At 71.6% G+C, this 114,710-nt stretch carries 105 protein-coding genes (2 of these 105 running past the window's edge); 62 read left to right on the plus strand and 43 right to left on the minus strand.

Annotated elements, in window-relative coordinates:
* From J5Y05_RS00450 to J5Y05_RS00465, 4 genes are all read left to right on the plus strand, one after another.
* Positions 1-1,806: the 3' portion of a bifunctional acetate--CoA ligase family protein/GNAT family N-acetyltransferase gene (locus J5Y05_RS00450; RefSeq protein WP_210867707.1), read on the plus strand. It extends 1,035 nt beyond the left edge of the window; the window shows 1,806 of its 2,841 coding nt (coding positions 1,036-2,841); its start codon lies off the left edge, out of view; the stop codon is at positions 1,804-1,806.
* Between the two features lie 71 nt (positions 1,807-1,877).
* The gene (locus tag J5Y05_RS00455; RefSeq protein WP_030422560.1) at positions 1,878-2,465 is read left to right on the plus strand and encodes a DUF5998 family protein; all 588 of its coding nucleotides are present in this window, start codon (positions 1,878-1,880) and stop codon (positions 2,463-2,465) included.
* Positions 2,465-3,658 (plus strand): alkaline phosphatase family protein, encoded by a 1,194-nt coding sequence (locus J5Y05_RS00460; protein WP_210867708.1) that lies wholly within the window; start codon positions 2,465-2,467, stop codon positions 3,656-3,658. Before J5Y05_RS00455 ends, J5Y05_RS00460 begins: the two co-directional genes overlap by 1 nt.
* A 46-nt stretch (positions 3,659-3,704) precedes the next feature.
* Entirely contained in the window at positions 3,705-4,355 is a 651-nt protein-coding gene (locus tag J5Y05_RS00465; protein WP_210867709.1) for a thymidine kinase, read from the plus strand.
* On the opposite strand, the gene J5Y05_RS00470 is transcribed toward J5Y05_RS00465, so the two are convergent.
* Genes J5Y05_RS00470 through J5Y05_RS00490 form a run of 5 tightly spaced genes read right to left on the minus strand, consistent with a single transcriptional unit; the run spans position 4,345 to position 6,219 of the window.
* A complete protein-coding gene (locus J5Y05_RS00470) occupies positions 4,345-4,542 on the minus strand; it encodes a DUF397 domain-containing protein (RefSeq protein WP_210867710.1) in 198 nt (65 codons plus the stop codon). The two genes, J5Y05_RS00465 and J5Y05_RS00470, sit on opposite strands and share 11 nt — an antisense overlap.
* Positions 4,543-4,551: 9 nt before the next feature.
* Positions 4,552-4,749, minus strand: coding sequence for a DUF397 domain-containing protein (locus J5Y05_RS00475; RefSeq protein ID WP_210867711.1), 198 nt, complete (start codon positions 4,747-4,749; stop codon positions 4,552-4,554).
* A gap of 38 nt (positions 4,750-4,787) precedes the next feature.
* Complete coding sequence (locus J5Y05_RS00480) at positions 4,788-5,114, minus strand: DUF397 domain-containing protein (protein WP_210867712.1); 327 nt, start codon at positions 5,112-5,114, stop codon at positions 4,788-4,790.
* 38 nt (positions 5,115-5,152) lie between these two features.
* The gene (locus J5Y05_RS00485) at positions 5,153-5,365 is read right to left on the minus strand and encodes a DUF397 domain-containing protein (RefSeq protein ID WP_210867713.1); all 213 of its coding nucleotides are present in this window, start codon (positions 5,363-5,365) and stop codon (positions 5,153-5,155) included.
* Positions 5,362-6,219: a helix-turn-helix domain-containing protein gene (locus J5Y05_RS00490; protein ID WP_307853614.1), complete on the minus strand. Its 858-nt coding sequence runs from the start codon at positions 6,217-6,219 to the stop codon at positions 5,362-5,364. The genes J5Y05_RS00485 and J5Y05_RS00490 overlap by 4 nt, the downstream gene beginning before the upstream one ends.
* Positions 6,220-6,310: 91 nt before the next feature.
* On the opposite strand from J5Y05_RS00490, the gene J5Y05_RS32535 reads away from it, so the two are divergent.
* A complete protein-coding gene (locus J5Y05_RS32535; RefSeq protein ID WP_372450445.1) occupies positions 6,311-6,658 on the plus strand; it encodes an ATP-binding protein in 348 nt (115 codons plus the stop codon).
* Between the two features lie 8 nt (positions 6,659-6,666).
* Here the strand turns inward: J5Y05_RS32535 and J5Y05_RS00500 are convergent, their stop codons facing one another.
* Positions 6,667-7,461, minus strand: a complete 795-nt coding sequence (locus tag J5Y05_RS00500) for a VOC family protein (protein WP_210867716.1) — start codon at positions 7,459-7,461, stop codon at positions 6,667-6,669.
* A 238-nt stretch (positions 7,462-7,699) separates the two neighbouring features.
* On the opposite strand from J5Y05_RS00500, the gene J5Y05_RS00505 reads away from it, so the two are divergent.
* The gene (locus J5Y05_RS00505) at positions 7,700-8,551 is read left to right on the plus strand and encodes a sulfurtransferase (RefSeq protein ID WP_210867717.1); all 852 of its coding nucleotides are present in this window, start codon (positions 7,700-7,702) and stop codon (positions 8,549-8,551) included.
* Positions 8,552-8,648: 97 nt separating this feature from the next.
* On the opposite strand, the gene sepH is transcribed toward J5Y05_RS00505, so the two are convergent.
* Complete coding sequence (gene sepH, locus J5Y05_RS00510) at positions 8,649-9,647, minus strand: septation protein SepH (RefSeq protein WP_210867718.1); 999 nt, start codon at positions 9,645-9,647, stop codon at positions 8,649-8,651.
* 467 nt (positions 9,648-10,114) lie between these two features.
* Between sepH and J5Y05_RS00515 the strand changes: the two genes are divergently transcribed.
* Positions 10,115-10,978, plus strand: coding sequence for a hypothetical protein (locus J5Y05_RS00515; RefSeq protein ID WP_210867719.1), 864 nt, complete (start codon positions 10,115-10,117; stop codon positions 10,976-10,978).
* Here the strand turns inward: J5Y05_RS00515 and J5Y05_RS00520 are convergent.
* Positions 10,902-12,248 (minus strand): D-arabinono-1,4-lactone oxidase, encoded by a 1,347-nt coding sequence (locus tag J5Y05_RS00520; RefSeq protein WP_210867720.1) that lies wholly within the window; start codon positions 12,246-12,248, stop codon positions 10,902-10,904. The two genes, J5Y05_RS00515 and J5Y05_RS00520, sit on opposite strands and share 77 nt — an antisense overlap.
* Positions 12,181-13,449, minus strand: a complete 1,269-nt coding sequence (locus J5Y05_RS00525) for an MFS transporter (RefSeq protein ID WP_210867721.1) — start codon at positions 13,447-13,449, stop codon at positions 12,181-12,183. Before J5Y05_RS00525 ends, J5Y05_RS00520 begins: the two co-directional genes overlap by 68 nt.
* A 146-nt stretch (positions 13,450-13,595) precedes the next feature.
* On the opposite strand from J5Y05_RS00525, the gene J5Y05_RS00530 reads away from it, so the two are divergent.
* Both J5Y05_RS00530 and J5Y05_RS00535 read left to right on the plus strand, forming a co-directional pair.
* The gene (locus tag J5Y05_RS00530; RefSeq protein ID WP_210867722.1) at positions 13,596-14,723 is read left to right on the plus strand and encodes a ferrochelatase; all 1,128 of its coding nucleotides are present in this window, start codon (positions 13,596-13,598) and stop codon (positions 14,721-14,723) included.
* Positions 14,724-14,731: 8 nt separating this feature from the next.
* Positions 14,732-15,550, plus strand: coding sequence for an inositol monophosphatase family protein (locus tag J5Y05_RS00535; RefSeq protein WP_307853617.1), 819 nt, complete (start codon positions 14,732-14,734; stop codon positions 15,548-15,550).
* Between the two features lie 96 nt (positions 15,551-15,646).
* Here J5Y05_RS00535 and J5Y05_RS00540 read toward each other — a convergent pair whose 3' ends face one another.
* Positions 15,647-15,820 carry a hypothetical protein gene (locus tag J5Y05_RS00540; RefSeq protein WP_199809444.1) on the minus strand — a complete coding sequence of 58 codons (174 nt, stop codon included), beginning with the start codon at positions 15,818-15,820 and terminating at the stop codon, positions 15,647-15,649.
* 479 nt (positions 15,821-16,299) lie between these two features.
* Here J5Y05_RS00540 and J5Y05_RS00545 point away from each other — a divergent pair, with 479 nt between their 5' ends.
* The 4 genes from J5Y05_RS00545 to J5Y05_RS00560 all read left to right on the plus strand — a co-directional run bounded on the left by J5Y05_RS00545 (position 16,300) and on the right by J5Y05_RS00560 (position 19,859).
* Positions 16,300-16,953: a response regulator transcription factor gene (locus J5Y05_RS00545; protein WP_004982445.1), complete on the plus strand. Its 654-nt coding sequence runs from the start codon at positions 16,300-16,302 to the stop codon at positions 16,951-16,953.
* Positions 16,954-16,959: 6 nt separating this feature from the next.
* Complete coding sequence (locus tag J5Y05_RS00550; protein ID WP_210867724.1) at positions 16,960-18,207, plus strand: sensor histidine kinase; 1,248 nt, start codon at positions 16,960-16,962, stop codon at positions 18,205-18,207.
* Positions 18,208-18,613: 406 nt separating this feature from the next.
* On the plus strand, positions 18,614-18,910 hold the full coding sequence (locus tag J5Y05_RS00555) for a DUF4193 domain-containing protein (RefSeq protein WP_003993510.1): 297 nt from the start codon (positions 18,614-18,616) through the stop codon (positions 18,908-18,910).
* 13 nt (positions 18,911-18,923) lie between these two features.
* Positions 18,924-19,859 (plus strand): hypothetical protein, encoded by a 936-nt coding sequence (locus tag J5Y05_RS00560; RefSeq protein WP_210867725.1) that lies wholly within the window; start codon positions 18,924-18,926, stop codon positions 19,857-19,859.
* Positions 19,860-19,893: 34 nt separating this feature from the next.
* Here J5Y05_RS00560 and J5Y05_RS00565 read toward each other — a convergent pair whose 3' ends face one another.
* The gene (locus J5Y05_RS00565; RefSeq protein ID WP_210867726.1) at positions 19,894-20,355 is read right to left on the minus strand and encodes a DUF3093 domain-containing protein; all 462 of its coding nucleotides are present in this window, start codon (positions 20,353-20,355) and stop codon (positions 19,894-19,896) included.
* Positions 20,356-20,411: 56 nt separating this feature from the next.
* Between J5Y05_RS00565 and J5Y05_RS00570 the strand changes: the two genes are divergently transcribed.
* The 8 genes from J5Y05_RS00570 to J5Y05_RS00605 all read left to right on the plus strand — a co-directional run bounded on the left by J5Y05_RS00570 (position 20,412) and on the right by J5Y05_RS00605 (position 28,101).
* Entirely contained in the window at positions 20,412-20,996 is a 585-nt protein-coding gene (locus J5Y05_RS00570; protein ID WP_210867727.1) for a PaaI family thioesterase, read from the plus strand.
* Complete coding sequence (gene dut / locus J5Y05_RS00575; RefSeq protein ID WP_210867728.1) at positions 20,993-21,535, plus strand: dUTP diphosphatase; 543 nt, start codon at positions 20,993-20,995, stop codon at positions 21,533-21,535. Before J5Y05_RS00570 ends, dut begins: the two co-directional genes overlap by 4 nt.
* Before the next feature lies 1 nt (position 21,536).
* Positions 21,537-22,295, plus strand: a complete 759-nt coding sequence (locus J5Y05_RS00580) for a DUF3710 domain-containing protein (protein ID WP_210867729.1) — start codon at positions 21,537-21,539, stop codon at positions 22,293-22,295.
* A gap of 237 nt (positions 22,296-22,532) precedes the next feature.
* Positions 22,533-23,201 (plus strand): ABC transporter ATP-binding protein, encoded by a 669-nt coding sequence (locus J5Y05_RS00585; protein WP_210867730.1) that lies wholly within the window; start codon positions 22,533-22,535, stop codon positions 23,199-23,201.
* A 184-nt stretch (positions 23,202-23,385) separates the two neighbouring features.
* The gene (locus tag J5Y05_RS00590; protein ID WP_210867731.1) at positions 23,386-26,040 is read left to right on the plus strand and encodes an ATP-binding protein; all 2,655 of its coding nucleotides are present in this window, start codon (positions 23,386-23,388) and stop codon (positions 26,038-26,040) included.
* On the plus strand, positions 26,037-26,753 hold the full coding sequence (locus J5Y05_RS00595; RefSeq protein ID WP_210867732.1) for a response regulator: 717 nt from the start codon (positions 26,037-26,039) through the stop codon (positions 26,751-26,753). Before J5Y05_RS00590 ends, J5Y05_RS00595 begins: the two co-directional genes overlap by 4 nt.
* A 61-nt stretch (positions 26,754-26,814) precedes the next feature.
* Complete coding sequence (locus J5Y05_RS00600) at positions 26,815-27,213, plus strand: OB-fold nucleic acid binding domain-containing protein (protein WP_210867733.1); 399 nt, start codon at positions 26,815-26,817, stop codon at positions 27,211-27,213.
* A gap of 3 nt (positions 27,214-27,216) precedes the next feature.
* Positions 27,217-28,101, plus strand: coding sequence for a DUF3159 domain-containing protein (locus J5Y05_RS00605; RefSeq protein WP_210867734.1), 885 nt, complete (start codon positions 27,217-27,219; stop codon positions 28,099-28,101).
* Positions 28,102-28,252: 151 nt separating this feature from the next.
* Here J5Y05_RS00605 and J5Y05_RS00610 read toward each other — a convergent pair whose 3' ends face one another.
* Positions 28,253-28,924, minus strand: a complete 672-nt coding sequence (locus J5Y05_RS00610) for a potassium channel family protein (RefSeq protein ID WP_210867735.1) — start codon at positions 28,922-28,924, stop codon at positions 28,253-28,255.
* On the minus strand, positions 28,924-29,595 hold the full coding sequence (locus J5Y05_RS00615; RefSeq protein ID WP_210867736.1) for a potassium channel family protein: 672 nt from the start codon (positions 29,593-29,595) through the stop codon (positions 28,924-28,926). The genes J5Y05_RS00610 and J5Y05_RS00615 overlap by 1 nt, the downstream gene beginning before the upstream one ends.
* Positions 29,596-30,308: 713 nt before the next feature.
* Between J5Y05_RS00615 and J5Y05_RS00620 the strand changes: the two genes are divergently transcribed.
* The 5 genes from J5Y05_RS00620 to J5Y05_RS00645 all read left to right on the plus strand — a co-directional run bounded on the left by J5Y05_RS00620 (position 30,309) and on the right by J5Y05_RS00645 (position 36,007).
* Positions 30,309-32,375, plus strand: coding sequence for an APC family permease (locus J5Y05_RS00620; RefSeq protein WP_210867737.1), 2,067 nt, complete (start codon positions 30,309-30,311; stop codon positions 32,373-32,375).
* 283 nt (positions 32,376-32,658) lie between these two features.
* Positions 32,659-34,002: a class I SAM-dependent RNA methyltransferase gene (locus J5Y05_RS00625; RefSeq protein ID WP_210867738.1), complete on the plus strand. Its 1,344-nt coding sequence runs from the start codon at positions 32,659-32,661 to the stop codon at positions 34,000-34,002.
* Between the two features lie 292 nt (positions 34,003-34,294).
* Positions 34,295-34,489, plus strand: a complete 195-nt coding sequence (locus J5Y05_RS00630; protein WP_037672007.1) for a ribbon-helix-helix protein, CopG family — start codon at positions 34,295-34,297, stop codon at positions 34,487-34,489.
* Positions 34,486-34,878, plus strand: a complete 393-nt coding sequence (locus J5Y05_RS00635; protein WP_210867739.1) for a type II toxin-antitoxin system death-on-curing family toxin — start codon at positions 34,486-34,488, stop codon at positions 34,876-34,878. Before J5Y05_RS00630 ends, J5Y05_RS00635 begins: the two co-directional genes overlap by 4 nt.
* A gap of 706 nt (positions 34,879-35,584) precedes the next feature.
* Positions 35,585-36,007, plus strand: a complete 423-nt coding sequence (locus J5Y05_RS00645; RefSeq protein WP_247613982.1) for a hypothetical protein — start codon at positions 35,585-35,587, stop codon at positions 36,005-36,007.
* Here J5Y05_RS00645 and J5Y05_RS00650 read toward each other — a convergent pair.
* The 8 genes from J5Y05_RS00650 to J5Y05_RS00685 all read right to left on the minus strand — a co-directional run bounded on the left by J5Y05_RS00650 (position 35,950) and on the right by J5Y05_RS00685 (position 43,756).
* Positions 35,950-36,219 (minus strand): hypothetical protein, encoded by a 270-nt coding sequence (locus tag J5Y05_RS00650; protein WP_210867740.1) that lies wholly within the window; start codon positions 36,217-36,219, stop codon positions 35,950-35,952. The genes J5Y05_RS00645 and J5Y05_RS00650 overlap by 58 nt on opposite strands.
* Positions 36,220-36,388: 169 nt before the next feature.
* Complete coding sequence (locus J5Y05_RS00655; protein ID WP_210867741.1) at positions 36,389-36,682, minus strand: antibiotic biosynthesis monooxygenase family protein; 294 nt, start codon at positions 36,680-36,682, stop codon at positions 36,389-36,391.
* Positions 36,679-38,271, minus strand: coding sequence for a class I adenylate-forming enzyme family protein (locus J5Y05_RS00660; RefSeq protein ID WP_307853619.1), 1,593 nt, complete (start codon positions 38,269-38,271; stop codon positions 36,679-36,681). Before J5Y05_RS00660 ends, J5Y05_RS00655 begins: the two co-directional genes overlap by 4 nt.
* The gene (locus J5Y05_RS00665; protein WP_210867742.1) at positions 38,255-39,211 is read right to left on the minus strand and encodes an aromatase/cyclase; all 957 of its coding nucleotides are present in this window, start codon (positions 39,209-39,211) and stop codon (positions 38,255-38,257) included. Before J5Y05_RS00665 ends, J5Y05_RS00660 begins: the two co-directional genes overlap by 17 nt.
* 61 nt (positions 39,212-39,272) lie before the next feature.
* The gene (locus J5Y05_RS00670; protein WP_247613983.1) at positions 39,273-40,040 is read right to left on the minus strand and encodes an SDR family NAD(P)-dependent oxidoreductase; all 768 of its coding nucleotides are present in this window, start codon (positions 40,038-40,040) and stop codon (positions 39,273-39,275) included.
* Positions 40,037-41,860, minus strand: a complete 1,824-nt coding sequence (locus tag J5Y05_RS00675; protein WP_307853621.1) for an FAD-dependent oxidoreductase — start codon at positions 41,858-41,860, stop codon at positions 40,037-40,039. The genes J5Y05_RS00670 and J5Y05_RS00675 overlap by 4 nt, the downstream gene beginning before the upstream one ends.
* Positions 41,861-41,870: 10 nt before the next feature.
* Positions 41,871-42,461 (minus strand): dTDP-4-dehydrorhamnose 3,5-epimerase family protein, encoded by a 591-nt coding sequence (locus J5Y05_RS00680; RefSeq protein WP_210867743.1) that lies wholly within the window; start codon positions 42,459-42,461, stop codon positions 41,871-41,873.
* Positions 42,449-43,756: a nucleotide disphospho-sugar-binding domain-containing protein gene (locus tag J5Y05_RS00685; protein WP_372450446.1), complete on the minus strand. Its 1,308-nt coding sequence runs from the start codon at positions 43,754-43,756 to the stop codon at positions 42,449-42,451. The genes J5Y05_RS00680 and J5Y05_RS00685 overlap by 13 nt, the downstream gene beginning before the upstream one ends.
* A 197-nt stretch (positions 43,757-43,953) precedes the next feature.
* Between J5Y05_RS00685 and J5Y05_RS00690 the strand changes: the two genes are divergently transcribed.
* The 4 genes from J5Y05_RS00690 to J5Y05_RS00705 are packed head-to-tail and all read left to right on the plus strand — an operon-like array spanning position 43,954 to position 48,720.
* Entirely contained in the window at positions 43,954-45,129 is a 1,176-nt protein-coding gene (locus tag J5Y05_RS00690; RefSeq protein ID WP_247613984.1) for a nucleotide disphospho-sugar-binding domain-containing protein, read from the plus strand.
* A 45-nt stretch (positions 45,130-45,174) separates the two neighbouring features.
* Entirely contained in the window at positions 45,175-46,467 is a 1,293-nt protein-coding gene (locus tag J5Y05_RS00695; protein ID WP_210867746.1) for an acyltransferase family protein, read from the plus strand.
* Positions 46,468-46,472: 5 nt separating this feature from the next.
* Positions 46,473-47,669 carry a nucleotide disphospho-sugar-binding domain-containing protein gene (locus J5Y05_RS00700; protein WP_210867747.1) on the plus strand — a complete coding sequence of 399 codons (1,197 nt, stop codon included), beginning with the start codon at positions 46,473-46,475 and terminating at the stop codon, positions 47,667-47,669.
* On the plus strand, positions 47,644-48,720 hold the full coding sequence (locus tag J5Y05_RS00705; protein ID WP_210867748.1) for an NAD-dependent epimerase/dehydratase family protein: 1,077 nt from the start codon (positions 47,644-47,646) through the stop codon (positions 48,718-48,720). Before J5Y05_RS00700 ends, J5Y05_RS00705 begins: the two co-directional genes overlap by 26 nt.
* Here J5Y05_RS00705 and J5Y05_RS00710 read toward each other — a convergent pair.
* Entirely contained in the window at positions 48,693-49,919 is a 1,227-nt protein-coding gene (locus tag J5Y05_RS00710) for a class I SAM-dependent methyltransferase (RefSeq protein WP_210867749.1), read from the minus strand. The two genes, J5Y05_RS00705 and J5Y05_RS00710, sit on opposite strands and share 28 nt — an antisense overlap.
* Before the next feature lie 174 nt (positions 49,920-50,093).
* Positions 50,094-52,574, minus strand: coding sequence for an excinuclease ABC subunit UvrA (locus tag J5Y05_RS00715; RefSeq protein ID WP_210867750.1), 2,481 nt, complete (start codon positions 52,572-52,574; stop codon positions 50,094-50,096).
* Positions 52,575-52,719: 145 nt separating this feature from the next.
* Between J5Y05_RS00715 and J5Y05_RS00720 the strand changes: the two genes are divergently transcribed.
* From J5Y05_RS00720 to J5Y05_RS00730, 3 genes are read left to right on the plus strand one after another with little or no spacing between them, the layout of a single operon-like run.
* Complete coding sequence (locus J5Y05_RS00720) at positions 52,720-53,280, plus strand: PadR family transcriptional regulator (protein WP_210867751.1); 561 nt, start codon at positions 52,720-52,722, stop codon at positions 53,278-53,280.
* The gene (locus J5Y05_RS00725) at positions 53,277-54,248 is read left to right on the plus strand and encodes an ATP-binding cassette domain-containing protein (RefSeq protein ID WP_210867752.1); all 972 of its coding nucleotides are present in this window, start codon (positions 53,277-53,279) and stop codon (positions 54,246-54,248) included. The genes J5Y05_RS00720 and J5Y05_RS00725 overlap by 4 nt, the downstream gene beginning before the upstream one ends.
* 17 nt (positions 54,249-54,265) lie before the next feature.
* Positions 54,266-55,021: an ABC transporter permease gene (locus tag J5Y05_RS00730; protein ID WP_210867753.1), complete on the plus strand. Its 756-nt coding sequence runs from the start codon at positions 54,266-54,268 to the stop codon at positions 55,019-55,021.
* Between the two features lie 86 nt (positions 55,022-55,107).
* On the opposite strand, the gene J5Y05_RS00735 is transcribed toward J5Y05_RS00730, so the two are convergent.
* Genes J5Y05_RS00735 through J5Y05_RS00765 form a run of 7 tightly spaced genes read right to left on the minus strand, consistent with a single transcriptional unit; the run spans position 55,108 to position 62,983 of the window.
* Positions 55,108-56,337, minus strand: a complete 1,230-nt coding sequence (locus J5Y05_RS00735; protein WP_210867754.1) for an AMP-binding protein — start codon at positions 56,335-56,337, stop codon at positions 55,108-55,110.
* A 60-nt stretch (positions 56,338-56,397) separates the two neighbouring features.
* The gene (locus J5Y05_RS00740) at positions 56,398-57,378 is read right to left on the minus strand and encodes an aldo/keto reductase family protein (protein ID WP_210867755.1); all 981 of its coding nucleotides are present in this window, start codon (positions 57,376-57,378) and stop codon (positions 56,398-56,400) included.
* Between the two features lie 7 nt (positions 57,379-57,385).
* Positions 57,386-58,918, minus strand: coding sequence for an FAD-dependent monooxygenase (locus J5Y05_RS00745; protein ID WP_210867756.1), 1,533 nt, complete (start codon positions 58,916-58,918; stop codon positions 57,386-57,388).
* 14 nt (positions 58,919-58,932) lie between these two features.
* Entirely contained in the window at positions 58,933-60,114 is a 1,182-nt protein-coding gene (locus J5Y05_RS00750) for a nucleotide disphospho-sugar-binding domain-containing protein (RefSeq protein ID WP_210867757.1), read from the minus strand.
* Between the two features lie 39 nt (positions 60,115-60,153).
* Entirely contained in the window at positions 60,154-61,179 is a 1,026-nt protein-coding gene (locus J5Y05_RS00755) for a methyltransferase (protein WP_210867758.1), read from the minus strand.
* A complete protein-coding gene (locus J5Y05_RS00760; protein ID WP_210867759.1) occupies positions 61,176-61,943 on the minus strand; it encodes an NAD-dependent epimerase/dehydratase family protein in 768 nt (255 codons plus the stop codon). Before J5Y05_RS00760 ends, J5Y05_RS00755 begins: the two co-directional genes overlap by 4 nt.
* An 8-nt stretch (positions 61,944-61,951) precedes the next feature.
* Entirely contained in the window at positions 61,952-62,983 is a 1,032-nt protein-coding gene (locus tag J5Y05_RS00765) for a class I SAM-dependent methyltransferase (RefSeq protein ID WP_210867760.1), read from the minus strand.
* A 492-nt stretch (positions 62,984-63,475) separates the two neighbouring features.
* On the opposite strand from J5Y05_RS00765, the gene J5Y05_RS00770 reads away from it, so the two are divergent.
* Complete coding sequence (locus J5Y05_RS00770) at positions 63,476-64,339, plus strand: AfsR/SARP family transcriptional regulator (RefSeq protein ID WP_210869586.1); 864 nt, start codon at positions 63,476-63,478, stop codon at positions 64,337-64,339.
* Between the two features lie 36 nt (positions 64,340-64,375).
* Here J5Y05_RS00770 and J5Y05_RS00775 read toward each other — a convergent pair whose 3' ends face one another.
* The gene (locus J5Y05_RS00775; protein WP_210867761.1) at positions 64,376-65,098 is read right to left on the minus strand and encodes a TylF/MycF/NovP-related O-methyltransferase; all 723 of its coding nucleotides are present in this window, start codon (positions 65,096-65,098) and stop codon (positions 64,376-64,378) included.
* A 200-nt stretch (positions 65,099-65,298) separates the two neighbouring features.
* Between J5Y05_RS00775 and J5Y05_RS00780 the strand changes: the two genes are divergently transcribed.
* Genes J5Y05_RS00780 through J5Y05_RS00795 form a run of 4 tightly spaced genes read left to right on the plus strand, consistent with a single transcriptional unit; the run spans position 65,299 to position 69,837 of the window.
* A complete protein-coding gene (locus J5Y05_RS00780) occupies positions 65,299-66,390 on the plus strand; it encodes a glucose-1-phosphate thymidylyltransferase (RefSeq protein ID WP_372450447.1) in 1,092 nt (363 codons plus the stop codon).
* On the plus strand, positions 66,387-67,367 hold the full coding sequence (gene rfbB / locus J5Y05_RS00785) for a dTDP-glucose 4,6-dehydratase (RefSeq protein WP_210867763.1): 981 nt from the start codon (positions 66,387-66,389) through the stop codon (positions 67,365-67,367). The genes J5Y05_RS00780 and rfbB overlap by 4 nt, the downstream gene beginning before the upstream one ends.
* A complete protein-coding gene (locus J5Y05_RS00790) occupies positions 67,364-68,632 on the plus strand; it encodes a beta-ketoacyl-[acyl-carrier-protein] synthase family protein (protein ID WP_210867764.1) in 1,269 nt (422 codons plus the stop codon). The genes rfbB and J5Y05_RS00790 overlap by 4 nt, the downstream gene beginning before the upstream one ends.
* Positions 68,629-69,837 (plus strand): ketosynthase chain-length factor, encoded by a 1,209-nt coding sequence (locus tag J5Y05_RS00795; protein ID WP_210867765.1) that lies wholly within the window; start codon positions 68,629-68,631, stop codon positions 69,835-69,837. Before J5Y05_RS00790 ends, J5Y05_RS00795 begins: the two co-directional genes overlap by 4 nt.
* 90 nt (positions 69,838-69,927) lie before the next feature.
* On the opposite strand, the gene J5Y05_RS00800 is transcribed toward J5Y05_RS00795, so the two are convergent.
* From J5Y05_RS00800 to J5Y05_RS00820, 5 genes are all read right to left on the minus strand, one after another.
* Positions 69,928-70,356, minus strand: a complete 429-nt coding sequence (locus tag J5Y05_RS00800) for a nuclear transport factor 2 family protein (protein WP_210867766.1) — start codon at positions 70,354-70,356, stop codon at positions 69,928-69,930.
* Positions 70,357-70,521: 165 nt separating this feature from the next.
* The gene (locus J5Y05_RS00805; protein ID WP_210867767.1) at positions 70,522-71,841 is read right to left on the minus strand and encodes an FAD-dependent monooxygenase; all 1,320 of its coding nucleotides are present in this window, start codon (positions 71,839-71,841) and stop codon (positions 70,522-70,524) included.
* A gap of 2 nt (positions 71,842-71,843) precedes the next feature.
* The gene (locus J5Y05_RS00810; RefSeq protein WP_210867768.1) at positions 71,844-72,596 is read right to left on the minus strand and encodes an NAD-dependent epimerase/dehydratase family protein; all 753 of its coding nucleotides are present in this window, start codon (positions 72,594-72,596) and stop codon (positions 71,844-71,846) included.
* A gap of 11 nt (positions 72,597-72,607) precedes the next feature.
* Positions 72,608-73,585 (minus strand): Gfo/Idh/MocA family protein, encoded by a 978-nt coding sequence (locus J5Y05_RS00815; RefSeq protein ID WP_210867769.1) that lies wholly within the window; start codon positions 73,583-73,585, stop codon positions 72,608-72,610.
* Entirely contained in the window at positions 73,582-74,973 is a 1,392-nt protein-coding gene (locus J5Y05_RS00820; protein WP_210867770.1) for an NDP-hexose 2,3-dehydratase family protein, read from the minus strand. Before J5Y05_RS00820 ends, J5Y05_RS00815 begins: the two co-directional genes overlap by 4 nt.
* 192 nt (positions 74,974-75,165) lie before the next feature.
* Between J5Y05_RS00820 and J5Y05_RS00825 the strand changes: the two genes are divergently transcribed.
* The 5 genes from J5Y05_RS00825 to J5Y05_RS32545 all read left to right on the plus strand — a co-directional run bounded on the left by J5Y05_RS00825 (position 75,166) and on the right by J5Y05_RS32545 (position 78,352).
* A complete protein-coding gene (locus J5Y05_RS00825) occupies positions 75,166-75,411 on the plus strand; it encodes an acyl carrier protein (RefSeq protein WP_210867771.1) in 246 nt (81 codons plus the stop codon).
* A gap of 1 nt (position 75,412) precedes the next feature.
* On the plus strand, positions 75,413-76,195 hold the full coding sequence (locus J5Y05_RS00830; RefSeq protein ID WP_210867772.1) for an SDR family oxidoreductase: 783 nt from the start codon (positions 75,413-75,415) through the stop codon (positions 76,193-76,195).
* 47 nt (positions 76,196-76,242) lie between these two features.
* Positions 76,243-77,019 carry a cyclase family protein gene (locus J5Y05_RS00835; RefSeq protein WP_210867773.1) on the plus strand — a complete coding sequence of 259 codons (777 nt, stop codon included), beginning with the start codon at positions 76,243-76,245 and terminating at the stop codon, positions 77,017-77,019.
* A 582-nt stretch (positions 77,020-77,601) separates the two neighbouring features.
* Positions 77,602-77,778, plus strand: coding sequence for a universal stress protein (locus tag J5Y05_RS32540; RefSeq protein ID WP_372450470.1), 177 nt, complete (start codon positions 77,602-77,604; stop codon positions 77,776-77,778).
* A 346-nt stretch (positions 77,779-78,124) separates the two neighbouring features.
* Positions 78,125-78,352 (plus strand): putative universal stress family protein, encoded by a 228-nt coding sequence (locus tag J5Y05_RS32545; RefSeq protein WP_372450471.1) that lies wholly within the window; start codon positions 78,125-78,127, stop codon positions 78,350-78,352.
* 1,373 nt (positions 78,353-79,725) lie between these two features.
* Here the strand turns inward: J5Y05_RS32545 and J5Y05_RS00850 are convergent.
* From J5Y05_RS00850 to J5Y05_RS00860, 3 genes are all read right to left on the minus strand, one after another.
* Entirely contained in the window at positions 79,726-79,962 is a 237-nt protein-coding gene (locus J5Y05_RS00850; RefSeq protein ID WP_078992515.1) for a helix-turn-helix domain-containing protein, read from the minus strand.
* Positions 79,963-79,997: 35 nt separating this feature from the next.
* The gene (locus J5Y05_RS00855; protein ID WP_210867775.1) at positions 79,998-80,765 is read right to left on the minus strand and encodes a hypothetical protein; all 768 of its coding nucleotides are present in this window, start codon (positions 80,763-80,765) and stop codon (positions 79,998-80,000) included.
* A gap of 305 nt (positions 80,766-81,070) precedes the next feature.
* Positions 81,071-81,229: a hypothetical protein gene (locus tag J5Y05_RS00860; RefSeq protein WP_210867776.1), complete on the minus strand. Its 159-nt coding sequence runs from the start codon at positions 81,227-81,229 to the stop codon at positions 81,071-81,073.
* A gap of 245 nt (positions 81,230-81,474) precedes the next feature.
* On the opposite strand from J5Y05_RS00860, the gene J5Y05_RS00865 reads away from it, so the two are divergent.
* Positions 81,475-84,234, plus strand: a complete 2,760-nt coding sequence (locus tag J5Y05_RS00865; RefSeq protein WP_210867777.1) for an AfsR/SARP family transcriptional regulator — start codon at positions 81,475-81,477, stop codon at positions 84,232-84,234.
* 30 nt (positions 84,235-84,264) lie between these two features.
* Here the strand turns inward: J5Y05_RS00865 and J5Y05_RS00870 are convergent, their stop codons facing one another.
* Positions 84,265-85,167 carry a serine/threonine protein kinase gene (locus J5Y05_RS00870; protein ID WP_210867778.1) on the minus strand — a complete coding sequence of 301 codons (903 nt, stop codon included), beginning with the start codon at positions 85,165-85,167 and terminating at the stop codon, positions 84,265-84,267.
* A gap of 330 nt (positions 85,168-85,497) precedes the next feature.
* Between J5Y05_RS00870 and J5Y05_RS00875 the strand changes: the two genes are divergently transcribed.
* From J5Y05_RS00875 to J5Y05_RS00930, 12 genes are all read left to right on the plus strand, one after another.
* Positions 85,498-86,769, plus strand: a complete 1,272-nt coding sequence (locus J5Y05_RS00875; protein WP_307853625.1) for a PD-(D/E)XK nuclease family protein — start codon at positions 85,498-85,500, stop codon at positions 86,767-86,769.
* Complete coding sequence (locus J5Y05_RS00880) at positions 86,766-87,911, plus strand: pPIWI_RE_Y domain-containing protein (protein ID WP_210867779.1); 1,146 nt, start codon at positions 86,766-86,768, stop codon at positions 87,909-87,911. The genes J5Y05_RS00875 and J5Y05_RS00880 overlap by 4 nt, the downstream gene beginning before the upstream one ends.
* Positions 87,904-91,413 (plus strand): pPIWI_RE_Z domain-containing protein, encoded by a 3,510-nt coding sequence (locus tag J5Y05_RS00885; protein WP_210867780.1) that lies wholly within the window; start codon positions 87,904-87,906, stop codon positions 91,411-91,413. The genes J5Y05_RS00880 and J5Y05_RS00885 overlap by 8 nt, the downstream gene beginning before the upstream one ends.
* Before the next feature lie 31 nt (positions 91,414-91,444).
* Positions 91,445-94,186, plus strand: a complete 2,742-nt coding sequence (locus J5Y05_RS32365; protein ID WP_210867781.1) for a pPIWI_RE module domain-containing protein — start codon at positions 91,445-91,447, stop codon at positions 94,184-94,186.
* Positions 94,187-94,796: 610 nt separating this feature from the next.
* Positions 94,797-95,387 (plus strand): hypothetical protein, encoded by a 591-nt coding sequence (locus J5Y05_RS00895; RefSeq protein ID WP_210867782.1) that lies wholly within the window; start codon positions 94,797-94,799, stop codon positions 95,385-95,387.
* Positions 95,388-95,450: 63 nt separating this feature from the next.
* A complete protein-coding gene (locus tag J5Y05_RS00900) occupies positions 95,451-96,272 on the plus strand; it encodes an AMP-binding enzyme (protein WP_210867783.1) in 822 nt (273 codons plus the stop codon).
* A complete protein-coding gene (locus J5Y05_RS00905; protein ID WP_210867784.1) occupies positions 96,265-97,110 on the plus strand; it encodes an enoyl-CoA hydratase in 846 nt (281 codons plus the stop codon). Before J5Y05_RS00900 ends, J5Y05_RS00905 begins: the two co-directional genes overlap by 8 nt.
* A 236-nt stretch (positions 97,111-97,346) precedes the next feature.
* Positions 97,347-97,631, plus strand: coding sequence for a DUF7336 domain-containing protein (locus J5Y05_RS00910; RefSeq protein ID WP_210867785.1), 285 nt, complete (start codon positions 97,347-97,349; stop codon positions 97,629-97,631).
* 663 nt (positions 97,632-98,294) lie between these two features.
* Entirely contained in the window at positions 98,295-99,209 is a 915-nt protein-coding gene (locus tag J5Y05_RS00915) for an ABC transporter ATP-binding protein (protein ID WP_210867786.1), read from the plus strand.
* Complete coding sequence (locus J5Y05_RS00920) at positions 99,209-100,069, plus strand: ABC transporter permease (protein ID WP_210867787.1); 861 nt, start codon at positions 99,209-99,211, stop codon at positions 100,067-100,069. Before J5Y05_RS00915 ends, J5Y05_RS00920 begins: the two co-directional genes overlap by 1 nt.
* A 33-nt stretch (positions 100,070-100,102) precedes the next feature.
* Entirely contained in the window at positions 100,103-100,804 is a 702-nt protein-coding gene (locus J5Y05_RS00925) for a response regulator transcription factor (RefSeq protein ID WP_210867788.1), read from the plus strand.
* A 40-nt stretch (positions 100,805-100,844) separates the two neighbouring features.
* Positions 100,845-102,272 (plus strand): sensor histidine kinase, encoded by a 1,428-nt coding sequence (locus J5Y05_RS00930; protein WP_307853626.1) that lies wholly within the window; start codon positions 100,845-100,847, stop codon positions 102,270-102,272.
* An 86-nt stretch (positions 102,273-102,358) separates the two neighbouring features.
* Here the strand turns inward: J5Y05_RS00930 and J5Y05_RS00935 are convergent, their stop codons facing one another.
* Positions 102,359-103,789 carry a DHA2 family efflux MFS transporter permease subunit gene (locus tag J5Y05_RS00935; protein ID WP_210867790.1) on the minus strand — a complete coding sequence of 477 codons (1,431 nt, stop codon included), beginning with the start codon at positions 103,787-103,789 and terminating at the stop codon, positions 102,359-102,361.
* 150 nt (positions 103,790-103,939) lie between these two features.
* On the opposite strand from J5Y05_RS00935, the gene J5Y05_RS00940 reads away from it, so the two are divergent.
* The 6 genes from J5Y05_RS00940 to J5Y05_RS00965 all read left to right on the plus strand — a co-directional run bounded on the left by J5Y05_RS00940 (position 103,940) and on the right by J5Y05_RS00965 (position 112,884).
* Entirely contained in the window at positions 103,940-104,812 is an 873-nt protein-coding gene (locus J5Y05_RS00940; RefSeq protein ID WP_307853627.1) for a helix-turn-helix domain-containing protein, read from the plus strand.
* A 315-nt stretch (positions 104,813-105,127) separates the two neighbouring features.
* The gene (locus J5Y05_RS00945; protein WP_210867791.1) at positions 105,128-105,712 is read left to right on the plus strand and encodes a hypothetical protein; all 585 of its coding nucleotides are present in this window, start codon (positions 105,128-105,130) and stop codon (positions 105,710-105,712) included.
* 833 nt (positions 105,713-106,545) lie between these two features.
* Positions 106,546-106,974 (plus strand): hypothetical protein, encoded by a 429-nt coding sequence (locus J5Y05_RS00950; RefSeq protein ID WP_210867792.1) that lies wholly within the window; start codon positions 106,546-106,548, stop codon positions 106,972-106,974.
* Entirely contained in the window at positions 106,964-107,629 is a 666-nt protein-coding gene (locus J5Y05_RS00955) for a hypothetical protein (RefSeq protein ID WP_210867793.1), read from the plus strand. Before J5Y05_RS00950 ends, J5Y05_RS00955 begins: the two co-directional genes overlap by 11 nt.
* A 2-nt stretch (positions 107,630-107,631) precedes the next feature.
* Positions 107,632-112,410, plus strand: coding sequence for a putative T7SS-secreted protein (locus J5Y05_RS00960; RefSeq protein ID WP_210867794.1), 4,779 nt, complete (start codon positions 107,632-107,634; stop codon positions 112,408-112,410).
* Positions 112,411-112,446: 36 nt separating this feature from the next.
* A complete protein-coding gene (locus tag J5Y05_RS00965) occupies positions 112,447-112,884 on the plus strand; it encodes a PH domain-containing protein (RefSeq protein ID WP_210867795.1) in 438 nt (145 codons plus the stop codon).
* A 499-nt stretch (positions 112,885-113,383) separates the two neighbouring features.
* Here the strand turns inward: J5Y05_RS00965 and J5Y05_RS00970 are convergent, their stop codons facing one another.
* Positions 113,384-114,526, minus strand: a complete 1,143-nt coding sequence (locus J5Y05_RS00970; RefSeq protein WP_210867796.1) for an LLM class flavin-dependent oxidoreductase — start codon at positions 114,524-114,526, stop codon at positions 113,384-113,386.
* Between the two features lie 61 nt (positions 114,527-114,587).
* A protein-coding gene (locus tag J5Y05_RS00975; protein WP_210867797.1) for an SfnB family sulfur acquisition oxidoreductase crosses the window boundary here: on the minus strand, positions 114,588-114,710 show its 3' end. Its footprint extends 1,062 nt past the window's final position; the window shows 123 of its 1,185 coding nt (coding positions 1,063-1,185); its start codon lies beyond the right edge, outside the window; its stop codon occupies positions 114,588-114,590.

The following is a 114,710-nucleotide window of genomic DNA, read 5'->3' on the forward strand; positions in this document are numbered from 1 at the left end:
GGACCCAACGCCTTCGGCGTGATCAACACCGCCCCCGGCATCCGGCTCAACGCCTCCCTCGCCCCCGAGATGCCGCGCCCCGGCCGCATCGGCCTGTTCGCCCAGTCCGGCGCCATCGGCATCGCCCTGCTCGCCCGGATCGAGCGGCGCGGCGGCGGGGTGACCGGCGTCACCGGCGTCTCCACCTTCGTGTCCTCCGGGAACCGGGCCGACGTCTCCGGCAACGACGTCCTCCAGTACTGGTACGACGACCCGGACACGGACGTCGCCCTGATGTACCTGGAGTCGATCCGCAATCCGCGCAAGTTCACCCGCCTGGCCCGGCGCACCGCCGCCGCCAAGCCGCTGGTGGTGGTGCAGGGCGCCCGGCACGGCGGCGCGGCGCCCCAGGGGCACGCCGTCCGCGCGACCCGGCTGCCGCACGCCACCGTCTCCGCGCTGCTGCGGCAGGCCGGCGTGATCCGCGTCGACACCATCACCGAGCTGGTCGACGCCGGGCTCCTCCTCGCCCGCCAGCCGCTGCCCGCCGGCCCGCGAGTCGCGATCCTCGGCAACTCCGAGTCGCTCGGCCTGCTCACCTACGACGCCTGCCTCTCGGAGGGACTGCGCCCGCAGCCCCCGCAGGACCTCACCACGGCCGCCGCCCCGGCCGACTTCCACGCCGCGCTCTCCCGGGCACTCGCCGACGACACCAGCGACGCCGTGGTGGTCACCGCCATCCCGACGCTGGGGGAGGGCTCGGCCGGGGACGCCGCCCTCGCCGAGGCCCTGCGCTCGGCCGCCGCCGCCGTCCCCGACAAGCCGGTACTCGTCGTCCACGTGGAGCTGGGCGGCCTCGCCCAGGCCCTGTCCGCCGCCGCGAGCACCGCCCCGCAGGCCACCGCCGCGGGCGGCCCCCGCCCCGCCACCGCCGGGCACCCCGCCGTCCCCGCCCCCGACGGCGCCCACCTCATCCCCGCCTACCCCGCCGCCGAACGCGCGGTCCGCGCCCTCGCCGAGGCCGTCTCCTACGCCCAGTGGCGGCGCGAGTCCGCCGACCCCGGCAGGGTGCCGGAGTACGAGGACATCGACGAGAAGGGCGCCGCCGCTCTGATCGAGGGCCACCTCACCCGGGGCCAGGGGCTCACCCTCTCCACCGAGCAGACCTGCGACCTCCTCGCCCGGTACGGCGTCGACGTCCACCGCGCCCTGCCCGCCCCCACCCCCGACGACGCCGTCGCCGCCGCCCGCGCCCTCGGCTACCCGGTCGCCCTCAAGGCCACCGCCCCGCACCTGCGCCACCGCGCCGACCTCGGCGGGGTGCGCCTCGACCTCGCCGACGAGGAGCAACTGCGCCGGGCCTACACCGAGCTGACCGAGCTGTTCGGCCGGCCCGGGGAGCTGCGGCCGGTGGTCCAGCGGATGGCGCCGCGCGGCGTGGACACCGTCGTCCGCGCGGTCATCGACCCGGCGGCGGGGGCGGTGCTCTCCTTCGGCCTCGCCGGAGCCGCCACCCAGCTCCTCGGCGACACCGCCCACCGGCTGATACCGGTCACCGACCGGGAGGCCGCCACGCTGGTCCGCGCCGTCCGCACCGCCCCGCTGCTCTTCGGCTGGCGCGGCTCCGCCCCCGTCGACACCCCCGCCCTGGAGGAACTGCTGCTGCGCGTCTCGCGGCTGGTGGACGACCATCCGGAGGTCGTCGCGGTGACCCTGGAACCCGTCGTCGTGGCCCCGCACGGGCTGAGCGTCCTCGGCGCCAGTGTCCGCCTCGCACCCCCGCCGGCCAGGGACGACCTCGGTCCCCGGACACTCCCGGCGTACTGAGCGCACACGGACGGGCACGGAGACGGCACGAGCGTGCCGCGCAGTCGGCACGCCACCGTAGGATGGACCGCATGGCCAAGACCAGTACGACGACCCAGGGGCTGCGCGCGGCGATCGAACGCAGTGGTTACTACCCGGCCCTCGTGGCCGAGGCGGTGGAAGCCGCCGTGGGCGGCGAGCCGGTTCGGTCGTACCTGGTCCACCAGGAGACGACGTTCGACCAGAACGAGGTGCGCCGGCACGTGACGGTGCTCGTCCTCACCGGCAACCGCTTCATCGTCAGCCACACCGACGAGCAGGCCGCCGACGACACCTCCCCGACGCCCTACGCGACCACGTCCACCGAGTCGGTCAAGCTCGGCCGGATCTCGTCCATCGTGGTCAGCCGCGTCGTCGCCAACCCCGAGCAGTACACCCCGGGGACCCTGCCCCGGGAGATCGTGCTCACCATCGGCTGGGGCGCCGTCTCCCGCCTCGACCTGGAGCCCGCCGCCTGCGGCGACCCCAACTGCGAGGCCGACCACGGCTACACCGGCAGCTCCACCGCCGACGACCTCAGCCTGCGGGTCAGCGAGGCGGGCGACGGGCCGGAGACGGTGCGCCAGGCGCTCACCTTCGCCCAGGCCCTGTCCGAGGCGACCGCGGACCCCGCGCGCTGATGGCGCAGCCCACCGCCTGGGACACCCACCCGGAACCGCTGCCCGTCGCCTCGGCCCCCGTCCCCGAGTACGGCACCGGCTCCCTCGCCGACCTGCTGCCGACGCTCGCCGCCGGCATGGGCGTGCCCGGCATGACCGCCGGCATCACGGAGCTGGCCCCCGCCGACCGCAACTGCGTCTTCCTGATCGACGGCCTCGGCTGGGAGCAGCTCCGCGCCCACCCCGCCGAGGCCCCCTTCATGACCTCGCTGCTGGCCAGTTCCCGAGGCGGCACCGGACGCCCCGTGACCGCCGGGTTCCCGGCGACCACGGCGACCTCCCTCGCCTCCGTCGGCACCGGCCAGGTGCCCGGCGCGCACGGCCTCCTGGGTTACACGGTGCGCAACCCGGACACCGGCGCGCTGATGAACCAGCTCCGCTGGCAGCCGTGGACCGAGCCCGCCCTCTGGCAGCCCCACCCCACCGTCTTCCGGCTCGCCCAGGACGCCGGCGCGCACGCCGCCCAGGTCTCCTCGCCCACCTTCGAGACCACCCCGCTCACCCGGGTCGCGCTCAGCGGCGGCACCTTCCACGGCCGCCTCTCGGGCGAGGACCGCATGGACCTCGCCGCCCGCCAACTCGCCGGCGCCGACCGCGCGCTGGTCTACACGTACTACGCCGAGGTCGACGGCGCGGGCCACCGCTACGGCGTCGACTCCGACGAGTGGCGCGGCCGGCTCTCCCACGTCGACGGGCTGGTCCGCCGCCTCGCCGAGCAACTGCCCCCGCGCAGCGCCCTGTACGTCACCGCCGACCACGGCATGGTCGACGTGCCCTTCGACGAGGAACACCGCCTCGACTTCGACGAGGACTGGGAGTTGCGCGCCGGCGTCGCCCTCCTCGGCGGCGAGGGCCGCGCCCGGCACGTCTACGCGGTGCCCGGCGCCGCCGGCGACGTGCTGGCCTGTTGGCGCGAAGTGCTCGGCGAGAGCTTCTGGATCGCCTCGCGCGACGAGGCGGTCGACGCGGGCTGGTTCGGCCCGCGGGTCGACGCGCGGGTCCGCGACCGGATCGGCGACGTGGTCGCCGCCGCCCGCGACGACGTCCTGATCATCGCCTCCGAACGGGAGCCGAACGAGTCGGCGATGGTGGGCAACCACGGCTCGATGACCCCCGCCGAGCAGTTCGTCCCGCTGCTCGAAGTACGCTCCTGACCCTCCCGGCCGCCCACCCCCCACGCCGAAAGGTGCCCCACCCCTCATGCCCGAGCTGGTGTTCTTCTCCGGAACGATGGACTGCGGGAAGTCGACACTGGCTCTCCAGATCGAGCACAACCGTTCCGCGCGCGGACTGGCCGGGCTGATCTTCACCCGCAACGACCGCGCGGGCGAGGGCAAGCTCTCCTCACGCCTCGGCCTGGTGACCGACGCGGCGGAGGTCGAGGAGGGGCAGGACCTCTACGCCCACGTCGTCGACCACCTCTCGCGGGGCGGGCGCGCGGACTACGTGATCGCGGACGAGGCGCAGTTCCTCGCGCCGGACCAGATCGACCAGCTCGCCCGCGTCGTCGACGACCTCGACATCGACGTCTACGCCTTCGGCATCACCACCGACTTCCGCACCAAGCTCTTCCCCGGCTCCCAGCGGCTGGTCGAACTCGCCGACCGCGTCGAGGTGCTCCAGGTGGAGGCCCTGTGCTGGTGCGGAGCCCGCGCCACGCACAACGCCCGTACGGTCGGCGGGGTGATGGTGGTCGAGGGCGCCCAGGTGGTGGTCGGCGACGTCACCGACTCGGTGGACGAGATCGGCTACGAGGTCCTGTGCCGCCGCCACCACCGCCGCCGCACCACGGCGGCAACGGCCCGAGCGGCAGCCCTCTCCCCGGACGTCCTCCCCATCGTCACGGACTGACGGGCCCACCCACCGCGAGCCCGAGAAACCGACGCCACACATCCCGCGAGACGACGAGGACGGGCCCGCCGACATCCTTGGAGTCCCGCACACGGACGCCCACTCCGGCGGCGACCTCGACACAATCCCCACCTTCGGTGCCGCTGTGGCTGCTCTTGAACCAGGACGTACCTTCGGCGGTCTCCATACCTCTCCCTCACCCGCGCGGCTGCGACGACACAAGCCCGAGGAACCCCGCCCAGGCGCTACGCGAGACGGCAACAACGGGCCCACCGACGGCTTTGGAGTCCCGGACACGCACAACCGCCGTGGCAGCCGCAACCTCTACGCATTCGCCGCCTTCGGTTCCGCTGCGGCTGCTCTTGAACCATGTTGGTGGTACGGCGGTGTTCATGGTTTCCTCCCGGCTTCTCGACGACAGCGGTGCCTGCGTCAGCCGCGAGGCTGCGACGACGCGAGTCCGAGGAACCCTGCCCAGGCCCCCCGCGAGACGGCAACGACCGGCCCGGCGACGACTTTGGAGTCCCGCACACGGACTACCGCTCCGGCGGTGACCTCCACGCAATCGCCCCCTTCCGCTCCGCTGTGGCTGCTCTTGAACCAGGAGGGGTGCGCGGTAAGCACGGCCGCGGCAGCGGCCTTGGAGTCCCGGACATGTACGACCGTGCCGAAGGCGACCTCTACACATCGGCCGCCTTCGGCACCGCTGTGGCTGCTCTTGAACCAGGCCAAGGGCTCGATGGCGCTCAAGGCGCTCATGACCCCTCCTGGGCTTCCTGGGCGGTCCGCCGTCTGCCTCAGCCGCGGTGTGCTGGCGGCGTGAGCGCGAGGAATCCCGTCCACGCGTCCCGCGAGACGGTGAGGACAGGCCCCTCGACGGCCTTGGAGTCGCGGATGTGCACGAGCGCGGCAACGGCGACCTCAACGCACTGACCGCCTTCGGTGCCGCTGTAACTGCTCTTGAACCAGGTGAGGTCGGGCCCGACGGTCGAGGACTCAGCGGTGGTCATGACTCCCTCAACAACCTCTCGACAAAGTGTAGTGACTCTCGTGGACTGAGAGCCTGTGATCGGATGATCCCATAACGGGCCGCGGCAAGCGTCGCCTGTTCCGGACCCGTCTCCAGGGTGCTCGAACCGTGCGTCTCTGCATATACGTACTTCTTGCCGTCCTTGCGTGTGGCAACGGTGAAAGGCCCGTTCACGCCTGCGTTCTCTTCGCAGTCCGTTGGCATCACCTGCATCACGACGTTCGGATTCCGACCGATGCGGAGTAAATGCTCCAACTGACCACGCAGCACGTCGACACCGCCGTACCGATGTCGCAGGACGGACTCGTCCATCACAAAACCCAAGAGTGGAGCGGGGCGTCGCTTGAAGATGTCCTGCCGGACCAACCTGGACGCCACTCGTTGCTCTGTCGTCTCCGGGGCAAGCGGCGGACAACGCATGGCGAGCAGGGCCCTCATGTAGACCTCGGTCTGGAGCAGCCCGTTGACGACCAGGGTGTCGTACATGAGCAACTCCAGGGCCTCTTTCTCCAGCGCCGCCATGCCCTGGAAGAACACCGGGTACTGGGCCCGCTCCACCTGTTCCTTCCACACGCACAGCAGGCCGCCGGCCTCCAGGACCTCGTCGGCGCGTTCGATCGTGCGGGGCGACGGGATGCGCCGCCCCTGCTCGAACGCGGCCACCGTGGACGCCGAGTAGCCGAGCCGTCTGCCGAACTCCTCGCGTTCCAGGCCCTGGCGGAGCCGCAGCGTCTTCATGGTCCGCCCGAAGGCCGCGACGACGCCCCGGCCCGCCTCGCCCTCCGGGCGCCGCGCGGCGCCGCCGTCGTCGTCCCAGCCGTCTCCGGCGCTCACCAGCGCACCGTCACGGCGCTCGGCCGGAGCCGTCCCGGCGCCCACTGCCGTATCCCCGCGCGGGGCCCGGCTCGCGCGGCGGCTGGCGGCGGTGCGGCTGGAGGAGTGGGGTGTTCCGTATGGCACCGTCCCGCACGACGCGGTGGTGCTGATCGTCGCGGAGCTGACGGCGAACGCCGTGCGCCACGGGTGTGTCCCGGGCCGGGACTTCCGCCTCGCGCTGGAGATCCCGCCGGGAGGCCGGCTCGTACGGATCGAGGTCACGGACGCCCGCGCCGAACGCCTGCCCCGCCGTCCCGGCGCTCCGGGGCCCGCCGAGGAGCCCGTGGAGAGCGGGCGGGGACTGGTGATCGTGACGCACCTCGCCACCCGGTGGGGGTGCGACCCCCGGCCCGGTGGGCCCGGGAAGGTCGTGTGGGCCGAGTACGCCCTGCCCTGACCGCCGCGTCAGTGGCCCGCGCTCTGCAGCAGCGCGAAGCGGGCGCCCTCCGGGTCGGCGGCCCTGGCCAGGAGGCCGCGCGGGGTCTCGGTGACCGGGGTGAGCACCCGGCCGCCGAGGTCGGCGAGGCGCCGGACCGCCTCCTCGGCGTCGGTCACCTCGAAGTACGTCACCCAGTGCGGCCCCCGGTCGCGGGGCAGGCCGGAGCCGACGCCGCGGATGCCCGCCACCGGACGGCCGCCGAGGCGCAGCGTCACCTCGTCGTCGCCGAGCGAGGGCTCCGCCTCCAGGCCGAAGACCCGTTCGTAGAACTTGGCGACGCCCGCCGACTCGAAGGTCAGCAGCTCGTTCCAGACCGGCGCCCCGGGCCCCCCGGAGATCTCCGTGTCGAGGTGTGCCGCCTCCTGCCAGACGCCGAAAACCGCACCGGAAGGATCGGAACCGATCACGAGACGACCGGCTTCGTCCGCGTCCAGCGGGCCCACGCCGACCGTGCCGCCGCACATGCGGACCGACTCCGCGGTCTCGTTGACGTCGTCGGAGGCCAGGTAGGGCGTCCAGGCGACCGGCAGCACGCGGTCCGGGGGGAGCCGGCCGATCCCGGCCACCACGCGTCCGTCCAGCAGGGCCCGTACGTACGGCCCGAGGCGCTGCGGGCCGGGCTCGAACTCCCAGCCGAACAGCGCCCCGTAGAACTCCCGCGCCGCGGCGGGCCGGTGCACCATCAGGCTCACCCAGCAGGGTGTGCCGGGTGCGCGCCTGGCGGGTGCCCCGTCGCCGGCCGGTTCCCGTGCGTCGGTCATGGTCACTCTCTTCCCGGCCCCGCGAGGGCCGTGCGTCCGCTTCCGCCGTGCCGGAGCACGCTGGTGCCGGCACCAGCGACGGTGCGTCCTGATCCCCGCGTGTCCGGTGCGAAGCCGAAGGGGACCGATCGATAGCACAGTACGTGCCCGATCCCGTACATGTCGTGATCGGGCCTGTTCGGCGGGAGAGTAGTCCGACATCGCCCGGCCGGCCACTCGGGTGCGACAGGATGGGGCCATGAACGCCATCGTCTCCGCGCCCGACCTCGCGGGCGCCCTGGCGGGCCCGCACCCGCCCGTCCTGCTCGACGTCCGCTGGCAGCTCACCACCGCCACGGCGGCCGGGGAGCCGCCCTTCGACGGCCGGGCCGCGTACGAGGCCGGGCACATCCCGGGCGCCGTCTACGTCGACCTGGACCGGGAGCTGGCGGGCCCGCCCGGCACCGGGGGTCGGCACCCGCTGCCCGACCTCGGCGAGTTCGGTGCCGCGATGCGCCGGGCCGGTGTGTCGGCGGGGCGGCCGGTCGTTGTGTACGACGGCGGACAGGGCTGGGCGGCGGCCCGCGCCTGGTGGATGCTGCGCTGGACCGGTCACCCGGACGTGAAGGTCCTCGACGGCGGGTTGACGGCGTGGGACGGGCCGCTCGCCACCGGGACCACCGTGCCCGAGCCGGGCGACTTCACGCCGGAGCCGGGCGGACGGGGGCTGCTGGACGCGGACGGGGCGGCGGCGCTGGCCCGCTCCGGGGTGCTCTTCGACGCGCGGGCGGGGGAGCGGTACCGGGGCGAGGTCGAGCCGATCGACCCGGTCGGCGGGCACATCCCGGGCGCGGTGTCGGCACCGACCGCGGACAACGTGACGGAGGGCGGCAGGTTCCGGTCCGCCGACGAACTCCGGGACCGTTTCCGCGAGCTGGGCGCGACGGAGGGCACGGAGGTCGGCGTGTACTGCGGTTCGGGGGTCTCCGGCGCCCACGAGGTGCTGGCGCTGGCCGTCGCGGGCATCCCGGCGGCGCTCTACGTGGGCTCCTGGTCCCAGTGGTCCACCGACCCCACCCGCCCAGTAGCCACAGGCCCGGCTCCACAGTGACCCCGGCCGGGCGCGGCCTCACCCGGGGATGCCAAGAGGCGCCGGGCGGTGGGGCCGCGCTCGCACGGACGCGGCCCCGGCGGTGTGAGCAGGCGTCCTAGTCCTGCTTCTTGCGGCGGGTGCCGAAGACGATTTCGTCCCAGCTCGGTACCGCGGCGCGGCGTCCCGGGCGGACGCCGTCGGCCTCCGCCTGACGGTCCGTGGAGCCGATCAGCCGGTCGCGGTGGCTGCCCACCGAACGCGGCATCAGCACGTCGGCGTAGGCGGACCCGGCCGACGCGGCGGGCGCCGGGGGTTCCTCCGCCTCCGGCTCCGCGGTCGGCTCCTCCACCGGCTCGGCCGGACGCTCCGGCACCACCAGGTCGCCCCGGAAGCTCGGCACCGCCTCCAGCAGGCTGGTCAGCGAATCCCGCTCGCCCGCCTCGTCCGAGGGGTCGGGCGGCAGCGCGGGCAGCCCCGGCCGGTCGCGCGGCAGCCGGGCGATGCGCGGTACGAAGGGGGAACTGGGCTCGGACGCGGCGAGGTCGTCGGACTCGCCGATCAGCGCGCGGGCCTCGTCGTCGACGGCCTGGACCAGCCGCCGGGGCGGGTCGTAGGTCCAGCTCGCCGAGTGCGGCTCGCCCGCGACCCGGTAGACCAGGAGCACTTCCCAGGTGCCGTCGTCGCGGCGCCAGGAGTCCCACTGGACGGTGTCCTTCTCGGCGCCGCGCAGCAGCAGCCGTTCCTGGACGGCCTCGCCGAGCGGGGGGCCGGAGTTCTCGCCGGGGCGGCGGACGGGAGTCTTGCGGGCCCGCTCCGCCATGAAGGCGCGCTCGGCCAGCACGGGTCCCTCGAAACGGCGTACCCGGTCCACCGGGATGCCCGCCATCTGGGCGACCTCTTCCGCGGTGGCCCCGGCTCGTATACGCGCCTGGATGTCGCGGGGGCGGAGATGGCTCTCCACCTCGATCTCGATCTGGCCGAGGCGCGGACGGTCGCCGCGCACGGCGGCCCGGAGCCGCTCGTCGATCGGAAGCGTGTACTCCGTGCTGTCCGCAGCCTTCAGCACCAGCCGTGTGCCGTCATTCGAGACGGCCACGACACGCAGTTCGGGCATGGGGACCTCCCGGGTGGTGCCTGCCGACGTCACGTGCGTCGCTGCTTCCGCTCTGTCGAGTGTGGCCTGCCCGGGTGCAGCCTGCCACAACCTTGCCGAGTTGCCCGGCGTGTCGGACGCGGGCCCTGGAACGCCGTTATGGCACGGTTACCTGTTCGCAACGCTCAGTGACCGGCTCCGTCACCCTGTGCTACCACCCTTCCGGCGATCCAGCAAGGCCCGAACTCCCTGTCGGGAGACCGGGCCCAAGGCTCGCCACACTACTCCATTAGGGCCACGTGCGTGGATTGGCACGCCGTCCAACTTCTGGCAAGAGGTGGCGGTTGGCCGTCCTGGCGGGTTTCCCCCGATCCGCCGCGTGGCGTACTTCACGTAATCACCAGAAACGGAACTAATGGTTTCGCTCGTACGTCCCTTTCTCATGCGGTTGATCGATCACGTACGGGAAAGACAGGCAAGGTCCGGGGATGCGGGAAAAGCCCGACAACGACGATGAAGCGGACATACGTGCGGAGGGGGAGTCCCGGCGCATCGAACTGAGCGTGCCCCAGGTCGCGGGCAGCGCCCTGGCCGCGGTGCTGGCCGCCAAACTCGCCTCCTCCTTCGGCGTCTACGGCACGATCCTCGGCGCCGGGGTCATCAGCGTGGTGGCCACCTGCGGCGGGCCGGTCTTCCAGCACTTCTTCCGCAGCACGGGCGAGCGGCTGCGCGCCGGACGCCCCGTCACAGCCGCCGGCCCCGCCGCCGTCACCGGCCGTGTCCCCGGCCCCGCCGCCACCGCCACCACCGCCGTCAACGCCCCGCCCGCCCCCGGCGAGTACACCGAGGGCACCGTCTACCGGGCGCGGGCCAGGAACCGGAAGCGGCCCCTGGTCGCGGCGGCGATCGTCTTCGGCGTCACCATGGGCGGCGTCACCGCCTACGAACTCGCCTCCGGAGAGAGCCTCAGCGGCGGCCCGGACACCACCGTCGGCAGCGCCCTGTCCGGCAAGAACCGGCCCTCCCCGGACCGGCGGGAGCCGGGCGGCTCCGACGAGTCGCCCTCACCCGGCGACTCCGCCACCCCGGGCTCCTCACAGGCCCCCGGCACCTCCGGCGACCCGGAGCCCACCCCCTCCGCCACCCCCGGCACCACCGCCCCGGACGGCACCACGCCGGGCGGCGGGACGGAGACCGGACCGGCGCCCGCGCCGGACGCCTCCACCGGCCCCGCCGACCCCGGCGGCACCGGACCGACCTCCCCCGCGCCGACGCCTACGGCCCCAGCACCCTCCGCAAGTGGTCGTTCTGGAACCGGCGATCAGGGTCCAGACGGTCCCGCAGCGCCGTGAACTCGCCGAAGCGCGGATAGACCTCCGCCAGGTGCTCCGCGGTGCGGGTGTGCACCTTGCCCCAGTGCGGACGCCCCTCGTACGCGGTGAAGACGCGCTCCGCGGCGGTGAAGTACGACCGGTACGGCGTGCCCCGGAACATGTGGACCGCGATGTACGCGGTGTCGCGGCCCGACGCCGTGGAGAGCGTGATGTCGTCCGCCGGGGCGGTGCGCACCTCGACGGGGAAGCTGATCCGCAGCCGCGACCGGTCGATCATCGCCTTGAGTTCGCGCACCGCCTCGACCGCGGCCTCGCGCGGCACGGCGTACTCCATCTCCACGAACCGCACGCGGCGCGGTGAGGTGAAGACCTTGTACGGGATGTCGGTGTAGCTCCGCGCGGACAGCGCCCGGCTGGAGATCCGGGCGATCGCCGGGACGGTGGCGGGCACCGCGCGCCCGGCCCAGTTGGCCGCCTGGAAGACCCCGTTGGAGAGGAACTCGTCCTCGAACCACCCCCGCAGCGGCGGCACCGGCCGCTCCGGGCCCGCGCCGCGGTTGTTCCGCTTGGTGATGGTGCCGTCCGTGTGCGGGAACCAGTAGAACTCGAAGTGCTCGTTCTCCGCCCACAGTTCGTCGAAGCGGTCCAGCACCCGCGGCAGCGGCATCGGCTCCTCGCGCGCGGTGAGCAGGAACAGCGGCTGGACGGCGAAGGTGATCGCGGTGACGATGCCGAGCGCGCCGAGGCCGATCCGGGCGGCGGCGAAGACCTCGGGGTTCTCCCGCGCGGAGCAGGTGAGCACCGAACCGTCGGCGGTGACCAGCTCCAGCCCCCGGATCTGCGCGGCGATCGAGGCGGAGTCGCGGCCGGTGCCGTGGGTGCCGGTGCTGGTGGCGCCGGAGACCGTCTGCTCCATGATGTCGCCCATGTTGGCCAGCGACAGGCCCTCGCGGGCGAGCGCCACGTTGAGCCGCTTGAGCGGGGTGCCGGCCTCGACCGTGACCGTCATGGCCTTCCGGTCGATCCGGCGTATCCCGGTCAGCAGGTGGGGGCGTATGAGGAGCCCGTCGGTCGCGGCGATGGCGGTGAAGGAGTGCCCCGTGCCGACCGCCTTGACCCGCAGCCCGTCCTCGGCGGCCCCGCGGACCGCCTCCGCCAGTTCGCCGACGGAGGCCGGGACGGCCTGACGCGCGGGGCGCGCGGAGACGTTGCCGCCCCAGTTACGCCATGTGCCGTTCCTGCCGTTCCTGCCGCTCCTGCGGTACGTGCCGTTCGTCGTGCTGCCCAACGGTGCCTCCCCGACGCGGAGCCGGCCGCTCCAGCCGGCGGTACCCGAGGAAACCGACCGCCACCGCGACGGCCCCGGCCACCGCCGGAACCCCGTACCCGGCACGCGCCCCGGCCGCGTCGATCACCCAGCCCCCCGCGGAGGAGCCGAGCGCGACCCCGACCGCCAGACCGGTGCTCACCCAGGTCATGCCCTCGGTGAGCCGCGCGCGTGGTACGTGCTGTTCGACGAGGGACATCGTCGAGATCATCGTGGGAGCGATGGAGAGCCCCGCGACGAACAGCGCCGCGGCCAGAAACGGCAGGTTTCCGACCAGTAGGAGGGGGATCATACTCACGGCCATCGCACAGATGCCCAGAAGCCAGCGGCGCTCGGGCCGGCCCGCGAAGCGCAGCAGCCCGAAGACCAGCGCCGCCGTGCAGGAGCCCGCCGCGTACAGGGCGAGGACCAGGCTCGCGGCGGCCTTGTGCCCGCGCTCCTCGGCGAAGGCGACCGTGACCACGTCGACCGCGCCGAAGATCGTCCCGGTCGCCACGAAGGTGGCCACCAGGACCTGGAGCCCCCGGGAGCGCAGCGCCGAACCGCCCGCCCGGTGCTCCTCGCGCGCGTGCGGGACCGGCTCGGTGGCGCGCTGGGAGGTCAGCCAGAAGACGCCGGCCGCCAGGAAGCAGGCGGCCAGCAGCGGGCCGGCCTCCGGGAACCACGCCGTGGACAGCCCGATGGAGAGGATCGGCCCGAAGATGAAGCAGACCTCGTCGAGCACCGACTCGAAGGAGTACGCGGTGTGCAGTCGCGGGGTGCCCCCGTACAGGGCGGCCCAGCGGGCCCGGACCATCGCGCCCAGGCTCGGCACGCAGCCGATGCCCACGCACGCAGCGAACAGCACCCAGTCGGGCCAGCCGTGGTGCGCGGCCGGCAGCAGCACCGCCGCCGCGGCCAGCGACACCAGCGTCGCCGGGCGCAGCACCCGCCGCTGCCCGTACCGGTCGACCAGCCGCGAGATCTGCGGACCGGCCACGGCGGCGGAGAGCGCGAGGGTCGCCGCGAGCGCGCCGGCCAGTCCGTACCTGCCGGTGAGCTGGGAGACCATCGTCACCACGCCGATGCCCATCATCGACAGCGGCATCCGGCCGAGGAGGCCCGCGGCGGCGAAACCCTTGGTGCCGGGAGCGGCGAACAGGGCGCGGTAAGGGCTGGGCAACGCGGTCTCCGGAACGGCTCAGTAAGCTGCGAACGCAGTCGATACAGCTTACCGGCGGATACCGCCCCGGAGTACCCCCGCGAACCGGCCGGCGGACACACGGCCCTTCGTTTCCCGTTGTCGGTGCCGGGTGGCAGGATCGAGGCATGCCTGACCTGTTGGACGCCTCCCCCTACGACGCTCTGCTCCTGCTCTCGTTCGGCGGCCCGGAGGGCCCGGACGACGTGGTCCCGTTCCTGGAGAACGTGACCCGCGGGCGCGGCATCCCGACGGAACGCCTCAAGGAGGTGGGCAGCCACTACTTCCTGTTCGGCGGGGTCAGCCCCATCAACGACCAGAACCGCGCCCTGCTCGACGCCCTGCGCAAGGAGTTCGCCGAGCACGGCCTCGACCTCCCGGTCTACTGGGGCAACCGCAACTGGGACCCGTACCTCACGGACACCCTGCGCGAGATGGTCCGCGACGGGCGCCGCCGCATCCTCACCCTCGCCACCAGCGCCTACGCCTCCTACTCGGGCTGCCGCCAGTACCGCGAGAACCTGGCCGACGCGCTGGCCGCCCTGGAGGCCGAGGGCCTCGACCTGCCCCGGGTCGACAAGCTGCGGCACTACTTCAACCACCCGGGCTTCGTCGAGCCCATGGCCGACGGCGTCCTGCGCTCCCTGGCCGAGTTGCCCGAGGAGGTCCGCGACGGCGCGCACATCGCCTTCTCGACCCACTCGATCCCCACCTCGGCGGCCGACACCTCCGGCCCCGTCGAGGACCACGGCGACGGCGGCGCCTACGTCCGCCAGCACCTGGACGTGGCCCGGCTCATCGCCGACGCGGTCCGCGAGCGCACCGGTGTCGACCACCCCTGGCAGCTCGTCTACCAGTCCCGCTCCGGCGCCCCGCACATCCCGTGGCTGGAGCCCGACATCTGCGACCACCTGGAGGAGCGGCACGCGGCCGGCGTCCCCGCCGTGGTCATCGCCCCCATCGGCTTCGTCTCCGACCACATGGAGGTCCTCTACGACCTCGACACGGAGGCCGCGGACAAGGCGCGCGAGCTGGGCCTGCCGATGCGCCGCTCGGCCACCGTCGGCGACGACCCGCGCTTCGCCGCCGCCATCCGCGAGCTGGTCACCGAGCGGGCCGCCACCGAGCGCGGACAGGAGATCGCGCCCTGCTTCCTCGGTTCGCTCGGCGCGAGCCACGACCTGTGCCCGGTGGGCTGCTGCCCCGCCCGCGCCCCGCGTCCCGCCGCCGCGGGCGCCGACAGCCCCTACGCGTGAGGAGCCCCGTGACCGCCGCCCCGACCGATCCGCTCCACGCCGAGCTGCTGGCCCTCGCCCACGAGGCCGGCCGCCGCGCCGGCGAGCTGCTGCGCGACGGCCGCCCGGCCGACCTCGCGGTCGCCGCCACCAAGTCCAGCCCGATCGACGTGGTCACCGAGATGGACATCGCGGCGGAGAAGCTGATCACCGGCCTGATCGCCGAACGCCGCCCCGACGACGGCGTCCTCGGCGAGGAGGGCTCCTCCTCCGCCGGCACCAGCGGCGTGCGCTGGGTGATCGACCCCCTCGACGGCACCGTGAACTACCTCTACGGGCTGCCGACCTGGGCGGTCTCCATCGCCGCCGAGCAGGACGGCGAGACCGTCGCCGGGGTGGTCGTGGCGCCGATGCGCGGCGAGACGTACCACGCGGTGCGCGGCGGCGGGGCCTGGGCGACAGGGGCGTGGGAGGGGGAGCGGGCGCTGTCCTGCCGCTCCGCCGCGCCGCTCGACCAGGCGCTGGTCTCCACCGGCTTCAACTACGTCGCCGAGGTCCGCGCCGCGCAGGCCGAGATCGCGCGGCGGCTGATCCCGCTGGTGCGCGACATCCGGCGCGGCGGCTCGGCCGCGATCGACCTGTGCGACGTGGCCGCCGGCCGCCTCGACGGCTACTTCGAGCGGGGACTGCACCCCTGGGACCGCGCCGCGGGCGACCTGATCGCCCGGGAGGCCGGCGCGGTGACCGGCGGACGGCCCGGCCAGGCCCCCTCGGGGGAGCTGGCGATCGCCGCCACCCCGGCCGTCTTCGAGCCGCTCCAGAAGCTCCTGGCGGAGTTCGGGGCCTGACCGGCGCCCCGCGCGGCGATGACCGCGCGGCGATGACCTCACGGAGAGGGCCCCGGGGGCGTGCATCCGCCGGGGCCCTCGCCGTTCGCGGGCCGGTCAGGCGTTGGTCGCCTCGACCTCCACGCCGTGCTCGGCAGCGAGGCGGCGCAGGTCGTCGAGTTCGCCCAGCTCCACGTCGACGAGGAAGTCGTCGCCCTCGTCGCGGGCCCGGGAGAGGTCGGACTCGGTCGTCTTTATGCGCTGCAGAAGTCCTGCGGTGAAAGCGTCCATGCTGCGCCCCCTCGTCCTGGGTCGTGGGTCGGTGGCACGGGGGTGTGCCAGGGGAAGGTGACGATCACGTCTTCGTGGGATGCCCAGCCCAGCCCCACCAGGGGCGGCGACCGTGCCGGACACCCCGCACCCGCTCTGCGGAAGCGGACCGCGTGTACCGCACGGTCATGCGATACGGGCAGAGCGTGATCGTGGGGTGTAAACCCGTCCTCCCCCGCGTTCCTTCCGTGGAAACCTCACCCACACGAGAAAATTTCGTCCCCCCGGAGCCCCGCCCGCGACGGACCGCCCGCCCCGCCCGGCCCCGGCCGCCCGCGACGGTCCGGACGCCCGCCCTGAGCTGCCTTACCGCCGACTTATGGCCGAAAAGGGCAGGATGGACGCCGACACCCCCGCGTGTCCGCCCTCGCGCGTGCCGCGACGGCGCTGTGCGGGCGGACGGGGGAGACCCGAATCAGGACACAGGAAGGACCAGCGACGTGCGCGTACTCGTCGTCGAGGACGAGCAACTGCTCGCCGATGCGGTGGCCACCGGACTGCGCCGGGAGGCCATGGCCGTCGACGTCGTGTACGACGGTGCGGCGGCCCTGGAGCGCATCGGCGTCAACGACTACGACGTGGTCGTCCTCGACCGCGACCTCCCCCTCGTCCACGGCGACGACGTCTGCCGCCGGATCGTCGAACTCGGCATGCCCACGCGCGTGCTGATGCTCACGGCCTCCGGCGACGTCAGCGACCGGGTCGAGGGACTGGAGATCGGCGCCGACGACTACCTCCCCAAGCCCTTCGCCTTCAGCGAGCTGATCGCCCGCGTGCGCGCCCTGGGCCGGCGCACCAGCGTGCCGCTGCCGCCCGTCCTGGAGCGCGCCGGCATCAAGCTCGATCCCAACCGCCGCGAGGTCTTCCGCGACGGCCGGGAGGTGCAGCTCGCGCCGAAGGAGTTCGCCGTGCTGGAGGTCCTCATGCGCAGCGAGGGCGCCGTGGTCTCCGCCGAACAGCTTCTGGAGAAGGCGTGGGACGAGAACACCGACCCCTTCACCAACGTGGTCCGGGTCACCGTCATGACCCTGCGCCGCAAACTGGGCGAGCCCCCCGTCATCGTCACCGTCCCCGGCTCCGGCTACCGGATCTGATCCCCCATGGCGACCACCCCCACACCGCCCCAGGCGCCGCCCAAGCCCACCTGGGACCCCCGCCCGGCCACCCCGCCGCCCTGGCTGCGCCCCACCATCCGGATACGGCTCACGCTGCTGTACGGCGGCATGTTCCTGATCGCCGGCATCCTGCTGCTGTCGATCATCTACCTGCTCGCCGCGCAGGCGCTGACCTCGGGCAACGAACCGCTGTTCAAGATCGTGGACGGTCAGGCGATCAAGGTCGCCAGCGACAAGTGCCCGGCGGTCAACAACGCCAGCAACCTGTCGCTGTCCGCCTTCAACGCGGCGATCAGCGAGTGCGTCGACCACCAGCGCCAGGTCGCCCTGGACACCCTGCTCAGCCGCTCCCTGCTGGCCCTGCTCGGCCTCGCCGTGATCGCCTTCGCCTTCGGCTACGCCATGGCCGGCCGGGTCCTGTCGCCGCTGGGCCGGATCACCCGTACCGCCCGCGCCGTGGCCGGCTCCGACCTCTCGCGCCGGATCGAGCTGGACGGCCCGGACGACGAGCTGAAGGAGCTGGCCGACACCTTCGACGACATGCTGGAGCGGCTGCAACGGGCCTTCACCGCCCAGCAGCGCTTCGTCGGCAACGCCTCGCACGAGCTGCGTACCCCCCTGGCGATCAACCGCACCCTCCTCGAAGTGCACCTCTCCGACCCGAACGCGCCGGTGGAGCTCCAGCAGCTCGGCAAGACCCTGCTGGCCACCAACGAACGCAGCGAACAACTGGTCGAGGGGCTGCTCCTCCTCGCCCGCAGCGACAACCAGATCGTCGAGCGCAAGCCGGTGGACCTCGCCGAGGTGGCCGGCCAGGCCATCGACCAGGTGCACGGCGAGGCCGAGGAGAAGGGCGTGCGCGTCGGGGGCACCCGGGAGGCGGCGGTCGTCCAGGGCAACGGCGTCCTGCTGGAGCGGATCGCCCTGAACCTGGTGCAGAACGCGGTGCGCTACAACGTGCCCGAACAGGGCTGGGTGGAGGTCGACACCTCCGTCGAGAACGGCCACGCGGTCCTCGTCGTCAGCAACACCGGCCCGGTGGTGCCGGCGTACGAGATCGACAACCTCTTCGAGCCGTTCCGGCGGCTGCGCACCGAGCGCACGGGCAGCGACAAGGGCGTCGGGCTCGGTCTGTCCATCGTCCGCTCGGTCGCGCGGGCGCACGGCGGACACATCTACGCCCAGCCGCGTGAAGGTGGTGGACTCGTGATGCGTGTCACCTTGCCTCTCTGAGAGCCTGGGCGGGGTACGGTGCCGAATCCGGGAAATTTTCGCTTCAAGCGGAATACCCGGGGCGTCGGACCCGCGGTCACGTGTGTGATCGATCACAGTGTGTGCTTTCCGGTCATGCACGCTCGGTGACCGCATACCCCGTGGGGGAGTCGGGAAAATCCCGGTTTTCGGGGCTCCCGATCACGGGAAGTACAGGGTGAGACGCCTTTGTGGTGCGGCAATCGAACCGTGTACGGTCCCCATCGCCATCCCAGCCGATCACTCATGAGGGGTCCGGTTGGGTGTCGATTGAGTAACAGACCTTGATGTGAGGCAAAATCTCCGCCTCGGGTCGGGCACAAGTCCGGCCTCTCACGCGTTACGTGCGCTGGAGACACCCGCAGATACCCAGAGGGGGAGAGCGACCATGGCCACCGATTACGACACTCCACGCAAGACCGACGACGACGTCGACTCGGACAGCCTCGAAGAGCTGAAGGCCCGGCGGAACGACAAGTCCGCCTCGGCCGTCGACGTCGACGAGTTCGAGGCCGCAGAGGGCCTGGAACTTCCCGGCGCCGACCTCTCGAACGAGGAACTGGCAGTCCGCGTACTGCCGAAGCAGCAGGACGAGTTCACCTGCATGAGCTGCTTCCTGGTGCACCACCGCAGCCAGCTGGCCCGCGAGAAGAACGGCCAGCCGATCTGCCGCGACTGCGACTGAGGAGGGGTCGGCCGTGACCGGCTCGACCCCTCCCTGGAAGCGCCGCCCCTTCTTCCGTGAAGGAACGGACCAAGGGCCGCAGGACGGCCCCCACAGCGCGCGTGACGACGAGCGAGGCCGCACCGATACGGGTACGGCCTCGCTCGAAGCTGTGAGCGGCCGGGGCGACCTCCCGGCCGGCCGGACACCGACGCCCGCTGCCCGGCGCCGGGCGGCGGCGTTCCGGGACCGGGCGGGCGACGGCGCCCGCCGCGGCGTCCACCGGGCCAGGGTCGCCCTGGGCCACCTCGCCGACCGGATCATCGATCTGGCCCCGCGCGTGCCCGTACGCGACCTGGCGACCCTGCGCGCCCACTTCCCCGGCCTCGGGCCCGAGGAGATCGCCGACCGGCTCGTGGCCGGCGCGGCCCGCGCCACCGCGACGGTCGGAGCGGGCGTCGGCGCCGCCGCGATGTTCCCCGTACCGCCCGCGATGCCCACCGAACTGGCCGCCGAGATCACCGGCGTCGCCGCCATCGAACTGAAGCTGACCGCCGAACTCCACGAGGTCTACGGCCTGCGCCCGCCCGGCACCCTCGCCCAGCGCAGCACCGCCTACCTCACCTGCTGGTCCGACGAGCGCCGGATCGAGGTGACCAGACCCTCCACCGTCGCCGCCGCGCTGAACGGCCCGATGAAGCGGCAGCTCCGCCTGCAGATCATGAAGCGCACCGTGCGCGACCTGCCCAACCTGATGCCGTTCCTGGTCGGCGCCGCCGTGGGCGCCGTCATGAACCGCCGGGACACCCGCAAGCTGGCCGCCCACATCCGCGCGGAACTGCGCAAGGCCCAGGTGCCCTGGGACGCCCTCGGCGCCCTCCCGGGCCTGGAGCCCCCGCCCGACGCCCTGGACATCGACGGACTCACCCACGACCCCCTGCGCCGCCCCGGCGGCCCCACCGGGCCCTGAGCGGCCCAGGGCGCCCGGCGGCGCCCGGAAGGCCCTAGACGGCCGCCTGGGCCGCCCGCAGCGCCTCCACCAGCCGCTCCGGCTCCCGCGTCGACAGGTACAGGTACGGCGTCGGGTCCTCGGGGTCGGTCACCGGCACCCGCACGGCCGTCGGGATGTAGGCCCGCAGCAGCAGGAAGGCGCGCGTGTCCGCCTTGTACGTGCGCCAGGCGCGGGCCTCCTCCTCGTCGAGGATCTCCGCCTCGCCCAGGGCCGTCACCGGCACCTTCGCCTCGCCCGCGATCAGTGCGCCGCCCACGACCCGGATGCGCACCGCGCCGTACGAACTGGCGGCCACCGCCGCCACCGCCGTGCCCCCGGCCAGCCCGCCCAGCATGGGCAGCGTGCCGAGCGGCGTCAGGATCAGCGCGAACGCGAACCCCACCAGGCCGGAGACCAGCCACCAGGAGCGGGGCGCGGTGAGGCGTTCTTCGTACGGGGCGGCGGAGAGCTGCATGCGGCTAGCTTGGCAGGTATCCGGGTCGGCCCGACGCGCGGGTAAGGTCTGCGCCTGTGAGTGGTACTTCCCCGGCTCTTCAGCCCCCCGCCGACGCCCTGACACCCGTACGGCACCCCGACGCGCCCGCCCCCGGAGAGCCGCTCGGCTCCCACTACGCCGAGTGCTTCGGCTGCGGCGACGGCCGGCCGCACGGACTGCGCCTTCAGGCCCGCGCCGGCGAGGGTGTCTCGGTCACCGCCGAGTTCACCGTCCGCCCCGCCCACCAGGGCGCCCCGGGACTGGCGCACGGCGGCGTGCTCGCCACCGCCCTCGACGAGACCCTCGGCTCGCTCAACTGGCTGCTGCGGACCATCGCCGTGACCGGCCGGCTGGAGACCGACTTCCAGCGGCCCGTGCCCGTCGGCACCACCCTCCACCTGGAGGCCGAGGTCACCGCCGTCTCCGGCCGGAAGATCTACTCCACCGCCACCGGCCGTATCGGCGGCCCGGACGGCCCCGTCGCCGTCCGCGCCGACGCCCTCTTCGTCGAGGTCAAGGTCGAGCACTTCGTCGAGCACGGCCGCGAGGAGGAGATCCGCGCCGCGATGGACGACCCCGACCAGGTCCGCCGGGTCCGCGCCTTCGAGGTGAACCCGTGAGCCTTGAGGTCCTGATCCGCCGCGTCGACCCCGACGTACCGCTTCCGTCGTACGCCCGCCCCGGCGACGCCGGGGCCGACCTGAGCACCACCGTCGCCTGCGAGCTGGCGCCGGGAGAACGGGCCGTCCTGCCCACGGGCGTGTCTGTGGCGCTCCCGGAGGGGTACGCGGCCTTCGTGCACCCACGATCCGGACTGGCCGCCCGCTGCGGTGTCGCCCTCGTGAATGCCCCGGGGACGATTGATGCCGGGTACCGTGGGGAGATCAAGGTGATCGTGGTGAATCTCGATCCGCGCGAGACGGTGCGGTTCGAGCGCTTCGACCGGATTGCCCAACTGGTCGTCCAGCAGGTCGAGAGGGTCCGCTTCCGCCAGGTCGCGGAGCTTCCCGGATCGGCGCGGGCCGAAGGGGGCTTCGGGTCCACCGGCGGCCACGCCGGAACGGACCCTGCGAGCGGCACAAGCGGTCAGGTCGCCGACGGCGGCCCGACGGGTGGGAATCGATACGCTTCGGTCGTATCCGACCGGGAAGGACAGTGACGTGTTCGGACGTCGCAAGAAGAAGGGTGCCGCCGACGACGCGGCCGGCGAGGCCGAGCAGGTCGTCGACAGCATCGACACCCAGGCGGACGACAGGGGGACCGAGCGCGTGCGGCTCGAACCCGAACCGCGCCCCGACGGTCCCTGGGACAGCTCCGAGGTACGCGATCCGGCCGAGGGCCGGGTGGACCTCGGCGGCATCTTCGTCCCCGGAGTCGACGGCATGGAACTGCGCGTGGAGGTCGCCGGCGACGCGATCGTCGCGGCCACCGTCGTCCTGCACGACAGCGCCATCCAGCTCCAGGGCTTCGCCGCCCCCAAGCGCGAGGGCATCTGGGGCGAGGTGCGCGAGGAGATCGGCTCCGGCATCACCCAGCAGGGCGGCATCGTCGACGAGGTCGAGGGCCCCCTCGGCTGGGAGCTGCGGGCCCAGGTGCCCGTACAGCTCCCGGACGGCACCGGCGGCTTCCAGGTCGTGCGGTTCGTCGGCGTCGACGGCCCGCGCTGGTTCCTGCGCGGAGTGATCTCCGGCCAGGGCGCCGTGCAGCCGCAGGCCGCCGGACTGCTGGAGCAGATCTTCCGGGACACCGTGGTGGTGCGCGGCGACGGCCCCATGGCCCCCCGCGACCCGATCGTCCTCAAGCTGCCGAACGACGCGCAGATGGTCCCCGAGGGCGTGCAGCAGGAGGAGGAGGGCTCCCGCTTCTCCGGCGGCATGGGCCAGCTCCAGCGCGGCCCGGAGATCACCGAGGTCCGCTAGGCACCGACCGACTCCACTCCCGCGCGCCGCGTGCGCGCGGAGCCGGGGCCGCGTCCCGCGTCAGGGGCGCGGCCCCGGCGCGGTTCCGGGGGCGGTTCCGGGGGAGTGAGGGCGTCGGACCGGGCCGGGTCCCGTGTCCGGGGCGGGCAGGCGTTGAACCCCCGGGTCCGCGCTGGCCATACTGGCGCCCGGACACGGCGGGGGAGGATCACGAGCGGCCAGGTCGCCACCGGGACCATGGTGCGCGTCGAGGACGTGCACAAGACGTACGGCCGTGGGGACGCCGCGGTACGCGCCCTGCGCGGCGTCTCCTTCGAGGTGCCTCGCGGCGAGCTGGTCGCCCTCAAGGGACGCTCCGACTCCGGCAAGACCACCCTGCTCGACATCGTCGGCGGCCTGGACACCCCGGACGCCGGACGGGTCGAGGTGGACGGCGGCGACCTCGCGGGACTCGACGAGGACGGGCTCCTCGCCCTGCGCCGGGACCGGGTCGGCTTCGTCTTCCAGTCCTTCGGGCTCCTCCCGGTCCTCACCGCCGCCGCGAACGTCGGCGTGCCGATGCGCCTGCGCCGCACCCCGCCCCGGGAGCGCGAGCAGCGCGTCGCCCTGCTGCTCTCCCTCGTCGGCCTCGCCGACCACGCCGCCCAGCGGCCCGGCGAGCTGTCCGGCGGGCAGCAGCAGCGCGTCGCCGTCGCCCGCGCCCTCGCCAACGAGCCCGCGCTGCTCATCGCCGACGAGCCCACCGGGCAACTCGACGCGGAGACCGGCCGGGCCGTGATGGAGCTGCTGCGGGCCGTCGTCCGCAGCGAGGGCCTCACCGCCCTCGTCGCCACCCACGACGCCACCCTGCTCGGCCTCGCCGACCGGGTCCTGGAGCTGCGGGACGGGCGGATCGTCGCGGAGTGAGGGCCCCGGCCCGGCGGCCCGCCCGCCGGAGCTGCGCCGGGTCCGCGTGCCGGGGGTCCTCTTCCGCGTCAGGGGCGCGTCAAGGGAAACCACGCGCGCGGCCGGGCCCCCACCGGGTTCGTCATGATGTCCCGTGGTGGGGCCGGCGCTGCGCGTCAGGCGCCGACCGGAAGACAATGGGGCCATGGGACGCGGCAAGCTACGGATCTACCTCGGCGCGGCGCCGGGCGTCGGCAAGACCTACGCCATGCTGGCCGAGGCGCACCGCCGGGTCGAGCGCGGCACCGACTGCGTCGTCGCGTACGTCGAGCACTACGGCCGCCCCCGCACCGAGGTCCTGCTCCACGGGCTGGAGCACGTGCGGCGCCGCGAGCTGGAGTACCGCGGCACGGCGTTCACCGAGATGGACCTCGACGCGGTCCTCGCCCGCCACCCCAGGGTCGCCCTCGTCGACGAGCTGGCCCACACCAACGTCCCCGGCACCCGCAACGGCAAGCGCTGGCAGGACGTGGAGGAACTCCTCGCCGCCGGCATCGACGTGATCTCCACCGTCAACATCCAGCACCTGGAGTCCCTCGGGGACGTCGTGGAGTCGATCACGGGGGTGCGCCAGCAGGAGACGGTGCCGGACGAGGTGGTCCGCCGCGCCGACCAGATCGAACTGGTCGACATGTCGCCGCAGGCCCTGCGCCGCCGCATGGCGCACGGCAACATCTACCAGCCGGACAAGGTCGACGCCGCCCTCTCCAACTACTTCCGCCCCGGCAACCTCACCGCCCTGCGCGAACTGGCCCTGCTGTGGGTCGCGGACCGCGTCGACGAGTACCTCCAGCAGTACCGCAGCGAGCACCGCGTCTCCAGGATCTGGGGCTCGCGCGAGCGGATCGTGGTCGGGCTGACCGGCGGACCCGAGGGCCGCACGCTGATCCGCCGGGCCGCGCGCCTCGCCGAGAAGGGGGCCGGCGGCGAGGTGCTGGCCGTCTACATCGCCCGCAGCGACGGGCTGACCTCCGCCTCCCCGAAGGAACTCGCGGTCCAGCGGACCCTGGTCGAGGACCTCGGCGGCACCTTCCACCACGTGCTCGGCGACGACATCCCCGTCGCCCTGCTGGACTTCGCCCGCGGGGTCAACGCCACCCAGATCGTGCTGGGCTCCTCGCGCCGCAAGTCCTGGCAGTACATCTTCGGCCCCGGGGTCGGCGCCACCGTCGCCCGCGAGTCCGGACCCGACCTCGACGTCCACATCGTCACCCACGAGGAGGCCGCCAAGGGCCGCGGGCTGCCCGTCGCCCGGGGTGCCCGGCTCGGCCGCTCCCGGATCGTGTGGGGCTGGGTCGCCGGCCTCGCCGGCCCGCTCGCGCTGACCCCGCTGCTGACCACCGTCCAGCTCGGCCTCGCCAACGACGTCCTCTTCTACCTGGCGCTGACCGTCGCCGCGGCCCTGCTCGGCGGGCTCTTCCCGGCGCTGGCCTCGGCCGCGGTCGGCTCCCTGCTGCTCAACTGGTTCTTCACGCCCCCGGTCAACCGCATCACCATCGCCGACCCGCGCAACTTCCTCGCCCTGGCGATATTCGTCGGCGTCGCCCTCTCCGTCGCCTCGGTCGTCGACCTCGCCGCCCGCCGCACCCACCAGGCGGCCCGGCTGCGCGCCGAGTCGGAGATCCTCTCCTTCCTGGCGGGCAACGTCCTGCGCGGCGAGACCAGCCTGGAGGCCCTGCTCGAACGGGTCCGGGAGACCTTCGGCATGGAGTCGGCCGCCCTGCTGGAGCGGGCCGGCGACCTGGAGCCCTGGACCTGCGCCGGCCGCGCCGGACTCGGACTGCCGGTGGAACGCCCCGAAGACGCTGATGTGGACATGCCTGTCGGGGACCATATGGCGCTCGCGCTGACCGGCCGGGTGCTGCCCGCCGAGGACCGCCGGGTGCTCGCCGCCTTCGCCGCCCAGGCCGCCGTCGTCCTGGACCGGCGCAGGCTGCGCGAGGAGGCCGACCGGGCCCGCGCCCTCGCCGAGGGCAACCGCATCCGCACGGCCCTGCTGGCCGCCGTCAGCCACGACCTGCGTACGCCGCTGGCCGGGATCAAGGCCGCGGTCACCGGACTGCGCTCCGACGACGTCGCCTGGTCCGAGGAGGACCGCGCCGAACTGCTGGAGGGCATCGAGAACGGCGCCGACCGCCTCGACCACCTCGTCGGCAACCTGCTGGACATGTCCCGGCTCCAGACCGGCACCGTCACCCCCCTGATCCGCGAGATCGACGTGGACGAGGTGGTGCCGATGGCGCTCGGCGGCGTCCCCGAGAGCAGTGTCGACCTGGACATCCCCGAGACGCTGCCCATGGTCGCCGTCGACGCCGGGCTGCTGGAGCGGGCCATGGCCAACCTGGTGGAGAACGCCGTCAAGTACAGCCCCGACGGCAGCCACGTCGTGGTCGCCGCCAGCGCCCTCGCCGACCGCGTCGAGGTGCGCGTCGTCGACCGGGGGCCGGGTGTGCCGGACGACGCCAAGGACCGTATCTTCGAGCCGTTCCAGCGCTACGGGGACGCCCCCCGAGGCTCCGGCGTGGGGCTCGGCCTGGCCGTCGCCCGGGGCTTCACCGAGGCCATGGGCGGCACCCTGAACGCCGAGGACACCCCGGGCGGCGGCCTCACCATGGTCCTCACCCTCCGCGCGGCCGGCGCCGCCCCGCCCCCGGGCCCCGGCCCCGGGGCCGGACCCGGCACCCCGGCCGGCACCGGCACCGGCACCGGTACAGGTACGGGTACGGGCCGGGGTGCCGGTGCCCCCGGCCCGGTGGCCCGGCCCGCGCGCCCCGTGACAGCAGAAAGGCAGGTCCCATGAGCCCGACCGGGGGGAACCCCCAGGCCCAGGCCCTCACGAGGGTCCTGGTGGTCGACGACGAGCCGCAGATCGTGCGCGCCCTGGTGATCAACCTCAAGGCACGCCACTACGAGGTCGACGCCGCCCACGACGGCGCCACCGCCCTGCGCCTCGCCGCCGCCCGGCACCCCGACGTGGTCGTGCTCGACCTCGGCCTGCCCGACATGGACGGCGTCGAGGTGATCAAGGGCCTGCGCGGCTGGAGCCGGGTGCCGATCCTGGTGCTCTCCGCCCGGCACTCCTCCGACGAGAAGGTGCAGGCCCTGGACGCCGGCGCCGACGACTACGTCACCAAGCCCTTCGGCATGGACGAGCTGCTGGCCCGGCTGCGGGCCGCCGTCCGCCGCGCCGAACCGGTGCCGGGCGGCGACGAGGTCCTCGTGGAGACCGCCGGCTTCACCGTCGACCTCGCCGCCAAGAAGGTCCACCGCGCCGGCAAGGACATACGCCTGACCCCCACCGAGTGGCACCTGCTGGAGGTCCTGGTGCGCAACAGCGGCCGGCTGGTCAGCCAGAAGCAGCTCCTGCGCGAGGTGTGGGGCCCGTCGTACGGGACCGAGACCAACTACCTGCGGGTCTATATGGCACAACTGCGCCGCAAGCTGGAGGCCGACCCCGCGCACCCGCGCCACTTCATCACCGAACCGGGCATGGGCTACCGCTTCGAACGGTGAGCCGGACCACCCGCCCCCGGGGGAATGCGTGTCCGTCACCGCGCCCCGGTACGCTTCACTCATGAGTGCTGTTCCCCGTTCCGGCAAGGCGGCGGGCCGGCTGCGGCGCATGCTCGACCGGCTCTCCTCGTCGATGGAGGATCTGGAGTCCGAGGAGCTGCGGGAGGACACCGAGACCACCGGCTGCATAGCCATCGAGGACTGCCAGGACCGGCAGATCGTCACGGTAACTGGTACGTTGCGCACGGTCACCCTGCGACCGCGCGCGGGCGTCCCGGCCCTGGAGGCCGAGCTGTTCGACGGCACCGCCGCTCTGGACGTGGTGTGGCTGGGCCGGCGTTCCATACTCGGCGTCGAACCAGGGCGCAAGCTCATCGCATCGGGCCGGATCTCCATGAGCCACGGCCGCCGGGTGCTCTTCAACCCGAAATACGAACTGAGACCCCTCGGACGGGAGTAGCCGGTGACGTCGCTCGACAAGCCGACCGACCAGACATCTGCGGACGAGGCACGGGCGGTGACGGAGGCTGCCCTGTTCGACGCGTTCGGCGGCGTGCGGGGCATGGTCGAGACGGTGCTGCCGGGCCTCCTCTTCGTCACCAGCTTCACGATCAACAACAACCTGCGCCTGTCGGCCATGGCCGCGCTGGGCGTCTCGCTGGTGCTGCTCGTGGTCCGCCTCGCCCGCAAGGACACCGTCAAGCACGCCTTCAGCGGGGTCTTCGGCGTCGGCTTCGGCGTGGTCTTCGCGATGATGACCGACAACGCCAAGAACTTCTATCTGCCCGGCATGCTCTACACGCTGGGGCTGGCGCTGGCGTACATCATCACGTCGCTGGCCGGGGTGCCGCTCCTCGGCCTGATCCTCGGACCGGTGTTCAAGGAGAACCTCTCCTGGCGCACCCGCAACCCGGGCCGCAAGAAGGCGTACGCCAAGGCGAGCTACGCGTGGGGGCTGATCCTCCTCGCCAAGTGCGCGATCCTCTTCCCGCTCTACTGGTGGGCGGACACCACCCAGTTCGGCTGGGTCCTGGTCGCCCTCAAGATCCCGCCCTTCCTGCTCGCCGTCTGGCTGACCTGGGTCTTCCTGGCGAAGGCGCCGGCGCCCATCGACGTGTTCGCGGAGATGGAGGCGGCGGAGCGGGCCGAACGGGAACGGACCGCGGAGCGGGCCGCCGAGCGCGCCGCCGAGCAGGGGCGGGCGGATGGCGAGTGGGCGGGGCACCTCCCGGCGGACGGCCTGCCCGGCGAGGCGATGGCCCCCGTCGCCGACTCCGCGCCGCACGGGTCCGCGGCCGGTGACCGCGGTGCCGCGGACGGCCGGGGCGGACGGCACCGCCGGGGCTGAGCGTCGGCACGGCCCGCCGGTCGCACCGCCCGGCACGGCGTGGGTCTCCACACGTAGGGGGCGCCCGGAGATCCCTCCGAGCGCCCCCTATGTCGTACCGTCCGCGGCGGCCGTACCGGACGTCACGCCCGCCGCGCCGGCCCGCCTCGCCTCAGCGCAGCGTCCGCCGCGCCGACAGCAGGTCCTCCAACTGCTCCTCCCGGGCCTGCGCCGCCACGAACAGCAGCTCGTCGCCTGCCTCCAGGGAGTCCTCGTGGGACGGGGTCAGCACGCGGTTGCCCCGGATGATGGTGACCAGGGAGGTGTCCTCCGGCCACTGGACGTCCCCGACCCGGGTGCCGGCCAGCGCCGACTCCTCCGGCAGGGTCAGCTCGACCAGGTTGGCGTCGCCGTGGCTGAAGCGCAGCAGCCGGACCAGGTCGCCGACGCTCACCGCCTCCTCGACCAGGGCCGACATCAGCCGCGGGGTGGAGACGGCGACGTCCACGCCCCACGACTCGTTGAACAGCCACTCGTTCTTCGGGTTGTTCACCCGGGCGACGACGCGCGGGACGCCGTACTCCGTCTTGGCCAGCAGGGCGACGACGAGGTTGACCTTGTCGTCGCCCGTCGCCGCGATGACGACGTTGCAGCGCTGGAGCGCCGCCTCGTCCAGCGAGGTGATCTCGCACGCGTCGGCGAGCAGCCACTCCGCCATCGGGACGCGCTCGACCGAGATGGCCGTCGGCGCCTTGTCGATGAGCAGGATCTCGTGCCCGTTCTCCAGCAGCTCGCCCGCGATCGAACGGCCGACCGCTCCGGCTCCGGCAATGGCGACCCTCATCAGTGACCGGCCTCCTCGTCGGGACCCTGGGCGAACGCCGCCTCGACCTTGTCGACCTCGTCGGTGCGCATCATCACGTGCACCAGGTCGCCCTCCTGCAACACCGTCTGCGAGCTGGGCAGGATCGCCTCACCCAGCCGGGTGAGGAAGGCGACCCGCACACCGGTCTCCTCCTGGAGCCGGCTGATCTTGTGGCCGACCCAGGACGGGGAGGTGTGCACCTCGGCGAGCTGCACCCCGCCGGTGGGGTCGCGCCACAGCGGCTCCGCCCCCGAGGGGAGCAGCCGGCGCAGCATCTGGTCGGCCGTCCAGCGGACGGTGGCCACGGTGGGGATGCCGAGCCGCTGGTAGACCTCGGCACGGCGGGGGTCGTAGATCCGGGCGGCGACGTTCTCCACGGCGAACATCTCGCGGGCCACCCGGGCCGCGATGATGTTCGAGTTGTCGCCGCTGGAGACGGCGGCGAAGGCGCCCGCGTCCTCGATGCCCGCCTCGCGCAGGGTGTCCTGGTCGAAGCCGACGCCGGTGACCCTGCGCCCGCCGAAGGCCGAGCCCAGACGGCGGAAGGCGGTGGGGTCCTGGTCGATCACGGCGACCGTGTGGCCCTGCCCCTCCAGGGTCTGGGCGAGAGCGGAGCCCACACGCCCGCAGCCCATGATGACAATATGCATCGCCTCACACCGCGCTTTCCACGGGCCTGCTGACCTCTGTTGACGTCGTGCTCATGTCTCTCTTTCGGCTCGCCTGGCGACACGTCGCGGCCAGAGTGCGGGGCCGCAGGGGACATCATGCCGGTGGGTACCCGGGGTGCCGCCGCTCGGGGGCCCGGCAAGCCGGGTTCCCCCGCCCCGGCCCAACGTACCCGCCGTGCCGCGCGGTGCTCCGGGTCGTTTCGTACGGGCCGGCGCGCGGTGGCCCGGGTCCTCTCGTACGGGCCGGCGCGCAGTGGCCCCGGGTCGTCCCGTACGGGCCGCCGGCGCAGGCCGCGGCTCACCCCCCGGCGGACGACCGGCGGCCGATGCTGCGCACGCTGGCGAGGGTCAGCAGCGCGAGGCCGGCCAGTGCGGCGGCCCCGCCGATCAGCTCTGCGGTGAGATGCATGGGGACTCCTGCGGGCTGGGAGGGCTGGGGGGCGGGGAGAGCCGGGAGAGTGGGGAGAGTGGGGTGCGCGAGGGCTCCCCGGGCGGGGGAGAGGGTGGCCTGTATGACGGTCTCGGGTGGCCGGCGGACCGTGTTCGTCATATAGGCATGGGAACCCGCGCCCCGGCGATTCCGCAGCCGCGGCGATGCCCGATTTCACCCGGAGAGCCCCGGAGAGCGGACGGCGTCAAGATCTGGGGTGGCGGGTGGGATGCCCCCGGTCCGAGGGCTACGATGTTCAGTTGTGTCCAAACTGACCGACGTGCCCAAGCGGATTCTCATCGGGCGCGCATTGCGCAGTGACCGGCTCGGCGAAACGCTCCTGCCGAAGCGGATCGCCCTCCCCGTCTTCGCCTCCGACCCGCTGTCCTCCGTGGCCTACGCGCCCGGTGAGGTCCTGCTGGTCCTGTCCATCGCGGGAGTGTCCGCCTACCACTTCAGCCCCTGGATCGCGGCGGCGGTCGTCGTGCTGATGTTCACCGTGGTCGCCTCCTACCGGCAGAACGTGCACGCCTACCCGAGCGGCGGCGGCGACTACGAGGTGGCCAACACCAACCTGGGCCCCAAGGCCGGCCTGACCGTCGCGAGCGCCCTGCTCGTCGACTACATCCTGACCGTCGCCGTCTCGATCTCCTCCGGCATCGAGAACCTCGGCTCCGCGGTCCCCTTCGTCGTCGAGAACAAGGTCCTCTGCGCCGTCGCCGTGATCGTGCTGCTGACGCTGATGAACCTGCGCGGCGTCAGGGAGTCGGGCACCCTCTTCGCCATCCCCACGTACGTCTTCGTGACCGGCGTCTTCATCATGATCGCCTGGGGCGCCTTCCGGGGCCTGGTCCTCGACCACAGCATGCGCGCCCCGACCGCCGACCTGGAGATCAAGGCCGAGCACCAGGGGCTGGCCGGCTTCGCGCTGGTCTTCCTGCTGCTGCGCGCCTTCTCCTCCGGCTGCGCCGCGCTCACCGGCGTCGAGGCCATCTCCAACGGCGTCCCCGCCTTCCGCCGGCCCAAGTCCAGGAACGCCGCGAACACCCTCGCCCTGATGGGCCTGCTCGCGGTCACCATGTTCTGCGGCATCATCGCGCTGGCCGCCACGACCAAGGTCCGCATGGCCGAGGCGCCCGCCACCGACCTCCTCCACAACGGCGTGCCGGTGGGGCCCGGTTACGTACAGGACCCGGTGATCTCACAGGTCGCCGAGGCGGTGTTCGGCCGGGGCAGCTTCCTCTTCGTCGTCCTGGCCGCGGCCACCGCCCTGGTGCTCTTCCTCGCCGCGAACACCGCGTACAACGGCTTCCCGCTGCTCGGCGCGATCCTCGCCCAGGACCGCTACCTGCCCCGCCAGCTCCACACCCGCGGCGACCGCCTCGCCTACTCCAACGGCATCGTGCTGCTGGCCGGCGCGGCGGCCCTGCTCGTGGTCGTCTACGGGGCCAGCTCCACGCGCCTGATCCAGCTCTACATCGTCGGCGTCTTCGTCTCCTTCACACTCAGCCAGATCGGCATGGTCCGGCACTGGAACCGGCACCTGGCGACCGAACGGGACCCCGCCACTCGCCGCCACATGATCCGCTCGCGCACCATCAACACCTTCGGCGCCTTCTTCACCGGGGTGGTGCTCGTCGTCGTCCTGGCCACCAAGTTCAGCCACGGTGCCTGGGTCGCCCTGCTCGGCATGTGCATCTTCTTCGCGACCATGTCGGCGATCCGCCGCCACTACGACCGGGTCGCCGAGGAGATCGCCGCCCCCGAGGCCCCGGACGAGACCTCCGGCGACGACATGGGCCGGCCCTCCCGGGTCCACTCCGTCGTCCTCGTCTCCAAGATCCACCGGCCCGCGCTGCGCGCCCTCGCCTACGCCAAACTGCTGCGCTCCGACAGCCTGGAGGCGCTGAGCGTCAACGTCGACCCGCAGGAGACCAGGGAACTGCGCGAGGAGTGGGAGCGGCGGAACATCGACGTCCCGCTGAAGGTCCTGGACTCGCCCTACCGCGAGATCACCCGCCCGGTGATCGAGTACGTCAAGAACCTCCGCCGCGAGTCCCCGCGCGACGCCGTCTCCGTGATCATCCCCGAGTACGTGGTCGGCCACTGGTACGAGCACCTCCTGCACAACCAGAGCGCGCTCAGGCTCAAGGGCCGGCTGCTCTTCACCCCCGGCGTCATGGTCACGTCGGTGCCCTACCAGCTCCAGTCCTCGGAGGCGGCCCGGCTGCGCGCCCGCCGCCGCCAGGAGTGGGCGGCCCCGGGCGCCGTCCGCCGCGGCCCGGCGAGGCCCGGCCCGACGAAAGAGTCGCAACCGCCGCCGAAGTAGACGACGGCGGGACGGGTGAGGCGCGGGGGTGGCGGAGGCGGACCGGGGCGCGGGCGTCGGGGTGCGGACGGGGCGCGGGGGCCGGGGCGCGGGCATGAAGTCCGGACGGGGCGCGGGCGTCGGGGGCGGGGCATGGGGTCCGGACGGGGCGCGGGCGCCGTACGAGTCCACCGGTGACCGGGGGAGTCGCCCGTCCGGGCGAGGGACCGGGACCCCCGCGGCCGACGTAGACTGGTCGGCTGTTGTCCGCCCATCCCTCTCGTCGTACTGGAGTCACCCCGCCATGCAGGCAGAACCGAAGAATCCGCAGGCGGGAACGTCCCTGGTGGGAGAGGAGTACGAGGTCGAGATCGGCCCCGTCGCCCACGGCGGCCACTGCGTCGCCCGGACCGCCGAGGGCCAGGTCCTCTTCGTCCGGCACGCGCTGCCCGGCGAACGGGTCGTGGCCCGCGTCACCGACGGCGAGGAGGGCGCGCGCTTCCTGCGGGCGGACGCGGTACGGATCATCGACGCCTCCAAGGACCGGGTCGAGGCGCCCTGCCCCTTCGCGGGCCCCGGCCGTTGCGGCGGCTGCGACTGGCAGCACGCGAAGCCGGGCGCGCAGCGCCGACTGAAGGGCGAGGTCATCGCCGAGCAGTTGCAGCGGCTCGCGGGCCTCACCCCCGAGGAGGCCGGCTGGGACGGCACGGTGATGCCGGCCGAGGGCGACAAGCTGCCCGCCGGGGAGGTCCCCGCGTGGCGCACGCGGGTGCAGTACGCCGTGGACGAGGCGGGCCGCGCGGGCCTGCGCCGGCACCGCTCGCACGAGGTGGAGCCGGTCGACCACTGCATGATCGCCGCCGAGGGCGTCAGCGAGCTGGGCATCGAGCGGCGGGACTGGACGGGCATGGCGTCCGTCGAGGCCATCGCGGCGACGGGCTCGCAGGACCGGCAGGTCATCCTCACCCCGCGGCCGGGCGCGCGGCTGCCCCTCGTCGAACTCGACCGGCCGGTGTCGGTGATGCGGGTCGGCGAGAAGGACGGCGGCGTCCACCGGGTCCACGGCCGCCCCTTCGTGCGGGAACGCGCCGACGGCCGCACCTACCGGGTGGGCAACGGCGGTTTCTGGCAGGTCCACCCGAGGGCCGCGGACACCCTCGTCACCGCGGTCATGCAGGGCCTGCTGCCCCGCAAGGGCGACACGGCCCTCGACCTGTACTGCGGCGTCGGCCTCTTCGCGGGCGCCCTGGCCGACCGCGTCGGCGACCAGGGGGCGGTACTGGGCATCGAGTCCGGCAAGCGCGCCGTCGAGGACGCGCGGCACAACCTCGCCGCCTTCGACCGGGTCCGCGTCGAACAGGGCAAGGTCGAGTCCGTCCTGCCCCGCACCGGCATCACGCAGGCCGACCTCATCGTCCTCGACCCCCCGCGGGCCGGCGCCGGCCGCAAGACGGTGGAGCACCTCACGTCCCTCGGCGCCCGCCGCATCGCCTACGTCGCCTGCGACCCGGCCGCCCTCGCCCGCGACCTCGCCTACTTCCGGACCGGCGGCTACCACCCCCGCACCCTGAGAGCCTTCGACCTCTTCCCGATGACCCACCACGTGGAGTGCGTGGCGATCCTCGAACCGGCCGGCAAGGGATCCTGACCTGCGCTTTTGTTGTCCGGGTGGGTTGCTCGACCTGTTTCCCTCCGTGCAGCGGTTCGAGCGGGCGGATCGATCTCTATAACTCGCTGACCTGCGGATTCGTGAGCGAGGTGCTTGCACGGGCGACGCCTTGAGCGGGGCGTTCGGAGATTCTTGACGCTCGGATGACGCTCGCAGCGGGGGACTTTGCTGCACCTCCTCAGGCGCTGCGAGCCGCTATCTTGGGCCCCACGTTTTCAGGGGACGCGGCTCGACCGCGCCAGTCATGATACCGGTCAGGTATCATGACTGTATGGCGATGACACTTCGACTCCCCGACGACCTGGACGCGAAGCTCACCGAGCGGGCTCGTCGGGAGGGCCGCAGCAAGCAGGAACTCGCCATCGAGGCCATCCGTGACGCCCAGAACCGGGCCGAACTGAAGGTCGATGACGTTCTGGCCGAGCTGATGGACAGCGATGCGGAGATCCTGGACTACCTGAAGTGACGGACGTGCGCTATCTCCAGATCGACGAGATCCTGGCCATCGCCCGCACGGTCAACGGTACCGAGCACAGTGTGCGTGACATGGGTCTTCTGGTTTCGGCGATCGAGCGACCCCGGACGAACGTGTTCGGAGCCGAGTTGTATTCCACGCTGCACGAGAAGGCTGCGGCACTGCTGCACTCCGTCGCCCGCAATCACGCGCTGATCGACGGCAACAAGCGCACCGCCTGGCTCGCCATGCGTGTCTTCCTGCGGTTCAACGGCGTCAGCGCCAGTGCCGTCCCGCCGCCCGTCTCCGTGGCCGGCCCGTTCGTCGAGGGCGTCGCACAGGACAACATCGATGTACCGGCCATCGCCAAGCGCCTCTCGACCTGGTTCCCCGTTTCCTGACGTTCGACGAGGTGAAGGCGCATCATGTGGAGTGCGTAGCGATCCTGGAGCTTGCTGCAAAGGGGTCCTGACCTGCGGTTTTCGTGGGTTGCTCGGGAGTGGCCGGGCGTGCTCGGGCTTGTCTTCTGATGTGCGCGAAGTGGAGCATGCCGCGTGCCGAACCAATGCCCCTGACCTGCGGTTCCGATCCGTGACGGGAAGGCGGGCGAGTGTTGCCACCGGTCTTCGCAGGATCCGCGCAAGGCGGCCCTGACGCTCATGTGACGTTCGCTTTGACAGGGCGTCAGCTTATGCGTGAGGTCGGCATGCGGTCCGTGCGTCGAGTTGCACGGAGCGCGGCAATGAGCGCCCACATCAGGAAGGTGACCTGCAGTCCGGTGTCGACGGGGGTGGTGGAGTGCGGCGGTACGAGCAGCCCACGCACCGGGCTGTGCCTGTTGCGCGTCGTGGACCTGGCCAAGGGTGACTACGACTGCCAGCGGGCGGCCGTTGCCGTCCACGGGGTGGTGGATCTTTCTCGTCAGGCTGCCACGGGATCGGCCTATTGCGTGGCCGGCCGGCTCGCCCCTGCTGGTAGGAGCTTCACTGCTGCGGCAGGTGGCGGGGCTGGTGTACCTCTCCGGCCGGGCCGTGTTCGTGGCGTTAACGCTCCGGTTCGACGGTATTCGTGAATGTCGCGGCCGAACTCGGGGACGACTCGGGTCGGTTGACGGGAGTCGTCTGGCCCGGCGACTTCTTCCCCGGCCTGATGCTGGAGCTGCGCCGACTCCGGGGCGACACAGTGATCCGCCTCGCTACGACGTGGCTGAAGGAACGCGTGCAGGCCGGTGACCGTGAGACGGGGCACTGCTACGACCTTCGTGTGCTCACCAGGGAGGACGTGCCGGGCAGCAGCCGCCACGGTGACAGCGCGGTCGGGCTGGGGCCCCGGCACCTGGTGATGCGCACCGTGCGCCGTCGCGGTCTGCTCACCCTGGACGGTCATGCCCTGATGGACCGGTCGGCCCTGCCGAGCGCGGTCTATGGGCGCCGACCCGCCCGGTCGCAGGCCGCCGCCCTGGACTCGGCCGTCTACGTCTCGCACTCCTCGCGCAACTCGGTGTCGCTCAGCCGCACCTCCAGGCCGTGATAGCGGGCGTGGTACGCCAGCACATTGGCGATCACGTCGTAGCGGTGGTCGAGGCTCAGCGTGTCCTCGAAGGCCGCCGGGATGCCGTCCCGGAGCGCGGCGTCCGACTCCACGATCTCGATGTCGGTCACCTCCACCTCGTGAGGGGGTACCCCGGCGCCGAGCCGCGTCCGCTTGCGATGCATCAGCCCGACCAGCCGGTGCCCGAACATCTGCAGCGGGAACGGCTGGTACGAGCACTAGCCGAGGTGCGTGGCGATTCTGGAGCCTGCGGCCATGGGCGCGTGAGCGGGATTCTCCGGTTCGCCGCGCGGTTCTCCGCGGTGAACCGCGCGGTGGCCCCGGACCGCCGGGGCCGGGACCACCGCGTCGTATCCGCCGCTACACCCGTTCGTCCTCCTCCACGATCTCGAAGAGGTCCGGCTCCGGGGTGGCGAGGCCGCCGAGGCCCTTGACCCTCTGCTGGAAGGCGTCCGCCTGCATCGCCTTGCGGTGCGAGGCGGCGTCCGTCCACTGCGCGGTCTCGACGAACACGCGCGGGTCGCGCACGGAGCGGTAGAGGCGGTGGCCGAGGAAGCCGGGCTGGCTGCTCATGTGGGCGGTGATGTCCTTCAGTATCCCTTCGAACGTGGGGACGTCGCCGTGGACGGTGAGCCGGTTGATGACGGTGATCACTGGAGTCCTCCAAGGGGGGCGAGGGCGCCGACGCGTTCGCGGAGCGTGCGGCGGAGAATCTTTCCGTTGGGTGAGCGCGGGACGGCGTCCACGGAGTCGATGTACCTCAGGTGCTGGTAGTACGGCAGCCGTTGGTTGACGTAGGCGGTGATGTCGGCGAGTTCCCTGGACTCCGGGTGCGTCCTGCCCTCCGTGTCCGAGGCGAGGACGACGAAGGCATGGGCCACGGCGCCGCGGTAGGGGTCGGGGTGATCGACGACGGCGCAGTCACGGACGGCCGGGTGCCGGATCAGGGTCCGCTCGATCTCGGTCGGTGAGACCACCCAGTTCTCGCACTTGAAGACGTCCTTGAGCCGGTCCGTCAGGAAGAGGTTCCCGGCCGGGTCCTGGTGGCCGATGTCTCCGGTCGAGAACCAGCCGTCGGCGTCGACCGCCGGCGCGGCGGAACTGAGGTAGCCCCGCATCACCTGCGGTCCGCGGACCTGCACCTCGCCCGGCCGGCCGGCCTCGACCGGAGCGCCGGTGCCGATGTCGACCAGTCGGCACTCCGTACCGGGAACGACCGCGCCCACCGAGCCCGGCACGGGCCGGGAAGGACGCTGGCAGTGGGTGAGCGGGGACGTCTCGGCCAGGCCGTACCCCTGCACGACCGGGATGCCGAAGTGGTCGGCCAGCGTACGGGCCGGGACGGGCAGCAGGGCAGAGCCGCCCGAGAAGACCGCGCCGACCGTACGCAGCCGTAGGTCCGGCAGGCGGGAGTCGGCCGCGAGGTGCGCCAGCCGTACGGGGAGGCTGTAGAAATGCGTGGCCGCCTGCCGGTTGGCCGTCTCCACCGCGAGCGCCGCGTCGGGGTCCGGGGCCAGCACCTGGGTCGCGCCTGCCCACACCGCCGAGTTGAGGTGCATCGGGTGGAAGAGCGGCAGGTGGTTGAGCGTGACGGAGGTGCTGTCCAGCCCGTGGACGGCGGCGATCTGACCGGCGTTGACGACGAGGTTGCGGTGGGTGAGCCGGACGGCCTTGGGGTCGCCGGTGGTGCCGCTGGTGAACTGGATGCAGGCCACCGCTTCCGGGTCCGGGGCCGCCCCCGCCCAAGCTCCTCCGCCTCGGACGACCTCCTGCGGCGACAGCACCGTGACCGGGCCCGGCAGGCCTGCGCGGATCGCCTCCACCCGTTCGGCCGTCTCCGGTGGGGCCACCACGACGGACACCGAGGCGGTGGTGAGCACGTGGGTCAGGGCCTCCCCGCGGAGGAAGGGGTTGATGATCGCGACCACCAGACCCGCCCGCACCGTGCCGTAGTAGGCGACGGCGAAGGACGGCGTCAGGGAGGACACGACGCCCACCGCGGCGCCGGGGCGACCCGCCGCCCGGGCGATCACCGCCGCCCCGCCGTCCACCAGCGCGTCGAGCTCGGCGTAGGTGATCGCCTGGTCGGGTGTGTGCAGGGCGGTGCGCTCGGGCACGGCGGCGGCCGCCCGCCGCAGCAGCCCGTCCAGCGGTACGTCGGGAACGTGACTGAGCGCGGTGGGGTCGTCCGGCACCCGGCCGAACACGGGCCGTCCGCCCTGGGGTTCAGGCGGCGTCGGCACGGGCGCGCTCCTCGGCGAACTGCTGGGCGTAGCGGAGGGTCTGGAGACTGTTGGTGCTCAGCACGCGCCGCAGGTACTTCCGGGCGTCGGCGACCGTCGTGCCCTCGCCCAGCAGGGAGAGGGCGGACGGCTTGATGGTCGCGGTGTGCCGGGCGTGGGCGACCACGCCCTCCGGTGTCTCGACGAACACCCAGTGGCCCGTGTGCGCGTCGAGGAGGGCCGGCAGACCGATCTGCTTGTAGACGATCTTGTGCTGGGGGAGGCAGATCCGTACGGAGCGGGTCGTGTGCTCCCGGCCGTCCGGCGTGTGCGTGTGCATGTCGAAGAACTGGACGCCCGGGGTGTCCTCCGTGAGGTTCAGCTTGGTCACGTGCGGGACGCGGTCGGGCCACTTGTCGGCGGCGTACAGGAACTCGTAGACGTCCTCCAGACGTCCGGCGATGAAGAGCGGGTCCTCGAAGGAGATCACCCGGGGCTCCAGCTCCTCCCACGCCTCGGCGGTCCGCCGCAGCGACTCCAGCTGGCCCGGGGTGCGGCCATCGAGCTCGGCGCCGATCGCGTGCACGGCGTCGTCCGGCGCGTCGTCGCGCAGGGCGAACTCATGGGTGACGACGACTTCCGTCGTGCCGGGCGCCGTGGTCTCGAACGTCCACGTGGCGCGCATGGACGCGAGCGGCGCTTCGGGCTCCACCTGGTCCAGGGCGATGCGTCGGCCGGACTCCAGTCGCCGCCAGGCGTCCCAGGTGTGGACGGAGGAGGGGCCGGTCACCGCCCAGCGCCGCACCAGTTCGGCGCCGTCGTCGCGGCGCTCGAGGATCTCGGCGTGCACGGCAGGGGCGAAGTGCTGCGGCCAGGCGTCGAGGTCGGCGATCAGGGTGTGGCAGCGCTCGGCGGGCGCCTTCACCGTGGTGGTGTGCCGGACGACATGGGTGCGGGACATGTGGTTCCTCTCGTCGGTGGTGGGAATCGTGGGGCGAGGTGAGCATTCGGGAGGGGAGGGTCTAGCGGCCGCCGGAGACGTCCAGGACCGCGCCGGTGATGTTGTCGTTCGCCGCGGAGCACAGGAAGGCGATGGCGCGGGCGACGTCCTCGGGCGAGCTGAGCCGACGGGTGGGGGTCCGGGTCAATTCCCTCTCGCGCACCGGGGCCGGCAGGTCGGCCAGGACCCCGGCGGTACGGGTCAGTCCGGGGCTGACGACGTTGACCAGGACCCCGTCCGGACCGGCGTCCCAGGCCAGGCTGCGGGCGAAGCCGTGCAGGGCCGCCTTGGCCGCCCCGTAGATCTCCTGGCCGGGGGCGCCGTCCCGGGCGATGTGCGAGGACACCAGGGCGATCCGGCCCCACTTTCTGGCGCGCATGCCGGGCAGCACCAACTGGACGGTGTGCAGGGTCTGCTCCAGGTTGTCGCGGAGCAGGGCGCTCCACTCCTTGGCGGGTACGTCCTCCAGATGCAGGCCGGGAGCGCGCCGGGAGCCGCGCCGTACCGCGTTGGCGACGACGACGTCCACCCCGCCCCAGCGCCGCTCGACGACGTCGACGGCGGCCTCGACCGCGGCGGGATCCCCCAGGTCGTACGGGACGGCCATGGCGCGGTCGGCTGCGGCGCCGAGTTCGCCGGCCAGCTGTTGGGCCCCCGCCGCGTCGCTGCGGTAGGTGACCGCCACCCGGGCGCCCTCGGCGGCGAAGGCGCGTGCGGTGGCGAGCCCGATACCGGAGGAGGCGCCCGTGACGAGGACGGTCCTGCCGTCGAGGCCGAGATCCACGGTCATCCCCCCTGGACGCGTCGCCGCCCCCGGAGAGCGTCGAGGGCCGGTTCGAGCGCGTCCCGGGTCAGGCGGTCACCACGCGCGCAGACGTACCCGTCCGGCCTGACGAGCAGCCAGCCTCCGGGGCCGAGCCCGAGGTGGGCACGCAGCAGCCCGTCCCGGTCGTGCAGAGCCCTCGGTGCCGAGCCGGAGGTGTCGTCGAGGGAGGTCACGGGCAGCGGGTCGGCGTGCTCCCGGCGGGCGGACCGGGCGGTGGGCTCCGCGGTCACCGTGTGCGGGGTGCAGGCCGGCAGCCAGTCCCCCGGGCCGAGCCCGAGCCGGCCGGCCGGCGACCCGTCCCCCCGGGCCGGTGCCGGCGGATTCGCCCCCGGGCCGGAGACATCGTCGTCCAGGGTGCGTACGGACAGCCAGTCGGCGTGTTTGCCGTACGCCTCGCGCGCGGTGTCCCGAGCGGCGGGGTCCCGGCCCGCCACGAGGAGGGTGCCGCGCGGGTCGCGCAGTTCGTTGAGCAGTGCGGACCACGCCTCCGTTCGCGCCTGCTCCTCGGTCACCTGGCACAGCCGGGTGCCCGAGCGCGGGCCGGGGGCGTCGGCGGGCCGGGAGTCGGGCCGGGTCAGCGGACCGTCGGGGTAGGCCACGGCCAGGGCCGACATCGTGCCGATGATCTTCCGCTCGATCCGGCCGCGCACCGCGGCGAACCGGCGGACCACCGCGAAGACGACGGGCAGCGCCACACCGGCCGCGGAGTTCTTCAGCTGGACGAGGAACGTTGCCTTGCGCGTCGAGCCGAGCAGGGCGCGGCCGATGGGGACGCGCTCGGCCGAGTAGCTGTCCAGCAGGGTCTCGTCGGCGTGGCCGTGTTCGACCATGGCGAGCTTCCAGCCGAGGTTGAAGGCGTCCTGGATACCCGTGTTGAGGCCCTGGCCGGATGCCGGGCTGTGCACGTGCGCCGCGTCGCCGGCCACCGTGCAGCGGCCGACGCGCATGGTGCCGATCATCCGCTGCTGGATGGTGAAGACCGACACCCAGCTCGGGGTGCGGACGGTGACGGGGCGTCGCAGGCCGTGCCGCAGCTTGCGGGCGAAGCGTTCGGCGACGGCGTCGGGGTCGCCGTCGTAGTCCGCGTCGGCGGTGTCGAGGAGCCGCCACTTCCCCTCTTCGGGGAACGGGATGACCATGACGGTGCCCGTGCCGACCTTCACCCAGTGGATGCTGTTCTGCGGCAGGTCGACGTCGACCTCCGCGTCGGCGATCAGCCAGGTCTCGGTGGAGTCGCCGACGAGCGGCAGGCCCAGCAGTTTGCGCACCGTGCTGTGGCCGCCGTCGCAGCCCACCAGCCGGCTGACGCTGAGGCGTTCCTCACCGGCCGGGGTGCGCAGCACGGCGTGGACGGCGTCGGCGTCCTGGGTGAAGCCGGTGAGCCGTACCCCCCACTCGACCCGCACCCCGAGGTCGGCGACCGCCTGCCGCAGGACGTCCTCGGTCGCGGCCTGGCCGATCATCAACGTCATGGGAAAGCGCGTCGGCTGGCGGGAGTAGTCGGGGCCGAGGCGGGCCAGGGTGCGGCCGTTGAGATGCATGGTGAACCGCTGGACGACCCGGCCTCGCGCCATCATCCGGTCGAGCAGTCCCGCCTGGTCGTACGTCTCCAGGGAGCGCGCGTGGGTCGCCATGGCCCTGCTGGTCTCGGCCGGGCCGTCGGCCGCGTCGATCAGCCGTACCCGGATCCCGCGGCGGGCCAGTTCGTGGGCGGTCATCAGGCCCACCGGGCCCGCGCCCGCCACCAGGACCGTGGGCGGGGTGTTGTTCTGCGAAGGTGTCACGTCGGTCTCCTCACGAGGTCGTGGGGCGCGTGGGCGGGAGGTCCGGGTAGCGCGGCAGAAGTCCCAGCCGTGCCGCCTCGCGCAGGGTCGGGGCGGCGCTGTCCCGTTCGGAGAGCGTCCGCCCGGCATCCGTCGGCCAGGGCAGGGCCAGATCAGGATCGAACGGATGTACGGTGTGTTCCAGTGAAGGCCGGTAGGGTGCGGAACACAGGTAGAGCACGGTCGCCCGGTCGCTGAGGGCGACGAAGGCGTGGCCGAGGCCCTCGGACAGCAGGACCGCCCGCCAGTGGTCCGGTCCGAGCCGGACCGCGTCCCATCGGCCGAAGGTGGGCGAGCCCTCCCGGACGTCCACCGTGAAGTCCAGCACCTCACCGGCCACGCAGGTCACGTACCGTGCCTGGCCGGGCGGGGTCCGGACGAAGTGCACCCCGCGGATCACGCCCTTGCGGGACACGGAGACCCCTGCCAGGGCCACGGGCATCGGCGCGCCCGCGGCGTCGGCGACCGTTTCGGGGCTGTACCACTCGGCGAACGTGCCGCGCTCGTCGTGGTGTGGGCGCAGGGTGAACTCCCAGGCCCCCGGCACGGCTAACGGGCGCATGCGGACTCCCGCGCGGCGAGCACCCGTTCGACGACGGCGGCTGCGGTGGCGGCGGGGGACGGCAGCTGGACGATGTCGTCGGCCACGGAGCGGGCGGCGGCGCGGTGGGAGGGGTCGTCGAGAAGGGATCGGCACGCGGCCTCGACGCGTTCCGCCGACGCCTCGGCCGGGTCGAGCCGGTGTCCGGAACCGGTGTCCGCCACCACTCGCGCATAGGCGGCGGTGTCCGACTGGGCTCCGGGCAGGACGAGTTGGGGCAGCCCGTGGACGAAAGCCGTCATCGTCGTGCCCGGCCCCCCGTGGTGTACGACGAGGTCGCAGGCGGGGAGCACCTGGTCGAGCGGGAGCCAGCCCGAGGCCAGCACGTGAGGGAGTGGTGGGGGACCCTGGGCGCCCGGGTCTCCAGGGCCCTCTGAGGTTCCAGGGCCCGGGACCGGCGGAGTTTCCGGAGTTGCCGGCGCCCCCGGGACGGCCGGGACCCCGTGAACCCCCGCCACCGGCGGACCGGCCGACGCGCCGGGCCGCAGGTGCTCCCCGTCCATGGCCAGCACCACCTCGACGCCCGCCGGCGCCAGCCCCCGCACCACCGCCTCCAGCAGTGGGCGGGCCCGGTTCGGCGGCAGGCTGCCGAGCGTCACACAGGCGCGCGGCCGGTCGCGGTGCGCGCGGGTCCAGTCCGGCACCGGCCCGGAGCCGTTGTGCGGCACGTACCGCATCGGCAGCACCGGGCACGGCGGCGCGAGGGCGTCGGCACCGCGTATCCGGGGCGGACAGACGTCCACGCGGAGCAGCGGGGCGGGCAGCCGGCGCAGGCCCGACGCGGCCAGCTCGGGCGCGAGTTCCTCCTGCGCGGCCTCCTGGTAGAGCGGCGAGGGCGGCAGGCCCCAGCCGTGCTCCACCCACGGCACACCGGTGGCCGCGGCCGCCAACCGGCCCGCGTACTCGGTCGGTTCGCTGACCACGAGGTCCGGCCGCCAGCGCTCGGCGAGGCGCAGGGTCCGTTCCAGGGTGCGCGCGGCCAGCCTGCCGAAACCGCGTCCGCTGCGGCGGACGCGCCGGTCGTCGTCGGCGGACCACGGCACGGGCGTGCCGTCTCGCCCGAAGCCGATCATCTGCCCCATCGTCACGCCCTCGCACGTCCCGGCGGCGGGAAGCCCCGCTTTCCGGACGACCGGTGTGCATTCCTCCGGAACAGCTACCAAAACCTCGTGACCGGCCACTCGTAATGCCCAGGAAAAAGGAACGAGTTGCAATATGTGGCCGTGCAGGGGAGCGCTGGTCAGCAGAATCCTCATGGGTCAGACCCTGCCACAGTCCGGGCCACCGGGAACAGGTCGACCGGCGTTCTTCCATTCAAGGTCGAGCCGTCCTCGACCGGGCCTCGTGCCGCCGCTGGGAGAAAGGGGTCCGGGCCTGCACGGCCCGCAATGCGGAGGGTCGGAAAATGCGCATACTGTTCACCACGTTTCCCTCGCCGTCCCACCATTTCCCGATGGTGCCCCTGGAATGGGCCGCGCGGGCGGCGGGCCATGAGGTGCGCGTCGCGAGCGCCCCCTCACTGGTCGACGCCATCACCGCCTCGGGGCTGCCGGCCGTACCCGTGGGCTCTGCCGTCGACCTGGGGCGCGCGGCCCGGCGTGACCAGGACCTGGCCTCCTGGCACGACCACGACCGATGGCCCGAGGGCTGGCCGGTACGGCCGCAGCTGCTGGACGAACGGCGGCTGGGCCTGCTGGAGGCGCTCGGGCAACGCCAGTTCGCCCTCGCCGCGAACATGCTCGACGACCTGGTCGCGTTCGCCCGCCACTGGCGGCCCGACCTGGTCGTGCACGACGCGGTGTCGTACGCGGGCCCGGTCGTCGCCTCGGTGCTGGGCGTGCCGAGCGTCAGCCATCTGTGGGGCAGTCCGGGTCTGCAGCGGCTGGAGATGAAAGGGCTCGGGGACGAGCCGCAGGACGGGTACGTACGGCTCTTCGAGCGGTTCGGGGCGCCGGTGCGGACCTGGCCGCACGCGTGGGTCGACCCGTGCCCGCCCCTGATGGGCTTCGGCGCGGCCGACGGCGTCCACCCCGTGCGGTACGTGCCCTACAACGGTCCCGGCAGCATGCCGGACCGGCTGCTCGACCCGCCGGAGCGGCCACGGGTCTGCGTGACCTGGGGCGCCACGACGGCCCGGCTGCTCGGGGCCGCGGCGGGCGACCTGCTGCGGCAGGCGGTCGAGGCGGTGGCGGAACTGCCCGTGGAGACCGTTCTGACCACCACCGCCGACCAGCGCGAACTCCTCGGCGAACTCCCTGCGTCGGTGCGCACGGAGGTGTCCGTACCGCTGCATCTGCTGCTGCCGACCTGCACGGCCGTGGTGCATCACGGCGGTGCGGGCACCACGCTGACCGCCGCCCGGTACGGCCTGCCCCAGTTCACCGTCACTCGCCGGCCCGAGCCGACGCTCAACGCCGAACGGCAGGCGGCCACCGGTGCCGGCATCCACCTGACGTACGGCGAACTCAGCCGCGCGGCGGGCCCGGTGAAGGAGATCCGGGAGCGGGTCGCCCGGCTGCTGGAAGACCCCTCCTACCGGGACGCGGCACTGCGGCTCGCCGAGGAGATGCGGCACCTGCCGACGCCCGCCGAGACCGTCCCCGTGCTGGAGGGACTCGCCGGGAGATGACCCTGCTCCGCCTCGCATCGGTCCGACCGACGGAAGAGAGTACAGATGAGTTTGAATGAAACCGGCGGCGACGGACGCGATTCCGTACGGCCGCAACACCTGGTGTCACTCACTGGACTGCGCGGAATTCTCGCCCTGATGGTGTTCGGTACGCATTTTTATCTCGCTTTCGTCATGGCGGGCGGAAAATTCGACTCCACCGCTTTCCAAGAAGCGTTCAGAATTCTCTTCTCGCGCGCGGGCGGGGTGGCGGTCTCCTGCTTCTTTCTGCTCAGTGGATTCGTGCTCACCTTCATAGCGCGGCCCGGCGACTCGGCCCGGTCCTTCTACCGGCGACGGGTCGCCAAGGTGTATCCCGTGCACCTGGTGACCCTGGCCGTTGCCTTCACCCTGGTGACCGTGCGGTACGGCATGCCCGGCGCGAAGGTCACGCTGGCCCATGTGTTCCTGGTGCAGAACTGGGTGCCCAGCCAGTGGTACTACCTGACCATGACGGGCCTCGACTGGTCACTGAGCTGCGAGGTGTTCTTCTACCTGTGCTTCCCGGCGCTGCTGTTCCTGCTGCGGCGGGCGCGCACCTGGATGCTCTACGCGCTGCCCGCGCTGGCCGTGGCGCTGGTCTTCGCCCTGCCGTACGTCGTCAGGCGCACTTTCACCCTCACGCATCCCGACCCCATGGAGATGGTGCCCACGGGCGACTACGGCGGGCCGATCGGCTATTGGTTCGCCTATGTCTTCCCGCCAATGCGCATGGCGGAGTTCGTCACCGGTATCTGCCTCGCCCTGCTGGTGCGCCGCGGCGCGTGGCGGGGGCCCGGGGTGGCGGTGAGCCTGGTGCTGTGCGCGCTCGGCTGGTGGGCGACGCTGAGTGCCCGCGGACACCTGCCGCTGGCCGCGACCATGGTGGTGCCGTTCGCGCTGCTCATCGCCGCGCTCGCCGGCGCCGATCTGCGGTCCGGATGGTCACCCCTGCGCTGGAAGCCGCTGGTGTGGTTCGGCGAGATCTCCCTGTCCTTCTACGTCAGTCATCTCCTGGTGCAGGAGGAGCTGTTCACCCGGCTGTGGAACGCGGGACAGAGCGCCGGGCTGCTGCCCGCGCCGCTGCCGGTGCTGTCGTGGTGGGTCGGACTGCTGTCGTTCGTCGCGCAGTTCTGCCTCGCACTCGGCGTCGCCTGGCTGCTGTACCGGCTGGTGGAACTGCCGCTGGTGCGCAGACTGCGGCCCAAGGACGTACCGGCCCTGCCGCTCACCGCGCCGCCACCGGCCGCAGGGACGCCTGGCACGCGGGCGGCGGAGGCCGCGCCGGCCGTCAAAGCTCCCGACACGGCGGGACGGTGACCGGCATGCGGGTCCTGTTCACCGCCTCGGGCTGGCCCACGCACTACATGGCGATGGTGCCGTTGGCCTGGGCCCTGCGCACCGCCGGCCACGACGTCCGGATCGCCGCCCAGCCGTCCATGCACCCCGCGATCGTACGGTCCGGCATGCCCGCCGTGGCCGTCGGCCCGGACGTCGACTTCGCGGCCGTACGACGGCGCACTCTGCCGCACGAGCGGCGGGAGACCGACCGGCCCGGGACGGCCGAGGAACTGCGGGAGGCGGCGGAGCGGGACGACGGCGGTTTGTTCCGCGCCTGGAACGAGGCCACCACCGCCGCGCTCGACGACACCGTCGCCTTCGCCCGTGCCTTCCGGCCCGACCTGGTTGTCGGCGACACCATGGCCCCGGCCGCGCTCGTCGCCGCGCACGTCCTGGGCGCGGTGGGTGTCCGACACCTGTGGGGGCCGGACATCCTCGGCTCACCGGGCGGCGAGAAGATCCTCGACGTGCTGCCCGGCTACTGGGAGCAGTTCGAGCGGCACGGCGTACGGCCCTCCTCGGGGGACCCTGCACACCGCACGGTCTCGCCGTGCCCGCCGAGCCTGCGCCTTCCCGCGGCACCGGGACTGCTGCCGCTGCGCTGGGTGCCGTACAACGGGACCGGCGAGGTCCCCGGACGGCTGTGGGGAGAGCCGCGCAGGCCACGGGTGTGCGTCACCTGGGGAACGTCCACGACACAGGTGACCGGACCGGGCGGACCCGCCGTACCGGATGTCCTGGACGCACTGCGCGGTCTGGACGTCGAGGTCGTCGTCGCGGTCACCGCCGCGGAGCGGGCGGCGATCGGCACGCCACCCGCCGGGATGCGGGTGCTGCAGGACACGCCGCTGCACCTGGCGCTGCCCGGCGCGTCCCTCCTCGTCCACCAGGGCGGTTTCATGACCGCCCTGACCGCCGCCTACCACGGGGTGCCGCAGCTGGTCGTCCCGCAGCTGCCCAACCAGGTCAGCGACGCCGAGGTCCTGGAGCGGTCCGGCGTGGCACGGCGGGTGCCGGCCGAGGAGGTCACCGCCGGGCGACTGCGCGAGGCGGTGGAGGCGGTGCTCAGCCGGCCGTCGTACACCGACGCGGCCGCCCGGGTACGAGAGGAGATCGTCGCCCAGCCGTCCCCGCGCGAGGTCGCCCGGTCCCTGCGTGACCTCGTCGACGCCGGTGGGTGACGCGGCGGGCGCGGACGCGGCCGTCCCGCTGGTCGTCGTCCTGGGTGCCTCGGGTTTCATCGGATCGGCCGTCGCGGCGGAGTTCGCCCGGCGACCGGTCCGCCTGCGGCTGGTCGGGCGCCGGCCCATGAGCCCTGGGGCGGGGTTGCGCCCTGGTGCGGGAGGCATCGCCCGCAGCGAGGCGTACGCGGCGGACCTCACGGCGCCGCACGGCATGGCGCGAGCGGTGGCGGACGCCGACGTCGTGATCCACCTGGTCGCGCGGATCGAGGCCGGTGTGGCCTGGCGGGCGGCGGAGCGGGATCCGGCCGCCGCCCGGGTCAACGTCGGGGTGATGCGCCGTCTGGTCGACGTCCTCGGCGCGGGCCACCGGGCGCGGGAGGCGCCGCCCCCGGTGGTGGTGTTCGCGGGGTCGGCCTTGCAGGCGGGCGTACCGGGCCGGATCGACGGCCGGGAGCCGGACCACCCGGTGACGGTGTACGCGCAGCAGAAGCTGGCGGCGGAGCGGGTCCTGAAGGACGCGACCGCGCGGGGCGTCGTGCGGGGCGTGTCCCTGCGCCTGCCGACGGTGTACGGGGCCGGGCCGGGGCCGTTCGGCAGCGGAGTGGTCGCGGCGATGGTTGAACGAGCGCTCGCGGACCGGCCGTTGAGCGTGTGGCGGGGCGGCGCCGGGCAGCGCGACCTGCTCCACGTCACGGACGCCACTCGGGCGCTCGCGACGGCGGCGGACCACGCGGACCGGCTGGCCGGGCGGCACTGGCCGGTGGGCACGGGTCGGCCGGTCGCGGTCGAGGACCTCTTCCGCGCCGTCGCCCGTGCGGTGGCCGCGCGCACCGGGCGGCCACCGGTGCCGGTGCTGGAGGTGGACCCCCCGGCCTCGGCGACCGCCGCTGACGCGCTGGGCATGGCCGTCGACTCCTCGGCGTTCCACGCGGTCACCGGCTGGCGTCCTCGTGCGGTGCTCGGGGCAGCGCTGGAGGAGCTGGTGGGTGAGGTGCTGGAACGCCGGGGGGCGGCGGGGGCTCAGGCGGTGTGGACGTCGGGCACGTAGAAGATCCAGCGGCCGCCCTGGCGGCCGAAGTCGGCCTCCTTGCGCATGATCTCTTCGGCGTGGTTCCACGCGAACAGCAGGGCGTAGTCGGGGTAGGGGTCGGCGAACGCCTCGGGTGCGCGCACCGGGATGTGTGAACCGGGGCTGAGCCGGCCCTGCTTGGCGGGGGTGCTGTCGACGATGAAGGACACCAGGTCGGGGCCGATGCCGCAGTAGTTGGTCAGGGTGGCGCTCTTGGCGGTGGCGCCGTAGCCGACCACGGTCCGGCCCTCGTCGCGGCAGCGCTCCAGCAGGGCCCGCAGGTCGTCGCGGACCTTGTCGACGTTGGCGCCGAAGCGGGTCAGGGTGCCGGGCTCGGTGACGCGGGCGGCCTTCTCCCGCTCCAGGAAGCGGCCGACTGCGGGGCTGGGCGTGCGGACGCCGGGGCGGGCCACGGTGTAGCGAATCTCGCCCCCGTGCACCGGCAGCCATTCGGCGTCGACGAGTTCGAAGCCGTGGTGGGCCGCCATCGCCTGCACGGAGCGGACGGTGAAGAAGTAGAAGTGCTCGTCGTAGATCTGGTCGAACGACGTTCGCTCGAGGATGTCGGACATGTACGGGTCCTCGAAGACGAAGACCCCGTCCGGGGCGAGGAGCGCGTCGACGCCCCGGAAGACCGAGTCGACGTAGGAGATGTGGGAGAACGTGTTCGCCGCGTAGATCACCTTCGCGGGGCCGTCGTCGGCGGCGACGGCGGCCGCGGTCTCCTCCTCGAAGAAGGCGTTGCGGACCCGGATGCCCTGTGCGGCGGCCGCCTCGGCGACGCCGGTGCTGGGTTCGACGCCGAGGTGGCTGCGGCCGGCCCGGCGGATCGTGTCGAGCATGATGCCGTCGTTGCTGCCGAACTCGACGAGGAAGTCGCCCGGGTCGCGCAGTTCCGTGTCGAGGAGGCGGCGCGCCGTGCCGCGGAAGTGCTCCTGCATCACCGTCGACAGGGACGACAGGTAGGGGTAGTCGGTGCGGAACATCCGCTCGCGCGGGACGTCCTCCAGCAGTTGCACCATGGTGCAGGACGTGCACATCGCGACGGCGAGCCGGTGGAAGAACTCCTCCGTCCCGCCCGCGGGGTCGACGAACGCGTCGGCGACGGGCTGGCGTCCGAAGTCGAAGAACTCGTGGAGTGTGCCGCCGCAGATGCGGCAGTCGGGCGTGGCAGTCATGTTGCGTTCCTCAGCTCTGTCGGAAAGTCGGCCCCCCGGGGCCGGGCGGACACCCGCGCCGGTCGGCGGGGGCCCGCCCGGCCGCGGCGTTCGGGGAGGATCCCGGATGGTCGGGATCGTCCCCGTCGCGGCTCGACGATCGCTCAAAAGAGGCTGGACGACGTGGGCGGGACGTCAGCCCCCGGCCGTGGGGCCGTCGAAGAGCGGCCGGAGGAACCGGGCGGTCACCCCGGTGCCCTGGACGATCCGGTCCGGGGTGCCCTCGGCGACGACGTGCCCGCCGCGGTGGCCGGCGCCCGGACCCATGTCGATGATCCAGTCCGCGCAGGCGGCGACGTGCAGGTCGTGTTCGGCGACGACGACCGAGTTGCCGGCCTCCAGCAGGACGTCGAGGGCGTCGACGATGCGCTGCACGTCGGAGGGGTGCAGCCCGGTGGCGGGCTCGTCGAGCAGCACCATGCCGCGGTTGCGTCCGTCGCTGCCCTGGAGGATGGCGTTGGCCAGCTTAAGCCGCTGGGCCTCCCCGCCGGAGAGCTCGGTGCCGGCCTGGCCGAGTTGGACGTACCCGAGTCCGGCACGGCGCACGGCGTCCAGGGTGGCCACCAGGGGCCGGGGCGCGGTGAAGAACTCGGCGGCCTCGTCCACGGTCATGGCGAGCACCTCGTCGATCGACCGGTCCTGGTAGCTGACGGCCAGTATCTCGGGGGTGAAGCGGCGGCCCTCGCAGACGTCGCACTCGACCCACATGTCCGGCATGAAGTGGAGGTCGACCTGGCGCTTCCCGTATCCGGTGCAGGTCTCGCAGCGCCCGCCCGGGGAGTTGAAGGAGAACGCGCCGGCGGTGAGGCCGCGGTCGCGGGCGCGCGGGGTGGCCGCGTACAGCTTGCGGATGAGGTCGAACGCCTTGGTGTAGGTGGCGGGACAGGAGCGGGGCGTGCGGCCGATGGGGTTCTGGTCGACGACCGTCACCCAGTCCAGGGCCGCCGCGCCCTCGATCCGGGCGAGGGCGGCCGGCCGCTCGCCGCGCAGGGTGGCCGCGAGCCCGTCTCCGAGGGCCTCGTGCAGCAGACTGCTCTTGCCGCTGCCGCTGACCCCGGTGATGCAGGTGAGGGTGTTCAGCGGGACGGCGACACGGTCCAGCCGTACGTTGTGGACGTCGACACCCACCAGCGCGACATGGCCCGCGGCCCCGGCCTCCCGGCGCCTGGGACGCCGTACGCGCGGTCCGCGGCCGGCGAGATAAGCGCCGGTGACGGACTCGGGGACGCGGCGCACCTCCTCGGGCGGGCCCGAGGCCACGAGGGTGCCGCCCTGCCGTCCGGCGCCGGGGCCGAGGTCCACCACCCAGTCGGCCAGGGCGACGAGTTCGGGGTCGTGCTCGACGAGGAGCACGGTGTTGCCGGCGTCGCGCAGGTCGGTGAGGATCTCGCGCAGGGGGTGCTTGTCGGCGGGGTGGAGTCCGGCGCTGGGCTCGTCGAGGACGAAGATGATGCCGTTGAGGTCCATGTTCAGCTGCGCGGTGACGCGGGCGCGCTGGAGTTCGCCGCCGGACATGGACGGCGCGGTGCGCAGCGGCTGGAGATGCCCGAGGCCGAGCGCGGTCATCAGCCGTAACCGCTTCTCGAGGTCGGGAAGGAAGGTGGCGGCGACCTCGCGCTGCATGGGCGTGAGGGTGGGTTCGATGGTCCCCGCCCAGACGTGCAGTTCCTCCACGGGCCGGTCGACGGCCTCCGGGTAGGTCAGGCCGCCCACCCGCAGGGTGCGCGCGACCTCCCCGTAGCCCGTGCCGGCGCAGGCGTCGCAGGCCTCGCGCCGCATGAAGCTCGCGTAGTGCTGTCGGGCCGACTCACTGCCCGCGGTCTCGTGCAACCGCGTCACCTCGGCGAGGACGCCCTTGAGGGGAACGCTGCGCTCGACGGTCGTCTCGCTGCCGGACTTCTTCTGCCGGGTGGTGATGCGGAAGCCGACCGGCTCGTCCCCGGTGCCGTGCAGGACGGCGTGCCGGAACGCCTCGGGCAGTTCCCTCCACGCTTGTTCCAGGTCGGCGCCGTGCCGTTCGGCGAGGGCAGGCAGGGCCAGGTGCTCGCCCGAGTTGGCGCGGTCGAACCAGGCTCCCGCACCCTTGAGCAGCGGCAGGTCGGGGCGGGTGATGACGGCGTCCGGGTCGGGGCTGACGGTGGCGCCCATGCCGAGGCACCTCTTGCAGCGGCCCTCCATGCTGTAGCGGTCGAAGTAGGCGCTGGTCAGCCCGCGCAGTTCGGGGTGCTCCACGGCCTCCGGGCCCAGGGCCGGCATGCGCGCGAAGAGGAGGCCGAGGAAGTCGTTCAGGCCGGTGATGCTGCCGAGGGTGGAGCGCTCGCTGCGGTTGAGACGCCGCTGGTCGACGGCGAGCGTGACGCCGAGGCCGCTGAGGCGGTCGAACTGCGGTCGGTTCTTCGGGGAGATGAACTGCCGGAAGAAAGGGGAGATGCCGTTCAGATAGCGCAGTTGGGCCTCCGCGTGGAGGGTGTCGATCGCGAGCGAGGTCTTGCCGCTGCCGCTCACCCCCGTGAAGGCGACGATCTTGTTCTTCGGGATGGTGAGGCTGACGTCCCGCAGGTTGTGGGTGCGGGCGCCGACGACGCTGATGACGTCGTCGCCGGGGGACCCGTTCATGAGGTGACTCACTCCGCTCCTTCGCGTACTACGACCTCTCGCGAGCTGTGCCGGGCGCTCTGGCGAGCCGCGCCGGGGCGTCCTCGCGAGCTTGACTTCTCGATATTACTCTCACGATACTACCCCCGTGAATCTTACTCGTTTGATGGCTCTGGGCACTTTGCAGAACGTGGGCCCGCTGCACGGCCATGAGATCCGGCGCCTCGCCGAGGTGACGAGCGTCAGCAGCTGGGGCGGGGTGAGCGTCGGAGCGCTCTACCGGGAACTGCGCACCATGGACGAGGACGGGCTCGTCCGGCCGGTGCGGACCGAACAGGTGGGCCGGCGTCCGGCCCGCACGGTGTACCGGATCACCGACGAAGGGGAGACGGAGCTGGCCAAGCTTCGCGAGGAGGCAGTCACCCAGGTGCACCACGGCACCGACCCCTTCAGCGTGGCGCTGCTGTTCACCCGCACCAACGACCTCCCGATCCTGCGCGATCTGCTCAAGCGACGGCGCGCGGCCGTGATGGCGATGCGCGACGACATCGACGCCGAGCGCAGGAACCTGCTGGCGGCGGGCTCGATCGGCCCGCTGGACAACGCGATGTTCCGGCGGAGAGTCATGCAGCTCGAAGCCGATCTCGCCTGGCAGGACGTACTCGACGAAGTGATCGAGGAGTCCGACGCCGCATCCGCGGACCCGACCGAGGAGAACCAGACATGACCATGATCGAGGCACACGGACTGGCCCGGACCTTCCAGGCCCCGCACGGAGAGGTCACCGCCGTACGCGGTGTGGACTTAACCGTCGAGGACGGGGAGATCGTCGGCTTCCTCGGCCCCAACGGCGCCGGGAAGACGACCACCCTGCGCATGCTGACCACCCTGCTGCGGCCCACCGCCGGAACCGCCCGCGTCGCCGGATGCGACCTGCTCACCGACCCGGTCGGAGTGCGCCGCCGGATCGGCTACGTCGCACAGGGCGGCGGCGCCAACCCGGCGGAGGTCGTCGGCAACGAGTTGCTCCTCCAGGCCCGGCTGTACGGCCTGTCCAAGGCCGCGGCCGGACCCCGCATCGCCGACCTGGCGGAGCGCCTGGGCCTCGGCGGCCTGGAGTCGCGCCTGGTCGGCAGCCTCTCCGGCGGCCAGCGGCGGCGTCTGGACATCGCGCTCGGGCTGGTGCACCGGCCTCCGCTGATCTTCCTGGACGAGCCCAGCACCGGACTCGACCCGACCAGCCGCAACCAGCTGTGGGACCACATCCGCGGTCTGCGGGACGAACTCAACGCGACGGTGTTCCTCAGCACGCACTACCTCGACGAGGCCGACGCGCTCTGCGACCGCATCCTGATCATGGACCAGGGCGCCATCCTGGTCGAGGACGGCCCGGAGGAACTGAAGAACCGGGTCTCGGGCGACGCGGTGACCCTGGAGGTGTCCCCCGAGGACGTACGCACCGCCGAGGACGTGGTCGTCGGCCTTCCCACGACCCGCGACGTAGCCGTCACCGGAAACACCATCAGGTTCCGCGCCGATCACAGCAGCCGCTCGATGGTCGAGTTCATGCGGGCGCTCGACGCCCGGGCCGTCGACCCGGTCTCCATCCAGATCGACCGGCCCACCCTCGACGACGTCTTCCTCACCCTCACGGGGCGCCAGGCCGGTGTGGCCGCCTCCGTCGACGCCGCCTGAACAGGGAGAACCCCGCCATGCAGACCCTCAGGGAAACGTTACTGGTCTTCGAGAACCAGCTCCGCTTCACCTTCCGCTACAAGATCACCATCGTGATGGGACTGGTCCAGCCGGTCCTCTACCTCCTGCTGTTCGGTCCGCTGCTGACCGGGCTGGGCGACATGGGACGCCCCGGCGACACCTGGCAGACGTTCGTCCCCGGTGTCCTCGTCTACCTGGCGCTGTTCGGCGCGGGCTTCTGCGGGTTCGGCATCATCGCCGACGTGCGCTCCGGCGTTATCGAGCGGCTGCGGGTCACACCGGTCAGCCGGTTCGCGCTGCTGATGGGACGCGTGGTCCGCGAGGTCACGGTGCTGCTGGTCCAGTCCGTGATCATCGTGACGGTCGGGCTGCTGCTCGGCCTGCGCGCCAACCTCCTCGGCATCCTCGCCGCGCTCGTCCTCGTCGTTCTGCTGGGCATCGCCCTGGCTTCGCTGTCCCTCTCGCTGGGCGTCGCGCTGAAGTCGGAGGACCAGTTCGCACCGCTGCTCACCTCGGCCGCCCTCCCCGTCATGCTGCTCGCCGGCATCCTGCTCCCGATGAGCCTCGCGCCCACCTGGCTGGACGTGCTGTCGCACGTCAACCCGCTGCGCTACGTCGTCGACGCCATCCGGGACCTGTTCGCCGACCACTTCGCCACCTGGGCCGTCCTGGAGGGCAGCGTGGTCGGGGTCGTACTGGCGGTCGTCTGCGTCGCCGTCGGCATGCGGACCTTCGCCAAGGAGAACGCCTGAGCAACGGGATGACGCGCACCTGCGGTGGAGGAACCGCAGGTGCGCGGAAGGCCCGCAGGGACCCCGGAGGGCCGTCCGGCGGAGCGTCAGGCGCGGTCCCCGAGGTAGAGGTAGCCCTCTGGGTCGAGCTGGCCGGTGTCGCCCGAGCGCAGCCAGCCCTTGCGCATCACCCGCCGTGTGGCGTCCGGGTCGCGCCAGTAGCCGCTCATCATGTGCGGGGCCCGCAGCCACACTTCGCCCGGCTCGCCCGCAGGACGGTCCCGGCCGTCCGGCCCGCAGATCCGCAGCTCCACCTCCGGCAGCGGACGCCCGGCCGACCGCAGCAGCTGGGGCCGCCCGTCGGCGGCGGCCAGATGGTCCTCCTGCCGCAGCAGGGTGACGGCACGCAGTTCGCTGGTGACGTAGTTCTGCGACAGGATCGGACCGAAGACGCCGATTGCCCGGCGCAGCGTGTCTGGCGCGATGGGGGCGTTGCCGTACGGCAGGTAGCGCAGGCTCGACAGGTCCGTGCGTCCCGTCTCCGGGTGGCCGACCAGCCGTTCCAGGTACGGGGACGGCAGGTACACGCTGGTGATCCGCTCCGTCTCGACGGTGGCCAGCACCCGACCCGGGGCGAAGTCGTCCATCAGCCGTACCGTGCACCCGGCCCGCAGCAGCATCAGGGCGACCTCGCCGGCGTTGCCTGACAGCGGGCTGACGGCCAGCGTCGTCACCCCGGCGGGGAAGTCGCCCAGTTCGCCCTCGTCCGGGCGGCGCCAGGTGACGTTCATCGCCCGGAAGCGGTGCACGGCGCCCCGCCGTACCCCGGTGCTGCCGCGGGAGTACACCACGAGCGCGGTGTCCTCCTCACGGGCCTGCGGCCGCAGCGGCTCGCCGGACTCGGCGTCCGCGAGCGCCTGGAGATCGCAGCCGACGCCGTCCGCCCCCAGCGAGAACATGCCCGGCGCCGGTTCGCCCAGCGCCCGCGCGCCCTGCCGGTCGACCACCAGCACGGCCGGCCGTGCCGCCGTCAGCACCGCGCGGCACACCGCGGTCTCGCCCGGGGAGCCCGCGTGCAGGGCGGTGAAGCGGCTGCCCAGCAGATGCGCGGCCAGCCGCAGACAGACCAGTTCCGGCGAGTTGCCCATCAGACAGACGATGCCCTCGTGACGGCTGTGCCCCATGCCCCCCAGGGCACGGGCGATGCGGTAGGCGCGCTCCAGCATCTCGTCGAACGTGACACGGCGGTCCTCCGTCACCAGCGCGTCACGCCCCGCCCACCGGTGGAGTCCGGCGAGCAGGTCGGTCACATAGCGGGCCGCTGGCTCCGCGTCCATACTGCCTCCTTGCTGGGCTTGTGGCGTCCGCCGGAGTGGTTGCGGCCGCTGCGGGCCGCTTCAGGTCGCGGAGCTGTGGACGGCCACAGGGGTGAGGATGTCGTCGACGCATGCGAGCAGGCCGGCGTCCATCTGTACGCCGGACGCCCCCGCGTTCTCCCGCACCTGCTCGGCCCGGGACGCGCCGACGACCGCGCCCGCCACGTTCGGGCGGTGCAGCAGCCAGGCGAGGGAGAGCTGAGCCGTCGTCAGCCCCGTTTCCTTGGCGAGTGGCTCCAGCTGCCGCACCCGCTCCAGGACGTCGTCGGTCAGCATGCGCCGCATGAAGGCGGCCCGTCCGCCGACGAGTCCGGTGTCGGCCCGGGAGTCCGGGGGCGGCGGTGCCCCCGGGGCGTACTTCCCCGTCAGGACCCCCTGGGCGAGGGTGAAGTAGGGGATCTGGCTGATGCCCAGCGGTTCACAGACCGGCACGACCTCGCTCTCGGGTGCGCGCCAGAGGGCCGAGTACTGGGGCATGTGGTAGACGAGCTGGACCCGCAGCTCCCCGGCGAGCGCGGCGGCCTCCCGGATCTGCTCGGCGGTCCACTCGGACACGCCCAGGTAGAGGACCTTGCCGGCGCGGACCAGGTCCGCGAAGGCGGTCATGGTCTCCTCCAGCGGGGTCTGCGGGTCGTAGCGGTGGGCCGTGTAGAGGTCGACGTAGTCCGTGCCCAGGCGCCGCAGCGAAGCGTCGATCGCCTCCCGCACGTGTTTGCGGGACAGGCCCGAGCCGTTGGGGCCCGCGCCGGTCGGGAAGAACACCTTGGTGCAGATGACGACGCTCTCCCGGGGCGAGCCGGCCAGCGCCCGGCCGAGCAGCGACTCGGACCGGCCCATGCCGTAGATGTCGGCCGTGTCGAACGTGGTGATGCCGCAGTCCAGCGCCGCGCGCAGACAGGAGAGTACGGTCTCGTCGGGTGTGCTGTCGTCCGGATAGAGCAGGTTGCCGAAGACGATCTCGCTGATCCGCAGTCCACTGTGGCCGAGATGCCGGTGTTCCATCGCGGTGCTACCTCCAGTCCTTGGGGCCGAACCAGCGGGTCAGCGCCTCGGTCAGCCCGTCCTCGGGCGCCCGCCCGTCCGGGCGGGTGTCCCCCGCCACCCAGGCGACATGACCGTCCGGCCGGACCAGCAGGGCGGCCGCGGGCGCCGGATCCGGCCCGGCAGGGCGGGCGGCGACACCGTCGACGCGGTCGGCCCAGGGCGCGGCCGTGCGGGCGGGGCCGCCGTGGGCGGTCAGGTCGAGCAGCAGCCCGCGTCCGGAGCGCAGCAGCTCGGCCGTACGGGTCGGGGCGCCGTCCACCTCCAGGTCGAGATCCGGTGCGAACAGACCCAGCAGCGGGTGGACGTCGTCTGCGCCGCCCTCCTCCGTGCCGTCCTTCTCCGCCCCGTAACGCAGGTCAAGGCCGTTGAGCGCCGCGGTGAGCAGACGGTTCGTGTCCGGCAGAGCCAGCAGCTCCTCGAACAGCTCCCGCAACGCGGTGACATGCTGTTCGTCGGGGTTCATCAGCGCGAGCTGCGCACGGGTGAGCTGGAGCATTCTGCGGCCGGCGCGGTGCCGTTCCTCGTGGTAGGTGTCGAGAAGCCCGGGCGGTGCCCAGCCGGCGACCTGCGCGGCCAGTTTCCAGCCGAGGTTCATCGCGTCGTGGAAGCCGGTGTTCAGCCCTTGCCCCCCGATCGGGAAGTGCACGTGCGCGGCGTCCCCGGCGAGGAACATTCGGCCCTGGCGGTACGTCTCGGCCTGACGGGTGGCGTCACTGAACCGGGACATCCACAGGACCGGCTCCCGCAGGTCCAGCTCGCGCCCGTAGACCCGGCGCACGCCGGCGCTCAGCTCGTCGAGGGTGACCGGCCGGGCCGGTGACGGGTGCGGGCGGTCGTACTCGACGACCACGACACGGCCGACTCCGCCCTCCGGAGGGAACGCCAGGACGACGATCCCGTGCGGGGTGCGCTGCCAGCGGCGCGGTACGTCCTTCTCGGTCGTGGTGACGTAACCGATCAGGGCGCTGACGCGGGCGCCGTGTCCGGGGAAGCCGATGCCGGCGAGCCGGCGGACGGTGCTGCGACCACCGTCGCAGCCCACCAGATAGGCGGCGCGCACGGTGCGTTCGCCCTCGGGGCCGGCCAGCCGGACGTCCACGCCGTCGTCGTCCTGCCGCACCGCGGTCACCTCGCGACCGCGGTGGATGGGGACGTCCAGCTCGGTGGCGTGTTCGGCGAGGATCTCCTCGGTACGCGACTGAGGAACGAGAAGGCTGTACCGGTGCCGGGTGTCGAGCAGCCCGTGGTCGAGGCCGCGGCCGAACATGCCCGCGAAGGGCAGGCCGGTGACAGTGGACATGCCCTCCGAGAAACGGTCGAGCAGACCGCGCGTGTCGAGGTACTCGACGGTGCGTGTGTGCAGAACCCCCGCGCGGTCGTGGCCGGCCGGTTCCAGGAGCCGGTCGGCCACCAGCACACGCACGCCCGCGCGGCGAAGTTCGCAGCCGAGCAGCAGGCCGACGGGCCCGCCGCCCGCCACGACGACGTCGTAGTCCATGACGTGCTGCCTCCTCACTCGTCGGCCACGGCGAGCGCGCCGGAACGGGCCGTCTCTTCCAGCCGGCCGACCACCTCGGACAGCGGCGGCATGGCCTCGATCTCGTCGCGCAGCCGGCGTGAGGCCACGGCGTACGGCGAGTCGTCGGCGATCAGGTCGGTCACGGCGGCGCGGATCCCGGCCACGTCGGCCTGGTCGGGCTTCAGCTGGACGCAGGCCCCGGCCGCCTCCAGAAGGTCGGAGTTGAGCCGCTGCTCGAACAGGTGCGGGATGGTGAGCTGCGGGACGCCGAAACGGGCGGCGCTCAGCACGGTGGTCGCACCGCCGTGGTGGACGACCGCCGAGCACCCGGCCAGCACGGTGTGGATGGGCAGGTCCTGCACCACCGTGGCCCGCTCGCCCACCTCGCCGAGCAGCTCCCGTTCGGCCGCGGTCACGGCGAGCACCGGTTCGACGCCGAGTCCGTCGAGCGCGTCGAGGATCCTCGGCACCAGGAACATCTCCGGCTCGTCCGTGGCGGTGGAGGTGAAGGTGCCCCAGGTGACGCAGACCCGCGGCCGGGCCGGCGGCTCCAGCGCCCAGGACGGCACCACACCCGGCCCGTTGTAGGGCACGTAGGCCATGGGCAACGAGGTGCCGGGAACCTTGATGCGCAGACTTGGCGGCGTCGGGTCGACGGTGAGCCGGTCGAGCGTGGCGGGCGGTGTGACGCCGTGCAGCGTGTACGTCGGCCCGAGCCGGTCGAGGACGTGGTGGGCGAGCCACTGGCCCGGCGCGGTGCCGTACAGGTCCGGTCCCCAGGCGTGGCGAACCAAGGGCGCGCCGACCGCCTCGGCGGCGACGGAGGCCGCGAAGGCGACGGGGTCGCGGACGACGAGCTGGGGCTGCCAGGCCTGTGCGAAGCGGACGAGGTCGGGCGTCATCATCTCGGCGACACGGTGGAAGATGGTGATGATCGCGTCCCGCGTCCGGTACTGCGCGGGGTCGGTCTCCGCGACGAACTTGCGGTGCAGGGCGGCGAAGTCGAGATCGGGTCCCACCGGGACGGCTGTGAGCCCCGACTTCAGGACGGCGTCCACGACATGCGGCTGGGCCGCCACGCGCACCTCGTGCCCTTCGGCGCGCAGCGCCCAGGCGAGGGGCACCATGAACAGGTAGTGGGACGGCCAGGCCGCGGTGGTGAGCAGTACGCGCATGGTGAAGCCTCCGTTGGGGGAGGGCCGATCGGCCGCGGGTCAGGAAGGCTTGCCGGCGATGAGGACGCGGTCGCCGGTCAGGCTCTCGATCCGCTCGGCGGACTCGAAGCGGAAACCGGCGCGCTCCACGTAGCCGCGGCACTCGGCGACCGTGTACTCGGAACCGCCGTCGCGCATGATGGAGCAGTTCAGGCTCTGGAGCAGGGACCTGGCGTCGTCGCGCTCGTCGTCGAGCATCGCGTCGTACACCACGACGATGCCGCCCGGCCGCATCGCGTCGTGGACGCGCTCCAGAAGCTTCTGGCGCGCGGCCGGCGGCCAGTCGTGCAGGACGTGCCCGAGGATCACGGCGTCGGCGGGGGGCAGCGGGTCGGCGAAGAAGTCCCCCGCGGTGAAGCGGACCTTGGACGCGGTGCCGAGCGCCGCCATGTGCTCGTCGAAGAGGGGCTTCACGGCCGGCAGGTCGAAGACCCCACCGGTGAGGTGGCCGTGGGTGCGCACCAGATGGGCGGCTACGTTGCCGCGGGCACCGCCGACGTCCAGGAAGGTGGAGTGGCGGCTCCAGTCGACGAGGCGGTCCAGCTCGTGGGCGACGAAGCTGTTGAAGACGTCCATGTGGCCCATCAGACGCCGCACGTTGTCCAGGTTCTCGAAGTCCTTGCGGAAGTCCTTGTGGCCTTCGGCGGGCCCGCCGGTGAGGACCTGGGTGAGGGAGCCCCAGTTGCGGTAGTGGAGCCGCGCGTGCTGGGCGATGCTGTCGCCGAGGTAGCGGGGACCGCCGGACACCAGGAACTCGGCGGTGCCGGGGTGGTTGGCGTACTCGCCGTCCTTGCGTTCCAGCAGCCCGAGGCCGACCAGCGCGTCGAGGAAGTCGGCGGCCCGGCCGGGGTGCAGGCCGAGCCGGGAGCAGAGGGCGTCGGTGGTGGCGGGCTGCTCGGCGAGCACGTCGAACAGGCCCAGTTCCACGGCGCTCTGCAGCGCCTTCGCCTGGAAGTAGGCGGTGTTCAGGCCGAGCAGGGAGCGCGCCACCGACGTGGGGTCGGCGGTGTGGTCGAGCACGGTCATGGCATGCCTTTCGTCGGGGGAGCGTCCGTCGGTCCGTCGAGGTATCTGTCGATGACGCTGCGGTAGTAGTCGGCGTGGAAGCCGGGCCGGGCGGCCGGGGGCAGCAGGCGCAGGAGCTTGGCGTTGGAGACGGCGTGGTCGTCGGTCACGTCGGCATAGTCGCGTTCGGCCTTGGTGCCCAGGCGGGACTCGAGGTGGGCGACGATGTCCTCGACCGGTACGGCGAACCCCGAGGCGACGTTCACGACCTCGTTCCTGGTGTCCCGGCACAGGAGGGCGTCGACGACGGCCACCACGTCGTCCACGTGCACCAGGTCGCGCCGGGCGTCGCGGTGGACGCGGACCGTGCCGGAGCGGATCTGCCGCAGCAGCGAGGGGACGAGCTGGTGGCCGCGCTGTTCCCGTCCCACGGTGTAGGCGAGCCGCAGGACCAGGGCGTCCACGCCCGAGGACCGCAGGACACCTTCCATGGCGAGCTTGTGCCGGCCGTAGGGCGTCGTCGGGAAGACGGGTCCGGACTCCAGGCTGGGCCCGTCACCCGTCCCGTACAGGCCGCCGCCGCAGGTGGAGAAGTACACCAGCTTCCTGCCGCGCGCCCGGCAGCGGTCGAGGACGTCGTACAGGAGCGCGGCCTCGCGGGCGAAGCCGGTCTCCGAGGTGCTGTGGGCGCTGGAGACGCCCGCCGCGAAGACGACGGCCGAGGGGTGGGCCGCGGCGAGCGGCGTGAGGTTCCTGGCGAGGAAGCCCCGACCGACGATCTCCATGGCGCTTCTCAGAGCCGGTCCGCTGTCAGCACGCGCAGCGGGTTGTGGGGGAGGGTGCGGAGCTTGGGCCGGCTGAAGCCGGCGGCGGTCACCATGTCCTCGTACGCGGAGATCGGGTGGACCTGCCCCTCGGAGGTCCAGGCGAGCATCAGGGCGGAGAAGAGGTGCGGGACCGGGTCGTCGGCCGGGCGGCCGCCGTCGGTGCTGATGGCGATGGCCACCAGCTTGCCGCCGGGCCGCAGGGCGTTTGCCATGCGGCGCAGCAGCCCGGTGGCCCGCTCCGTGGAGAAGTGGTGCAGCACGTTGGCGACGATCACGATGTCGTACGGGCCGTCCAGGGGGGCGTCGAACATGTCGCCGGGGATGAAGTGCGCCCGGCCGTGCACGCCGAGGCGGCGGGCGTTGGCCTCGGTGACGGTGAGGACGTTGGGCCAGTCGAGGGACCAGACCTGGGCGCGCGGCTCGTTGCGGGCCAGGGTGTAGCCGTAGAAGCCGTGGCCGCAGGCGACGTCCAGGATCCTCACCTCGTCCCGGGTGAGGTCGGGCCAGGGCAGCAGTTCACCGGCGACGAGGTCGGCGACGGGCTGAGTGTTGAGGGTGCCGAGGGCGGCGAAGTCCTCCCAGAAGGTGTACGAGGGGGTCTCGGCGTTCATCTCCATGACGGTGCCGCCGTTGCGTACGGCGTCGCCGAGCCGTTTGATCGCGTCCCACTCGTAGTCGCTGGCGGCCAGCCGGACGGCGTCGCCGTAGTACTCGGGGTGGGTACTGACGAGGACGCTGTCGGCGCCGGGGGCCAGGGAGTAGAGGTCTCCGTCGGTCTCCAGCAGCCCCATCGCGGCCAGGGCGTTGAGCAGGACGCGGGTGCCGCGGGGGTCTGCCGCACAGGCCGCGGCCACCGCGTCGGCGTCGGCGGGGCCGTCGGCCAGGGCGTCGAACACCTTGAGGTCGACACCCGCTCGCAGTACACCGGTCCGGCGCACGGCGGACATCATGGTGAGCAGTTGCCGGCGGTCCACGGCGGGCGCGCGGTCTTGGGTCATGGAGGTCTCCCGGCTGGTGAGGGCGAGCGGTTCGCCCAGGATCTTCGGCGGGTGGGCTGGGGATCCGCTTGAGGAGCGGTGGAGATGGGGGCGGTGCCACCCGGCGGTGCCGAAGTGATGAGAATCACTTCATGCGGTTCGATCCGCCGTTCGGACACTCGGAGTGACGTGCCGCCAAGGAAGGGGAATGCGTTGCTCCTCGGCGGTTTCCGGCATGCGCACCAGCAATTCCCGATGGCACATGCCGGGCCGTCGTCACCCTTGGTCATCTCAGGACCGGGCGACGGGTCCGGCCGCCCGAATTCGTCTCGATCCCGACCCTCACCGGCGCTTTTCTCCGGGTAGAGGTGGGAGGGGTCGGGAGATCGGCAGCCCGGGACGGTCGTGGCGACGTGTCCTTGACTCATGTGACTAGTCTCTCGATACTACTTGCGATCCGACCGCCGGAATCAAGGGGGGCCAGTGCGCGCCGACCGCGACTGTGACATACGTTTGGATATCCGGGTCCTCGGTCCGCTGATATTACGGACGTCTCGCGACGGGAATCTCATCGAGCATCTCACCGCTCCGAAACCACGCAAGATCATCGCCCTATTGGCGCTTCAGGCGAATCATGTCGTCACCACGGCGTCCATGGCGCGCGAACTCTGGGGGGACAACCCCCCGGCGAGTATGCAGACCACCCTGCAGACCTATGTCCTCCAGGTGCGGAAACTGCTCGGCCGGGCCCTTCGCTGCACGTCCTCGGAAGTGGCGAGCAGCACGCTCGTGACAAAATTCGGCGGATACCAGCTCAATCTCCGGCCGGGAGAAGTGGACATTGACGAATTCGATCAGCTGGCCGCCGAGGGCCGCAAAGTCGTCGCCGACGGAGCCGACGAGGAAGCCGTCCGGCTGCTCACCCGGGCCATGGAGGTGTGGAGCGGTCCGCCACTCGTCGACATGCAGGTGGGGCCGCTGCTGGACGCGGAGATCAGGCGGCTGGAGGAGAACCGGCTGACGGTGCTCATGCAGCGCAACGACGCGAAGATCCGGCTGGCGCTGCATCACGAACTCCCCGGCGAACTCGCCGGGGTGGTCTCCCAGTACGCGATGCACGAGAACCTGCACGCCCAGTACATGCTCTCCCTCTACCGGTCCGGCCGCTGCTCCGACGCCCTCGTGGCGTTCCGCAGGCTGCGCGAGCACATGGTCGGCGAACTCGGCCTGGAGCCCTCGCTGAAGCTCCAGCGGCTGCACCGGGCGATGCTCACCGCGGATCCGGCGCTCGACTGCACCGAGTTCACCGGGATCGACTCGCTCCTCGAGCGGTTCCAGGAGGCCCCCGTACTGGCGGCGCACCGCCGGGCCGGCTGACCGGCGGCACCGGCCGGCGGTGAGGCGACGGAGCCGTCAGCCGTGCTCCGCCCGGCGCCAGTAGACGCCGTGCCCGTCGATGTCCTGGACGGGCTCGTCGATCCCGTGCCGGTCCCGGTATTCCTCGACGGCCTTCCGGCACGGCTCGATGTCGTAGTCGTCGATGATGACGAAGCCCCCCGGGGACAGCCGGGGGTACAGATGCGTGAGCGCGTCCGTCGTCGACTCGTATAGATCCCCGTCCAGCCGCACCACGGCCAGCGGCCCGGCGGGGGCGTGCGGCAGGGTGTCGGCGAACCAGCCCTCCAGGAACCGGACCTGATCGTCCAGGAGTCCGTAACGGGAGAAGTTCTCCGCCACTTCCGCGCGCGGAACGCTCAGCACCTGATTGATGCGGTGCAGCGCCATCTCCTGATCCAGGGGATGGCTCCCGGAGTGCGCGACCGGCACGCCCTCGAAGGAGTCCGCGACCCACACGCACCGGTCCCGCACTCCGTACGCCTCCAGCACCGCGCGCATGAGAATGCAGACACCTCCCCGCCACACCCCGGTCTCGACGAGATCCCCGGGAACACCGTCGCGCAGCACCTGCTCCACACACGACCGGACGTTTTTCAGGCGCTTCGTGCCCACCATCGTGTGCGCCGTGGTGGGCAAATCCCGCCCCGCGGAACGGCTGGCGCGGTCATATCCGTCCAGATCCCCGTACCAGCCGACCGGAGCGTCCTCGTATATCACGTTGGCGAGAATGCGCTCCATCAAATCCAGGTAAAGTTCAGGGCCTTTTTGCTTCACGATTCCTCCTAGATTCCGGACGGATATGGCGGTGACGGTGCCTGAACATAGGCGGCCCAACTCAAGGCCCGCTCAAGAAAGCGGACCGTCGCCCGCATTCGAGCCACGCTCAAGCCGGTTCTAAGGCACGCGCGATAGGCAGGGACGCACGTCCCTACCTGATCATGCGACGGAAAAGAGGAATTCCATTGAAGGCCTTGATCCTTTCGGGCGGCATGGGAACGCGGCTGCGCCCGCTCACCCACGCCATGCCGAAGCAACTCATCCCACTCGCGAACAAGCCCGTGCTGTTCCATGGTCTGGAAGCCGTGCGGGACGCAGGCATCACCGAGGCCGGCATCGTCGTCGGCGACTGGCAGAAGGAGATCCGGCAGGCCGTCGGCGACGGCAGCCGCTTCGGCCTGCGGATCGAGTGGATCCACCAGGAGGCGCCGTTCGGCCTGGCCCACTGCGTCCTCATCGCCCGGGAGTTCCTCGGCGACGACGACTTCACCATGTACCTCGGCGACAACGTGTTCGGCGACGGCATCACCGTCGCGGCCGACCGCTTCCGGCGCGCCCGCCCCGCCGCCCAGGTGGCCGTGGCCCCCGTCGACAACCCGCAGGAGTACGGCATCGTCGAGACCGGTCCCGACGGCCGGGTCCACGCACTGCGCGAGAAGCCCCGTCGGCCCCGCAGCAACCTCGCGGTCACCGGTGCCTACTTCTTCACCCCCCTCGTCCACGAGGCCGTTCGCGCGATCGAGCCCAGCGCGCGCGGCGAGCGCGAGATCACCGACGCCCTCCAGTGGCTGGTGGACCAGGGACACGACGTACGGGCCACCGAGGTGACCGGCTGGTGGAAGGACACCGGCCGCATCGACGACATCCTCGACGGCAACCGTCTGCTGCTGGACGGCATCGAGGCCCGCGTGGAGGGCAGCGTGGACGCCGCGAGCACCGCCCTCGGCCCCGTCGTCGTGGCCCCCGGCGCCCGCGTCGTCCGCTCCCATCTGCGCGGACCGCTGGTCGTCGGAGAGGACTGCGTGGTCGAGGACAGTTACCTCGGACCCCACACCTCGGTCGGCGCCGGATGCCGGGTCAGCGAGGCGGGGATCTCGGACTCGATCCTGCTCGACCACGCGGCCGTACGCGACGTCAACGGCATCCACGGATCCGTGATCGGACGCTCCGCCCGGGTGGGCACGACCCCGGCGGGCGCCGCCCGCCACCGGATCGTGGTCGGCGACCACACCGAAGTCGACGTGGTCGCATGAGACTCCTGATCACCGGCGGGGCCGGCTTCATCGGCTCGCACTTCGTCCGCCGGCTGCTCGACGGATCCGTCCTCGGCCACGAGACGACCGGCCTCACCGTCCTCGACAAGCTGACCTACGCCGGCAACACCGGCAACCTGCCCCTGGACCACCCGCGGCTGCGCCTGGTGCGCGGCGACGTGTGCGACCGCCGGCTCCTGCTGGACCTGCTGCCCGGGCACGACGCCGTCGTCCACTTCGCCGCCGAGTCCCACGTCGACCGGTCCATCGAGGACGCCTCGCTCTTCGCCCGCACCAACGTGGTCGGCACCCAGACCCTCCTCGACAGCTGCCTGCGCACCGGCGTGCGGCGGGTGGTGCACGTCTCCACCGACGAGGTGTACGGCTCGATCGACGAGGGATCGTGGACCGAGGACCACTCCCTGCTGCCGAACTCGCCCTACGCTGCGTCCAAAGCCGGCTCCGACCTGATGGCTCGCGCCTACTGGCGTACCCACGGGCTGGAGGTCTCTGTCACCCGCTGCGCCAACAACTACGGCCCCTACCAGCACCCGGAGAAGCTGATCCCGCGCTTCGTGACGGGCCTGCTGGACGGCCGCCGGCTTCCGCTGTACGGCGACGGAGCCCACCGGCGGGAGTGGATCCACGTGAACGACCACTGCCGCGCCGTCCAGCTGGTCCTGGAGAAGGGCGCGCCCGGTGCCGCCTACAACATCGGCGGCACGGAACTGTCCAACCGGGATCTGACCGGCCGACTTCTGCGGCTGTGCGGGGCGGAATGGGACCGGGTGACCCCGGTGACCGACCGCAAGGGCCACGACCGCAGATACTCCGTGGACGCCACCCGTATCCGGGACGAGCTCGGTTTCGAACCGGCGATCCCCTTCGACCAGGGCATCGCCGGGACCGTGCGGTGGTACCGCGAGCACCGGCCGTGGTGGGAACCGCTCACCGAACCGCATGAGGAGGCCCGATGAGCAGGCGTGTCGTGGTCACCGGCCTGGGACTGGTCGCCCCCGGCGGCACCGGTGCCAAGGCCTTCTGGGAACTGATCGGTTCGGGACGCACCGCGACCCGCGCCCTGTCGCTCTGCGACGCCTCGCCCTTCCGCTCCCAGGTGGCCGCCGAGTGCGACTTCGACCCCGTCCTGCACGGGCTCACCCCCCAGGAGATCCGTCGCATGGACCGAGCGACACAGTTCGCCGCCGTCGCCACGGACGAGGCCGTCACCGGGTCCGGACTGCGCTTCGACGACGTCGACCGGCACCGGACCGGGGTCACCGTCGGCAGCGCCGTCGGCTGCACGACCAGTCTGGAGCGGGAGTACGCGACCGTCAGCGACGGCGGCCGCGCCTGGCTGGTGGACCACACCTACGCCGTGCCCCACCTGTACGGGCACTTCGTCCCCAGTTCCATGGCGGCCGAGGTGGCCTGGCGGGTCGGGGCCGAGGGGCCCGTAAGCGTGGTGTCCACGGGATGCACCTCGGGGCTCGACGCCGTGGCCCACGCCCGCGAGCTGATCCTCGAAGGCGCCGCGGACGTGATGGTCGCGGGCGCGACCGACGCGCCGATCTCACCGATCACCCTCGCCTGCTTCGACGCCATCAGGGCCACCACCCCCCGCAACGACGACCCCGAACACGCCTCACGCCCCTTCGACGCCACCCGGAACGGGTTCGTGCTCGGCGAGGGCGCGGCGATGTTCGTCCTGGAGGAGCACGGCCACGCGGTCCGGCGGGGCGCCGAAATCCTCGCCGAGCTGACCGGGTTCGCCGCCCGGTGCAACGCCTTCCACATGACCGGTCTGCGGCCCGACGGCCGGGAGATGGCCGAGGCGATCCGCGGCGCCCTCGCCGAGGCCGGCACGCCCCCGACCGCCATCGACTACGTCAACGCCCACGGCTCCGGCACGAAACAGAACGACCGCCACGAGACGGCGGCGTTCAAGGCCGCTCTCGGCGACCACGCGTACCGGACGCCCGTGAGTTCCATCAAGTCGATGGTGGGCCATTCGCTCGGTGCGATCGGTGCCATCGAGATCGCCGCCTGTGTGCTCGCGCTGCGCCACGGCGTCATCCCGCCGACCGCCAACCTGCACCATCCGGACACCGAGTGCGACCTCGACTACGTGCCTCTCACCCCCCGCCGGGCGGAGCTGCGCACGGTCCTAACCGTCGGCAGCGGGTTCGGCGGATTCCAGAGCGCCATGGTGGTGGCCCGTCCCGGGGAGCGTGCCGCGTGACGGCGATCGCGGTCACCGGAATGGGGGTCCTGGCGGCCAACGGCGCCGGAGCGCGGGCCTACTGGTCGGCCACCCTGAGCGGGCGCAGCGGACTCGGCCGTCTCACGCGCTTCGACCCCTCTTCCTACCCCGCGCGCCTGGCCGGCCAGCTCAGTGGGTTCGACGCGTCCGCCGCACTGCCCAGCCGGCTGCTGGCGCAGACGGACGAACTGACCAGACTCTCGCTGGTCGCCGCGGAATGGGCCCTCGCCGACGCCGCCCTCGACCCGGCGGCCCTGCCCGAGTACTCCATCGGCGTGGTCACGGCCAACACCGCCGGCGGCTTCGAGTTCGGCCAGCGCGAACTGGAGAACCTCTGGTCGAAGGGCCGCGGACACGTCAGCGCCTACCAGTCGTTCGCCTGGTTCTACGCCGTCAACACCGGCCAGATCTCCATCCGGCATGGCCTGCGTGGCCCCGGCGGGGTCGTGGTGGCCGACGGCGCCGGGGGCCTCGACGCCCTCGCCGCGGCCCGCCGCCTGCTGCGCAAGGGCACCCGGGCCGTGATCACCGGCGCGGTCGACGGGTCCCTGTGCCCCTGGAGCTGGACGGCTCTGCTGGCGCAGGGCCGGATGAGTACCCGAGAGGACCCGGACGACGCCTATCTGCCGTTCGACGCCCGCGCCGACGGCCATGTCGCCGGTGAGGGCGGCGCCCTGCTGGTCGTCGAGGACACCGAGGCGGCCCGTGCCCGCGGGGCCCGGGTGCACGGCTTGATCGAGGGGTACGGCACGGCGTTCGACCCGCCGCCCGGTTCCGGCCGTGAGCCGGGGCTGCGCCGGGCCGTCGCACAGGCCCTCGACGAGGCCGGCTGGCAGCCGTCCGACGTCGACGTGGTGTTCGCGGACGCGGCCGGGACACCCCGGCTGGACCGGGAGGAGGCGGCCGCCCTCACGGCCGCGTTCGGTCCCCGGGGCGTACCCGTCACGGCACCCAAGACGATGACCGGCCGGCTCGGCGCCGGCAGCGGCCCCCTGGACGTGGCGACGGCACTGATGGCGCTGCGTGACCAGGTGATCCCGCCGACGGTCAACGTCTCCCGCGCGAAGGACGAGTACGGCGTCGACCTGGTCATCGCCCCGCGCCGGATACCGCTCCACCGGGCGCTGGTGCTGGCGCGCGGCCAGGGCGGGTTCAACTCGGCGGTGGCGCTGTCGGCCCCCTGACCTGCGGCCGCCCGGCAACGGGTACGAGGACGCCGCCCGCCCCTTCTCCGGGGCGGGCGGCGTCCTCGCGCTCAGGCGGTGGTCCTCGGGTCAGAAACCGTCCCGGGTGACGCGCCGGTGCTCGACCTGCCACTCGGCGCCGCTCGGCACCAGCACGTCCTCGCAGACGCAGGAGCGGTGCAGCCGCGGCTCGCCGCCCCGGGGCGTGGCGAATACCAGCGCGTAGCAGCGCACACGGACGGTGCCGTCGTCCTGCGGGGTGATGTCCAGCATGCCGTGCCAGTGCCGGTGGGTCTCGCCCGAGTCGAGCCGTTCGGCGTGGGCGCGCCGGGCCCCCTCGGCCAGGGCGGCCCGGCCGCGGGCCGGTTGCGGCCTGCCGGGGAGGTGGAAGACCCCGTCCTCGGTGAACGTCCGGGCCCATGCCTCGGCCTCACCCGCGTCGAGTAGTTGCATGTGCCGGGCATAGAACTGTTCGACACCGGCGCGTATGAGTTCCGGTGTCGTGGTGGTGATGGACATGTTCGCTTCCTTTCGTTACGTCGTCGACGCCGGGGCCCGGGGCCTGTCCGGCGCACCGTGCCGCAGACGCGGAGCCCGCACGTCCGTCGGCGGCGTTGTCGTCACGTGCGGACGCTCCGCGTCGACTCCCTCCTCCGCCTCGCAGTCGGACACACCGGCCCTCGCTCAGCCCGGCCGATGAGGCGCCGTCGATTCCCTGCGGCCTGGTCCGCCGGACATGCCCTGGCGCGCGGCTGGCACGTCGTGGCCGAACAGGTCGGTCCGCACCCGGGCCTGGGGGTTACCGAGAGCGATGAGGCGGGTGATGTGCGAGCCGGCCGGGGTGCGCTGGAGGAGCGAGGCAAGCCGGGGCCGCACCGCGCGGGCCACCCGGCCCTGCGAGAGCATCGCCTTCGCCTGGATGTGCTGCATCTTCATCACCGCGTCGATGTCCCGGGACCGGGGCTCGTCGTAGGCGGCGAGCCGCTCGGCCGTGACCTTGCCGGCGCGCAGCGCGGCGGTCAGCACGGGGTGCAGCAGCGCCGCGTCCTGGAGGGCGAGGTTGATGCCCTGGGCGCCGAGCGGGCTGTGGGTGTGGGCGCTGTCGCCGATCAGGACCAGGCCGTCGCGCACGGACTGGCGGGCGCGCCCCGCGAAGACGTCCAGCAGGGTGAGGTCGGTCAGGGAGGTGATCCGCTCCCGGACCAGGTCGGCGTGTTCCGGAACGGCCCGGCAGATCTCCTCCCGGACATGGGCGATTCCTTGCTCGGCCAGGCGCCGGTACCCCTGGTGGGGCAGGGTCCAGCCGATCTGGAGGGTGTCCGGGTAGGAGGGGTAGACCAGGACCGGGCTGCCGCCCGAGCGGAAGACCCGCACCTCACGCGGCCGCGGCCGGTCCGTGGGCAGGGGCACCTTGAACCACAGGACGTCGAACGCGAACGCCTCGACCCGGTCGGCCTCGATACCGGCCAGCCGCCGGGTCTTGGAGTAGCGGCCGTCCGCGCCGACCACACAGGCGGCGTGGACGGTACGACGGCCGCCCGGCCCGGTGGCGACCACCCCCCGCACCGCGCCACCGCCGTCGGTCACCAGCTCCGTCACCCGATGACCCACGAGGTCGTGGAAGTTGTCGAACCGGCGGCACCGGTCGAGGAGTTCCGCCAGCACATGGCTCTGCGGCAGGCTGAGCAGCGAGGTGTGCGGCGGCGGCAGCCGCCCGTAGTCGATGTCGAGCAGCACCTTGTCCCGCTCCACCAGCTGGAAGCGGTCCAGCCGGTGACCGCCCCGGGCGACGGCACCGGACAGACAGCCGAGCTGGTCGAGCACGGCCAGACCGCCCGGCTGGAGGATCTCCCCGCGGTACTCCCGGTCCAGGGAGGCGGAGCGCTCGACGAGCGTGACCCGGAATCCGGTCCTGAGCAGCAGCAGCGCGAGCGTCAGCCCGGCGGGGCCGCCGCCGACGACGCAGACGTCACCGGTGTGGGGGGTGTTCGCCGTATCAGCCATGGTCACGGCTCCTGGTGGGTGAGGTAGGTGTCGATGACCCGCCGGTAGTAGTCGGGGCCGAAGCCCCGCTCCCGCGTGGCGGACGGCAGGAGCCGCCGGAGCCTGGCCGTCGAGACGGTGCCCTCCGGCCGTACGTCGGTGACGCGGCGCTCCGCCCTGGTGCCGAAGCGCCGTTCGATGTGGTCGACGATGTCCTCCACGGGGACCGCCCAGCCGGAGGCGAGGTTGACGACCTGCCGGGAGACGCCGAGCCGCAGCAGGGCGTCGATGAGCGCCACGGCGTCGCGGGCGTCGATGAGGTCGCGGCGGGCCCCCCGGTGGATGCGCACCCGGCCCTGGCGGACCTGGCCGACCAGGGACGGCAGGAACTGGTGCGGTCGCTGGACCCGGCCCACCGGGTAGGCGAGGCGCAGCACGAGGTGGTCCGCCCCTGAGCCGCGGATGACCTCTTCCATGGCCAGCTTGTGGCGGCCGTAGGGGGACACGGGCCGGACCGGTCCGTCTTCGGCGGCCTCCCGGCTCCTGGCCGCGTGGCCGTACAGTCCGGCGGAGGAGGTGGAGAAGTACACCAGCCGCCGCCCGGTGCGCCGACAGTCGCGCAGGGCGTCGTAGAGCAGGGCGGCCTCCCGGGCGAACTCGGCCTCGGCCGCGCCGCCGCCGCGGGACACGCCGGCGGTGAAGGCGACGACGTGGGGGTGCCGTTCCGCGAGGGGTTCGAGGCTCTGCGCGAGGAATCCGCGGCCGACGATGACCATGGCTCGCGGTCTCACGCGGTGGGGGAGGACCCGGCCGTGCGCCGGATGCCGTCGAGGAGTTCGGCCTGCCGGACGACGTCGTCATCGTGCGCGGTGAAGTCGCCGTCGTCCAGGACGGCGAAGGTGAACGCGCCGACGGTGCCGGCGAAGTGGTCGTCCGCCGGGAGCCTCAGCTCCTCCGTACGGTCCTGGCTCTCCAGACGCAGGATTGGCTGCCAGGTCGGCGGCGGGGTGAAAGCCCGGTCCAGGGTGAGGGTGCCCGTGCTGCCGGTCAGGCCGTAGCGGCAGACGTAGGCGTGCGCCATGCCGAACGACAGCTGCGCCGTCACCTCTCCGGCGGCCAGCAGGGCCGCCCCGGAGACGTCCACGCCCGTCGCCGGGTCGGTCACCAGGACCGTTCCCACGGGGACGAGACCGGGGCCGCAGAACATCTGTGCCGCACGCGCGGTGTACGTGCCGAGGTCCAGAAGGGCGCCGCCGCCCAGTTCGGGCCGATGGCGGATGTCGTCCTTCGGCAGCGGCGGGATGGTGAACGTCGCGGTGAACGCGCGGGGTTCGCCGATGCGCCCGGCGGCCACCAGCTCCCGCACGGTGCGGTGCGCCGAGTGCTGAAGGAACATGAAGTTCTCCATGAGCAGGAGTCCCCGCGCACGGGCGAGGGCGACGAGTTCACGGGCCCGGTCGGCGCTCACCGCGAGCGGCTTCTCGGCGAGCACGTGCTTTCCGGCACTCAGCGCCCGTGTGATCCACTCGGCGCGGACCCCGGCCGGCAGCGGCAGGTACACGGCGTCGATGTCGGGCCGCTCGAGGAGCCGGTCGTATCCCGTGACGGCGTCACAGCCGAAGGCGGCGGCGCACCGCTCGGCCTTGTCCGCGTTGCGGCTGGCCACCGCGGCGAGCCGGACGCGCGGGTGGGAGACCAGGGCGGGCAGCATCTTGCGCCGGGCGATCGAGGCGCACCCCAGCACGCCGAAGCTCAGACGTTTCATGCCCACCCCTGCTCCGGCGGCAGGGACTGGAGACAGGCGACGAGCGTGCGCGCCTCCACGTCCACATGGCTGCCGAGCGCGATGAACCGCTTGAGCTGATGCAGCGGCATCCAGCGATGGGAGGGCGGGAGTTTTCGGGAAAAGGTGTCATCGGCCTCGACGACGAGATAGTGGTTGTCCCGCCGGTGGAACCGGCCGCCCTCCTCCGACAGCAGCGCCGTATAGCGGACGCGCTCGGGCGGTGCCCCGAGGACGTGGTCCAGGAAGGGCGGCGGGTCGTCGAGACCGGTGTAGCCGTCGGTGACGCACTGCACGGTGGGGGCCAGCTCGACGGTGTCGAAGGTGCCGGGCTGGGTGAGGCCCTGGACCAGCACCTCGACACCGCCCTCGGTCCTGCGGACGACGAGGGCGGCCAGGCCCTGGCGCCGGGCGGCCAGGAGCGGCTGCGTCCAGCTGGTCACCTCACGGTTCCCGGCGACGACCGAGGCGGCGACGACCGAGGCACGGCGGCCGTCGGCCGGGCCGATCTCGTCGTCCGACCGCCGCAGGCCGTCGACCTGTGACAGGGGTATGCGGGTCATCGTGCGCTCATGGCGGGTCTTCAGCTCGGTGAGCCAGCTGAGGACCTCCCAGTCGGTGGGCGCCGTCGTGCGTGCCGCAGAGGGGTCCGGGCCGTCCGCGAACGGCAGCGGCAGGCAGGACAGCACCGTCCTGGCGTCCATGTTGACCAGGTTGTCCACGGTCAGCAGCTCATTGATCTGACCAAGGGTCAGCCATCGGTGGTCGGGGTGCTCCTCGACGTCCTCCGTGGTCTCGACGACCATGTTGCGGTTGCGTTTGCGCAGGAAGCTGTCGCCCTGCTCGGACTGGAGCGCGTCCGTGAGGACCCGTCCGCGCCGCTGCCCGATGAAGTGTTCGAGGTAACGCGTGCCCTGGCCTCGGTGAACCTTGGTGTAGTTGCTGCGGGTCGCCTGCACGGTGGGGCCCAGCTGGAACAGTCCGATGTTCCCCGGCTCCATCTTGGCCTGCATCAGGAAGTGCAGGACACCGTCGATCTCCTTGGCGAGGATGCCGAGGATCCCCGTCTCGGGCTGGTGGATGATGGGCTGGACCCAGTCGGCCGCCCCGTCCCGCCGGACGCGCAGGCCCTCGATCGAGAAGAACCTGCCGGAGTCGTGCACCAGGTTCCCGGAGCCCGGTGCGAAGGACCACTGGCGCAGCTCCGCGAACGGGATGCGGCGCACCTCGAAGGTGCCGGAGCGCCGCCGTTCGGCGAGCCAGTCCGGAACGCTGCCGGCACCGGTACGCAGCCGTGCCGAGTCGGCCAGCCGGCGCACGAGGTGGTCCGCGGAGTGCCTACGTTCCGTGTGCGCTGCTGTCTGCGTCATCACTTCACCTGCCCGGTCGTCTTGTGGGTGTGCCGCCGCACGAGCCCCGAGCGTGGTCGCGGCGGGTCGAAGCGGCCTCGAAGGGCGCTGGAGGGAAGGCCTCCACGTCGGCTCGAGCCGGGCTCCAGAGGTCGCCCGCAGCGTGGCAGTCGCATCCACGTGCGTTCTGGGAGGTTGTGAATGAGGGCCATGATGACGACGGACGATCTGATGAGCGTCATGCGGGCGGCTGCGGGCCAGGACGAGAACGTCGATCTCGACGGCGACATCCTGGACGTGCCGTTCGCCGACCTGGGATACGACTCGCTGGCCCTGCTGGAGACGGCGGCCCGGCTCGAACGAGAACACGGTGTACGGCTGACCGACGACCTGGTGACGACCGCGAGGACGCCACGGGGCTTCCTCGCTCTGGTCAACGAAGGTCTGGAGGTCGGCTGACATGACGGACGGTACGGGGACGGCCTGGCGGCAGAAGGTGGCCCTGGTGGCCGGCGGCACCCGGGGCGCGGGGCTGGCCGTGGCACGTGCCCTCGCGGCCCGGGGCTGCCGGGTGTACGTCGGGTACGCCCATGACGAGATCGCGGCGAAGGACGCCGTGGCGGACTTGGCGGCGCTGCCCGGCACGGTGTCCGCGCTGCGGGGCGACGTGACGGTGACAAGCACGCTGCCGCGGCAACTGGCCCGGCTGCGGCACGACCACGGGCGGCTGGACGTCTTCGTCCATAGCGTCGCCTCCTTCCACCGGATGAGCGCCGCAGCCCCGAGGCCGGACGGCATCCGGGCCGACCTGACGGCCGCGCTGGCGCCCCTCACGCTCGGCGCGCGCTCGCTGAAACGGGCCATGGCAGGCGGTCCTGGCCGCATCCTCGTCGTGACGAGCAACGGCGCCCGGCGCGTCGTGCCGGCCTACGTCAGCGCCGGCGTGGCGAAGGCCGCGCTGGAGGCGCAGGTCCGCTATCTGGCGGCCGAACTCGCGCCGTGCGGGATCACCGTGAACGCGGTCTCCACGGCCAAGCTCGACAAGGGCACGGCGGGCGAGGGCGCGGGCATCGGCGCATTCGACGCGGACGTGGTCCGTGCGCTCGGCCGGCGGACCCCGGCCGGCCGGCTGACGACGCCCGCCGACGTCGCCGACGTCGCGGCCCTGCTCTGCTCGGACGAGGCCGGGTGGATCAACGGACAGGTGATCACGGCGGACGGCGGTCTGAGCCTGCTCGCCTGAGCCGGCCCACGGCGCGGCACCGCCACGAGAACGGAGGCACGGAACCCATGCGTTTCATCGATCTCTCCACGCCCGTCGACGCGACCGGCTGGGAACCGGAGCCGGTCGAGCACCGGATCATGAGCCCGGCCGAGGGCGCCAAGCACATGAGCGAGGAGATGCGTCAGCACTTCGGGGTGGAGTTCGACCCCGCCGATCTGCCGGACCAGGAACTGCTGTCGATCGACACCCTGACCCTTACCTCGCACACCGGCACCCATGTCGACGCGCCGTCGCACTACGGTTCCGTGGCCCGCTATGGCGACGGCAGGCCGCGCCACATCGACGAGCTGCCCCTGGAGTGGTTCTACGGACCCGGCCTGGTCCTGGACCTGACCGACGCCGGACCGGGCGCCGTGGACGCGGCGTTCCTGCGGGCACGGCTGGACCGCCTCGGCCGGACACCGGACCCCGGTGACATCGTTCTGCTCCGCACGGGAGCAGACCGGCTGGCCGGAACCCCGGCCTACTTCACCGATTTCACCGGCTTGGACGGCTCGGCCACGAACCTGCTGCTGGACATGGGGGTCCGGGTGATCGGCACGGACGCGTTCAGCCTGGACGCGCCGTTCCGCCACATGATCGACCGGTTCCACCGAACCGGCGACAGAAGCGTGTTGTGGCCGGCCCACTTCGCCGGCCGGTCCCGCGAGTACTGCCAGATCGAGCGACTCTCCGGACTCGACGCGCTGCCGGGCCCGTGCGGGTTCACGGTCGCCTGCTTCCCGGTGAAGATCAAGGGCGCCGGCGCGGGCTGGACCCGAGCCGTGGCCCTCGTGCCGTGAACCCGGCGAACACGGCTGTGGCAGCGGCATGACCGTCGAAGGTGTCCGGCGCTGCTCCGGACGGCGGCCGGCTGAGTCGTCAGGCCGGGCGGTGTGCGACCGATCCGGAAGGCCCTGGATGGGCTCAGCCCGGAGCACCGGGCGGCGATCGAGCAGGCCACGGAGGCGCCGGCGACTCTCCACGAACGCCTAGCCTTCGTCATTCCCAGGCCGGAGCCCCGGACGGCGCCTGCCGAGGTGCGGCTTGCCCTGCGCTGGTGGTGCCGCGGGCCTTCGCCGCGGTGGAGTTCCTGCCCGCCGGTCGAGCGTCCTAGCAGGTGCCCCGTCGGCCGTCGCAGTGGTCTGTTCGGTGACCCGCGCCAGGCGATCGGCGCGGGTGGATGTCGCTGACCACCGCGATGCGGGACCCGCTCGCCGCCCTCGGCAGTGTGAACAGGAGAACCGTGAACGGCCCCGCGCGCGGCCCGCACAGCGTGTCCCGGGTCGGCGCGATCACCATGTTCGGGAACAACTTGCGGACATCACAGACCGTCGGTTCACTGGTGACGACAGGGAGTGCGGCCGGTGGAGAGACCAGTGACTGTGGGCGTGGACAGCCCCTCCGCGAGTATGAGGGCGCTCGACTGGGCCGCCGACGCGGCCGCCCTGCACGGCCTGCCCTTTCGCATTGTGCATGCGTCCGTATGGGAACGCTTCGAGGGCGCCGTCCCTGCGGAGGATCTCCCTGAAGGCTTCGCTGAAGCCGCCCTCCTGCAATAGGTCATCGGTGATGCCGCGGCCCGGGCTCGACAGCGCCGACCCGAGGTCAGGATGCACGCCGAAGCGTTGCCCGGGTTGCCCGTCGACGCCCTGGTCCAGGCGACGGAAGACGCCTTCGCACTGGTCGTGGGCCACAGCGGACACGGTGCCCTCGCGGCGCGCCGTCTCTTCACCGATTCCATCGGCCATGGTGTGGCAGGGCGCGCGTCGTTCCCCGTAGTGGTCGTCGGCGACTCCGTCCCGGATCGCCCGTCAGGTCGGCCTCGGCCTCGGGGAGGGAACCAACGCCGTTCCTGTCACCTCCGCCATCCAGAAGGCACAGGCTCGAGGTTGCGACCTGGTCGTGGTGCATGCCCGGAGCGGCCAGGAAACGCGGCAGGATTCACCCGGCCTCGGCGGCTCGCAGGCAGCCCAGGCTCTCCCGGGTGCGGCAGTGCCGGACCGGGCGGCCCTCGAACGGAGTGTCGCCGTCCACAGACGAGTCGTCGACGGCCCCACGCGGCATGCCCTGCTCCGAGCCGCGGACCACGCCGACCTCCTGGTCCTCGGAGTCCGGCACAGGCACGGCGCATAGTACGCCGCGAACTCGGACCCACCCACCACGCCACTCACCCTGCCCCCTTGCCCTTGTAGGTGGCTACTGGTCTTCCCCCTGAGGCCGGTGTCCTGATCGGGCGAGCCCGTGACGCTCGTTTGACGCTCCGACTGCCCGACAGCCCTCATATCAGAACGTAGGCCGCCCCTGACCTGCTCTTTCCTCATCTGCGCCCCGGGTGACGTGTTTCCGATGGCCCATCATGTGGAGTGCGTGGCGATTCTGGAGCCTGCCGAGAAGGGTCTCTGACCTGACGTTTTGCATTTCGGGTGGTCAGCTCGACCTGTTTTCGCTCGCGGAATGCGTCGACTGAGGTTCGCTTGTGCAGAACGCTCTGAGCCGCAGGTTCAAGGGCCGGCGTGGGTCTCGCGGCGACGTGGCGAGGCGCAATGCAGAATTTTTGACGCTCGGATGACGCTCGAATATCGGAAGCCTCAACCTCGGACCTCTCCGGCCCTGGGCCGCAGACCGGGGCCGTCGGCGCGGGGCAAGGTGCCGGGGGAATGGATACGGGCTCTCGTGGCGGACTTTGGAACCGAGTGCAGGGAGCTTCTGCGGGTCAGCGACACGGTGGCGTCCATCAGCCTGCCGGTGGCGAAGCAGGTGGAACATTCGGGGCGCGCTGGAAGCTGAGTCCTCGCCTTCATCCTGAGTATCCCTTGCCCGAGGCCCGGGTGCGTCCGGACTACGCGGTGGAGACATCGGGGCGCATCACCGGCTTCCTGGAACTGAAGGCGCCAGGGCACGACGTCACGCCCGACGGCTTCACGAAGCGGGACCGGGAGCAGTGGGAGCTGATACGCGGACCGCGGTGGCCCGATACCAGTCCGGTTCCTGCGGGCACAACTCGGGCGCGCAGGTGCGCTCGGACGAGGGCTTGTGCGGCGGTGACGCGGTCGGGGTTCTCGTCGGTGGCCTCGGCAGCGTCGAAGGCCGGGATGCCGCCCAGCCCGTGCTCCGCGTCGTCGAAGTTGCCCAACCTGGTCTTCGGTGCGGGAGACGCCGCGTAGGCGTCGCTGCCCCTGTCCTGCCGGTCGGAGAAGATTGGGTGGGTACCAGTCCTTCGTGCCCACGACGACGAGGACCTTCGGGGTCATCCCCTCGAAGGCGGTCGTGGCGAGCGGTGCGTAGGGCTGGGCCGCCGGGCCGTTCAGATCCGCGCCCCGGCCGGGCGCGGCGATCATGACGCGGGCGCCGAACCGCTCGGCGAAGAAGGAGGGCATCCCTTCGCCCTCCGATTGCCGAACAGCAGTGGAGAACCGTGCGGCGCACGTCGGCGGCGAACGGCCCGTCGTAGGAGGCAGGGCCGTGCGGCTCCGTGGCCGATGCCACGGAGCCGCACGGTGGTTACGTCAGAAGCCGACGCTCGGATCGTCTGTGTCCTCTTCCGGGTCCACGCTGTACAGCGGGCGGTCCTCGATCCCCAGGGCGCGCATCAACTCGTTGGTCGGAATCCTGTACCTACGTCCGATGCGGAGGACGGGGCAGGGGAACTCGTGCTCGCGGATCAGCCGGTACGCGGTCGTCGAGCCGATTCCGAGTGCTCGGGCCGCCGTGCGCAGGTCCACTGCGACGGGCAGGTCGAACATCTCCGTGAAACTGAGGCGGCCCTCTGCCGGGTCCTTCACCCTCGCCTCCCCGCAGGGCGGACCGGCCGGGTGTCCGCGCGGCGCCCGGGGCGTCGCCTCTTCCCGGGGCTGTGACCCGCCGAACGGTCCTGCGACCCGTCGTCGGTGTCGATGAAGATTCCCTGTCGGCGCAGATGCTCCGGGCGCACCCGGAATCGCAGCGGTGCGCACAGCCCGTCCGGGCCGTCCGGACGGTCGACCCGTACGTCCAGGCTCTCCGCCGTCGGAGCGTCCGCCTCCTCGCCGGACGCAGTGAGAGCGTGCTCCTCGGTGATGCGTTCGATCTGGGTGGAGGGAAGCTCCCGCAGCCCTTCCCGGGCGAGATGCCACGCCCTGGCGCGCGCCGCGTGCAGCAGGGAGGAGTCGGTGAGACAGCTCGCGCCGTCCCGATCCGCCAGCTTCTCCAGGAGAGCCAGGACCATCTCGGCCTCCACGTCCGACCGGTCGGCCCGCAGGCGCGTGCAGACCCGGTGGACCGTCCCGGTCAACCGGGGCAGGGCCAGCCAGATCGCCAGGAGTTTCCCCGTGCTGTCTGGAGTCAGGTCGCTCTGCGCCGTGCGGATGACCTCCTTCCAGACCGCGGTGGCGAATTGCGGGTCGGAGCCGGGGCCGTACAAGGCCTCGTGCGTCTCGGCGGCGGTCAGCCGGACCGGATCAGCCTCGTCGGCGTCCGTGCGGACGAGCACGAAGACCGCGTCACTGATCCGGGGATCGTCGAAGTGCCGCCTCATCGAGGCGAACGCACTGCTGTGCGGTGGATACATCAGGAAATGTCCTCTCTTCGGACTGCGGAAACCTGAGTCCGGAGGTGCTGGAGATACCGAGATGCTGGACGAGGTGGGGTCCTGCGGTGGGGACGTACCGCCGCATATCCGCGTCAAGCGGAGACGAGTCCCACCAGCCTCACTTTGATGCGTGAGCATGCGGTAGTGGTCTTCTCGACCAGGTAACGCCGCCTTTGACCGCGGGCGTGTGACAAGCGCGGCAGCCAGGCCGCGAGCTCGTCGGTGACGAAGTTCGCGAGGCTGGTGGGTGCCCGTACAGAACGGGCACCCACGAACTGTTGCGCTCAGGCGGTCTCGGAGGGCGGGGTGTCCGGCGCCTCGGTGGGCGGGGTCGCCGGGGTGGTGTCCTCGGTCCGGACGGCCGCCCGCCGGCGGCGGCTCGGCGGCCAGTCGGGGGACTGGCGCAGACGGGCTGCCCGGCGGTTGCGCTGACGGCTGTTCATCGGGTTCGCGGTTCCTCTCTGATGAGTCGATGGATGACTAAGCCGCCGTTTCCTGCTTCTGCGAGCGGCTGGTGCCATCGTGCCCGGGGGTGAAGCGGGGCCGCAGAGCGAAAACTGAGGGATAACTGAGTCCCCGGGGGGCGTGAAGAAGCAAGCGCGTGTGAAGCGGCACAGCGCGGTGCACAGATGAAGGAGCGCCGGCGAGGGGCCGGATCACGGACTGCGGCGCGGTGAGGGGGAGGGCGATGGAGGGGTACGTGCTGGGCCCGGTGCGAGCCGAAGGGGACGGCGGCAGGAGGGTGGTCGAAGGGTCGAAGGTGGCGGCCCTGTTCGCGCTCCTGGTGACCTCGCCAGACTGTCGATGTAAGAGGAAGGACATCGCCGAAGTCCTCTGGGAGGGCGTCGAGGACGTCGGCGATCTGGTTAACCGCGTCGTCGCCGACCTGCGGAAGCGGCTGGGCCAGGGGTCCGTGCCCCATAGCGGCAAGTCGGGTTACTGCACGCTCCGCGTGCCGGTGGGAGACGTCGACTTGCTCCGTTTTCGCGAAAAGGTGAAGCAGGCTGAGGGGCTGACCTGCAAAGCGCAGTTCGAGCTGCTCGGCGCGGCCTTGGAGGAGTGGGACGGCGAGGACGAACCGCTGCACGGACTGTCCGAGACCGGCTTCCACTTGCGTCGGGAGGAGCTACGGGCCGAGTTGATGGCCGCCGTGTACGCGCGGCTGGACGCGGCCTACAAGTCCAGGGAGGTCAAATGGCTGCGCGAGGAGACGGAGAAATGGTTCGAGCGCGCGCCGGAATTGCCCCAGATCTTCCGATTCTACCTGCTCGCCCACGCAGACCTGCCGGAGTCCCAACGTGAGCGGCTCATCAAGAAGTGGGAGAAGCGCAACGGAAAAGCGGGTGTCGATGTACAGAGCGCCATTGACCAGGTCCGGGGAGAGGGCCGCCGGCCGGGCGGGGCGCTCCTGCCCCCCGTTCCCGACCAGTTGCCCGGCGGCAGGCGCAAGCCGATCGGGCAGGACGGGCTGATCGGTGACCTCTTCGAGGCCGTGTGCGAGGAACAGGACGCCGGCAATCTGGCGCTGGTCCTGATCAGCGGCATGGCGGGCGTCGGGAAGACCACGGTGGCCGAGAACCTCGCCGGTCGGCTGCGGGAGCGGTTTCCCGACGGGGTGCTGCGCGGCGAACTGAACGGATTCGCCGACGGAGATGTGCGGCCCACCGAACCGGACGAGATCCTGGACGGCTTTCTGGCGGCTCTGCCGCCCTACACCACGGTGACCGGAACGGAGAGCAAGAGCAACGCGCTGCGGTCGGCGCTGGCCTACCGGTCGGTGCTCATCGTCCTCGACGACGCGCTCAGCGCCCAGCAGGTGCTGCCGCTGCTTCCCGGAGACGGTACCTGCGCCGTGATCGTCACCAGTCGTAACGACCTCTTGCGGCTGCAGTCCGAGAGAAAGGTGCTGTTCCGCAAGATGGAGCCGCTGCACGAGGCGGACGCCTTGGAGGTACTCCAGGAGAAAGTGTCGGCCGAGGACCGGGCCAAGCACGCCGTGCCCTTCAGCAAGCTGGTTCACCTCTGCGGTCGGCTGCCGTTGGCCCTCGTGGTGGTGGCCCGGCTCTTGGAGGTCGGTGCGCGTCCGCTGCACACCCTCCCTGCCCTGGTGCGGGAGATGGAGAAGGAGCTGGAGCGGGCGAAGCTGGACACCCTGGACCTGCCCGAGCACGAACTGTCGGTCCGCGCCGCGCTCAACTGCTCCGTGCGCGTGCTGAATGAGGAAGCCCGGCTGCTGCTGTGGCAGCTCGCCGTCCACCCCGGGCCCAGCGCTTCCTGGGAGGCGGTGATGGATCTGGGACGGGCAGTGGACGAAGGGACGCGTACCGACCGGGCCCTGGTGGACCTCGTGGCGGCGAACCTGGTGGAAAATCACGGCGACCGCTACGGGCTGCACGACCTCGTGCGGGCCTTCGCCCTTCGGCACGTGCGGCCGGTGCCGAACGGAGAGAACGCGGAGATCGAGCGGGCGACCGTACGACAGGTGCTGGAACACCAACTGCACAACGTCTGCGCCTGCGACCGGGTGCTCGACCGCGAACGCACCCTGCCCACCGGCGAGCCCGGAGCGGTCAGGGTCACCGACCCTGCGGACCTCGCGGAGGCGATGGCGTTCCTGGACGAGGAGTACGCCACCGTCCAGCGAGGCATTCATTTGGCGATCAATCGTCGTATCGACCGGTACGTGTGGCTGCTTCCGATGGCCCTGGTCATCTACCAGTGGCGCCGCCGCCTGCTCGATGATGCGCGGCAGAACCTCCGGCACGCCGCCGAGGCGGCGGAAACAGTCGCCGGTCCGGTCGATCGCGCCATGGTCCACCGGTCGCTGGCAGGGACCCACTGGCGGCTCGGTGAGTACGACTTGGCGGTGGGCGCCCTGCGCAGGGCCGTCCGGCTCAGCGAGGAGGACCGCAGCGCGGAAGGCCGGCTGAGTCTGGCCCGTACGCTGCACCGGCTCGGGCTCACCCTGCGCAAGCAGGACGACCTGACGGGAGCGGACGAAGTGCTGCGCCGTGCACTGGAGTTGTGCCGGGAGGTGTCCGACCGGGTCGGGAAAGCGGCTGTTCTGAACGTCCTCGGCGCGATCCACCTCGACCGGGGCGAGCACGAGCGGGCGCTCCGTCGGTGCGCCGACGCCCTGCGCGTGGTGGAGCGCACGACGGAGCGCAGCGGCCTGGCCGATGTGCTGTTCACCCTGGCCAAGGTGCACCTGGCCCGTTCCGAACGGGACGAGGCCATCACCCTGTACCGGCAGGCCTCCGACATCTACCGCGAACAGGAGAACTGGCCCAACGAGGAGAAAGTACGGATGCTCTTCGCCGATGTCCTGGTGTCCGCCGGCGACACCGACGCGGCGGTGCGGGAGCTGGAGAGAGTCATCGTGCTGCGTGAGCTGATGGACGGTGAGGGGGTGCGGGAGGTCCGAGAGCGGCTGGAAGGGCTGAGGTGATCCGCCCGGTCGGCGGCCGTCGGCTCACCGTCAAAGCCGGGGCGGATGCGTGCGGTAGTACTCGGTCGGGTCCGGGCGCAGGGGCTTCGATGGCCGTTGTGAGCCGAGCTGGGGTAGGTAGCAGCGGAGCCGATCGAACACTTCACGGACATCCGCGGGGCGCTCCGCCGCCTTCCACCGGACCATCCACAGCGCCAGGGAGGCGAACTCCGGGAGTAGTTTGCCGAGCCGGTCGGCCGGCAGCACAGGGGTGCCCTCTTCCGCCCGCTCGTCCTGTCCGCCGTAGGGCAGGCGCATCACGGTCATCTCCAGCAGGATGCAGCCGAGTGCGAAGATGTCCGCTTGCCGCGTCAGACCTGACGGGCACGCGTCGGACTGCTCGGGGGAGGCCCAGCCACGCGTGCCCCGTGCGTATTCCGTCTCTCGATTCGCCACGACCGCGTGGCCCATGTCAATGAGCCGGAGGCTGCCGTCAGGCTGCACGATGACGTTCTCGGGCTTGAGATCGCAGTGCACCAGATTCCGGTCGTGGACTTCTACCAGAATTTCGCACAGTTGGCCGATGACGGCTGCAACGGTCACAGGATCTTTGACGGGCAGGGCCGCCGACAGGACCTTCCGTAGGTGGTGCCCTTCGACGAATTCCATGACCAGGCACCGGCGTCGCCGGTGTGTCCCCGTGGCGATGACTTCGGGAATTGCCTGGATTCCCGTCAGCATCATCATGCGTGCCCCCTCTTTGAGCAGCTCATCACCGGCCCAGTGGAAATCGCTCTCGGGTCCGAGGTCCCGGGCCTTCTGCAGCTTCAACGCCACTTTCTGCCCGCTGCTGCGGTCACGCCCGAGGAAAAGGTCGCCTTGGCCGCCGTCGCCGACCATGTCCAGTACTTCGTAGCGCCTCTCCACATCGCCGACCTCCTCGATCTCCCTCACGGCCATCCACCTTTCCTCCGTACGGAAATGGAGCACGGAATGTCACAGCCATGGCTGCCCCCCGACGGGGTGACCCGCACGTCCGACGTCATCACGGTATCCGCCGGAATGTTCAAGGGGGGAGAGTTCCGATGCCCCGCCGCTGACGCTCTCAAGACCCGCGGTTACCACACCACCGACCCCGTACCGCGGCGCCGTGAGCGGTTGGAGCACTTCGCTCTGGGCCCCTTCATGGCTGCCTGCGACATCCGTTCGGAGCCTGCCGGCCACCCGCCCCGGACGCGTACCGGGCCCTTGCACGACGGTCTGCGTACCTGGTCGGAGCACGGCGTGACGTTGTACGAGGCGGCCTTCCCCCTCGACCCGGAACGCCCCCTGCACGAGGTGCCCGAGCCGTGGACGTACCGCTACCGGCCGTCCGGTCCCGACCCGCGCGACGCTCAGGAGTACCGCCTCACCGTGTGGGGTCGCTGCCTGGCCTCCCCCGACGGTGCCTACCGCGAGCTTCGTCTGCCCGTGCACCGCCTGCGGGACCTGCCGCCCGACGGGTTCACCGCGGCCGTCGCCCTGGTGCTGGCCGAGGGCGCCCCCGGACCACCGCCGGAGCACGTACGGATCGTGGAGTTCGCGCTCTTCGACGGCCGTACGCGGGAACTCTTCGCTGGAAGCCGGGAAGAGGCGCGCGCCCGGTACCGCGAACACGGCCCCGCTGCCCTGGCCGGCGTACTGGACGGACGGGAATACCGTCCGGGGTCCGCCTGTGGCGGATGCCCCTATCTGTCGGTGTGCCCGGCTCTGCGCACAGCGCCCGGACTGCTGGGCATCGAGGCGCACGACCGGCCCCGCCGCACCTGGTCGGTCACCAACGGGCGGGCCTACCGAGCCTGCCCGGCGCGTGACCACATGCGCCGGCTGCACCTGCCCACGGCGGATTCCGTCGAACGCGAGGTGACGGCCGAGCGCGGCCGGGCGCTGCACGCCTACCTCGCCGAACGGCACGCCCACGGATCGCCTCGGCCCTGCACGGTCGAGGTCCCCGAGGAGTGGGTGCCGGAGGGATTCGACCTGCCGGCACACGAACGCGCACTCGGCGTCCTGCTGTTGCGGCGGCACGCCGCGGTCTGTCCGCTGCGGTACGTCGGGGACGGTACGGATGTGCGGACTGAGCCCCGGGTGGTGCGGCACGACACCACCGCCGACGTGGTGGTCCTGGCCGCGCCCGACCTGCTCTACCGGGATGCCGGGTCATGGGTGTGGCGCGAGACCAAGACCTCCGTCACCGACCGGCGGTCCGACCGCCCACTGATGGAGCGTTATCCGCAGTTGGCCCTGGCCGTCGTGCTGATCGCCCGCGGTGACCTGGGCGGTGATCCGTTCCGCGCGCGGGTCGAGCTAGAGGTGCTGCGCCCCGGCGGCGCCGACCTGGAGATCATCGATCCCTTCGCCCCGGCCAATCGGGTCACCGCCGAGAAGGTACTGCGGGCGATGGTGGCCGACTGGTACGGGGACGACCAGTACGCGGCCCGGCCCGGACGCTCCTGCGAGCGGTGCGAAGTGGCCAGCTGGTGCACGGCGTCGTCCGTCAGTGAGGCCGCGGCATGAGGGCGGGGTCGGCCGGCCGGGCCGATCGGCCGGACGCCGGCGAGGCGCCCGAGGGCGCGGGCAGCGACCTCTTCGGCGAACTCGCCCGCATGGTGGCGGCTCTCTCCGAGGTCCAGGGGCTCCGCTCCTTCACCCTGCCCTATCCCGGCCTCGCTCAGCGAGCGCTGGATCACACGGTGATGCGCTGCCTCGAAGCGGGGGAGTCGCCGCCGAGGAGTCTTCCGGAGCTGTGGGAGTGGTGCCGGATCAGGCCGTCCGACGACTCACTCTTCGCGGTCCCCTCCTCCCTGGTCTCGCCGGGCACCACGCTGGTGCACCCGGTCGGCCGGATGCCGACCCGGTCGTGTCTCGAGGTGACCTCGCACGGACCGGGTGGAGGCGTGGCGGCACACGCCCGCGCGCTCCTCGGGGACCTGCACGCGCGGAGTGGAACGGAAGAGCGCTACCGGCAGTGCCGGGCGTTCCTGGCACGTCACCCGGTCGTCCGCCAGCAGGACCGCTTCTCGCCGGGTTGGAACAGGGCGGTCTGGAGCCGGGTCAAGAGCCTCTATGGTCCGTTGCCCGAGTTCCTGCTCGTCGACGGAGACTTCCTGTACTGCCCCTCGTGCAGGCTCCCCGCGCTGCCCCGGGACAGTGCCGTGCCTGTACCCGGACCGTCCGGCACCGGCGCGGAAGCCTGGTGCGAGGGGGAGGACTGCCCGCGCGACGCCCCTCCGCGGCTCATCCGTGAGCCGGACCAAGCGTGGGTCCTGCAGCGCTCGCTGCGGTGGTACCTCGTACTGCCGCACCGCACCGACGAAGCCGCCCGGGAGGCACTGGAGCGCGCCGAAGTCGCGTACGAGACCCTGGCCGGTCTTCTGCCCGCCTACCGGCTCAGGGACACCGGCCCCCGCACCGTGGACATCCAGGTGTACGACCGTCTGCAGCCGACGCTCCTCGCAGCCCATCTCACCGACAACACACCCCTCGCGGACCGCACCCTCGTCGTGGTCCCCGACGCGCTCGCCGGACGGGACGGCTACCGGCAGGCCTTCACCGAAGCCCTTCCCGCGCTCCTGCGGGACCGGCTGGTGCTCACCACCCCCATGGATCTCGTGCCCGACCTGGGACGGGCCCGGCGAGAGGAGAAGGACGATGCGTAGCCTCACCCCGCCGTTGACCGACGTGTTCAACGCGCTCAAAGCATTTCTGGGGTCCGCCGTGCCCCAGCCCGCGCTGGAAGCCCTCTGCCAGGTCGAACTCGGCCTGTACCTCCAGCAGAAGATGATGCCGGGCAGCCCCGCGGGCAGCGCCTGGGTGCTGTTCAGCGGGTACGGGTTCGCCGAGGCGCACCGGGCACCGCTGCCCTCCGATGCGGCGAAGACCCTGCGTATCGCCAGGTACTCGCTGTGGACGCTGCGTCGGAGCCGTACCTGGCTCGAGGCGCTGGACACCTACCAGAGGTTCGACGCCAGGGTGCGCGCCTACGACGTACCGGACGCCGAGACACCCGCTGCCCGCCGCGACCTCTCCGTCGCCGGCGACCGCTTCTCCGTCTACGAACAACTGCTGAGCGCCGCACCGCCGCTGGCGGGCAGGCGCCTGCAGGTCGCGGGTCAGGGCCCGCACGCCTTCCCCGTCAGTCGCACCATGGCCGTCGTCGACCTGCCGCCGGTCCCCCGCATCCCCCTCGTCGCCCACGACATGGACCTGGGACCGGCCGGCGGCGGCGAGCCTCTGATCTTCACCAGGGAGAGCCTGGAGCGCACGGCGGCGGAGATGGACGCCCAGCACGCTCGCTCCGGCAAGGGCCGGGCACCACGGTGGCTGGAGCGGCTACGGTCGTTCGACCTGTCCACCAAGCCGAACGGAACCTTCCACAAGGCGAGGAAGGACGAGGACTTCGCCTTCACGGTCGACGGCATCCAGCACCTGCTGGGCATCGTCGGCGCCGGCAAGAGCACACTGCGCGACATCATCGCCGTCCATCTCGCCAAGCTGGGCAAGCGCACCACCATCGTCGTCACCGATGTCGCGGAGGTGCTGAAGCTCGTCCGGCTCTACGACCTCTACACCGACGGCGCCGCCGCACCCGTGCTCGGCTCCTCGGGCCGTGAGCGGCACGCCCAGCGGTTGCACCGCCGGCTGGCGGGCCGGGGCGAGCACCGACTGCTCGCCCACGACGACCCTGCCTTCGCCTACCTCGGCACGTCCTGCCTGCTCAACGTCAGACGGCAGGGCGCCACGTCGACGACCGAACCACTCGCCTACGGCGAGGCACCCTGCTCCCGGCTCCGGCCCCCCTCGGCCCTGCGGCGTGACTCGAGCGACGGACGACACTCCGCGTGGCAGAAGAGGGTGACGAGCTGCCCGTACTGGTCCACCTGTCCCCGTCACCACGGAGCTCGCACCCTGGTCGGCGCCCTGATCTGGGTGGCCACGCCGGCCGGGCTGATCGACGCCTCGCCGCCCCGCCCTCAGAACGGCGAGCGCATCCGCTTTCTCGAACTCGCCTGCCGCCGTAGCGACCTCGTGATCATCGACGAGGCCGACCGTGTCCAGATGCAGCTCGACCGGACTTTCGCACCCGCCGTGGTCCTCGCCAGCGATGAGGACAAGGGCCTCATCGACCAGCTGAGCCGGCACAAGATCCGGGAACTCGCGGCCGGCGGACGCACCCAGCTCTCCGAACGGGACGTCGAGACCTTCGCCGCCGCCCTCAACACCGCAGGCGCGGCCACCGACCGGCTGTACGCGATGCTCGTCGCCGGGTACGAGCTGCGCAAGTGGGTGCGGACGGGCTACTTCAGCGCCTGGACGCTCCAACTGGGGCTCCTCGACGAACGCTACGAACTCCCCGATGACAGCGGTCGGGACCACCCTCATCACGCCCCCCGCGAGGCTCTCGGGAAACTGCTCGACGCGTTCCGGGACAACCCCTTCGGTGACCGTCACCGCAGGACGGAGGAGGACTTCAGCCGGCTGACCGCCCTCCTCAACGAACTGCTCCACACCGGCAACCCGGAGAACACCCGGCGCCGCCTCACCGAGGTCATGGACGAGGTCTTCGCCATCGACCCGAAGTACATGGCTGCCCGGCAGCGGAAGTACCAAGAGGCGTACGACGAGTGGCGGCGCGAGGAGGAGGAACAGGAGAAGAAGCGCGGACGCCGCAGGAAGCCCAAGCCTCCGCCCCAGACTCCTGAGGAATGGCGGAAGCAACTCGCGGAGCGCTTCGAGTTCACACTGTTGCTCAGCGCCCTGGAACCACGGCTCGCCATGATCAACGCCATGTGGCCCCGCGTCGAGGCCGCCCTCAGCCTGGGCTTCAACACGATGTACCGCCGGCCGCTCGACTACGGTCCGATGGTGCCCGAGGCCCCGATGGGCAATGTGCTCGGCTTCCAGTTCCGGGTCCCGGGTGAGGACAAGGGCGGAGTCCGCAGTGGCGAACTGACCTTCTTCCGGTGCAGCGGCGTCGGACGTGAGCTGCTGCGCGCCATCCCCGATCTCGCCTCCGTCGACGGCAGGCCCGGTGCCCACTTGCTGCTCATGTCGGGCAGCAGCTGGGCGGGCGCGTCCAGCCGCTACCACGTCTGCGTCCCGGTCGGTGTGGTCATCGAACCGCCGGCCGAGGTGACCGAACGCATCGCCAACGAAAGCTCCATGCGCTTCGAGTTCATCGACGACGGCGACGAGAAACTGCGTATGTCGGGAACCCATCCGGACGACCGCCCGGAGAAGTTGCGCCGCATCGCGTGCCATCTAGGTGAGGGTGGAGACGAGTACGAGGTCACTGAAGGTGGTCCGCTCCAGCAGGAGTTGCTCTCTCTTCCTCCAGGGCGCGACCAGATCCTTCTGCTGGTCGGAAGCTATGCCGAGGCACGTGTGGTGGCCGACACACTGCACAACCTCAACGTCCGCTGGCGCAACAAGGTGCTGTGCCTGGTGTCGGACGACGAGGAGATCACCGCGGAGGACGAGGCGCCGTCCGCCTACCACGCCCGATCACTGCGCCGGGGCGACGTCGAGCACCTGAAGGACCTCGAGGCGGACATCCTGGTGGCGCCCCTGCTCGCTCTGGAACGCGGCCACAACATCCTCAACGAGCACGACGAGGCGGCCATCGGCACGGTCTACTTCCTGGCACGGCCCCATCCGCACCCGGAGGACCTCCATCTGGCCGTCAATGCCGTCAACGACTGGGTCGTCCGCGCCGTCACCGGCGGTGACTTCGCCAACCTGGTACAGGGAAAACCCACTGTCGAGGAAGGAGCGGAGGAGTTCCGCCGCCTCGCCCGTTCGTACTGGTATCAGGTACTCGCCCGTTCGATGGCGTGGAGCCGTCTCGACGACGATGTACGGGAACAGGTCACCTGGGACATGCTGGTCCTGTTGTGGCAGGTGATCGGGCGACTGGTACGCGGTGGCGTGCCGGCCCGGGTGGTCTTCGTCGACGCCGCCTTCGCCCCCAACCGCGGCGCCGTACCGGCGCGGCCCGACACCCCCGAATCCAGTCTGCTGCACAGCGTCCTCGCCGTCCTGGACCCGTATTTCGACGGCGGCACGACGACCGCGGAGGAGCAGTTCATCGTCCGCGCCCTGTACGCGCCACTGCGCAGCATGCTCACCCGCCTGCTCGCCGCCGTCCCCGCCCACCCGTAAGCGCCGAACCCCTGTCCCAGGAGGTAATGCCGTGTACCACCACATTCGCGTCGCGGCCTACGAACCCGACCCGCTCCACGGACCCTGGCGGGAGGAGATGAAAGTGCTGCGGCTCGGCGAGGACCTGCACGCTGAGCTCGCCGGGATGCATGCCGAGGCGGCCAAGAACTCCGTCCACCCCCACCGGCTCCCCGTGCGCAGGCTCAACTCCCTGCTCCAGGCGATGGCGCCAGGCGTCATCGCGACCGGCCGCAACGCCGGGGCGGATGGCCGTCTGCCGTGGCTCTACGCGCGGGAAGCCGTCCCGCCGGACGTGCTGGCCCCGGTGGTAGGAGCTTGGGCGGCGGGCATGCACCGAGAGGACGACGACTCGGAGGGCGCCGATTTCGAGGAGAGGCTCCGCTCCCGTGACCCGGCCGAGACGGTACGTCTGCCTCACTGGGAGACGGAACCGGTCGACCTCGCCGAGAGCGTGCTCTCGGCGGGAGGAACCGCCGAACCCGCCGCGCGGCTCTACAGCCTGCTGCCCGAGTGGATCGCCTTCCGGCTGGCGGCCCGGACGTTCCGCACGGGCGGCACCACACTCCACTTCCGCGTCGAGAGCTCGGGTGACGGCGCGCGACTTGTCTCCTGGCCGCCTCAGCGATACGAGCGCCGACGGCAGACCTGGTACTACTCGGCCTGCCTCACCATCACCGTCCACACCGTGCCGTTCGCCCCGCGGTTCCGCGTCCATGTGTCCACCCAGGTACGCCGGTGGGCCACCCGACTGGACGTACGCCCCCACCAGCTCGGCGGTACGACCGTCCTGCTCGACGCTCCACTGCCGTGGCCGGAAGGGCCGGACCGGGGCCACCGGCTGATGGTGAACACGCTGGGCTACGACCGGCGGTCGAAGGAACTGGCCTGGCGCTGGCACAGCCCCGCACCGCTCGTGCCCGAGCTGGACGTCGTACGCAACTATCCCCGGCCCGAAGCGCTCTTCTCCGACCCCGAACGCTGGATCAACGGTTCCGGGGACGTGGCCGCCGGCATCGTCTACCACCCGTCGATCGGCCCGCACGAGGTCGGACCCGGGCTGATGCCACGGGAGCGGGCGGATCTGGACGCCTGGGTCGAGGAAGGGCTGCGCCCCCTGCTGACCCGGGTCCCCGACCTCACGCGCGTCTCCCGGAGCAACACACCCTCCCTGCTGCCCCGTTCCGACGCCGGACGCGTCCCGGGCGTCCGCGACGCCCAGTTGGCTCTGCAACGGCGGGCGGCGCTGACACGCGCTCTGAACGGCCGCCCCCTGGAGATCGACGTCTTCTGGCAGTCCCCGGAAACCCGTGCGGCGCTGCTCGCCGAGCTGCCCAAGCTCATCGGTCTTCCCGCCGGGCAGCAAGTGCCGTCGGCCGACGGGGAGACCTGGCAGTGGCAGTGCGAGGGGGTCGACATCCGCGTCCGGGCCCGGCCCGCGGGACACTTGGCCGACGCCCTGCCGACCACCCGAGCCCCTGGGCGCCTCAGGGACGTCCGGCTGGCCGAGGCCATCGAAGGGCGCTGCGGGCTCGTGGCGGATCGGGCGGACCCGCTCCTCGGCGGGGCCGGAGTCGTGATCACGGAGATCGCCGGCAAGGAGCGCTTCGCCGCCGTCCCGGACTCCGACCCCAAGCACGCGCTGCGCATCGCCTGGGCACGGCAGGGTCGGCTGACCCAGTTCGTGAACTCGCCCGACGACACCGACAGCGCTCTGGAACACCGGGCCAGGTGGACCTGGCTGGACGCCTTCCGGCAGCTGGGCGCGATCAGCCCGCCCGCCCATCGGGTGGGAGCCGGCATTCCGGGCGACCTTCAGTACGCGGCGCTCTGGCTCGTACGCCACACCAGGAAGGGGCCCACGCGATGCCCCGTCCACCGGCTGGTGGCGGTGCGGGTGCGCCCCGGGGACGGACCGGGCGTCATTGAGGGGTGGGACGCAGAACGAGCCGAATGGGTGCCGTATCCGAAGCTGTTGCTGCTGCTCTCCCAGGCACGGGAACCGGCGGCGAGCGGCGGGAAGGAGACCGGCACGGAGAAGCTCGTCGATGACTCGGCAGCCCCGGGAGGATCCCGGCCCGCTGCCCGCCCGGGCGTGGAGCAGGACAGGCAGCGGGAGACCGAGCGGCAGATCCGGGCACTGCTCTTCCAGCTCCGCGACCGCCCGACGCTGCTGCTGGCGGACGCCGGCAATCTGCGCCAGTGCTGGCCTGGCCTGCGCAACGGTGCACTGGACCGCGACACGCTCGGCTTCGGGGCCGAACCCGCTCAGCGGCACACGCTCTACGGCCACGACCTGCGGGTGCTGCTCGTACGGGACGCCAACGCCCGGGGTGAAGTGGCGGAGTGGTACGCCCACGACACCGAGGACGGGGTCGGCTTCGCCGAGGGTGTGTGGGGGACGGCGGATACGGAAGGCCGTGTCTTCGCGAGTACGGCCTCGAAGCCGCACACGGTGGCGAAACTGCCCAAGGGGCTCATGAAGCTGGTGCCCACGGCACAGGGCCGGACAGCGCCCGGGAAGACTGCGTGGAATCCCGGGCAACTGGAGATCACCGTGCTCGGCTGTCTGTCGGAGAAGGCGCTGACGGACTCGGGGCGTGCGGGTGACCCGTCCGACCGGCCGGCGGAGTGGGCGACGCTGGCGCATCAGTTGCGTTACCACGACGACTACCCGCCGCTCGCCCGGCCTCTCCCGCTGCACTGGGCGCGTCTCGCCGGTGAGTACGTGCTTCCGGTGGCCGGAACGAAGTAGGCGGGGAGTACGTCATCCGCTTCCTGAGCGAGGTGCCGCCTGCATGGGGCGTCCCAAACGATCGACGCTGATAAGGATCAATGCTTCCCTCGTGTGAGCGCCGAAGCCTGAACCTGACCACGAGGACGCCGTCTGGTGCACTCCTTGCTGGGATCACTGGGCGTCCGCCGTGACGCTCGTTTGACGCCTTCGCACCTGGTGGCCCCAAGACGGAGACGAGGGACGGACCTGACCTGTTTTCTCTAAGTTCACCCGGGTGACATGCTTCCGATGACGCACCACGTGGAGTGCGTGGCGATCCTTGAGCCGGTTAAGTAAGGGCTCTGACCTGGGGTTTCATGGGTGCGCGGTATGTGCCGTGTGGGCGTTACGGGCGATGTCTTGACGCTGAGATGACGCTCGTGACGCTCGTTCTGACGGCCGCGTCAGGCCGCTTGCCGGGCAGGTTAGGCTCTGCGAGTCGGCGGGACATCAAGCCAGGCGCTTGGCAGCTTCAGCCGGGGCTGTGGGTGGCGAACTGCCGGTTCAGCAAAGGGCTGTGGCGAGCAGGTCACTTCGTCGGTACTTCGGCCGCCCAGCACGCTTCGCTCCGGGCCCGCCGCTAGGGTGGGTGGCCTGGAGCGAGGACGAAGACGGTGGCGTTGACCACGTCGCTGGGCGGCAAAGCTGCGGAGTCAAAACAGCGATCGAACGTCTGCGTGACACTGTGCGGATCGAGAGCACGATCGATCCGGAGGGCGCTGGCCTCAGGGCCCTGGGCAGCCTCCGCAACCGGATCATGCACTTCGGGTTGAAGGACACGGTCCTCGCGGTACAGGCGCGCACCGTTCCCGTACTCGATTTGCTGGTCGGCTTCATCAACACCGACATCCTGCCCCAGGTCCACGAGACCGATGAGGCATGGTCGGTTGAGCGGCACATGGAGCAGGTACGCGACGGTTTCAAGCACCTCACGGACCTCCTCGCCCTGCGCATGGAGACCCTGAGTAGTCGGTTGGACGGCTATGGGAGCTCGACGGCCTCGTGCCGCTCCTGCGGTCAGTTCACCGTCGTACTCGACGCAGGAGCCCAGGATCTCGCCTGCCTGCTGTGCGCGAGGCAGTACGGCACCGGCGAGGATGCCGCGTGGGAGTTCATCGGCTCCAGCAAGCACGTCACCATCACCGACGGAGGCGGCGACGGAGGCGGCGACCTCTTCTGAGGGTGTAGTCGGAGGTCAGGGTACGGCGATCCGATTGACCCGATCCGGGAAACGGCCAGGGACGTGTCTTGCACCACCGGTGCTCGCGACCAAGGACCTGGTGGTGACCCACGACCGGATCCGGGCTGGGCACACGTACCTGGAAGGGCGAGGCACGGGCGCCCTGTCGACCGCCTCGACGCATGGGGGAGCGGCGGTCGTCTTCGTGCTGTTCGCCGTCCTGGTCCACCTGCTGACCTGCGCCCACGGCCAACTTTCGGCCGGCGGGGAAGGCTCTACGGCGGGACCGAGTCCATCGCCATCACGGTCATCACCGGCGAGGAATGGCTCGAGCGCCGTGGATCGGCGGGCAGGCCCTGGCTCGGCGACATGAAGGTCCTCAACGCCGAGGGCGACGAACTGCCTCGCGGCGAGATCGGCGAGATCTACATGAAGGGCGCGGACGGCCTTGGGCCCAACTATGAGTACGTCGGCGCCGAGTCGCGGTCGATGAACGGCTGGGAGACCCTCGGTGACCTGGGCTGGATGGACGAGGACGGTTACCTCTACATCAGTGACCGACGAGTCGACATGATCGTTAGCGGCGGTGCGAACATCTACCCCGCCGAGGTCGAGAACGCGATCGACCAGCACCCGAAGGTGCTTTCCACGGTCGTGGTCGGCCTTCCCGACGACGACCTCGGCCAGCGGGTCCACGCCGTCGTCCAGGCCGCACCCGGCACGACGGCACAGGAAATCCTCGACTTCCTCGCCGACCGGCTGGTCCGCTACAAGATCCCGCGGTCGATCGAGTTCAGCGAGGAACCGCTGCGCGACGACTCCGGCAAGGTACGCCGCAGCCGCGTGCGCAACGACGCAATCGAGAGGATGAAGAGCCGTGCCTGAAACCACCTTCGAGCGGATCCGCTACGACGTTCCCGTTCATGGGGTCGCGCGCATCACGCTGGCACGCCCGGAGACGCGCAACGCGCAGGACTACCAGATGCTCCACGAGCTCGACCGCGCGTTCCAACAGGCCACACTCAACGACGACGTCCGGGTGATCGTCCTGGCGGCCGACGGGCCCCACTTCTCGTCCGGCCATGACCTTCTCGGCAACGCCACCGGTGCGGACTTCGAGCCGCACTGCATGACCGGCGGCTACCTCCAGCCCGGCCAGGCCGGCCCCATGGCCAACGAGGAGGAGTCCTACCTCGGGATGTGCTGGCGCTGGCGCAATGTGCCGAAGCCGACCATCGCCCAGGTCCAGGGCAAGGTGATCGCCGGCGGTCTGATGCTGGTGTGGCCGTGCGACCTCATCATCGCCAGTGAGGACGCCACCTTCGCCGACCCCACGGTCGCCCTCGCGGTCAACGGACACGAGTACCACACCCATCTGTGGGAGCTCGGCGCACGCAAGGCCAAGGAGATGCTCTTCCGCGGCCACGCACTCACCGCTCGTGAGTGCGAGCGACTCGGCATGATCAACCACGTCGTCGCGCCCGACGACCTTGAGGAGTTCACGCTCGAGATGGCCTCCGAGATCGCCCAACGCCCTGCGTTCGGACTCAAGCTCGCGAAGATGTCCGTCAACCAGGGACTGGAGGCCCAGGGCCAGCTCAACGCCCTGCACACCGCCTTCGCCCTGCGCCAGACCGGCCACGCCAACGCCCGCGCCGTCTTCGATGGCATCCCCGTCGACCCGTCCGGCATCGCCGTCATGCGACAGCTCTCCAAGGGCTAGGCGGAGACCACCCACTCACCCCACACATCCGCCGCTCTCACGCTGCTGCCATCATCAAGCAGGCAGTCCATAGCCCAGAATAGAAGCCGGCGAACATGATGAGGTGCGCCGATTCAGGGTCGGTGGCCAGGGCCTCGGCGAAGTCGCGTGATGCCCGGTTTGTGATCGGGCTCCAGGAGGTGGGGGCGCCGGATTTCGCAGGACCCGCGAATTCGAGTGCTGATAGCTTCGCGCCCGTGATCGTGTATCCGCTGTGGCATGTCGGCCACCAGAACGAAGCCGGCGAGGATGGCTCGACAGTGCACGTCGATGAGAGTGGTGTGTTCTGCGACGAGTTGGACGGCGACGACGTCAAGCTGCTCGGTGTCTACTCAACCCCTGAACGGGTTGAAGAGCGTGTACGTCAGGCTCGACTGCTACCAGGCTTCCGTGATGAACCGGACTGCTTCCGCTTCGACGCCTACGAACTCGACGAGGACGAGTGGACCGAGGGCTTCGTTCGCGTTCCGCCGGGTGAGTAGGCCCGTGGGCAGAGCCTCGGGGGGATGCGGCTCCGTGGTCAGGTAAGCCCCAGAGCGTCGAAATGGTTGGGTTTGTGTTTGTGAGTCCCAGGAGGGGTTTGGGATCGTCGTGCGTCGCGGGCGTTTGTCGCAGACCGGCGGCGATGTTGGTGCTTCCTGTGAAAGCGCGGGTGCCGTTCTGCCACAACGGGCCCGGCTCTGCGACGAGTTCAGCGACCACATCCGTCACGGGCCCGTGATCCTCCGGTCGCTGGTGATCGCTACACGAGACGCATTCCCCACCACACGACCGTGATCGGCCATCAGTGGCTCGACGCCTCATCGCCTACCATGCACCAGCTCGTTGGGCAGACCATCCGCTTCGGCGGTCGGCTCGGGAGGACGTCGGTCGCGGAGGGCAGCCACCGCGCGGCCCCGCCGTGTCTGGTCAACCAGGCCGTCAGCTCCTCCGCACCGTTTCTGTGAGCTTCGTGCGAGTTCCGGTGTGGGTCTCCGCCCCTCAGAACCCGGCGGAGGGCTCTGACCTGGGACTCTGCGGCGCCTCTGCGATGCCGTCTCCCATGCGGCGTACAGACTCCCGCGACTGGCTCCACACCGCCCCTCAAGGCTTGCCCCAGATGCGCCGGTCGGGGCGCGGAAGAGTGAAGCAAGAGGGACTGACTGATGATCGAAGTTCAGGGGCTGACCAAGCGCTACGGCGAGGTGCCGGCCGTCGACGACTTGACGTTCACCGTCCGTGCCGGGGAGATCACCGGCTTCCTGGGGCCGAACGGGGCGGGGAAGTCGAGCACCATGCGCATGATCCTCGGCCTGGACGCGCCCACCTCGGGCACCGCCACCGTCAACGGCCGGCCGATGAGGGCGCATCCCGCGCCGCTGAGGGCCCTGGGCGCGCTCCTCGACGCCGGGGCGGTGCTGCCCAGCCGCAGCGCCTATCACCACTTGCTGGCGCTGGCAGCGAGCAATGGGCTTCCGCGTGGCCGCGTCGACGCGGTGCTGGAAGAGGTGGGGCTGGCGGCGGTGGCCCGCAGGGCGGCCGGTTCGTACTCGCTGGGGATGAAGCAGCGGCTCGGCATCGCCGCTGCCCTGCTGGGGGACCCACCCGTGCTGGTGCTGGACGAGCCGCTCAACGGGCTCGACCCGGAAGGCATCGTCTGGATGCGAGGGCTCATGCGGCGCATGGCCGGCGAGGGCAGGGCCGTGCTGATGTCCAGCCACCTGATGAGCGAGATCGAACTCACCGTCGACCACCTCGTCGTCATCGGGCGGGGGAGGCTGATCGCCGACACCAGCATGGCCGACTTCATCGCCGAGCATTCCGCACGCGAGGTCGTCGTACGCAGCCCGCACTCCGAGTCGTTCGGCCGACGGCTGGCCGATGCCGGCGCCGCGGTGCGAGCCGACGGTGCGAACCGTCTGACCGTGGCCGGGCTCGGGGCGCCCGAGATCGGTGCCCTCGCGGCGCTCAACGGTGTGGAGCTGCACGAGCTGGCTCTGCGGCAGACCTCCCTCGAGGACGCCTTCATGGCTCTGACTCAGGACAGCGTCGAGTACTCCGCAGACAAGGAAGCCGCCTGATGACCACCACCGAAACCCGCACGCGCTCCCGTACGCCGCACATCGCTCACAAGGAGGCGGTCGCCGGGCAGCGCGAGGGCCGGGCGACGTTCCCCGATTCCCTGCACGCCGAGTACATCAAGATCCGTACCATGCGCTCGACCCTGTACGTCGTCCTCGGCACCATCGCCGTCGGGGCCGCGATCGCCACCCTGGTGGGCTCCTCGGCCGGAGACGGATTCGCCACCATGACCACGGCGGAGAAGGCCACTTTCGACCCGCTGGCCCTGAGCCTGAGGGGCTACATGTTGGCCCAGGTCACCATCGCCCTCCTGGGCGGCATGAGCATCACGGCCGAGTACGGCAGCCGGACGGTCGTCAGCACCCTGACCGCGGTCCCGCACCGGAGCCGGGTCCTCGCCGCCAAAGCAGTGGTTCTCGCCGCGGTCGCCTTCCTGACGGGGCTGCTGTTCACCTTCGCCAGTTTCCTTGCCGGGCAGGCGGCGCTCAAGAGCGGGGGCACCCCCTCCCTGACGCTGTCGGACCCCTCGGCGTGGCGTGCCATCGTCGGCGGCGCCCTCTTCCTCACCCTGGCCGGACTGCTGGGCCTCGCCACGGGCACACTCATTCGTTCCACGACGGCCACGGTGACCACCCTGTTCGCCGCGTTCCTGATCGTTCCGGCGTTCGGCCCCGCTTTTCCCGGAGCACTGTCGGACTGGACCAGCAGGTACTGGCCGTCCTCCGCCGGCGGCCAGATCATGACCGGCTACCAGGACCCGGCGCTGCTGCACCCCTGGCCCGGCCTCGCCGTGATGACGGGATGCGTCGCGCTCGTGCTGACGGCCGCGTTCCTCACCTTCCGCAAACGGGACGCGTAGCAGGATGACACCAAGGATCGGGAGGGGACGGCCATGACAGAACACCTGCTGGTGGTGGAGGACGACGCCACGCTGCGCGAGCTTCTCTCCGCGAGCCTGCGTCTGGCCGGCTTCGCCGTCACACCGGTCACCACCGGAGCCGAGGCGCTGGCCGCCGTCCAGCAGGTGCGACCCGGTCTGATCGTGCTCGACGTCATGCTGCCGGACTTCGACGGTTTCGAGGTCGCACGGCGGCTGCGGCGGGACCTGCCGGCATCACCGGCCGGCCCGCCGCCCGTCCTCTTCCTCACGGCACGTGATGCGGCCGAGGACCGGATCAGCGGCCTGACCGTCGGCGGTGACGACTACGTGACCAAGCCGTTCAACCTGGAAGAACTGATTCTCCGCATCCACGCCATCCTGCGCCGCGTCAGCGGCCAACAGCCGGACGGCCGCCTGGTGGTCGGCGACCTCTCACTGGACCCGGTCAGCCGCCAGGTGACCCGCGCAGGCCACACCGTCCAGTTGTCCCCCACCGAATTCAGCCTGCTACGGGTGCTGATGGAACACGCGGGCCAGGTGCTGTCGAAGGGACAACTCCTGGATCTCGTATGGCAGTACGACTTCGGTGGGGACGACAGCATCGTCGCCTCGTACGTCAGCTACCTGCGCCGCAAGATGGACACCAGGGAGCCCAAGCTGATCCACACCGTGCGGGGCACCGGCTACATGCTGCGCAGGCCGCACCGTGAGTAGGGGCACACCGCGCGGCAGAGCGCTCTCCCTGCGTGCTCGCGTGCTGGCGCTCACCCTGGTGCTGGTGGTCGCCGCGCTGCTGGGCAGCACGGGCCTGGTCGTCGACCAGTTGAGGCGCACGCTCGTCCAGCAGTTGGACGAGCGGGTCCACAGCGCCGCCGTCGTGGCGCAACGCCTGCTCGGTCTCGAGGAGCTGATCGGCGAGGGCCGTTTCCCGGCACGTGACACCGTGGAGCAGGAGGGACTGCGAGACCTCTACGCGGCCCGGCTCGGCGCCGACGGCCAGGTCGAGAGTCTCATCCGGCCTGCCGCCGGGGCGCCTCCCGCACTGCCCCGCCTCGACAGCGCGGCGGTCGGCCACCGCGGCGGCGAACCCTTCACCGTCGACTCCCTCCACGGCAGCGAGCAGTGGCGGGTCGTCGCCCTGCCGAGCGGGGCGGGCAGTGTGGTCACGGCCGGTTCGCTCGGCGAGGTCGATGGTGCCATGCGCCGGCTCACCGGCCGGGTGCTCCTGATCGACGGGGCCGTACTGGGACTGGTGGGCGTCGCCGGCTGGTTCGCCGTGCGCGCCGGCCTCAGACCGCTGCGCCGCGTCGAGACGACCGCGGCCGCGATCGTCGCGGGGGATCTGTCCAGCCGCGTGCCGGCCCTGGCAGCACCCCGCACCGAACTGGGGAGCCTGTCCGCCTCGCTCAACACCATGCTCGATCGCATCGAGGCCGGGGACAACGCACGTGCCGAGGTCGAACAGAGCATGCGCCGCTTCATCGCCGACGTCAGCCACGAACTGCGTACCCCCCTGGCCGGCATCAAGGGCTTCACCGAGCTCTACCGGATGGGCGGCATGCCTGGGACATCCGATGTGGACGCCGCGATGAGCCGCATCGAACGCGAGTCCGCGAGACTCGTCGACCTGGTGGAAGAGCTGTTGCTCCTCGCCCGCCTCGACGAGCGCGGCGCCTCGGCGGCACAAACACTCCAACGCACCCCCATGGACCTGCGTACCCTGGCCGCCGACGCGCTGCGTGACCTGACGGCCCTCGACCCCGCCCGGCATGTCACCCTGACCGGCCCCGGCGGCGGCCCTCCGGGCGGCGCCCCCGTCGTGGGGGACGAGGCGAGGCTTCGGCAGGTCATGTCCAACCTGGTCGGCAACGTCATAGCCCACACCCCGGTCGGCACCGCGGTACGCATCGGCGTCGGCACCAGCCGGGGACAGGCGATCCTCGAACTGAGCGACCAGGGGCCCGGGATGACGGCCGAGCAAGCCGCCCGCGCGTTCGACCGCTTCTACCGCGCCGACACCGGCCGCCGCCGGACGCGAAGCGGTGGCGCCGGCTTGGGCCTGTCCATCAGCCACTCCCTCGTCACCATCCATGGCGGCCGGGTGGAAGTGGATACCGCACCCGGGCAGGGCGCCACCTTCCGCATCGTGCTCCCCCTGTACACCGAGAACCCTGGCGCCTGAAGACGCGCACGTCGGCCTTTTGAGCGGCGAGGCGGCCGGGGCGAGTGCCGGTGGGCCGGCTGCCAGTGGCCGGGCGTCGGCGGGTGTCAGTGGCCTGCGTCGGCGGCCTCCCCGGGCTCGGACGCGTCGGCGCGGCGGCGGGCCTGGCGTTCGGTGTGGGCGAGTACGAGGGTCGGGACGGCGGCGGCGATCGTGATCGCGAGCACCCAGAGGAACGTGGTCCCGAATCCGCCGGCCTGTCCGGCGGGCGTGGGGTGGTGGCGGAGTTGGTCGCTGAGGATGACGGTGAGCACGGCGGTGCCGATCGCGCCGCCGACGCGTTGGAGGACGTTGAGTTGCGGGGTGGCGTCGGGGATCTTGTCCGGCGGCAGGGCACGGTACGCGGCCGTCATCGCCGGGATGATCGACAGGCCGAACCCGACGCCCCGGACGACCATGACGAGGCACAGCAGGGTGTAGGGGGTGGCGGCCGTCAGGAACACGAACGGGATGGTCGAGGCCGCCAGGACGGCGGCGCCCGTGAAGGCGGTGACCCCGGAGCCGTGGCGGTCGGTGAGCGGCGCGGCGAGCAGGGCTCCGAGCCCGGTGGGTGCGAGCAGGAGCCCGGCGACGATCACGCCCTCGCCCCGGACGGTCTGGAAGTACAGAGGCATGAGGATCATCCCGCCGTAATTCGCGGCGCCGAGCGCGAACGTGGCGACCGACGCGGCGGTGAACGTCCGGCCGGAGTACAGCCTGAGGTCGAGCAGCGGCTGCTCCGTCCGGAGGGCGTGCACGACGAAGCCGGCCAGGGCGGCCGGTCCCACCAGCAGCGCCAGGACGGCGGCCGTGTCGAGCCCGGCCGTGGTGCCCAGCTCTGCCAGGCCGTAGGTGACGCCCACGATCCCGGCGGAGGCCAGGAGCAGGCCGGTCACATCCAGCCGTCCCGCGTCGCCTCCCCCTTCCCGGGGCAGGAGCCGCAGGGCGAGCACGATACCCACGATGCCGAAGGGGACGTTGAGCCAGAAGATCGCCCGCCAGTCGATGCCTTGGACGAGCAGACCGCCGAGGGCCGGCCCGAGCGTCGGGGCGAGGATGATCGGTACCGCGATCAGGCCCATCACCCGCCCCATCTGCGCCTTGGAGGAGTGCGCGGTCCAGATCATCGTGCCGACCGGCATGATCGCCCCGCCGCCGACACCCTGCACCGCCCGGGAGGCGATCAGCATCCCCACGCTCTGGGAGCACGCGCACAGCACGGACCCGACGGTGAAGACCGCCAGCGCGGCGACGTACAGCCGGGCGGCGCCGAACCGGCGGGCCGCCCAGCCGGTCACGGGGATGACCGCCGCGAGCGCGAGCAGGTACGCGGTCACCACCCACTGCACCGTCCCCAGTCCGGCGCGCAGGTCGACCGAGAGGGTGTGCACGGCGACGTTGACGACCGTCGCGTCCAAGAACGACAGCGACGCACCGATCATCACCACCCCCACCGACCGGCGCAGAACAGGCGAGAACGGCTCGGCGGAGACGGTCATGCCCGAACCGTCCTCGCCTCGCGCACCACATCGCGCCGAGCCACCGCTTCGGTCGGTCCGTAGCGCTTCACCGGGCCCTCGGCCTCGATCACCACGTCGTTCATCAGCCGCACTCCTCAGGTCGGTGATGCCCAAGCTAGGCTGGCTGCTGTGCGCACAGAGGCCAACCGATACCCCGGACCGGCCAACCTGGAGGGGCGGACCGCGAGCGGTTCGCCGGACACGCCCCGGCCGACCGGCACCACGGACTCGGCACGCGCGGGAGCGACTTCGACGACGGCGGGGCCGGCCGCCTCGCCCATCCTCTGCATCGACCGCGACACCGCCCGGGACCACGAACTGCTGCACCTGCACGCGCACCCCGAACCGATGCTCACGTGGAGCTCGACCGCGACGCTGATGGGTACCGTCGCCCGCCGCGACTGGCTGATCCCGCCCGGCTACGGGTTCTGGGTGCCCGGCGGCATCGAGCACTCCGGCGCCGTACTGCACCCGGGCCACATGGTGACCATCACCTTCGCCGCCGACGGCTGTCCCCTCACCTGGACCGAGCCCACCTGCTTCACCGTCGGGCCGCTGCTGCGCGAAATCATCACCCACCTGCACCGCATCGCTCCCGACGACCACAGCCGTCCGGCCGCCGAGGCGCTCATGTTCGAGCTGCTCACCCCGCTGCCCGCGCACCACATCCACGTCACGCTGCCCGTCGACCCGAGGGCCCGCACGATCGCCGAACAACTCATCGCCCACCCGGACGACCAGCGCGAACTCACCGCCTGGGCCGATCACGTCCATGCCGGCACCCGCACCCTGTCCCGCCTGTTCCGCGCCGAGACCGGCCTCAACTTCGCCGCCTGGCGCACCCAGGTCCGCATCCGCGCCGCCATCCCGATGCTGGCCGACGGCACCTCGGTCAACGCCACCGCCCGAGCGGTCGGCTACCGCAAACCCAGCGCGTTCATCGCCGCGTTCCGCCGGGTCACCGGCCAGACCCCCGGCACGTACCTGCCCCAACTGCGGTAGCCAGGGGGCTCGTGACGTCTGCTCGGGAAGTGGTGCGGCTGGACGCCGTCCGGCCTCGCGAGAGGCCCCCAGTCCACCGATCCAGAAGGTGCCCCCTCTCAGCGGGCGAGCCATGTGCCCGACTCGGGGTGCGGAGACGGTCCGGATCGGGGGTTCCGGTCGGTCGGCTGGTACTGAGGAAGCCCCCCAGCGGCTGTCGGGTCGAACGGTTGTGATGGAGTGGAGTAGCTCCAGCTTCGGTGGCGAGTGGCCGGCGACGGGAGTGAGCCGACGGGGACTGCCAGGCATCGGTCGCCCTATAGTGAGCGGCCAGTTGTGCCTGACCGGCGAGCGAGAGCACAGGAACTGGTCGAGCGGCTCGTCGCCGAGGGGCGCGTCCGGATCGCTGATCCGGACGACGAGGTTGCCGAGTGGCGGCGCGTCGTCAATTACGCGAAGTGCCACGGTCTGAAGCCGGCAGGCAAACGCATCGAAAGGGTTCCCTACGGCGGGCCGGGGCTGGGGCTTTTCCTTGCGGAAGGCTCTCATCCCAACGCGCGGAACCAACGGCCGAAGGCGGCTGAAGAGCTGACTCCGGTTCTCGCCCGGCTGGGCCATCTGCATCCGGTGGTGGCTGCGCTCAAGGATGACGAGAGGCGCTTGGTGATGCCGTCTGCACTGCGCCGCAGGTCGCTTCTGCCGCTCCAGGACCTGACGGTTGAGGCAGTCAGGCGGGGGCATGAAGTGCGGAAGGCGGGCTCTTCTTTCTACCCCCGCGAGGGTGGTGTCGACGTCGCGGTCGATGGCTTCGCGTGCACCGTCTCCGTCAGGCAGGAGTTCCCGTCGTCGACGAATCCGGAGCGCTCCGCTCGTCTCGTCGTGGAGCTTGCGCACGGTCTGACCGACAGGCCCGGTCGCTGATGGGATCGGAGGAGCCGGACACTTGAGGAAGCCCTGGGCGTGATCCTTGAGGAGATCGAGGCGCGAGCTGCCGAGGACACTCGGCACCGGCAGGATGAACAGCGTATGCCCCGCACAAGTAAACCAACGTCGGGCGAGCTTGAACCGCACTTTAGGGGATGGAGCCGCCCACAGACCGGAACGGCGTGGTTGAGGGTGATGTCTGCCTGTTCGGCTGCGCTCACGGGCGGTGCGGTGGTCGCCGAGGCCGGAAGGAGTGAAAAGGCACCTGACCTGCAGGTATGTCACGTCTCTCGTTTCGTGACCCGTTTCGATGACGCACCGTTTGGAGTGAGTGGCGAACCTGGAGACGGCCGCGAAGAGTCTCCTGACCTGCGCTTTTACGTCGTGTGGCGATCCTCTTCGACGTGTTCGCGGATCACCACTACGCAGGACCCGGAAGCGCCCGCGGTTTTTCCGAAGGCGCCGAGGACCTGCGGTTCCGTATGGGTCGGACCCTGACGCTCGAATGACGCCGCTCTTCATGCGGCTCCAGGAGCGGGAACCGGCGCGAGGCCCGCGTTCGACCCACGTGGCGGCGCGGTCCTCGCTGTTCGTCCAGCATGCCGTGTTGTGGGACACACCGGAGTGAGCCCCCGCGTCCGGTGCACCCGCCTCCGTTCACGGTGGCGCGTCGATGTCGGTGCAGATCAGATCCCGTGGAACCTTGAGATCCAGCTTGTCGGAGCCTTGTGCGGATCCGGTTGGGATTCGTGAGAACCACCGCTCCCTTCGCGCGCGTCGTGATCTACGGTGCCATCAATCATCCATGACGCCATGACGAGGGAGGGTTCGTGGAGCAGCAGTCCAGGACGGCGCTGGCCGAGCGGATTGCCGCACAGCGCGCGGGAGTTGGTGATCCGCGGGCGCTGGTGGGGGAGATGCGGCGGGCGGTGCTTCTGGTCCCGTCTGTCGATGGCGGTCTGTGGAGCGCGCGTTCGGGTGGGGTGCGGTGGGTGTGTGCCTTCACCGACGAGAGGGAGCTTGCTCGTTTCGCCCTTCATCATGCGCCGGGGGAGCGGCCGTTGGAGTACGCCGCGTTGCTGGGTGCCCGCATCGTCGATGAGATCGTGCCGGGTCTGGGCGAGCCTGCCGGTCTGGCGGTGGACATCGCCAGTGAGGACGGGTCGATGTTCTTCCCGCCGGTCACCGGGATCGTTCCCGATGGCGTCGCCGTCGACACCGGGATGGCAGGGGAGGAGGGGCGTAGCCATGGGCGGTGACGGGACGGACCTGAACCTCGACGAGGCGTCGGTCGCGCGGTTCACCAAGGGGGTGGGCGCCACCATCGACGAACTGGGCGACCTCGGTGGCGCCACCGGTTCGGTGATGGGCAAGGGGTTCGCTCAACTGTCGATGACGGGGATGGAGACCGGTCACCACGGGCTGTCCGTGGACTTCGAGGACTTCTGCGAACGCTGGGAGTGGGGCGTGCGCGCGCTGGTGAACGACGCGAGTCAGATCGCGAACCGCCTCGGTCTGGCGGCGGGCACGTTGTGGGAGCACGACCAGTACGTCGCGGGATCGCTCAAGGTCGGCGTCAACGCCCTGATGGGCGGCAACCCGCACGCCTCCGAGGAGGAGATCGCCCAGCAGGGGTGGGGTGAGGTGTTCACGCCGGACTATCTCGACCCGGACTGGAGCCGGGAGTCCTTCGAGCGCGCGGGCCAGGACATCGAGCAGACCTGGAAGGACACCGGCCGGACGGTGCTCACGGAGGGAGAGGGCGGCCGGCGGTCGGAGCGGATCAAAGAGCACCTGGGTATCGGCGACGACGTCTGGGACCGGGCGCTGGACGAGACGTTCGGCCCGTCGCCCGAGGAACGCGCACGGCAGGAACAACAGCCGGAGGGCCAGGGCGGCGACGGGGGCAACTGAACATGGGCATCGGCGACTTCATCAAGGACATCACCCCGGACGTCGTCGAGGACGCGGTCGAGGACGGCGTCGAGTGGCTCGGCAACCGCGTCGAGGACGCGGGGAACTGGACGGCGGACCGGCTGGACGACGTCGGCTGGGAGTCCGGCGCGGACTGGGTCCGAGAGCAGTCCCGTTCGGTCGCCAACCGGATGGGCGCCGAGGTCGACGAGATGGACCTCGGCGAGACCGAGGACAAGACCAAACTGGTCTACGGCAGCCCCTCGAAGATCCGGTCCACGGCGACGAGACTCCGCGCGTTCCAGGAGGCGTTCGACGATGCCGGCGGGGGCCTGAAGGGCCTGGACTCCTCACAGCTCAAGGGCGAGTCCGCCGAGGCGCTGCGCAAGGCGGTGAGCACGCAGCCGCCGAAGTGGTTCACCGGCGCGGACGCCTGTGAGGAGGCGGCCGGCGCGCTGGAGGCGTTCGCCGACACCGTGAGCTGGGCCCAGGGGCAGGCCCAGACGGCGATCGACAAGTGGAAGGAAGGGGTCAAGGCGTCCGAGGACGCCGCCGACGCCCACCGCGAGAAGGTCGACGACTACAACAAGGCCGTCGACCGCTACAACGCCCAGTCCCCGGACAAGCGGGACCCGTCGACGCTTCCGCCGTGTCCGGCGCCGACGTTCCAGGACCCGGGCAAGAAGCTGATGCAGGACGCGCAGGACATCCTCGCCGAGGCCCGCAAGCAGCGGAACACCGCCGCGGAGACCGCCCGCGGCGCGGTCCGCGCCGCCCGGGACAAGGCCCCGGAGAAGCCCTCGTACACCGAGCAACTCGGTGACGGTCTCCAGGAGTTGCAGATCATGGGCGACCACGTCGGCGGCGGGATCATCAAAGGCACGGCGGGACTGCTCAACTTCGTGCGGGGCATCAACCCGCTGGACCCGTACAACCTCACCCACCCGGCCGAGTACGCCACCAGCCTCAACAGCCTGGCCGCCGGACTGGTGCTCGCCGCCAACGACCCGGTCGGCACCGGCAAGCAGATGGTCAGCGACTTCATGAAGGACCCGGCCGAGGGCTTCGGCCGGCTCCTGCCCGACCTCGCGCTGACCGCGGCGACGGGTGGCGGCGGCGCCGCGGTCAAGGGCGTACGCATCGCCGCGGACGCGGCCGACGCGGCACGCATCCGCCGCCTGGTCGACCACGCCCCCGACGGCACCCACAACCGCCCCGACGGCACCCGCACCACCAAGGGCACCGACCCCGTCGACCTGGCCTCCGGCCGGATGTTCCTGCCCCAGACCGACGTCGAGATCCCCGGCATCCTGCCGCTGGTCTTCACCCGCCGCACCGAGTCGGGCTGCGCGGCCGGGCGCTTCCTCGGCCCGTCCTGGACCTCCACCGTCGACGAACGCCTGGAGATCGACCCGGTCGGCGTCGTCCACGTCACCGCCGACGGCCTGCTGCTCACCTACCCGCACCCCGCCCCCGGCGCCCCCACCCGCCCCGACTCCGGCACCTCCCGCGCCCCGCTCGCCCGCGACGTGGACGGCGACTACACGCTCACCGACCCCGAAACCGGCCTGGTCCGCCGCTTCACGGCTCCGCCCGGCAGCGAACCCGGCGCCGACGGCACCGCCTGGCTGGAGTCGGTCACCGAACGCAACGGCCACACGATCACCGTCGACCGCGCCGACGACGGCCTGCCGACGGCCCTGGCCCACTCGGCCGGCCACCAGGTGAAGCTGACCACCGCCGACGGCCGGGTCACCGCCCTCGCGCTGGCCGGCGCGGGCGAGAACGGCGCCGACCTGCCGCTGATGGCCTACGGCTACCAGGACGGCGACCTCACCACCGTCACCAAACCCTCCGGCGCGACCACCACCTTCGCCTACGACGACCGCCGCCGCGTCACCGCCTGGATCGACTCCAACAACAGCCGCTACGACTACGCCTACGACGACCGCGACAGGGTCATCGCGGAAGGCGGCGAGGCCGGCCACGTCCAGATCACCCTCACCTACACCGAGCCCGACCCCGCCACCGGCCACCGCACCACCACCCTCACCACCGCCGACGGCCGCACCACCCGCCACCGCATCGACCACCGCTGCCGGGTGATCGCCACCACCGACCCCCTCGGCCACACCACCCGCTCCACCTACGACACCCACGGCAACCTGCTCACCCGCACCGACCCCCTCGGCCGCACCACCGCCTTCGCCTACGACGAGAACGACCGGCTCGTTTCCGCGGTCCGCCCGGACGGCAGCAGACTTGAGATGAAGCCTGGTCCGTTCGGGAGGTACACCGAACTCCGCGGCCCGGACGGCGCCCGCTGGCTCCACGGCTTCGACGAGCGCGGCAATCGAGTCGCGGTATCCGATCCGGCAGGCCACACCACCCGGTATGCCTACGACGCTCGGGGACGCCTGACGTCGATCACCGACGCGCTCGGGGCGGTTACCAGGGTCCACTGCGACGCGGTTGGGCTGCCCCTGCAGGTCATCGACCCGGTCGGCGGGACCACGATGTTCCAACGCGACGCCCTCGGCAACCTGCTACGCGTCACCGACCCCACGGGCGGAGTCACTTGTATCGAGTGGGACAGGGACGGCAATCCAGTCAGCCGGGTGACCCCGAACGGCGCCACCGAGTCGTGGACCTACGACGGCGAGGGCAACCGGCTCACCCACACCGATCAGATCAGCGGGGTTTCCCGCTTCGAGTACACCCACTTCGACCTCCTCGCGGCTCGTACCCATCCGGACGGAGCCCGATACGAGTTCGAGTACGACGCCGACCTGCGGCTCACCCGGGTCACCAACCCGCAGGGCGCTCACTGGACCTACCAGTACGACGCAGCCGGTCACATGGTGTCGGAGACCGACTTCGACGGCCGGACGCTCACCTGCCGCCTCGACTCCGCCGGACAACTCATTTCCCGAACCGACTCGCTCGGCAAGACCATCTCCCTCGAGCGAGACCAACTGGGCCAGGTGATCCGGAAGGATGCCGACGGGCAGGTGACCACCTACGGCTATGACCAGGCCGGGCGTCTCCTGCAGGCATCGGGCCCGGACAGTGAACTCCTCTATGTGTACGACCGCCGGGGGCTGGTCAAGTCCGAGCTTGCTGATGGCCGGGCCATGAGTTACGCGTACAACGCCGTGGGCCGTCGTACCCGCCGCATCACGCCCACCAACCATGTGACCGATTATGCGTACGACGCCGGGGGCCGTCCCGAGCGTCTGACCACCGGGGGATGCCCGGTCGTCTTCACTCACGATGTCGCGGGCCGTGAAACGGCCCGCGCATTCGGGGACTTCGCCGATACCCTCACCATCACGGCTGCCTGGGACGAGGCCGGGCGGCTGGCCGCCGAACACCTGGCCGTCGGTGGCCGTGCTCTGAACAGCCGCACCTACTCTTACCGCGCGGACGGCTACCTCAGCTCTGTCAGCGACCTTTTGTCAGGCACCCGCACCTTTGACTTGGACGCAGTCGGCAGAGTCACCGCCGTCCACGCGCAGGGCTGGACCGAGCGCTACGCCTACGACGCGACCGGCAACCAGACCGAGGCGTTCTGGCCCGATTCCCACCCCGGCCACGAAGCCACCGGGCCGCGGTCCTACGCCGGTACGGCGATCACCCGTGCGGGCGCCGTCCGTTTCGAGCACGACGCCCTCGGCCGCATCACGCTGAAGCAGAGGATCCGCCTGTCCCGCAAGCCTGACACTTGGCGCTACGAATGGGATGTCGAGAACCGCCTCACGTCGGTCATCACTCCGGATGGAAGCCGCTGGCGCTACCGCTACGACCCCCTTGGCCGCCGTATCGCCAAGCAGCGCCTGACTGACGACGGCGAAAGCGTGGCGGAGGAGACCCGGTTCACCTGGGACGGAATGAGCCTCTGCGAACAGATCACCGTCCAGACGGACTTCGCCACCTCGGTCGCCCTTACCTGGGACCACCGGTCCGGCATCCCCCTCTCACAGACCGAGCGCATCCTTACGGCGGACGCTCGCCAGGACGAGATGGACCGGCGTTTCTTCGCCATCGCGACGGATCTCGTCGGAGCTCCTACCGAGTTGATCGGCCAGGACGGTGACATCGCGTGGCGCACCCGCGCCACGCTCTGGGGCACCACCGCCTGGACCAACTCCAGCACGGCCTACACTCCACTCCGCTTCCCCGGTCAGTACTACGACCCGGAAACCGGCCTCCACTACAACCTGTTCCGCCACTATGACCCCGAGACCGCCCGCTACCTCACCCCCGATCCCCTCGGGCTCACCCCCGCGCCCAACCCCGTCGCCTACGTCCACAACCCTCACTCCTCGTCGGACCCCCTCGGACTCAGCCCCTATCCGCGTGGAGAGAAAGGCAACCCGTTCAAGAACCGCGCGGACGCGGAAAGGGCCGCATTCGAGCTCGCCGGCGTTCGTTACGGCGAAGAGCCAATTGCCGAGTGGGTCGTCACGGGGGACAAGAGCTTGAAGCACGCGCCGGGTTACATCTATTCGAAGGACGAGGCGCACTGGGGTAATTTCCGGCAGTTCGAGACAGACAGCGGATCACGTGTGGTCGTCGAGCACACTCACGATCCGGCAGGCCCGCACTTCCATGCCGGGAAGCCGAAGATCGATGACGCCCGGAACTTCGTCAACTTCGGTTGGGACAACGCCAGGACGCAGCGGCCCGATGGCAGCGTCGGCTATCCGGAATCCATGGAGAGGTATGCCAAGATAAATAAACAGGGTGGCGATCACCACCTCTTCTTCGAAGGTCACTGAACAAACTAAAGGGAAACCGATGAAAGGTCAGGAACCATGAAGGAACGGCAGGTGCCGGATTGGCTGGAGGTTCTTGAGCGCTGCGGCCTGGAAGTCGCAGGAAAGGCGGAACAGGATGGCCCCCCTGTGGACTCCGCCATCTACGCGGTCAACGGATTCGAGGTCGAGCCGGCCGTGGCGATTCCCGCCTCCAGCCCCCACGCCGCCGACGAACTGGACGAGGCGTGGCACCATCGTGCCTCACAGGCTCCCCTGTACGGGGAGAACGGGGAGTTCCTTATCCTGCCGCCGGTATCGGGCGGGAGCGAGGTCGGCTGGGTACGCGTAAAGGATCCGGTCGGGAGGAACCTTCCGTCCCGTATCGCCGGAGCGGCGGGTTCACCCGAGTTCGTAGCCGTTTCGCCGGATGGTCGCCACCTGTGTGCCGCCTCGGTCGAAGATGACGACTACTGGGTGGTGGTGCACGAATTCTGAGCGCGGTTCCTCTTCCGGCAGAGTGAGGAGGATACGAGGCATCAGTGGCCAGAGAACCGTCGTTCGACGACGAGTGGCGCGCGACGGTGACAGACGAGCCCCTGATCTTCAACCCTCGCTTCGCGGGGACCTTTTTGGTCGTCGCGCCTTACGCGAACGTGAAGGAACGGATGCCGTTCCTGGCGGACGCCTTCGGCAGCCAGGAGTGGCTGTGGGACACCCCGGACACGCTCGGGTTCGACCCGGTGAGCCGCGAACTGGTCAGCGCCGAGTCCCAGTTGGCCTACGAGTCCGCGCCCGCCGTGCGCCACCCGTCGGTTGCTCGGTGCCTGCCTGGACCTGATCAGCGAATCCGCTGCTCGAAGAGGTGCAGGACCGCGAGCCGGACGCCCTGGCACGGGTCCGGGAGACCCACCCGTGACGCCGGAGTCGTGGTGGCTCGCCCCGACCCGGCCTGGGCTTTCCGTGTTTTGCTCAAGGCCCGTGGTTTCAGGGGTGGTCAGCCCGTGAACGGTACCTGGGTGGCGTCCGGGGGCGGGGTGCCGGGTGGGGGTGTCCACAGGGCTGCCATCGAGAGCCGGGGCAGGACGTTCTCGCCGAACCAGTACGCCTCCTCCAGGTGTGGGTAGCCGGAGAGCACGAACTCCTCGATGCCCAGGGCGGCGTACTCCTTGATCCGTTCGGTGACCTCCTCGTGGCTGCCGACCAGGGAGGTGCCCGCGCCTCCCCGGACCAGGCCGATGCCGGCCCACAGGTTGGGGTGGATCTCCAGTCGGTCGGGGCTGCCGCCGTGCAGGGCCAGCATGCGCCTCTGGCCCTCGGACTCGCTGCGGGCCAGCCCCGTCTGCACGGACCGTACGGTGGCCTCGTCGAATCCGGCCAGCAGGCGGCGGGCCTCCGCCCATGCCTGTGCGGAGGTGTCGCGGGTGATGACGTGCAGCCGGATGCCGAAGCGCACGGTGCGCTGCCGGGCCGCCGCGAGGCCGCGTATCCAGGCGATCTTCTCGGCGACCTGGGCCGGCGGCTCGCCCCAGGTGAGGTACACGTCGCTGTGCCGGGCCGCGATGTCGCCCGCGATCGGCGAGGAACCCCCGAAGTACACCTCGGGCACCGGGTCGGGCAGCCTGGCCAGCCTCGCTTCCTGGACCCGCAGATGCTCGCCGTGCGCGTCGACGGTCTTGCCCTCCCACAGCGCCCGGACGAGCTCCAGGAACTCCCCGGTACGGCGGTAGCGGTCGTCCTTGCCGAGGAAGTCGCCGTAGGCGCGCTGTTCGTGGCTCTCGCCGCCGGTGACGACGTTGAGCAGGAGCCGGCCGCCCGTCAGCCGCTGGAAGGTGGCGGCCATCTGCGCGGCGAGCGTGGGAGAGGTGAGACCGGGGCGGAAGGCGACCAGGAACTTCAGCCGTTCGCTGTGCTGGGCGACCATCGCGGTGGTCAGCCAGGCGTCCTCGCACCAGGCGCCGGTCGGCGTGAGCGCCCCAGCGAAGCCCAACTCCTCGGCGGCGCGGGCGATCTGGCTCAGATAGGCGACTGTCGGCGGCCGGCTCCGGCCCAGGGACCTGGCCGGTGTGCCGTGGCCGCCGCCGACGACATCGCGGCTGTCGCCGTTGGTCGGCAGGAACCAGTGGAAGGTGAGGGACACGTCGGTCTCCGTATGGGGGAGCGGTGGGGCGTGCCGTCCGGGCACGCGTCGGGCGAGGGGGTCACAGCAGGCCGTGGCGGGGCGGCCGGGTGCCGGTGAGGACGTGGCGTCCGATGTGCTGGATCTTCCAGCGCACGGGGTCGTGCAGGGTGTGGGTGCGGGCGTCGCGCCAGTGGCGGTGCAG

The organism is Streptomyces tagetis (genome assembly GCF_018069565.1).
In the GTDB taxonomy this organism is placed as follows: domain Bacteria; phylum Actinomycetota; class Actinomycetes; order Streptomycetales; family Streptomycetaceae; genus Streptomyces; species Streptomyces tagetis.

Coding starts and splice junctions, on each gene's coding strand:
- J5Y05_RS00455 (WP_030422560.1), top strand. CDS start 1,878: ATGGCCAAGACCAGTACGACGACCCAGGGGCTGCGCGCGGCGATCGAA.
- J5Y05_RS00460 (WP_210867708.1), top strand. CDS start 2,465: ATGGCGCAGCCCACCGCCTGGGACACCCACCCGGAACCGCTGCCCGTC.
- J5Y05_RS00465 (WP_210867709.1), top strand. CDS start 3,705: ATGCCCGAGCTGGTGTTCTTCTCCGGAACGATGGACTGCGGGAAGTCG.
- J5Y05_RS00470 (WP_210867710.1), bottom strand. CDS start 4,542: ATGGAGACCGCCGAAGGTACGTCCTGGTTCAAGAGCAGCCACAGCGGC.
- J5Y05_RS00475 (WP_210867711.1), bottom strand. CDS start 4,749: ATGAACACCGCCGTACCACCAACATGGTTCAAGAGCAGCCGCAGCGGA.
- J5Y05_RS00480 (WP_210867712.1), bottom strand. CDS start 5,114: ATGAGCGCCTTGAGCGCCATCGAGCCCTTGGCCTGGTTCAAGAGCAGC.
- J5Y05_RS00485 (WP_210867713.1), bottom strand. CDS start 5,365: ATGACCACCGCTGAGTCCTCGACCGTCGGGCCCGACCTCACCTGGTTC.
- J5Y05_RS00500 (WP_210867716.1), bottom strand. CDS start 7,461: ATGACCGACGCACGGGAACCGGCCGGCGACGGGGCACCCGCCAGGCGC.
- J5Y05_RS00505 (WP_210867717.1), top strand. CDS start 7,700: ATGAACGCCATCGTCTCCGCGCCCGACCTCGCGGGCGCCCTGGCGGGC.
- sepH (WP_210867718.1), bottom strand. CDS start 9,647: ATGCCCGAACTGCGTGTCGTGGCCGTCTCGAATGACGGCACACGGCTG.
- J5Y05_RS00515 (WP_210867719.1), top strand. CDS start 10,115: ATGCGGGAAAAGCCCGACAACGACGATGAAGCGGACATACGTGCGGAG.
- J5Y05_RS00530 (WP_210867722.1), top strand. CDS start 13,596: ATGCCTGACCTGTTGGACGCCTCCCCCTACGACGCTCTGCTCCTGCTC.
- J5Y05_RS00540 (WP_199809444.1), bottom strand. CDS start 15,820: ATGGACGCTTTCACCGCAGGACTTCTGCAGCGCATAAAGACGACCGAG.
- J5Y05_RS00550 (WP_210867724.1), top strand. CDS start 16,960: ATGGCGACCACCCCCACACCGCCCCAGGCGCCGCCCAAGCCCACCTGG.
- J5Y05_RS00555 (WP_003993510.1), top strand. CDS start 18,614: ATGGCCACCGATTACGACACTCCACGCAAGACCGACGACGACGTCGAC.
- J5Y05_RS00565 (WP_210867726.1), bottom strand. CDS start 20,355: ATGCAGCTCTCCGCCGCCCCGTACGAAGAACGCCTCACCGCGCCCCGC.
- J5Y05_RS00585 (WP_210867730.1), top strand. CDS start 22,533: ATGGTGCGCGTCGAGGACGTGCACAAGACGTACGGCCGTGGGGACGCC.
- J5Y05_RS00590 (WP_210867731.1), top strand. CDS start 23,386: ATGGGACGCGGCAAGCTACGGATCTACCTCGGCGCGGCGCCGGGCGTC.
- J5Y05_RS00595 (WP_210867732.1), top strand. CDS start 26,037: ATGAGCCCGACCGGGGGGAACCCCCAGGCCCAGGCCCTCACGAGGGTC.
- J5Y05_RS00600 (WP_210867733.1), top strand. CDS start 26,815: ATGAGTGCTGTTCCCCGTTCCGGCAAGGCGGCGGGCCGGCTGCGGCGC.
- J5Y05_RS00610 (WP_210867735.1), bottom strand. CDS start 28,924: ATGAGGGTCGCCATTGCCGGAGCCGGAGCGGTCGGCCGTTCGATCGCG.
- J5Y05_RS00615 (WP_210867736.1), bottom strand. CDS start 29,595: ATGCATATTGTCATCATGGGCTGCGGGCGTGTGGGCTCCGCTCTCGCC.
- J5Y05_RS00625 (WP_210867738.1), top strand. CDS start 32,659: ATGCAGGCAGAACCGAAGAATCCGCAGGCGGGAACGTCCCTGGTGGGA.
- J5Y05_RS00630 (WP_037672007.1), top strand. CDS start 34,295: ATGGCGATGACACTTCGACTCCCCGACGACCTGGACGCGAAGCTCACC.
- J5Y05_RS00650 (WP_210867740.1), bottom strand. CDS start 36,219: ATGTTCGGGCACCGGCTGGTCGGGCTGATGCATCGCAAGCGGACGCGG.
- J5Y05_RS00665 (WP_210867742.1), bottom strand. CDS start 39,211: ATGTCCCGCACCCATGTCGTCCGGCACACCACCACGGTGAAGGCGCCC.
- J5Y05_RS00670 (WP_247613983.1), bottom strand. CDS start 40,040: ATGACCGTGGATCTCGGCCTCGACGGCAGGACCGTCCTCGTCACGGGC.
- J5Y05_RS00680 (WP_210867743.1), bottom strand. CDS start 42,461: ATGCGCCCGTTAGCCGTGCCGGGGGCCTGGGAGTTCACCCTGCGCCCA.
- J5Y05_RS00685 (WP_372450446.1), bottom strand. CDS start 43,756: ATGAGGATTCTGCTGACCAGCGCTCCCCTGCACGGCCACATATTGCAA.
- J5Y05_RS00690 (WP_247613984.1), top strand. CDS start 43,954: ATGGTGCCCCTGGAATGGGCCGCGCGGGCGGCGGGCCATGAGGTGCGC.
- J5Y05_RS00695 (WP_210867746.1), top strand. CDS start 45,175: ATGAGTTTGAATGAAACCGGCGGCGACGGACGCGATTCCGTACGGCCG.
- J5Y05_RS00700 (WP_210867747.1), top strand. CDS start 46,473: ATGCGGGTCCTGTTCACCGCCTCGGGCTGGCCCACGCACTACATGGCG.
- J5Y05_RS00710 (WP_210867749.1), bottom strand. CDS start 49,919: ATGACTGCCACGCCCGACTGCCGCATCTGCGGCGGCACACTCCACGAG.
- J5Y05_RS00715 (WP_210867750.1), bottom strand. CDS start 52,574: ATGAACGGGTCCCCCGGCGACGACGTCATCAGCGTCGTCGGCGCCCGC.
- J5Y05_RS00720 (WP_210867751.1), top strand. CDS start 52,720: ATGGCTCTGGGCACTTTGCAGAACGTGGGCCCGCTGCACGGCCATGAG.
- J5Y05_RS00725 (WP_210867752.1), top strand. CDS start 53,277: ATGACCATGATCGAGGCACACGGACTGGCCCGGACCTTCCAGGCCCCG.
- J5Y05_RS00730 (WP_210867753.1), top strand. CDS start 54,266: ATGCAGACCCTCAGGGAAACGTTACTGGTCTTCGAGAACCAGCTCCGC.
- J5Y05_RS00735 (WP_210867754.1), bottom strand. CDS start 56,337: ATGGACGCGGAGCCAGCGGCCCGCTATGTGACCGACCTGCTCGCCGGA.
- J5Y05_RS00740 (WP_210867755.1), bottom strand. CDS start 57,378: ATGGAACACCGGCATCTCGGCCACAGTGGACTGCGGATCAGCGAGATC.
- J5Y05_RS00745 (WP_210867756.1), bottom strand. CDS start 58,918: ATGGACTACGACGTCGTCGTGGCGGGCGGCGGGCCCGTCGGCCTGCTG.
- J5Y05_RS00750 (WP_210867757.1), bottom strand. CDS start 60,114: ATGCGCGTACTGCTCACCACCGCGGCCTGGCCGTCCCACTACCTGTTC.
- J5Y05_RS00755 (WP_210867758.1), bottom strand. CDS start 61,179: ATGACCGTGCTCGACCACACCGCCGACCCCACGTCGGTGGCGCGCTCC.
- J5Y05_RS00760 (WP_210867759.1), bottom strand. CDS start 61,943: ATGGAGATCGTCGGTCGGGGCTTCCTCGCCAGGAACCTCACGCCGCTC.
- J5Y05_RS00765 (WP_210867760.1), bottom strand. CDS start 62,983: ATGACCCAAGACCGCGCGCCCGCCGTGGACCGCCGGCAACTGCTCACC.
- J5Y05_RS00775 (WP_210867761.1), bottom strand. CDS start 65,098: ATGGAGCGCATTCTCGCCAACGTGATATACGAGGACGCTCCGGTCGGC.
- J5Y05_RS00780 (WP_372450447.1), top strand. CDS start 65,299: ATGCGACGGAAAAGAGGAATTCCATTGAAGGCCTTGATCCTTTCGGGC.
- rfbB (WP_210867763.1), top strand. CDS start 66,387: ATGAGACTCCTGATCACCGGCGGGGCCGGCTTCATCGGCTCGCACTTC.
- J5Y05_RS00790 (WP_210867764.1), top strand. CDS start 67,364: ATGAGCAGGCGTGTCGTGGTCACCGGCCTGGGACTGGTCGCCCCCGGC.
- J5Y05_RS00800 (WP_210867766.1), bottom strand. CDS start 70,356: ATGTCCATCACCACCACGACACCGGAACTCATACGCGCCGGTGTCGAA.
- J5Y05_RS00805 (WP_210867767.1), bottom strand. CDS start 71,841: ATGGCTGATACGGCGAACACCCCCCACACCGGTGACGTCTGCGTCGTC.
- J5Y05_RS00810 (WP_210867768.1), bottom strand. CDS start 72,596: ATGGTCATCGTCGGCCGCGGATTCCTCGCGCAGAGCCTCGAACCCCTC.
- J5Y05_RS00815 (WP_210867769.1), bottom strand. CDS start 73,585: ATGAAACGTCTGAGCTTCGGCGTGCTGGGGTGCGCCTCGATCGCCCGG.
- J5Y05_RS00820 (WP_210867770.1), bottom strand. CDS start 74,973: ATGACGCAGACAGCAGCGCACACGGAACGTAGGCACTCCGCGGACCAC.
- J5Y05_RS00825 (WP_210867771.1), top strand. CDS start 75,166: ATGACGACGGACGATCTGATGAGCGTCATGCGGGCGGCTGCGGGCCAG.
- J5Y05_RS00830 (WP_210867772.1), top strand. CDS start 75,413: ATGACGGACGGTACGGGGACGGCCTGGCGGCAGAAGGTGGCCCTGGTG.
- J5Y05_RS00835 (WP_210867773.1), top strand. CDS start 76,243: ATGCGTTTCATCGATCTCTCCACGCCCGTCGACGCGACCGGCTGGGAA.
- J5Y05_RS00850 (WP_078992515.1), bottom strand. CDS start 79,962: ATGTTCGACCTGCCCGTCGCAGTGGACCTGCGCACGGCGGCCCGAGCA.
- J5Y05_RS00855 (WP_210867775.1), bottom strand. CDS start 80,765: ATGTATCCACCGCACAGCAGTGCGTTCGCCTCGATGAGGCGGCACTTC.
- J5Y05_RS00860 (WP_210867776.1), bottom strand. CDS start 81,229: ATGAACAGCCGTCAGCGCAACCGCCGGGCAGCCCGTCTGCGCCAGTCC.
- J5Y05_RS00865 (WP_210867777.1), top strand. CDS start 81,475: ATGGAGGGGTACGTGCTGGGCCCGGTGCGAGCCGAAGGGGACGGCGGC.
- J5Y05_RS00880 (WP_210867779.1), top strand. CDS start 86,766: ATGAGGGCGGGGTCGGCCGGCCGGGCCGATCGGCCGGACGCCGGCGAG.
- J5Y05_RS00885 (WP_210867780.1), top strand. CDS start 87,904: ATGCGTAGCCTCACCCCGCCGTTGACCGACGTGTTCAACGCGCTCAAA.
- J5Y05_RS00915 (WP_210867786.1), top strand. CDS start 98,295: ATGATCGAAGTTCAGGGGCTGACCAAGCGCTACGGCGAGGTGCCGGCC.
- J5Y05_RS00920 (WP_210867787.1), top strand. CDS start 99,209: ATGACCACCACCGAAACCCGCACGCGCTCCCGTACGCCGCACATCGCT.
- J5Y05_RS00925 (WP_210867788.1), top strand. CDS start 100,103: ATGACAGAACACCTGCTGGTGGTGGAGGACGACGCCACGCTGCGCGAG.
- J5Y05_RS00935 (WP_210867790.1), bottom strand. CDS start 103,789: ATGACCGTCTCCGCCGAGCCGTTCTCGCCTGTTCTGCGCCGGTCGGTG.
- J5Y05_RS00955 (WP_210867793.1), top strand. CDS start 106,964: ATGGGCGGTGACGGGACGGACCTGAACCTCGACGAGGCGTCGGTCGCG.
- J5Y05_RS00960 (WP_210867794.1), top strand. CDS start 107,632: ATGGGCATCGGCGACTTCATCAAGGACATCACCCCGGACGTCGTCGAG.
- J5Y05_RS00965 (WP_210867795.1), top strand. CDS start 112,447: ATGAAGGAACGGCAGGTGCCGGATTGGCTGGAGGTTCTTGAGCGCTGC.